This is a genomic window from Roseospira navarrensis (assembly GCF_009601025.1).
GTDB classification, from domain to species: domain Bacteria; phylum Pseudomonadota; class Alphaproteobacteria; order Rhodospirillales; family Rhodospirillaceae; genus Rhodospira; species Rhodospira navarrensis.
In genome coordinates this window covers 113,079-225,248 of record NZ_WIVE01000001.1, presented here as the reverse complement: position 1 = coordinate 225,248, position 112,170 = coordinate 113,079, and the positions used below count along the sequence as shown (strand labels likewise).

The 112,170-nt window shown below is 69.6% G+C and carries 108 protein-coding genes (2 of these 108 running past the window's edge); 27 read left to right on the top strand and 81 right to left on the bottom strand.

Annotated features, from left to right (window positions below):
- Nucleotides 1-388: the 3' portion of a class I SAM-dependent methyltransferase gene (locus GHC57_RS01055; RefSeq protein WP_153340194.1), read on the top strand. The gene continues 233 nt to the left of window position 1, outside the view; the window shows 388 of its 621 coding nt (coding positions 234-621); its start codon lies off the left edge, out of view; its stop codon occupies nucleotides 386-388.
- Here the strand turns inward: GHC57_RS01055 and GHC57_RS01050 are convergent.
- The 3 genes from GHC57_RS01050 to GHC57_RS01040 all read right to left on the bottom strand — a co-directional run bounded on the left by GHC57_RS01050 (nucleotide 310) and on the right by GHC57_RS01040 (nucleotide 4,761).
- Nucleotides 310-1,920, bottom strand: coding sequence for a sigma-54-dependent transcriptional regulator (locus GHC57_RS01050; RefSeq protein WP_153340192.1), 1,611 nt, complete (start codon nucleotides 1,918-1,920; stop codon nucleotides 310-312). The two genes, GHC57_RS01055 and GHC57_RS01050, sit on opposite strands and share 79 nt — an antisense overlap.
- A gap of 416 nt (nucleotides 1,921-2,336) precedes the next feature.
- Nucleotides 2,337-3,338, bottom strand: a complete 1,002-nt coding sequence (locus GHC57_RS01045; protein ID WP_153340190.1) for a glycosyltransferase family 9 protein — start codon at nucleotides 3,336-3,338, stop codon at nucleotides 2,337-2,339.
- Nucleotides 3,339-3,576: 238 nt separating this feature from the next.
- A complete protein-coding gene (locus GHC57_RS01040; protein WP_170294598.1) occupies nucleotides 3,577-4,761 on the bottom strand; it encodes a glycosyltransferase in 1,185 nt (394 codons plus the stop codon).
- Between the two features lie 99 nt (nucleotides 4,762-4,860).
- Here GHC57_RS01040 and GHC57_RS01035 point away from each other — a divergent pair, with 99 nt between their 5' ends.
- On the top strand, nucleotides 4,861-5,661 hold the full coding sequence (locus GHC57_RS01035; protein ID WP_153340186.1) for an alpha/beta fold hydrolase: 801 nt from the start codon (nucleotides 4,861-4,863) through the stop codon (nucleotides 5,659-5,661).
- A gap of 122 nt (nucleotides 5,662-5,783) precedes the next feature.
- Nucleotides 5,784-6,521: a pyrimidine 5'-nucleotidase gene (locus GHC57_RS01030; RefSeq protein WP_153340184.1), complete on the top strand. Its 738-nt coding sequence runs from the start codon at nucleotides 5,784-5,786 to the stop codon at nucleotides 6,519-6,521.
- A 124-nt stretch (nucleotides 6,522-6,645) separates the two neighbouring features.
- On the opposite strand, the gene GHC57_RS01025 is transcribed toward GHC57_RS01030, so the two are convergent.
- The 21 genes from GHC57_RS01025 to GHC57_RS00925 form a co-directional block, all read right to left on the bottom strand.
- Nucleotides 6,646-8,454, bottom strand: coding sequence for an oxygen-binding di-iron domain-containing protein (locus tag GHC57_RS01025; RefSeq protein ID WP_153340182.1), 1,809 nt, complete (start codon nucleotides 8,452-8,454; stop codon nucleotides 6,646-6,648).
- A gap of 273 nt (nucleotides 8,455-8,727) precedes the next feature.
- Nucleotides 8,728-9,264, bottom strand: a complete 537-nt coding sequence (locus GHC57_RS01020; protein WP_153340180.1) for a DNA-3-methyladenine glycosylase I — start codon at nucleotides 9,262-9,264, stop codon at nucleotides 8,728-8,730.
- Nucleotides 9,265-9,287: 23 nt separating this feature from the next.
- Nucleotides 9,288-9,692, bottom strand: a complete 405-nt coding sequence (gene mce / locus GHC57_RS01015; RefSeq protein ID WP_153340178.1) for a methylmalonyl-CoA epimerase — start codon at nucleotides 9,690-9,692, stop codon at nucleotides 9,288-9,290.
- A gap of 68 nt (nucleotides 9,693-9,760) precedes the next feature.
- On the bottom strand, nucleotides 9,761-11,437 hold the full coding sequence (locus GHC57_RS01010) for a ribonuclease J (protein ID WP_153340176.1): 1,677 nt from the start codon (nucleotides 11,435-11,437) through the stop codon (nucleotides 9,761-9,763).
- 24 nt (nucleotides 11,438-11,461) lie between these two features.
- Nucleotides 11,462-12,265, bottom strand: a complete 804-nt coding sequence (locus tag GHC57_RS01005) for a type III pantothenate kinase (RefSeq protein ID WP_153340174.1) — start codon at nucleotides 12,263-12,265, stop codon at nucleotides 11,462-11,464.
- Between the two features lie 3 nt (nucleotides 12,266-12,268).
- Nucleotides 12,269-13,117 (bottom strand): biotin--[acetyl-CoA-carboxylase] ligase, encoded by an 849-nt coding sequence (locus tag GHC57_RS01000; protein WP_153340172.1) that lies wholly within the window; start codon nucleotides 13,115-13,117, stop codon nucleotides 12,269-12,271.
- Nucleotides 13,114-14,556, bottom strand: coding sequence for an NADH-quinone oxidoreductase subunit NuoN (nuoN, locus tag GHC57_RS00995; RefSeq protein ID WP_153340170.1), 1,443 nt, complete (start codon nucleotides 14,554-14,556; stop codon nucleotides 13,114-13,116). Before nuoN ends, GHC57_RS01000 begins: the two co-directional genes overlap by 4 nt.
- 77 nt (nucleotides 14,557-14,633) lie before the next feature.
- Nucleotides 14,634-16,154, bottom strand: a complete 1,521-nt coding sequence (locus GHC57_RS00990) for an NADH-quinone oxidoreductase subunit M (RefSeq protein ID WP_153340168.1) — start codon at nucleotides 16,152-16,154, stop codon at nucleotides 14,634-14,636.
- Nucleotides 16,155-16,261: 107 nt separating this feature from the next.
- On the bottom strand, nucleotides 16,262-18,343 hold the full coding sequence (gene nuoL / locus GHC57_RS00985) for an NADH-quinone oxidoreductase subunit L (RefSeq protein ID WP_153340166.1): 2,082 nt from the start codon (nucleotides 18,341-18,343) through the stop codon (nucleotides 16,262-16,264).
- Between the two features lie 9 nt (nucleotides 18,344-18,352).
- Nucleotides 18,353-18,664: an NADH-quinone oxidoreductase subunit NuoK gene (nuoK, locus tag GHC57_RS00980; RefSeq protein ID WP_153340164.1), complete on the bottom strand. Its 312-nt coding sequence runs from the start codon at nucleotides 18,662-18,664 to the stop codon at nucleotides 18,353-18,355.
- A 1-nt stretch (nucleotide 18,665) separates the two neighbouring features.
- Nucleotides 18,666-19,277, bottom strand: a complete 612-nt coding sequence (locus GHC57_RS00975; protein WP_153340162.1) for an NADH-quinone oxidoreductase subunit J — start codon at nucleotides 19,275-19,277, stop codon at nucleotides 18,666-18,668.
- A gap of 211 nt (nucleotides 19,278-19,488) precedes the next feature.
- Nucleotides 19,489-19,977, bottom strand: a complete 489-nt coding sequence (gene nuoI, locus GHC57_RS00970) for an NADH-quinone oxidoreductase subunit NuoI (RefSeq protein WP_153340160.1) — start codon at nucleotides 19,975-19,977, stop codon at nucleotides 19,489-19,491.
- A 35-nt stretch (nucleotides 19,978-20,012) separates the two neighbouring features.
- On the bottom strand, nucleotides 20,013-21,026 hold the full coding sequence (nuoH, locus tag GHC57_RS00965) for an NADH-quinone oxidoreductase subunit NuoH (RefSeq protein ID WP_153340158.1): 1,014 nt from the start codon (nucleotides 21,024-21,026) through the stop codon (nucleotides 20,013-20,015).
- A complete protein-coding gene (nuoG, locus tag GHC57_RS00960; protein WP_153340156.1) occupies nucleotides 21,019-23,112 on the bottom strand; it encodes an NADH-quinone oxidoreductase subunit NuoG in 2,094 nt (697 codons plus the stop codon). The genes nuoH and nuoG overlap by 8 nt, the downstream gene beginning before the upstream one ends.
- A gap of 40 nt (nucleotides 23,113-23,152) precedes the next feature.
- Complete coding sequence (nuoF, locus tag GHC57_RS00955; RefSeq protein ID WP_153340320.1) at nucleotides 23,153-24,454, bottom strand: NADH-quinone oxidoreductase subunit NuoF; 1,302 nt, start codon at nucleotides 24,452-24,454, stop codon at nucleotides 23,153-23,155.
- Between the two features lie 16 nt (nucleotides 24,455-24,470).
- Nucleotides 24,471-25,145, bottom strand: a complete 675-nt coding sequence (gene nuoE / locus GHC57_RS00950; protein ID WP_153340154.1) for an NADH-quinone oxidoreductase subunit NuoE — start codon at nucleotides 25,143-25,145, stop codon at nucleotides 24,471-24,473.
- Nucleotides 25,142-26,320 (bottom strand): NADH-quinone oxidoreductase subunit D, encoded by a 1,179-nt coding sequence (locus tag GHC57_RS00945; RefSeq protein WP_153340152.1) that lies wholly within the window; start codon nucleotides 26,318-26,320, stop codon nucleotides 25,142-25,144. Before GHC57_RS00945 ends, nuoE begins: the two co-directional genes overlap by 4 nt.
- 39 nt (nucleotides 26,321-26,359) lie before the next feature.
- Complete coding sequence (locus GHC57_RS00940; protein WP_153340150.1) at nucleotides 26,360-27,004, bottom strand: NADH-quinone oxidoreductase subunit C; 645 nt, start codon at nucleotides 27,002-27,004, stop codon at nucleotides 26,360-26,362.
- Between the two features lie 115 nt (nucleotides 27,005-27,119).
- Nucleotides 27,120-27,677, bottom strand: coding sequence for a NuoB/complex I 20 kDa subunit family protein (locus GHC57_RS00935; RefSeq protein ID WP_211369090.1), 558 nt, complete (start codon nucleotides 27,675-27,677; stop codon nucleotides 27,120-27,122).
- Nucleotides 27,668-28,033: an NADH-quinone oxidoreductase subunit A gene (locus tag GHC57_RS00930; RefSeq protein ID WP_153340145.1), complete on the bottom strand. Its 366-nt coding sequence runs from the start codon at nucleotides 28,031-28,033 to the stop codon at nucleotides 27,668-27,670. The genes GHC57_RS00935 and GHC57_RS00930 overlap by 10 nt, the downstream gene beginning before the upstream one ends.
- A 240-nt stretch (nucleotides 28,034-28,273) precedes the next feature.
- Entirely contained in the window at nucleotides 28,274-28,756 is a 483-nt protein-coding gene (locus GHC57_RS00925; RefSeq protein ID WP_153340143.1) for a hypothetical protein, read from the bottom strand.
- A 227-nt stretch (nucleotides 28,757-28,983) separates the two neighbouring features.
- On the opposite strand from GHC57_RS00925, the gene GHC57_RS00920 reads away from it, so the two are divergent.
- The 4 genes from GHC57_RS00920 (at nucleotide 28,984) to GHC57_RS00905 (ending at nucleotide 32,818) form a co-directional block, all read left to right on the top strand.
- Nucleotides 28,984-30,696, top strand: a complete 1,713-nt coding sequence (locus GHC57_RS00920) for a chloride channel protein (RefSeq protein WP_211369089.1) — start codon at nucleotides 28,984-28,986, stop codon at nucleotides 30,694-30,696.
- Nucleotides 30,683-31,846, top strand: a complete 1,164-nt coding sequence (locus GHC57_RS00915; RefSeq protein ID WP_153340141.1) for an extracellular solute-binding protein — start codon at nucleotides 30,683-30,685, stop codon at nucleotides 31,844-31,846. The genes GHC57_RS00920 and GHC57_RS00915 overlap by 14 nt, the downstream gene beginning before the upstream one ends.
- A gap of 125 nt (nucleotides 31,847-31,971) precedes the next feature.
- Complete coding sequence (locus GHC57_RS00910; RefSeq protein WP_153340139.1) at nucleotides 31,972-32,547, top strand: Hsp20 family protein; 576 nt, start codon at nucleotides 31,972-31,974, stop codon at nucleotides 32,545-32,547.
- Nucleotides 32,534-32,818, top strand: coding sequence for a DUF1150 family protein (locus GHC57_RS00905; protein WP_246152037.1), 285 nt, complete (start codon nucleotides 32,534-32,536; stop codon nucleotides 32,816-32,818). The genes GHC57_RS00910 and GHC57_RS00905 overlap by 14 nt, the downstream gene beginning before the upstream one ends.
- A gap of 67 nt (nucleotides 32,819-32,885) precedes the next feature.
- Here GHC57_RS00905 and GHC57_RS00900 read toward each other — a convergent pair whose 3' ends face one another.
- Nucleotides 32,886-34,133: an MFS transporter gene (locus GHC57_RS00900; RefSeq protein WP_153340137.1), complete on the bottom strand. Its 1,248-nt coding sequence runs from the start codon at nucleotides 34,131-34,133 to the stop codon at nucleotides 32,886-32,888.
- Between the two features lie 498 nt (nucleotides 34,134-34,631).
- Between GHC57_RS00900 and GHC57_RS00895 the strand changes: the two genes are divergently transcribed.
- Complete coding sequence (locus GHC57_RS00895; protein WP_153340134.1) at nucleotides 34,632-35,063, top strand: hypothetical protein; 432 nt, start codon at nucleotides 34,632-34,634, stop codon at nucleotides 35,061-35,063.
- Between the two features lie 319 nt (nucleotides 35,064-35,382).
- Here the strand turns inward: GHC57_RS00895 and GHC57_RS00890 are convergent, their stop codons facing one another.
- The 6 genes from GHC57_RS00890 to GHC57_RS00865 form a co-directional block, all read right to left on the bottom strand.
- The gene (locus GHC57_RS00890; protein WP_153340132.1) at nucleotides 35,383-36,036 is read right to left on the bottom strand and encodes a 2-dehydro-3-deoxy-6-phosphogalactonate aldolase; all 654 of its coding nucleotides are present in this window, start codon (nucleotides 36,034-36,036) and stop codon (nucleotides 35,383-35,385) included.
- Nucleotides 36,030-37,181, bottom strand: a complete 1,152-nt coding sequence (gene dgoD / locus GHC57_RS00885; protein ID WP_153340130.1) for a galactonate dehydratase — start codon at nucleotides 37,179-37,181, stop codon at nucleotides 36,030-36,032. The genes GHC57_RS00890 and dgoD overlap by 7 nt, the downstream gene beginning before the upstream one ends.
- Before the next feature lie 11 nt (nucleotides 37,182-37,192).
- Nucleotides 37,193-38,521, bottom strand: a complete 1,329-nt coding sequence (locus GHC57_RS00880) for a TRAP transporter large permease (RefSeq protein WP_211369088.1) — start codon at nucleotides 38,519-38,521, stop codon at nucleotides 37,193-37,195.
- A gap of 1 nt (nucleotide 38,522) precedes the next feature.
- Nucleotides 38,523-39,131, bottom strand: a complete 609-nt coding sequence (locus GHC57_RS00875) for a TRAP transporter small permease subunit (protein ID WP_153340128.1) — start codon at nucleotides 39,129-39,131, stop codon at nucleotides 38,523-38,525.
- 352 nt (nucleotides 39,132-39,483) lie between these two features.
- Nucleotides 39,484-40,518, bottom strand: coding sequence for a TRAP transporter substrate-binding protein (locus GHC57_RS00870; RefSeq protein WP_153340126.1), 1,035 nt, complete (start codon nucleotides 40,516-40,518; stop codon nucleotides 39,484-39,486).
- A gap of 77 nt (nucleotides 40,519-40,595) precedes the next feature.
- Entirely contained in the window at nucleotides 40,596-41,450 is an 855-nt protein-coding gene (locus tag GHC57_RS00865) for a FadR/GntR family transcriptional regulator (protein WP_246152036.1), read from the bottom strand.
- Between the two features lie 391 nt (nucleotides 41,451-41,841).
- Here GHC57_RS00865 and GHC57_RS00860 point away from each other — a divergent pair, with 391 nt between their 5' ends.
- On the top strand, nucleotides 41,842-43,728 hold the full coding sequence (locus GHC57_RS00860; RefSeq protein WP_153340124.1) for a thiamine pyrophosphate-dependent enzyme: 1,887 nt from the start codon (nucleotides 41,842-41,844) through the stop codon (nucleotides 43,726-43,728).
- Between the two features lie 4 nt (nucleotides 43,729-43,732).
- A complete protein-coding gene (locus tag GHC57_RS00855) occupies nucleotides 43,733-44,377 on the top strand; it encodes an indolepyruvate oxidoreductase subunit beta (protein WP_153340122.1) in 645 nt (214 codons plus the stop codon).
- Here the strand turns inward: GHC57_RS00855 and GHC57_RS00850 are convergent.
- Nucleotides 44,374-46,113, bottom strand: a complete 1,740-nt coding sequence (locus GHC57_RS00850) for a SulP family inorganic anion transporter (protein WP_153340120.1) — start codon at nucleotides 46,111-46,113, stop codon at nucleotides 44,374-44,376. The two genes, GHC57_RS00855 and GHC57_RS00850, sit on opposite strands and share 4 nt — an antisense overlap.
- A gap of 303 nt (nucleotides 46,114-46,416) precedes the next feature.
- Here GHC57_RS00850 and GHC57_RS00845 point away from each other — a divergent pair, with 303 nt between their 5' ends.
- Entirely contained in the window at nucleotides 46,417-47,748 is a 1,332-nt protein-coding gene (locus GHC57_RS00845; RefSeq protein ID WP_153340118.1) for an anaerobic C4-dicarboxylate transporter, read from the top strand.
- A gap of 136 nt (nucleotides 47,749-47,884) precedes the next feature.
- Here the strand turns inward: GHC57_RS00845 and GHC57_RS00840 are convergent, their stop codons facing one another.
- From GHC57_RS00840 to rpiB, 11 genes are all read right to left on the bottom strand, one after another.
- Nucleotides 47,885-50,005 carry a sodium-translocating pyrophosphatase gene (locus tag GHC57_RS00840; RefSeq protein WP_425500620.1) on the bottom strand — a complete coding sequence of 707 codons (2,121 nt, stop codon included), beginning with the start codon at nucleotides 50,003-50,005 and terminating at the stop codon, nucleotides 47,885-47,887.
- Between the two features lie 230 nt (nucleotides 50,006-50,235).
- Complete coding sequence (locus GHC57_RS00835; protein WP_153340116.1) at nucleotides 50,236-50,739, bottom strand: hypothetical protein; 504 nt, start codon at nucleotides 50,737-50,739, stop codon at nucleotides 50,236-50,238.
- A 30-nt stretch (nucleotides 50,740-50,769) separates the two neighbouring features.
- Entirely contained in the window at nucleotides 50,770-51,756 is a 987-nt protein-coding gene (gene thiL / locus GHC57_RS00830) for a thiamine-phosphate kinase (RefSeq protein ID WP_153340113.1), read from the bottom strand.
- 28 nt (nucleotides 51,757-51,784) lie between these two features.
- On the bottom strand, nucleotides 51,785-52,294 hold the full coding sequence (gene nusB / locus GHC57_RS00825; protein WP_153340111.1) for a transcription antitermination factor NusB: 510 nt from the start codon (nucleotides 52,292-52,294) through the stop codon (nucleotides 51,785-51,787).
- Between the two features lie 55 nt (nucleotides 52,295-52,349).
- Nucleotides 52,350-52,805, bottom strand: coding sequence for a 6,7-dimethyl-8-ribityllumazine synthase (ribH, locus tag GHC57_RS00820; protein WP_153340308.1), 456 nt, complete (start codon nucleotides 52,803-52,805; stop codon nucleotides 52,350-52,352).
- Nucleotides 52,806-52,807: 2 nt separating this feature from the next.
- Nucleotides 52,808-53,932 (bottom strand): 3,4-dihydroxy-2-butanone-4-phosphate synthase, encoded by a 1,125-nt coding sequence (gene ribB, locus GHC57_RS00815; protein ID WP_170294604.1) that lies wholly within the window; start codon nucleotides 53,930-53,932, stop codon nucleotides 52,808-52,810.
- 38 nt (nucleotides 53,933-53,970) lie between these two features.
- Nucleotides 53,971-54,561: a riboflavin synthase gene (locus tag GHC57_RS00810; protein ID WP_153340108.1), complete on the bottom strand. Its 591-nt coding sequence runs from the start codon at nucleotides 54,559-54,561 to the stop codon at nucleotides 53,971-53,973.
- A 15-nt stretch (nucleotides 54,562-54,576) separates the two neighbouring features.
- A complete protein-coding gene (gene ribD, locus GHC57_RS00805; protein WP_246152035.1) occupies nucleotides 54,577-55,737 on the bottom strand; it encodes a bifunctional diaminohydroxyphosphoribosylaminopyrimidine deaminase/5-amino-6-(5-phosphoribosylamino)uracil reductase RibD in 1,161 nt (386 codons plus the stop codon).
- Nucleotides 55,738-55,773: 36 nt separating this feature from the next.
- Nucleotides 55,774-56,232 (bottom strand): transcriptional regulator NrdR, encoded by a 459-nt coding sequence (gene nrdR, locus GHC57_RS00800; RefSeq protein ID WP_153340106.1) that lies wholly within the window; start codon nucleotides 56,230-56,232, stop codon nucleotides 55,774-55,776.
- A gap of 3 nt (nucleotides 56,233-56,235) precedes the next feature.
- Nucleotides 56,236-57,531, bottom strand: coding sequence for a serine hydroxymethyltransferase (glyA, locus tag GHC57_RS00795; protein ID WP_153340104.1), 1,296 nt, complete (start codon nucleotides 57,529-57,531; stop codon nucleotides 56,236-56,238).
- A 67-nt stretch (nucleotides 57,532-57,598) separates the two neighbouring features.
- The gene (rpiB, locus tag GHC57_RS00790; RefSeq protein WP_343031065.1) at nucleotides 57,599-58,045 is read right to left on the bottom strand and encodes a ribose 5-phosphate isomerase B; all 447 of its coding nucleotides are present in this window, start codon (nucleotides 58,043-58,045) and stop codon (nucleotides 57,599-57,601) included.
- A gap of 831 nt (nucleotides 58,046-58,876) precedes the next feature.
- On the opposite strand from rpiB, the gene GHC57_RS00785 reads away from it, so the two are divergent.
- Nucleotides 58,877-59,305 (top strand): Ros/MucR family transcriptional regulator, encoded by a 429-nt coding sequence (locus GHC57_RS00785; protein WP_153340100.1) that lies wholly within the window; start codon nucleotides 58,877-58,879, stop codon nucleotides 59,303-59,305.
- Nucleotides 59,306-59,350: 45 nt separating this feature from the next.
- On the opposite strand, the gene GHC57_RS00780 is transcribed toward GHC57_RS00785, so the two are convergent.
- The 7 genes from GHC57_RS00780 to GHC57_RS00750 form a co-directional block, all read right to left on the bottom strand.
- A complete protein-coding gene (locus GHC57_RS00780; protein ID WP_153340098.1) occupies nucleotides 59,351-59,557 on the bottom strand; it encodes a DUF6898 family protein in 207 nt (68 codons plus the stop codon).
- A gap of 49 nt (nucleotides 59,558-59,606) precedes the next feature.
- Nucleotides 59,607-60,512 carry a 3-hydroxyisobutyrate dehydrogenase gene (gene mmsB, locus GHC57_RS00775; protein WP_153340096.1) on the bottom strand — a complete coding sequence of 302 codons (906 nt, stop codon included), beginning with the start codon at nucleotides 60,510-60,512 and terminating at the stop codon, nucleotides 59,607-59,609.
- Nucleotides 60,513-60,519: 7 nt separating this feature from the next.
- Nucleotides 60,520-61,524 carry a 3-hydroxyisobutyrate dehydrogenase gene (mmsB, locus tag GHC57_RS00770; protein WP_153340094.1) on the bottom strand — a complete coding sequence of 335 codons (1,005 nt, stop codon included), beginning with the start codon at nucleotides 61,522-61,524 and terminating at the stop codon, nucleotides 60,520-60,522.
- 12 nt (nucleotides 61,525-61,536) lie between these two features.
- Complete coding sequence (locus tag GHC57_RS00765; RefSeq protein ID WP_153340092.1) at nucleotides 61,537-62,613, bottom strand: enoyl-CoA hydratase/isomerase family protein; 1,077 nt, start codon at nucleotides 62,611-62,613, stop codon at nucleotides 61,537-61,539.
- 37 nt (nucleotides 62,614-62,650) lie between these two features.
- A complete protein-coding gene (locus tag GHC57_RS00760; protein WP_153340090.1) occupies nucleotides 62,651-63,790 on the bottom strand; it encodes an isobutyryl-CoA dehydrogenase in 1,140 nt (379 codons plus the stop codon).
- A 129-nt stretch (nucleotides 63,791-63,919) separates the two neighbouring features.
- On the bottom strand, nucleotides 63,920-64,627 hold the full coding sequence (locus tag GHC57_RS00755) for an SRPBCC family protein (protein ID WP_153340088.1): 708 nt from the start codon (nucleotides 64,625-64,627) through the stop codon (nucleotides 63,920-63,922).
- A 57-nt stretch (nucleotides 64,628-64,684) separates the two neighbouring features.
- Complete coding sequence (locus GHC57_RS00750) at nucleotides 64,685-65,650, bottom strand: NAD(P)-dependent oxidoreductase (protein WP_153340302.1); 966 nt, start codon at nucleotides 65,648-65,650, stop codon at nucleotides 64,685-64,687.
- Between the two features lie 48 nt (nucleotides 65,651-65,698).
- On the opposite strand from GHC57_RS00750, the gene GHC57_RS00745 reads away from it, so the two are divergent.
- Entirely contained in the window at nucleotides 65,699-66,670 is a 972-nt protein-coding gene (locus tag GHC57_RS00745; protein ID WP_153340086.1) for a 2-hydroxyacid dehydrogenase, read from the top strand.
- A gap of 410 nt (nucleotides 66,671-67,080) precedes the next feature.
- On the opposite strand, the gene GHC57_RS00740 is transcribed toward GHC57_RS00745, so the two are convergent.
- Both GHC57_RS00740 and GHC57_RS00735 read right to left on the bottom strand, forming a co-directional pair.
- Nucleotides 67,081-68,322, bottom strand: a complete 1,242-nt coding sequence (locus GHC57_RS00740) for an MFS transporter (RefSeq protein WP_153340084.1) — start codon at nucleotides 68,320-68,322, stop codon at nucleotides 67,081-67,083.
- Nucleotides 68,319-69,971, bottom strand: a complete 1,653-nt coding sequence (locus GHC57_RS00735) for an acyl-CoA synthetase (RefSeq protein ID WP_153340082.1) — start codon at nucleotides 69,969-69,971, stop codon at nucleotides 68,319-68,321. Before GHC57_RS00735 ends, GHC57_RS00740 begins: the two co-directional genes overlap by 4 nt.
- 160 nt (nucleotides 69,972-70,131) lie before the next feature.
- Between GHC57_RS00735 and GHC57_RS00730 the strand changes: the two genes are divergently transcribed.
- Together GHC57_RS00730 and GHC57_RS00725 are read left to right on the top strand one after the other, a co-directional pair.
- Nucleotides 70,132-71,178: an NAD(P)H-dependent flavin oxidoreductase gene (locus tag GHC57_RS00730; protein WP_153340080.1), complete on the top strand. Its 1,047-nt coding sequence runs from the start codon at nucleotides 70,132-70,134 to the stop codon at nucleotides 71,176-71,178.
- Complete coding sequence (locus GHC57_RS00725; RefSeq protein ID WP_153340078.1) at nucleotides 71,171-72,706, top strand: 3-hydroxyacyl-CoA dehydrogenase; 1,536 nt, start codon at nucleotides 71,171-71,173, stop codon at nucleotides 72,704-72,706. Before GHC57_RS00730 ends, GHC57_RS00725 begins: the two co-directional genes overlap by 8 nt.
- An 84-nt stretch (nucleotides 72,707-72,790) precedes the next feature.
- Here the strand turns inward: GHC57_RS00725 and GHC57_RS00720 are convergent, their stop codons facing one another.
- The 15 genes from GHC57_RS00720 to GHC57_RS00650 form a co-directional block, all read right to left on the bottom strand.
- A complete protein-coding gene (locus tag GHC57_RS00720; RefSeq protein WP_246152032.1) occupies nucleotides 72,791-73,339 on the bottom strand; it encodes a F0F1 ATP synthase subunit B family protein in 549 nt (182 codons plus the stop codon).
- On the bottom strand, nucleotides 73,339-73,830 hold the full coding sequence (locus GHC57_RS00715) for a F0F1 ATP synthase subunit B family protein (protein ID WP_153340074.1): 492 nt from the start codon (nucleotides 73,828-73,830) through the stop codon (nucleotides 73,339-73,341). Before GHC57_RS00715 ends, GHC57_RS00720 begins: the two co-directional genes overlap by 1 nt.
- 253 nt (nucleotides 73,831-74,083) lie before the next feature.
- Nucleotides 74,084-74,308: an ATP synthase subunit C family protein gene (locus GHC57_RS00710; protein ID WP_153340072.1), complete on the bottom strand. Its 225-nt coding sequence runs from the start codon at nucleotides 74,306-74,308 to the stop codon at nucleotides 74,084-74,086.
- Between the two features lie 94 nt (nucleotides 74,309-74,402).
- Complete coding sequence (locus GHC57_RS00705) at nucleotides 74,403-75,128, bottom strand: F0F1 ATP synthase subunit A (protein ID WP_170294596.1); 726 nt, start codon at nucleotides 75,126-75,128, stop codon at nucleotides 74,403-74,405.
- 71 nt (nucleotides 75,129-75,199) lie between these two features.
- On the bottom strand, nucleotides 75,200-75,604 hold the full coding sequence (locus tag GHC57_RS19250; protein WP_170294595.1) for an AtpZ/AtpI family protein: 405 nt from the start codon (nucleotides 75,602-75,604) through the stop codon (nucleotides 75,200-75,202).
- A gap of 395 nt (nucleotides 75,605-75,999) precedes the next feature.
- The gene (locus tag GHC57_RS00695) at nucleotides 76,000-76,713 is read right to left on the bottom strand and encodes an ABC transporter ATP-binding protein (RefSeq protein WP_153340070.1); all 714 of its coding nucleotides are present in this window, start codon (nucleotides 76,711-76,713) and stop codon (nucleotides 76,000-76,002) included.
- On the bottom strand, nucleotides 76,710-77,468 hold the full coding sequence (locus GHC57_RS00690; protein ID WP_153340068.1) for an ABC transporter ATP-binding protein: 759 nt from the start codon (nucleotides 77,466-77,468) through the stop codon (nucleotides 76,710-76,712). Before GHC57_RS00690 ends, GHC57_RS00695 begins: the two co-directional genes overlap by 4 nt.
- Nucleotides 77,465-78,514 carry a branched-chain amino acid ABC transporter permease gene (locus GHC57_RS00685; RefSeq protein WP_343031064.1) on the bottom strand — a complete coding sequence of 350 codons (1,050 nt, stop codon included), beginning with the start codon at nucleotides 78,512-78,514 and terminating at the stop codon, nucleotides 77,465-77,467. Before GHC57_RS00685 ends, GHC57_RS00690 begins: the two co-directional genes overlap by 4 nt.
- Nucleotides 78,507-79,418 carry a branched-chain amino acid ABC transporter permease gene (locus GHC57_RS00680; RefSeq protein ID WP_153340067.1) on the bottom strand — a complete coding sequence of 304 codons (912 nt, stop codon included), beginning with the start codon at nucleotides 79,416-79,418 and terminating at the stop codon, nucleotides 78,507-78,509. Before GHC57_RS00680 ends, GHC57_RS00685 begins: the two co-directional genes overlap by 8 nt.
- 252 nt (nucleotides 79,419-79,670) lie before the next feature.
- Nucleotides 79,671-80,810: an ABC transporter substrate-binding protein gene (locus GHC57_RS00675; RefSeq protein WP_153340065.1), complete on the bottom strand. Its 1,140-nt coding sequence runs from the start codon at nucleotides 80,808-80,810 to the stop codon at nucleotides 79,671-79,673.
- A gap of 87 nt (nucleotides 80,811-80,897) precedes the next feature.
- The gene (locus tag GHC57_RS00670; RefSeq protein ID WP_153340063.1) at nucleotides 80,898-81,401 is read right to left on the bottom strand and encodes an L-2-amino-thiazoline-4-carboxylic acid hydrolase; all 504 of its coding nucleotides are present in this window, start codon (nucleotides 81,399-81,401) and stop codon (nucleotides 80,898-80,900) included.
- A gap of 21 nt (nucleotides 81,402-81,422) precedes the next feature.
- Complete coding sequence (locus tag GHC57_RS00665) at nucleotides 81,423-82,727, bottom strand: FAD-dependent oxidoreductase (RefSeq protein WP_211369086.1); 1,305 nt, start codon at nucleotides 82,725-82,727, stop codon at nucleotides 81,423-81,425.
- Between the two features lie 146 nt (nucleotides 82,728-82,873).
- A complete protein-coding gene (locus GHC57_RS00660; protein ID WP_170294594.1) occupies nucleotides 82,874-83,974 on the bottom strand; it encodes a COX15/CtaA family protein in 1,101 nt (366 codons plus the stop codon).
- 4 nt (nucleotides 83,975-83,978) lie between these two features.
- Nucleotides 83,979-84,884 (bottom strand): heme o synthase, encoded by a 906-nt coding sequence (cyoE, locus tag GHC57_RS00655; protein ID WP_281354675.1) that lies wholly within the window; start codon nucleotides 84,882-84,884, stop codon nucleotides 83,979-83,981.
- 217 nt (nucleotides 84,885-85,101) lie between these two features.
- On the bottom strand, nucleotides 85,102-85,542 hold the full coding sequence (locus GHC57_RS00650) for a DUF420 domain-containing protein (protein WP_153340059.1): 441 nt from the start codon (nucleotides 85,540-85,542) through the stop codon (nucleotides 85,102-85,104).
- Between the two features lie 665 nt (nucleotides 85,543-86,207).
- Between GHC57_RS00650 and coxB the strand changes: the two genes are divergently transcribed.
- From coxB to GHC57_RS00630, 4 genes are read left to right on the top strand one after another with little or no spacing between them, the layout of a single operon-like run.
- Entirely contained in the window at nucleotides 86,208-87,083 is an 876-nt protein-coding gene (gene coxB, locus GHC57_RS00645) for a cytochrome c oxidase subunit II (RefSeq protein ID WP_153340057.1), read from the top strand.
- Nucleotides 87,084-87,126: 43 nt separating this feature from the next.
- Entirely contained in the window at nucleotides 87,127-88,770 is a 1,644-nt protein-coding gene (gene ctaD, locus GHC57_RS00640; protein ID WP_343031063.1) for a cytochrome c oxidase subunit I, read from the top strand.
- Nucleotides 88,767-89,321, top strand: coding sequence for a cytochrome c oxidase assembly protein (locus GHC57_RS00635; RefSeq protein WP_153340055.1), 555 nt, complete (start codon nucleotides 88,767-88,769; stop codon nucleotides 89,319-89,321). Before ctaD ends, GHC57_RS00635 begins: the two co-directional genes overlap by 4 nt.
- Nucleotides 89,322-89,350: 29 nt before the next feature.
- The gene (locus GHC57_RS00630) at nucleotides 89,351-90,163 is read left to right on the top strand and encodes a cytochrome c oxidase subunit 3 (protein WP_153340053.1); all 813 of its coding nucleotides are present in this window, start codon (nucleotides 89,351-89,353) and stop codon (nucleotides 90,161-90,163) included.
- 39 nt (nucleotides 90,164-90,202) lie between these two features.
- On the opposite strand, the gene GHC57_RS00625 is transcribed toward GHC57_RS00630, so the two are convergent.
- From GHC57_RS00625 to GHC57_RS00595, 7 genes are all read right to left on the bottom strand, one after another.
- On the bottom strand, nucleotides 90,203-90,565 hold the full coding sequence (locus GHC57_RS00625) for a type II toxin-antitoxin system HicB family antitoxin (RefSeq protein ID WP_153340051.1): 363 nt from the start codon (nucleotides 90,563-90,565) through the stop codon (nucleotides 90,203-90,205).
- 271 nt (nucleotides 90,566-90,836) lie between these two features.
- The gene (locus tag GHC57_RS00620) at nucleotides 90,837-91,565 is read right to left on the bottom strand and encodes an ABC transporter permease (RefSeq protein WP_153340049.1); all 729 of its coding nucleotides are present in this window, start codon (nucleotides 91,563-91,565) and stop codon (nucleotides 90,837-90,839) included.
- On the bottom strand, nucleotides 91,562-92,260 hold the full coding sequence (locus GHC57_RS00615; protein ID WP_170294593.1) for an ABC transporter permease subunit: 699 nt from the start codon (nucleotides 92,258-92,260) through the stop codon (nucleotides 91,562-91,564). Before GHC57_RS00615 ends, GHC57_RS00620 begins: the two co-directional genes overlap by 4 nt.
- Nucleotides 92,261-92,630: 370 nt before the next feature.
- Nucleotides 92,631-93,404: an ABC transporter substrate-binding protein gene (locus GHC57_RS00610; RefSeq protein WP_153340047.1), complete on the bottom strand. Its 774-nt coding sequence runs from the start codon at nucleotides 93,402-93,404 to the stop codon at nucleotides 92,631-92,633.
- A 62-nt stretch (nucleotides 93,405-93,466) separates the two neighbouring features.
- Complete coding sequence (locus GHC57_RS00605; protein WP_153340293.1) at nucleotides 93,467-94,270, bottom strand: ABC transporter ATP-binding protein; 804 nt, start codon at nucleotides 94,268-94,270, stop codon at nucleotides 93,467-93,469.
- Between the two features lie 153 nt (nucleotides 94,271-94,423).
- Nucleotides 94,424-94,921, bottom strand: coding sequence for a DUF302 domain-containing protein (locus tag GHC57_RS00600; protein WP_153340045.1), 498 nt, complete (start codon nucleotides 94,919-94,921; stop codon nucleotides 94,424-94,426).
- 96 nt (nucleotides 94,922-95,017) lie between these two features.
- Nucleotides 95,018-96,355, bottom strand: coding sequence for an adenylate/guanylate cyclase domain-containing protein (locus GHC57_RS00595; RefSeq protein WP_343031062.1), 1,338 nt, complete (start codon nucleotides 96,353-96,355; stop codon nucleotides 95,018-95,020).
- Nucleotides 96,356-96,577: 222 nt separating this feature from the next.
- Between GHC57_RS00595 and GHC57_RS19435 the strand changes: the two genes are divergently transcribed.
- The 3 genes from GHC57_RS19435 (at nucleotide 96,578) to GHC57_RS00580 (ending at nucleotide 99,035) form a co-directional block, all read left to right on the top strand.
- Nucleotides 96,578-97,747, top strand: a complete 1,170-nt coding sequence (locus GHC57_RS19435; RefSeq protein WP_211369085.1) for a nucleotidyl cyclase domain-containing protein — start codon at nucleotides 96,578-96,580, stop codon at nucleotides 97,745-97,747.
- Between the two features lie 152 nt (nucleotides 97,748-97,899).
- The gene (locus GHC57_RS00585; RefSeq protein WP_170294592.1) at nucleotides 97,900-98,439 is read left to right on the top strand and encodes a PAS domain-containing protein; all 540 of its coding nucleotides are present in this window, start codon (nucleotides 97,900-97,902) and stop codon (nucleotides 98,437-98,439) included.
- Between the two features lie 26 nt (nucleotides 98,440-98,465).
- A complete protein-coding gene (locus GHC57_RS00580) occupies nucleotides 98,466-99,035 on the top strand; it encodes a class I SAM-dependent methyltransferase (RefSeq protein ID WP_153340038.1) in 570 nt (189 codons plus the stop codon).
- A 151-nt stretch (nucleotides 99,036-99,186) separates the two neighbouring features.
- On the opposite strand, the gene GHC57_RS00575 is transcribed toward GHC57_RS00580, so the two are convergent.
- Nucleotides 99,187-100,026, bottom strand: coding sequence for a universal stress protein (locus GHC57_RS00575; protein WP_153340036.1), 840 nt, complete (start codon nucleotides 100,024-100,026; stop codon nucleotides 99,187-99,189).
- A 443-nt stretch (nucleotides 100,027-100,469) separates the two neighbouring features.
- Here GHC57_RS00575 and GHC57_RS00570 point away from each other — a divergent pair, with 443 nt between their 5' ends.
- Nucleotides 100,470-101,810, top strand: coding sequence for a glutamine synthetase family protein (locus GHC57_RS00570; protein ID WP_246152048.1), 1,341 nt, complete (start codon nucleotides 100,470-100,472; stop codon nucleotides 101,808-101,810).
- Nucleotides 101,811-101,864: 54 nt separating this feature from the next.
- On the opposite strand, the gene GHC57_RS00565 is transcribed toward GHC57_RS00570, so the two are convergent.
- The 5 genes from GHC57_RS00565 to GHC57_RS00545 all read right to left on the bottom strand — a co-directional run bounded on the left by GHC57_RS00565 (nucleotide 101,865) and on the right by GHC57_RS00545 (nucleotide 108,138).
- Nucleotides 101,865-103,370 carry a flagellin gene (locus GHC57_RS00565; RefSeq protein WP_153340034.1) on the bottom strand — a complete coding sequence of 502 codons (1,506 nt, stop codon included), beginning with the start codon at nucleotides 103,368-103,370 and terminating at the stop codon, nucleotides 101,865-101,867.
- A 109-nt stretch (nucleotides 103,371-103,479) separates the two neighbouring features.
- Nucleotides 103,480-105,678 (bottom strand): flagellar hook-associated protein FlgK, encoded by a 2,199-nt coding sequence (flgK, locus tag GHC57_RS00560; RefSeq protein WP_153340032.1) that lies wholly within the window; start codon nucleotides 105,676-105,678, stop codon nucleotides 103,480-103,482.
- A 60-nt stretch (nucleotides 105,679-105,738) separates the two neighbouring features.
- Complete coding sequence (locus GHC57_RS00555) at nucleotides 105,739-106,617, bottom strand: hypothetical protein (RefSeq protein ID WP_153340030.1); 879 nt, start codon at nucleotides 106,615-106,617, stop codon at nucleotides 105,739-105,741.
- 44 nt (nucleotides 106,618-106,661) lie between these two features.
- Entirely contained in the window at nucleotides 106,662-107,000 is a 339-nt protein-coding gene (locus GHC57_RS00550; protein ID WP_246152031.1) for a rod-binding protein, read from the bottom strand.
- Nucleotide 107,001: 1 nt separating this feature from the next.
- On the bottom strand, nucleotides 107,002-108,138 hold the full coding sequence (locus GHC57_RS00545) for a flagellar basal body P-ring protein FlgI (protein ID WP_153340028.1): 1,137 nt from the start codon (nucleotides 108,136-108,138) through the stop codon (nucleotides 107,002-107,004).
- A gap of 549 nt (nucleotides 108,139-108,687) precedes the next feature.
- Here GHC57_RS00545 and GHC57_RS00540 point away from each other — a divergent pair.
- Nucleotides 108,688-109,170 carry a flagellar assembly protein FliX gene (locus GHC57_RS00540; protein ID WP_246152030.1) on the top strand — a complete coding sequence of 161 codons (483 nt, stop codon included), beginning with the start codon at nucleotides 108,688-108,690 and terminating at the stop codon, nucleotides 109,168-109,170.
- A 248-nt stretch (nucleotides 109,171-109,418) separates the two neighbouring features.
- On the top strand, nucleotides 109,419-109,835 hold the full coding sequence (gene dksA / locus GHC57_RS00535; protein WP_153340026.1) for an RNA polymerase-binding protein DksA: 417 nt from the start codon (nucleotides 109,419-109,421) through the stop codon (nucleotides 109,833-109,835).
- A 77-nt stretch (nucleotides 109,836-109,912) separates the two neighbouring features.
- Here dksA and GHC57_RS00530 read toward each other — a convergent pair whose 3' ends face one another.
- Complete coding sequence (locus GHC57_RS00530) at nucleotides 109,913-110,392, bottom strand: rhodanese-like domain-containing protein (protein WP_153340024.1); 480 nt, start codon at nucleotides 110,390-110,392, stop codon at nucleotides 109,913-109,915.
- A 292-nt stretch (nucleotides 110,393-110,684) separates the two neighbouring features.
- On the opposite strand from GHC57_RS00530, the gene trmFO reads away from it, so the two are divergent.
- Entirely contained in the window at nucleotides 110,685-112,061 is a 1,377-nt protein-coding gene (gene trmFO, locus GHC57_RS00525) for a methylenetetrahydrofolate--tRNA-(uracil(54)-C(5))-methyltransferase (FADH(2)-oxidizing) TrmFO (RefSeq protein ID WP_153340022.1), read from the top strand.
- A gap of 49 nt (nucleotides 112,062-112,110) precedes the next feature.
- On the top strand, nucleotides 112,111-112,170 hold the 5' portion of the coding sequence (locus GHC57_RS00520) for a c-type cytochrome (RefSeq protein WP_170294591.1). 408 nt of this gene lie beyond the right edge of the window; the window shows 60 of its 468 coding nt (coding positions 1-60); the start codon lies at nucleotides 112,111-112,113; the stop codon falls past the right edge of the window.

The following is a 112,170-nucleotide window of genomic DNA, read 5'->3' as shown; positions in this document are numbered from 1 at the left end:
CGCCCCCTGGCCCTTCGCCGGGCGCACGTTCGATGCCGTGATGGTGACCAACTACCTGCACCGGCCCCTGTTCGGCCCGCTGGTGGACGCCGTGGCGCCGGGCGGCGTGCTGCTCTATCAGACCTTCATGCTGGGCAACGAGCGCTTCGCGCGGCCGCGCAACCCGGACCACCTGCTGCGGCCGGGGGAACTGCTGGAGGCCATCGCGGGCCGGGGGCTGCAGGTGGTCGCGTTTCAGCAGGGACAGCAGGTCAGCGACTCCGGCCAGGGGCAGGCGGTCGTGCAGGCCCTGTGCGCCTGCCGCACCGATCAGCCGGTGGCGCTGCCTCCAACCGATCCGCCAACCGAGCCTTCCCCGGGACCGCCGGTGACCGGGTCGCCGAACTGACGGATGCGGCGGTAGATGGTGCTGGGGCTGACCTCCAGCAGGGCGGCGGCGCGGGGCACGTTGCCGTTGCACAGCTTGAGCGCGGTCGTCATGTGCTCCCACTCCACCTGCCAGAGCGGGCGCAGGCCGTGGGCCCGCCGCAGACCCTCCATGGCCTGCGCGCCGCCGCCGTCCGTCCTGGTGTCGGCAGACGGTGGCGCGCCCGCTGTGGGCGCGGCCGCTGTGGGCGCGACCGACGGAGCAGCCGCGGCGGACCCTGGATCCGGGGCCGCATCCGCCTTGGGCGGCTCGGCCGGCGGCCGGGCGAAGGCCCGGGTCGGGCCCTCCAGCATGTCGGCGGTGACCAGCGGGCCGTCGTTCAGCACCACCACGTTGCGCAACACGTTCTGAAGCTGGCGCACGTTGCCGGGCCAGGGCAGCAGCTTGAGCAGGGCCTGCGCGGGCTCGGTGAAGTCGCGGAAGCTGCGCCCCTCCTCCTGCGCAAAGCGTTCCAGGAAGGCGCGCGCGATTTCCACCACGTCGCCCTCGCGGTCGCGCAGGGGCGGCAGGTGGATCGGGATGACGTGCAGGCGGAAATACAGGTCCTCGCGGAAGCGCCCGGCCTGCACCTCCGCCCAGGGATCGCGGTTGGTGGCGCAGATGAAGCGCGTATCCACCTTGACCAGGCGGCTGCCCCCCACCGGCGTGAACGATCCCGTCTGGATGAACCGCAGCAGCTTGGCCTGCAGGCCGAGATCCATCTCGCAGATCTCGTCCAGGAACAGGGTGCCGCCGTCGGCCCGCGCGGCGGCCCCGGGGCGGTCGGCAGTCGCCCCGGTGAACGCGCCTTTCACGTGCCCGAAGATCTCGCTCTCGATCAGTTCGTGGGGGATGGCGGCGCAGTTCAGGGCCACGAAGGGTCCGGGCTGCCGGGCGCTGGCGCGGTGCAGAGCCTCGGCGCAGACCTCCTTGCCGGTGCCCGACTCGCCGGTGATGAACACGCTGGCCCGGGACGGCGCGGCGGCCTCGATGGTGCGGTAGACGCCCTGCATGGCGAGCGAGGAGCCGATGAAGCCGTGAAATGTCTCGCGGCCGATCTCCGCCTGGATGCGCCGCAGCGTGCCGGCCATGGCGTGGCGCTCGATGGCGTTCTTCAGCGTCACGCGCAGCCGGTCGGCCGGGAAGGGCTTGGTCAGGAAGTCGTCGGCCCCCTCCCGCATGGCCTCCACGGCCACCTGCATCGACCCCTGGGAGGTGACCACCACCACCGCGATGTCGCGCGCGGCGCTGCGCAGCTCGCGCAGGATGTCGAGCCCCGAGGCGTCCGGCAGGCGCAGGTCCAGGATCATCGCGATGTGGTCGCCCGACTCCAGCGCACGTCGCGCCTCCGCCCCGGTCTCGGCCAGGTCCACCGGCCACCCCAGGTCACGCAGGTACTCCATGTACACCCGCGCCATCGACGGCGTGTCCTCGACCAGAAGAACGCGGCCCTCCGACGGCGGCAGGGCCTGGGCGTTCGGCAGCGCGGACGTGGTGTTCAGGGTGTCACTCATCGATAGGACCACGGTTGCAACAAACGGGCTCGACCGCACCACGCGGGAGGGCGGGAGGACCACACGGGCCGGCTGACGCGCGCCGGCTCCGGACGACGAAAATGGACAGGGCGCGGGGCGGGACGGGATCCGTCACATGCTGGCAAATGTTTGCCTGCCCTTCCTTTACGGCGTTGAGGACCCCTCAGTTTAACGCCTTATGCGGAAGAGAGAACCCCCTTACTGACGCAAAAATCGAGAACCGCCCGCTTTCATTTTTCTAGGGCTTATAGACCCACTTTACGGGCCACTTCGGCGCCGCCCTGCGTGATCACACGACAATATTTTATAACCCTTGCAATACCCGTCATGCGTCGTTTCCCACAGCCGCCGCGCGGCGATGACAGAGGCAGGCCGGCTGCACGACCGACACATGGTCACCCGTCTTGTCGGGCGGACCCGGGGCTTCGGACACCACGGGCGGCGTCCCGCACCGCATCCACCGGCAGGGCCTCCAGGCTGTCCCGACGCAGCGCCACCACCGCCGGTCCGCGCGGGCGGTGCTTGTCCGGGTTGGACGCGGCGGAGAACAGCGCGACCGTGGGGCAGCCCGCCAGCGCGATCATATGCAGCGGCCCGGTGTCGTTGCCCACCGCCAGGGCGGCGCGGTGCCCCAAGGCGGGGATGTCGAGCAGGCTCGTCTGCCCGGCCAGCGACACGGCCTCGGGGCAGGCCGCGCGGATGCCCTCGATCTCGGCGGCCTCCGCCCCGGTGCCCAGCAGCACGGGAACCAGCCCCTCCGACGCCACCAGCCACCGCGCCAGATCGGCGAACCGATCGGCGGGCCAGCGCTTCTCGGGCCGATGGGCGGCCCCGCCCGGCACCAGCAGGGCGAAGCGGTCGGGCAGGCCGAAGCGGTCCACGTCGGCGGCGTGCGGCCCCTGCCAGGCGAACGACAGGTCGGGAAACAGCGTCTCGGCAATACCGGCGATGCGCAGTTGCTCCGCCTGCCGCTCGATGGAGTGCAGGCGCGTGCGCTGGGGCGTGTCATGGCGAAAAGCGCAGCCGGGCGCGATGCCGCTCCAGGGCGGCGCGGCCCCCAGCAGGCGCAGGGCGCGGAAGTAGCTGCCGGTCCGGTCCGAGGTCTGGAGATCGTAGACCCGGTCGAACCGCTCCGCGCGCAGCCATCGCACCAGCCCGGCCCACGCCAGGGGACGCCCCGGCCCGCCGCGCGGGTCCACGTGGATGGCGTCGAACAGGCCGCTCGCCTCCAGCAGCGGCACGAACGGCCGCGTGGTCAGCAGGGTCAGATGGGCATCCGGATGGTGGCGCCGGATGGTCGCCATCGGCCCGAGGGCAAGCACAACGTCGCCCAATGCGGACAGCTTGATGACCAGGATGCGGGGACGGCCGGGCGCCGACGGCGTGTCAGGGGTCATGGTCGCGAGGTTCTAGATCAATTCTGCATGCCGGACGGGGCTTGCAGCCCCGTCCGGACCGTTTGTCATTGCGAAAGGGATCAACGGTCCGGGCGGGAGTGCAACTCCCGCCCGGCATCACCGACCACATCGGCCCGAAGCAAAACATCGCGTGAGGGATCAGGCCGCCATACAGATCGAACGTCCCGTCTCCTTGGGCCAAACTCCTGGAGGATGTCATCTTCAGATGCCGTTGGTCTTAGATCAATTCCCCGTAGACCGCCAGGGTGTCCAGGACCATGGCCTCCTTCGAGAACACCCGCCGCGTCTGCATCATGCCGCGGAACGCCATGGCGTCGCGCCCCGCCTCGTCCAGGTCCAGCGCCATGGCCAGATGGCGGGCCAGGCTGTCGGGATCGCCGGGCTCGAACAGCCAGCCCGACACGCCGTCCTCGACGATCTCCACCGCGCCGCCGTGGCGCGGCGCCAGAACCACCCGGCCCAGAGCCTGCGCCTCCGCCGGCACACGGCCGAACGCCTCCGGCTCCAGCGAGGCCGAGACCACCACGCTCGCCAGCCGATAGGCCGCCGGCATGTCGTCGCAGTGGTCCAGGATATGCACCTGCCCGCCCAGACCCCGCCGGGCCACCAGCTCTTCCAGCGACTCCCGATAGGCCGTGCGCCCCTGGTCGGATCCGACGATCAGGCAGCGCACCCCGGGGCGGTTGAGGCGCGCCATGGCCTCGATCATCAGCGTCTGGCCCTTCCACTGGGTCAGACGGCCGGGCATCAGCACCACGGGGGCGTCGTCCGGCAGCCGCCACCGGGTGGCAAGTCTCGCGAGTCGGGGCTCGCTGACGGCCTCCGGACTGAAGCGCGAGAGGTCCACGCCGCGCGGAATGACGCGGATGCGCTCGGCCGGGGTGTCATAGAGCGCCTGCATGTGCTCGCTGATGAACCGCGAGATGGCGATCACCCGCGCCCCTTCGGTCATCACGCGGTTGTAGCGGCGCTTCCATTCGAACGAGCCCAGCGTGTAGGTGCCGTGAAACGTGGTCACGAAGGGCACGCCGGTGGCCTGGGCGGCCCAGAGCGCGCTCCAGGCGGGGGCGCGGCTGCGGGCGTGGACGAGCGAGACCCCGCGCTCCCGGATCAGGCGGGCCAGACGGCCGGCGTTGCGGCGGATGGCCAGCGGGTTCTTGGTGGCCAGCGGCAGGCGGATGTGCTCCGCGCCCGCGCGCACCAACTCGCGCTCCATGCGGCCGCCCGCCGAGGCCACCAGGGCGCGCCACCCGGCGGCGGCCAGCCCCTCGGCCACGTCCACGGTGCCGCGCTCCACGCCGCCGGTCTCCAGGGCCGGCAGCACCTGAAGCACCGTGGGCGGCCCGTCCGGGCGCGCCTGTCTTTCCCCGAACCCCGGGTCGGTGGTACCGTGCGCCGTCACGCCTGCGTCGCCCCCGTCGTTGACACCCGCCAAGCCGGGACTGCGCCGGACGACCGCGCCGCCCGCCCGTTCCCAGCCCTGACTGTAGAAACCGGATCGATGACCGAGACCGAGTCCCCCGCCGCCCCGTCCTCGCCCGCGACCGACCCCGCCCCGCGCCGACTCACCCGGCCGGACGGCGCTACCATCGCCTATCACCAACAGACCGGCAAGGGCCCCGGGGTGATCTTCGTGCACGGCTTCATGTCGGACATGAGCGGCGGCAAGGCCCTGTTCCTGGAGCATTGGGCGCGCCGCGCCGGCCGCGCCTTCGTGCGCTTCGACCAGCGCGGCCACGGGGCGTCTGACGGACGCTTCGAGGACGGCACCATCGGCGCCTGGGCGGACGACCTGATCCAGGTGATCGACCACGTGACCGAGGGCCCACAGGTCATCGTCGGCAGTTCCATGGGCGGCTGGCTGATGCTGCTGGCCGCCCTGGCCCGCCCCGAGCGGGTGGCCGGACTGGTGGGCATCGCCGCCGCGCCCGACTTCACGGAAGAGCTGGTCTGGACCGCCTTCAGCCCCGAAGAGCGGGCCACCCTGGAGCGGGACGGCGTGCTGCACGTGCCGTCGGAGTACGACGACCAGCCCTACCCCATCACCCACGCGCTGATCCAGGACGGCCGGCAACACCTGCTGCTGAACGGGCCGATCCCGATCCGCTGCCCGGTGCGCCTGATCCAGGGGATGCAGGACGCCTCGGTGCCGTGGCGGACGGCCCAGCGCCTGCTCGACCAGTTGGACAGCGATGACGTCGAGGTGACCCTGGTCAAGGCGGGCGACCACCGGCTGTCGGACCTGCATGATCTGGCCCGGCTGGAGTCCGTGCTGAACGGGGTGCTGGCGCGGCTGGACTGACCGGCCCCCCATGGCACACGGCCGGTTCGCCCCCATATCTGCCCCATGTCTGCCGTGGACCGGCGGGGCCTCCGTCGTCCCGCACCGCCCCTCGCGCCCAGGACCGGAGCCAGCCGCCCCCCATGACCTCCCCGATCACACCGCCCGTGACCCCCGCGCCGGCCTGCGGGCTGCCCCAGGTCGAGCACTGGGTGTTCGACCTGGACAACACGCTGTACCCGGCCAGCACGCACATCTTCGAGCAGATGAACCAGCGCATGAAGCGGTTCATCGCCGACTTCCTCGGTCTGCCGGAGGACGAGGCCTTCGTCGTCCAGAAGCGCTACTTCCACCAGTACGGCACGTCCATGCGCGGCCTGATGATCGAACACGGCATGTCGCCGCACACCTTCATGGAGTACGTGCACGATCTGGACCATTCGGTGATCGACCCGGCGCCGCGCCTGGACGCCGCCCTGGCCGGCCTGGAGGGCCGCAAGGTGGTGTTCACCAACGGCTCGCTGTCCCATGCCGAACAGGTGCTCGACCGCCTTGGCATCGCCGGACAATTCGAGGCCATCTTCGATATCGAGGCCGGCCGGTTCCTGCCCAAGCCCTACCCCGAGACCTATCGGGCCATGCTGGAGCGCTGCCGCCTGGACTCGCGCGCGGCCTGCATGATCGAGGACAGCCTGAAGAACCTGGTGCCGGCCCGCGACATGGGCATGACCACCGTTCTGGTGCTGGACCCCAGCCACTGGAGCTATGACCCGGCGGCCGACGTCACCCACTGCCACCACATCACCGACGATCTGACGGTCTGGCTGGAACGGCTGGTGGCCGCCCGGCGCAATGCCCTCCCCGCCCGGGCGGCGGTGTAGGCCGGGCCCCCGGCAATTGGGTGAAAGGGCGTGTGGTTCCAAAGACACGGTGTCGGGCGGGTTGCCCCGCCGCATTTCCCCTCGGGAAAAGGGCGGCGAACGTGGTGTTTTCTCCCCTCCGGGATCAGGCGACCTCGGCGGAGTCCGTCTCGGGGTCGGCCGCCCGCATCGCTGTGGCGAGGCAGACCCGGTTGCGGCCGCTTTCCTTGGCCTCGTACAGGGCGGTATCCGCGCGCTCGATCAGGCTGTCGATCGACTCCCGCTGCTGGCGCAGCGCGATCCCGAAACTGGCCGTGATGCCGCGCCCGACCATGGGACCGCTGAACGTGAGCGCCGCCACCCGCTCCCGCAGCCGCTCCGCCATGTCGCGCGCACGCTCCAGCGTGGTGCCGACAACGAAGACCGCGAACTCCTCCCCGCCCAGACGCACCGCCAGATCGCCGGGCCGCACGTCGTGCTGGAGGCAGCCCGCGACGGCCTGCAGGACCAGGTCGCCCTGGCCGTGGCCATAGGTGTCGTTGACGCCCTTGAAGTGGTCGACATCCACCATCACCAGAGCGATGGCCGCGTTCGGGTCCCGGTCCTGGATGCCCATGAGCCGGGTCATGGTCTCCTGCATGTAGTACCGGGTGAACAGGCCGGTCAGAGGATCGCGGATCGAGGTCTCGTAGAACCGCTGCCGCTCCATGTCGAGCGTGCGATAGATGGTCTCGCGCTCCACCGCCACCTGCAGGGGTGTGACCATCCGGCTGATGATGTCCTCGGTCTCGTCGCTGTCCTCCAAGGGGGCGGCCAGCGTGATGACCGCCATCCCGTCGATGCGCCCGTTGCCCGGCGTCGCCAGGGGAACCACGATGGTCGGGTCCGCCCGATCGATGTCGTGCAGGTCGTGGAACACGCGGCGGGATCCCGCCTGGGCGTCCCGCGCCACCGCGTCCAGCGCCGGCGGCAGGCTCTCCGACAGCCGACCCCGGAAGCGGTTCTCGGGCGACAGGTGCAGCACCTGACCCTCGGCCGTGCGGGCGTAGAATTCCAGCGACAGGGCCGGCAACAGTTCCTGGGCGATGCCCAGCAGGTTGTTGGCGATGTCCTGGAAGTCCCGGTACAGGATCATGGTCTGGGTGATGTTCTTCATCGCCTGGTTCAGGGTCATCAGGCGCTTGATGTCCGTGGTCTGCCGGGACATCAGGAACAGGCCGCAATCCAGGTTCATGAGCTGCTTGATCATGAACGGCACCAGGTGCTCGGGTATGATCGAACCGTGCTGGGGCGCGATCATGCCGATCGGCTCTTCCTGGATCGACTTGAGAGCATACTGGAGGATATCGCGGCTGGGGATGTAGTGCTCGTGGAAGGGGCGCAGGTTCTCGAAATACCCTCTGTCCTTGGCGAACAGCGAGAACCCCTCGGTGAAGCCGCCGAACAGGTCGCTGGAGAACAGCACGCGGGTCGCCGCGTCGAACGTCACGAACGCGCCCGGGAAATGGGCGTACGGGGTGAAGATGAACTTCAGCAGCCGCCCGCCCAGGTCGAGCTGCCAGTCATGGTCCTCGATCAGCCAGAAGGGCATGTCCAGGCCGTAGTGGCGCAGCAGCGCCTTGGCCCGCCAGTGGCAGACCAGGACGGCGTCCGGGCGGCAGACGAGCTGGTCGATCAGGGGCAGCGCCCCCGTGATGTCCGGATCCTGATGGTGGCAGACGAAATAGCGGATGTTCGAGAGCGACGTCACCGCCTCGATCTTGCGCAGCGTGTGCCGGAAGGTCAGGGCCGAGCCCGGATCGAACAGCACGGACTGGTCGCCGTGTTCGATCAGATAGACGTGGCACTGGAACGGGTCGCCCTCCAGATAATGGCCGACCCACCAGACACGGTCAGCGATCTCGATCGGAGCATCGGGGTTCAGGTCATCCGCATGCGCCGTCAGGGAGTCCATGATCCAACCCCTTTTCCTGCCGCACCCCGACCATCACCCTGCGCGGCAAAGCCTCCTGCCGCCATGATCGCGATGGGAGGCCGGACGACACGCGAGCAGGGGGCCGCCATCCTGGCAGCCTGCGGGCGGAGGACCCGTATGGTACCATGGCCTGAGCGGTTAATGCCAGAGTCGGCGGCCCGCGGCGGCAAGAAACCGCCAATAAAGACAGGCGGTGTCATACGGCCGGCCGAATCCCGCCTCAGACGGGGCCAAGCGGAGGTGGGCCGGATCTCAGGACCGAGTCCAGGCCGGTCCCAAGGCAAGGATGCGGGCCTGCGCCGGACAATCGTCGCGGTGGGCGCCGGGCAGGGTCCCCAGGCTCATCAGGAACTCGTTCACCACTTCGGGTCCGGTGAACCGGAACGTGGTCCGGAACAGCTTGACCCACGCGGGCAGGTCGCGGGGATGGTGGGCCTCGATCCAGGCCGCGAAGCCGCCGTGACTGTCGCGCAGACCCTGAACCCGCTTTGCGTTTTGGATCACGGCGTCGATCTTGCGCCGGTTGCGGATGATGCCCGAATCGGCGAGCAGCCGGGCGCGGTCCGCCTCGTCGAAGGCCGCCACGCGGTCCACGTCGAACCCGGCAAAGGCGGCGTTCAGCGCCTCGCGCTTTTTCAGGACCAGCAGCCAGGACAGCCCGGCCTGGAAGATCTCCAGGCACAGGCGCTCGAACAGAACCGTCTCATCCGAGACCGGCACGCCGTACTCGGTGTCGTGATACGGCCCATGAAAAGGGTGGCCGGGGGCCACGTCGCAATACCAGTTCATGACGCGGCCCCCTGCGCCGCCCTTTACGCCTGCTCCAGTTCCACCAGCGTGCCGGTGAAGTCCTTCGGATGCAGGAACAGCACCGGCTTGCCGTGCGCCCCGATCTTGGGGTTGCCGTCGCCCAGCACGCGCTTGCCCTCGGCCTTCATGCGGTCGCGGGCGGCGATGATGTCCTCGACCTCATAGCAGACGTGATGGATGCCCCCCGACGGGTTCTTGTCGAGGAACGCCTGGATCGGAGACTTCTCGCCCAGCGGGTGAAGCAGCTCGATCTTGGTGTTGGGCAGTTCCACGAACACCACGGTCACCCCGTGGTCCGGCTGCGGCACGGGGTCGGAGACCTTGGCCCCCAGCGTCTCGCGATAGCTGGCGGCGGCGGCCTCCAGGTCGGGGACCGCGATGGCAACGTGATTCAACTGTCCGATCATGCGCGTTGGTCCTTTCCCGATAGTGGTTTCGTTCCTCTGCCCAGGCTGACGGACACCGCGATGCGCGCCTAGGCCACGCGCACCACGTGGATATCGGTGACGGGCCGCCGGTTCTGGCTGCCCCGGAAGAACCGGCCGACCGCTCGGCGCGCCCGGTCCATGACCGCCGCATCGTCATCCAGCGCCCGGCGGTCGAGCTGGTTGACCGCCGTGCGGATCTGCCGGATCAGGGTGTCGAGGTCGTCGCGATCCTCGTCCGGGTCCAGCAGGCCCCGGGCACTGACGATCGGTTCCGACACCAGCCCGCCCCGTCCGTTGAGCACCAGCGTCACCGTGGCCGCCCCATTGTTCATCATGCGGCGCCGGTCGCGCAGCATCTGACTGGAGATGGGAACCAGCCGCTCGCCGTCCAGAGCCAGCAGGCCCGTGGGCGCCTGATCGACGACGCGGGGCGGATCGCTGTCCAGGCGCAGCATGTCGCCGTCGGCGATGATGACCGCGTGCTCGACCCCGCAGGTCAGCGCCACGCGGGCGTGCTCGCGCAGGTGCAGAGCCTCGCCGTGGACCGGCACGGCCACGCGGGGCCGCACCAGACGGTACATCTCCTCCACCTCCTCGCGCCCCGGATGGCCCGACACGTGAACCGGGGCGTCACGGGACGTGATGATCTCCACGCCCGCTTCCACAAGCCGGTTCTGCATGGTGAAGATGGCCCGCTCGTTGCCCGGAATGATGCGCGACGAGAAGATGACGGTATCGCCCTCGCCCAGGCTGACGGACCGATGACTGCCGCCGGCGATCCGGGGCAGAGCCGCGCGGGGCTCCCCCTGGCTGCCGGTGCAGACATACAGCACCTTGTCGGGGGTCAGGCCGGCGGCCTCGTCCTCGCTGAGGAACGCCGGAATATCGGCCAGATAGCCGCAGCGCCGGGCGGTCTCGTTCATGCGGTACAGCGAGCGCCCGACCAGCACCGCGTGCCGCCCGTTCTCCCGCGCCGCGATGGCGACACTCTCCAGCCGCGCCACGTTGGAGGCGAAGCAGGCCACCGCCACCTGCCCGGTGGTGTTGCGGCCGACCACCTCGATCAGCGCCTGACGGACATCGCCTTCGGAGCCCGAATGCCCCTGGGTGAAGATGTTCGTGCTGTCGCCGACCATGGCCAGCACGCCCTCGTCGCCCAGGCGCTGCAGGGCCTCCGTATCGGCGGTGTCGCCGATCATCGGCGCCGGATCGAACTTCCAGTCCGCCGTGTGCAGGACGGTCCCGGCGGGGGTGCGGATGGCGAGCGCGTTCGGCTCCGGGATCGAATGCGTGGTGCCGATGAACTCCACATCGAACGATCCCACCTGGAAGCGGGTGCCGAGCGGGATTTCGTGCAGCGGCACCTCGTTCTGCAGGCCCTCTTCCTCCAGTTTCAGGCGCAGGAAGGCGGCCGCGAACGGCGATGCGTAGACGGGTTTGCGGAGCCACGGCCACAGATACGTGACCGCCCCCAGATGATCCTCATGGGCGTGCGTAATGACGATGCCGTCCAGCGCATCAAGGCGATCCTCGATGAACGCCGGGTCGGGCATCATCACGTCAATTCCGGGCGTGGTTTCGTTCCCGAAGGTGATCCCCAGATCGACCATGAGCCACCGGCCCTGACACCCGTACAGGTTCAGGTTCATGCCGATCTCTCCGGTCCCTCCCAGGGGCACGAAAACCAGCCCGTCCGGCACGCCTGTGCCGGGCGAGTCTGTCATATCCTCTCCTCTCGTGGTCTGACCCTATGTGTGTGTGGTTGACGTCCGTGTGTGGTGCGAGGCCGCGTTGCGGCGGTGAATCTCAAGCAGACCCCTCAGGGTCAGGTCGTGGTCCAGATGATGGATGACATCGGTCGCCTCGGTAAAGAGGGATGCCAGCCCGCCGGTGGCGACCACGGTCATCTCGGCCCCGAATTCCGCGCTGATGCGCGCGGTCAGGCCCTCGATCATCGAGAGGTAGCCCAGGAAGATGCCGGAGCGCATCGCCGAGACGGTCCCCTTCCCGATGACCGCCTTGGGCCGGCCGATGGCCACCCGGGGCAACTGCGCGGCGGCCATGTGCAGCGCCTCCAGCGACAGGTTCACACCGGGCGCGATGACGCCGCCGCAGTAGTTCCCCTGAGCATCTACCACATCGAACGTCGTCGCGGTGCCGAAATCGAGCACGATCAGCGGGCCGCCGTAGGTCCGGAACGCCGCCACCGTGTTGACGAGACGGTCCGCGCCCACCTCCTCGGGCCGGTCCACCAGCACCTGAAGGCCCAGATCCACGTCCGGCTCGCCCACCACCAGCGGCGGTGCGGAAAAATAGCGGTGGCACAGCAGGCGCAGATCAAACACCGCCGCCGGCACCACGGACGCGATGATGGCGTCGGTGATCGACTCCGGCCCCAGGCCCTTCATCTGCATGAGCTGGTTGAGCCACACCCCCATTTCGTCGGCGGTGCGGCCGGACTTGCTGGCGGCGCGCCATTCGCAGCGCTTGTCCTCGCCGTCGTAGACCGCGAAAACGGTGTTGGTGTTGCCGCAGTCGATGGCCAGCAGCATGGCCTAGACCTCCTCGCCCCGGGCCCCCGCATCGCCGGCGGTCCCGGGAAAGAACACATCACCGGCGAGAACGACCCGTTCCCGGCCGGACTCCGACTCGCGCAGGTGCAGCGCCCCGTCCGGGGCCAGCCCCTGGAACACGCCGGTGATCGTCTCCGCCCCCAGGCGGACCCGCACCGGCTCGCCCACGCCGTGGCCATGGCTCAGCCAGGCCGCGCGGATGGGCGGGAACCCGTCGGAGCGCCAGAGCGCCAGCCCCTCGCATAGGCGGCCCAGCAGCGCGGACAGCAGCGCCGGCACCGTCGGCGCGGGACCGCCCCCCGGCCGGTCGGCCAGGGCGACGGCGGGATAGAGCGTTTCGCCGGCCGGCGGCGCGTGCGCCACGTTGATGCCGAGCCCGAGCAGAATCCACCATCGGCCCAGGCTGTCGGTGACCGACTCGGGCAGCAGACCCGCCACCTTGGCGCCCTCCACCAGCACGTCGTTGGGCCACTTGAGGCGGGCGCCGCGCACCCCCGCGTCGCCCAGCGCCCGCGCGGCGGCGACACCGGCGACGAACCCCACCTCGGGGCCATGCCGCGGGCCGTCCGGACAGGGAATGGCGGCCGTCATGTACAGATTGCCGGGCGGACTGGCCCAGGTGCGCCCGTGACGGCCCCGGCCGCCGAGTTGCTCGGCGGCCTGGATGACCAGCACGCCGGTGGGCCACAGGTCCAGGTTGGCGCGCACATCCAGCGCGCGCAGGGCCTCAGTCTGGGTGCTGTCCACCGCGCCCAGGGCGATCAGCCGCCAGCCCGCCGGAACCTGCAGCGGCCCCGACGTCCGGTCGCCGGCGGCGGCCCGGCAGGTCATCCCGTCACCAGGGCGGCGGCGGCGATCTCGGCGGTGCCCACCAGCCAGCCCGGCACCAGGAAGAAGAACAGCACGACCACCGCACTCGCCCCCATGACGATGCGCAGGGTCGGCGAGGACATGGGATCCAGGCCCTCCAGCGGCTCGTCGAAGTACATGACCTTGACGATGCGCAGATAGTAGAACGCGGACACCACACTCGCCAGCACGCCCAGCACGGCCAGCCAGATCAGACCGGCCTCGACCGCCGCCATGAACACATAGAACTTGGCGAAGAACCCGGCCAGCGGCGGGATGCCCGCCATTGAGAACATGAAGATGCCCATCGACAGCGCGACCAGCGGACGGGTGCGGCCCAGTCCAGCCAGGTCCTTGATGCCCTCGACCGGGCGGCCCTGCTGGCGCATGGCGATGATGATGGCGAAGGTGCCCACGTTCATGAACAGGTAGATGGCCAGATAGACCAGCACCCCCCGCACGCCTTCAGGGGTGCCGGCGGCCAGACCGACCAGCGCGAAGCCCATGTGGCCGATGGAGCTGTACGCCATCAGGCGCTTGATGTTCTCCTGCGCGATGGCGGCGAAGGCCCCGACGATCATCGACAGCAGCGCCACGATGGCCACCACCTGTTGCCAGTCGGCGATCAGGCCGGCGAACGGGTCCATCAGCACGCGCAGGAACAGCGAGATGGCCGCCACCTTGGGCGCCACCGCGAACAGGGCGGTCACCGGCGTGGGCGCGCCCTCGTAGACGTCCGGCGTCCACATGTGGAAGGGCGCGGCGGAGACCTTGAACGCCAGCCCCGAGACCACGAACACCATCCCGACCACCACGCCCAGCGGCGGCTCGCCACCCGCGATGGCGTCGTGGATGCCGCCGAAGGCGGTGGTGCCCGAGAAGCCGTAGACCAGCGACGCGCCGTACAGCAGCAGGCCGGAGGCCAGCGCGCCCAGCACGAAATACTTCAGGCCGGCCTCTGTGGCGCGCACGTTGTCGCGCTGGATCGTCGCCATCACGTACAGCGCCAGCGACTGCAGTTCCAGGCCCATGTACATGCCGATCAGGTCGTTGGCCGAGATCATCAGCATCATGCCCACGACCGACAGCATCATCAGCACCGGGAACTCGAAGCGCTGGATGCCCTCGGTCTCGAACCAGCGCCGGCCCATGAGCAGGGCCAGGGCGGCGGCGGCCAGCACCATCACCTTGGCGAAGCGGGTGAAGTCGTTCACCACGAACTGCCCGAAGAAGCCCTCGGCGGCGGTGCCGATGTCCCACATCACCAGCACGGCGGCCAGCGCCATGGTCGCGACCGCGGCCTGGGTGCACAGCCGGGTGCGGTCTCCCGGGGCGAACACGCCGAACATGAGCAGCCCCATGGCCGCGAGGGCCAGGACGATTTCCGGCAGGGCCGGCAGCATCGAGGGCAGGTCGGTCATCGGGTCGGGTCTCCCGCCGGGGTTTTGCCCGGCCTATCCAATGGGGGCCTCGGGGACAGGGGCCTGGGTCCGCCGCCTCAGCGTGTCGCCACCGAAACCCCGTCCGCCGCCTGCAGGGCGGCATCGTAGGTGGTGATGAGGTTGTCCACGCTGGCGTGCATGGGGCCCAGGAACGTGGACGGATAGATGCCCATCCACAGCACCAGCACGACCAGCGGGGCGAAGATGGCGATCTCGCGCGGGCTCAGGTCCATCATGGCCTTGACGTCGGCCTTCTCCAGCTTGCCGAAGACGACGCGGCGGTACAGGAACAGCATGTAGACCGCGCCCAGGATCACGCCGGTGGCGATGAACAGGGCCACCCAGCTACTGACCTGGAACACGCCCAGCATGACCATGAACTCGCCCACGAACCCGCTGGTCCCGGGCAGGCCCACCGAGGCCATCATGAACAGCATGAACACCAGCGCATATTTGGGCATGTTGTGCGCCAACCCGCCGTAGCGCGCGATCTCGCGCGTGTGCAGCCGGTCGTAGATCACACCCACGCACAGGAACAGCGCGCCCGAGACGATGCCGTGGCTCAGCATCTGGTAGATCGCGCCCTCCACCGCCTGCTGGGTCATGGCGAAGATGCCGGCGGTCACGAAGCCCATGTGGGCCACGGAGGAATAGGCGATCAGCTTCTTCATGTCCTCCTGCGCCAGCGCGACCAGAGAGGTATAGATCACGGCCACGATGGACAGGACGAAGATCAGGCCGGCGAACTCGGCCGTCGCCTCCGGCAGCATGGGCACGGAAAACCGCAGGAAGCCATAGGCTCCCATCTTCAGGAGCACACCGGCCAGGATGACCGAGCCCGCCGTCGGGGCCTCCACGTGGGCGTCCGGCAGCCAGGTGTGGACGGGCCACATCGGCACCTTGACCGCGAAGCTGGCCAGCAGCGCCAGGAACAGCCAGGTCTGCATCGCGGCCGGGAAGCCGGTGGTCATCAGGGTCGGAATGTCCGTGGTGCCGGCGTGCAGGTACATGGCCAGCAGGGCCACCAGCATCAGCACCGACCCCAGCAGGGTGTACAGAAAGAACTTGAAGGCGGCGTAAATGCGGCGCGGCCCACCCCAGATCCCGATGATGAGGAACATGGGGATCAGCACGCCCTCGAAGAACACATAGAACAGCACATAGTCCAGGGCGCAGAACATGCCGACCATCATGGTCTCCAGGACCAGGAAGGCCACCATGTATTCGCGCACACGGGTCTTGATCGCCTCCCAGCTCGCCAGGATGCAGATCGGCGTCAGGAAGGTGGACAGCAGCACGAAGAACAGCGAAATGCCGTCCACGCCCATGTGATAGCCGATCCCGTGACCGGGCAGCCATTCGACCTTTTCGACGAACTGGAAGTCGGCGCGCGCCGGGTCGAAGCCGATCCACACCCCCAGGGACAGCAGGAACGTCACCGCCGAGGTCCACAACGCCACCCAGCGGCTGTTGGCGGCCACCTCCGGCTCGGTGCCCCGCACCAGCAGCAGAATGCATGCGGCGCCGAACAACGGCAGGAAGGTGATGATACTGAGAAGGGAGATGTCTTCGATCATCGCCGCCTAGACCTTTCCCGGGCCGTTCGGCCCCCTACCCGCGCGGGACGGCCGGTTCCGGCGCCCCCCGCGCGTCAATGAGTCCTTGAACCAGTCCGCCGCCGCCGTCACGCCTGCACCAGACGCCAGGAGACGAACACCACCACCCCGATAATCATCAGGAAGGCGTAGTGGTACACGTAGCCGGACTGGAACTGCTTGAGCCGGGCCGCGACCGCCCGCGAGACCGCCGCCATGCCGTCCGGCCCCAGGCCGTCGATCAGGGCGCCGTCGCCGCCCTTCCACAGCACGCGGCCGAGGCGGAAGGCGGGCCGCACGAACACGGCGTCGTAAAGCTCGTCGAAGTACCACTTGTTCAGCACGAAGCGGTACACGGCCGGGAACCGCGCCGCCAGCGCCGCCGGATAGGCCGGGGTGCGGATGTAGAACACCCAGGCCAGCGCGATGCCGGCGGCCGTCACGATCAGCGGCAGCAGCTTGATGATGAGCGGGACATGATGGGCGCGCTCCAGGACACCCTGCCCCGCGACATCGCCATGGCCGCCGCCGTGCGCGTCGTCCGCCGCGGCGCTCTCGGCCGCGTGGGTGTCGGCCTCGGCATCAGCATCCCCCATGGCGGCCTCGTGGGTCGCCTGCGCGGCATCCTCGCCGTGCGCCTCGCCCGCGATCGCCGATCCGGCCACGTTGTAGGCGATGGAGTCGCCCCAGAACGTCGGGTGCTTGTCGCCCACGAAGTGGTCGTACGCCACCATGCCCGAGAACACCGCGCCCACCGCCAGCGCGGCCAGCGGCGCGGTCATGACCACCGGGCTTTCATGCACGTGGGCCATGACGGTCTCGTTGGCGCGCGGCTTGCCGTGGAACGTCATGAACAGCAGGCGCCAGGAGTAGAACGCGGTCATGGCCGCCGCCAGGATACCCAGCACGAAGGCCAGCGTGCCCAGCCCGGTCCCGGCCGCGAAGGCGGATTCCAGGATCATGTCCTTGGAGTAGTAGCCCGCGAACACCGGCACGCCCGCCAGGGCCAGCGACCCGATCCACATCATGACGTAGGTCACGGGGATGTGCTTCCACAGCCCGCCCATGTTGCGCATGTCCTGCTCGTCCGACATGGCGTGGATCACCGAGCCGGCCGAAAGGAACAGCAGCGCCTTGAAGAAGGCGTGGGTCATCAGGTGGAAGATGGCCGCCTGATAGGCGCCCACGCCCAGCGCGAAGAACATGTAGCCGAGCTGCGAGCAGGTGGAATAGGCGATCACCCGCTTGATGTCGGTCTGGGTGCAGCCGACGGTGGCCGCGAAGAAGGCGGTCGCGGCGCCCACCACCACGACGACGGCCAGGGCCGCCGGGGCGTACTCGAACAGCGGCGACATGCGCGCCACCATGAACACACCGGCGGTCACCATGGTCGCGGCGTGGATCAGCGCGGAGACCGGGGTCGGGCCCTCCATGGCGTCCGGCAGCCAGGTGTGCAGGCCGAGCTGCGCCGACTTGCCCATGGCGCCGATGAACAGCAGCACGCAGATGATGGTCAGCGCGTGCCACTCCACCCCGAACAGGGTCACGGAGGCGTCCGCCATCTGGGGGGCCGCCGAGAACATCTGGTCCAGGTTGATGGTTCCGAACAGCATGAAGCAGCCGAAGATGCCCAGCGCGAAGCCGAAGTCGCCCACCCGGTTGACCACGAAGGCCTTGATGGCGGCGGCGTTGGCGCTCTGGCGATCGTACCAGAACCCGATCAGCAGGTAGGAGGCGAGGCCGACGCCCTCCCAGCCGAAGAACATCTGCACCAGGTTGTCGGCCGTCACCAGCATGAACATGAAGAAGGTGAACAGCGACAGATAGGCCATGAAGCGCGGGATGCCCGGGTCATGGTGCATGTAGCCGATGGAGTACACATGCACCAGGAACGACACCCACGACACCGTCAGCACCATGACGGCCGACAGGGTGTCGAACTTCAGCGCCCAGTCCACGACCAGATCGCCGGAGTTGATGAAGGCGAGCAACGGCACCGTCTGGGCGTTGCCGGCCAGCGCCACCTCCATGAAGATGGGCACCGACAGCACGGCGCTGAGGCCCATCAGCAGGCAGGTGACGAACTGCGACAGGGTATCCCCGAAGCGGCGGCCGAACAGCCCGACCAGGACGGCACCCAGGAGCGGCAGGAAGATGGCTGCGACGTACATGGTGCGCCCTTACCCCTTCAGGCTGTTGATGTCCTCGACCTCGATGGACCCGCGATTGCGGAAGAACACGACCACGATGGCCAGCCCGATGCCCGCCTCGGCGGCGGCGACAGTCAGGATGAACAGCGTGAAGATCTGTCCCACGAGGTCCTGGAGCGCGGTCGAGAACGCGACCATGTTGATGGTCACGGCCAGCAGCATGAGTTCGATCGACATCATGATGATGACGACGTTCTTCTTGTTGGCGAAAATCCCGAACACCCCGATGGCGAACAGAATCGCCGAGACCGTCAGGTAATGCGCCAGTCCGATCTCCCACATGTCAGATGCCCCCCCGGCTGCGCACCTTCTCGACCGCCAGAATCTCGCTCTTCGGACGGCTGATCTGGGTGGCGATGGACTGGCGGCGGACCTGCGGGTTGACGCGCAGCGTGAGCACGATCGCGCCGACCATGGCGACGAACAGGATCAGGCCGGCGATCTGGAACAGATAGACATAGCGGGTGTAGATCAGGTTCCCCAGCGCCTCGGTGTTGGTGACCTCGGCGATGTCCGGAACGGGCGCGGCGCGCAGGCTCATGGCCTCCGGCGCCATGGTCCAGTCCATGAACAGCGCGATCACCTCGACCGCCAACACGATGGCGATGGCCGCCCCGATGGGCAGGTAGCGCAACAGCCCCTCGCGCAGCCCGATCATGTTGATGTCGAGCATCATGACGACGAACAGGAACAGCACCGCCACGGCGCCGACGTAGACGACCACGACCAGCATGGCCAGGAATTCGGCCCCCATCAGCACGAACAGCCCGGCCCCGTTGAAGAACGCCAGGATCAGCCAGAGCACGCTGTGCACCGGGTTGCGGCTGGTCACGACCATGAGCGCCGCGACCACGCCCACGGTCGCGAACAGATAGAACGTCAGGGCATGGATCATGCGGCCCCCCCGTGGTGCGGCCCGGCGCGGCCGCGTCTGGTGTACGGCGTCGGCTTTGGCGTCGGCGTGGTCATCCGGACGTCCCTGTTCCTTCGCGTGGTCCCGGCCGGGTTGGCCCCGGTCCGGCCTTTTGGGCCCCCGAAGAGGCACTCTTGTCTAGTCGGTTCCGCCGCCCAGGTCCAGAACCCCGACCGGGCGACTGCGGTTTCGCTCAGCGATACGGCGCATCCAGCTCCAGACGGGCGGCCAGCTCCGGCTCCCAGCGGTCGCCGTTGGCCAGCAGCTTGTCCTTGTCGTACAGCAGTTCCTCGCGGGTCTCGGTGGCGAATTCGAAGTTCGGCCCCTCGACGATGGCATCCACCGGGCAGGCCTCCTCGCAGAAGCCGCAGTAGATGCACTTGGTCATGTCGATGTCGTAGCGCGTGGTCCGCCGGCTGCCGTCGCTGCGCTCCTCGGCCTCGATGGTGATGGCCTGGGCCGGGCAGATGGCCTCGCACAGCTTGCAGGCGATGCAGCGTTCCTCGCCGTTCGGATAGCGGCGCAGGGCATGCTCGCCGCGGAAGCGGGGGCTCAGGTATCCCTTCTCGTGGGGATAGTTGATCGTATACTTCGGCTTGAACATGTATCGCAGCGTCAGGGCCAGGCCCGACACCAGTTCGGCCAGCAGGAACCCGCGGGCGGTCCGGTCAATGAACGACATGGTCACGCTCCCGTGTGGAGATCATGGGGTCCCCCTCAGGCCGGCAGGGCATCGAACGCCATCAGCACGCCGGCGGTCAGCACCACCCAGACCAGCGACACCGGCAGGAACACCTTCCAGCCCAGCCGCATCAACTGGTCGTAGCGGTAGCGCGGGAAGGTCGCCCGCGCCCACAGGAAGATGAACAGGATCAGGCAGATCTTCAGCGCGAACCAGATGATGCCCGGGATCCAGGTGAACGGCGCGACATCCACCGGCGGCAGCCAGCCGCCCAGGAACAGCACCACCGCGATCGCGGACATCAGGATCATGTTCGCGTACTCGCCCAGGAAGAACAGGGCGAAGGTCATGGCGGAGTATTCCACGTTGTAGCCCGACACCAGCTCGGCCTCGGCCTCCGGCAGGTCGAACGGCGCGCGGTTGGTCTCCGCCAGGATGGAGACGATGAAGATCACGAACATCGGGAAGTGCGGGATGAAGTACCACATCCCGTTGCCCTGGGCCTCGACGATCTCCGACAGGTTCAGCGTGCCCGCCGTCACCAGCACCGAGATGATGATGAGCCCCATGCTGATCTCGTACGACACCATCTGCGCCGCCGACCGCAGCCCGCCCAACAGGGCGTAGCGCGAATTCGACGCCCAGCCGGCCATGATGATGCCGTAGACGCCCAGGCCGGAGATGGCCAGCAGGTACAGCACGCCCACGTTGATGTCGGCCAGCACCCAGCCGGAGTCGAACGGGATCACCGCCCAGCCGATCAGCGCCAGGATGAACGTCAGCATCGGCGCCAGGATGAACACCGGCCGGTCGGCGCCGGTGGGGATGATCGTTTCCTTCAGCATCAGCTTGACGCCGTCGGCGATGGGCTGGAACAGCCCGAACGGCCCGACCACGTTCGGCCCCCGGCGCATCTGCATGGCGCCGATGACCTTGCGTTCCGCATAGGTCAGGTACGCCACCGCGCCCAGCAGGGGCAGCACGATCAGAAGGATCTGCGCGACGATGATGATCAGCGGCCACAGGGTGCCGCTCCACAACTCAGCCATCGGTCCCCGTCCGCTTGCTGTCACCGCTGCCGGTGCGGTTGATGTAGACGTCCGTGCATTCCGCCATGGTGCGGGATGCCCGGCTGATGGGATCGGTCCGGTAGTAGTTCCCCACCGGCGAGGTGAACGGCGTGCGATCCAGCCGGCCCGCGCCGCCGCCCGAGCCGCCCCGGGTGGGCGCGGCCGGGATCACCGCGCCCTCGTTGGCGTCGGCGAAGGTGGGCGAGACGTCCGCCAGACGGGCGCGCACATCGTCCAGCGTGTTCTGGGACAGAGGCTTGCCCATGGCCGACGACAGCGCCCGGACGATCTTCCAGTCCTCGCGCGCCTCGCCCGGGGGATGCACCGCCAGCCAGGTGCGCTGCATGCGCCCCTCGGTGTTGACGTAGGTGGCGTGCTTTTCGGTGTAGGCCGCGCCGGGCAGGATCACGTCCGCCCGGTTGGCGCCGGCGTCGCCGTGGTGGCCCTGGTAGATCACGAAGGCCTCGCCCAGGCGGGCCGTGTCGATCTCGTCGGCGCCCATCAGGTAGACCACCTGGAGGTCGCCGCGCTCGGCGCCCTCCAGGATGCCGGCCGTATCGCGGCCGCCGTGACCGGGCACGAAGCCCACCTCCAGGCCGCCCACGCGGCCCGCCGCCGTGTGCAGCACGCCGAGGCCGTTCCAGTCCTCGCGCATGGCCCCCACGCGCTCGGCCAGCCGCCGCGCGCTGGCCATCACCTCGCGCCCGTCCGGGCGGGACAGCGCCCCCATGCCGACCAGGATCAGCGGCCGCTCGGCGTCGTCCAGGATGCGCCAGAACGGATGACGGCCGCGCGCCAGATCATCCAGCACCTCGGGGTTGTTGCCCAGATCCTCGACCGGGTAGGTCAGATCCGTGCGCGGCCCGATGGTGGCGATGGGGAAGTTGCCCATCAGATAGCGCTTGCGGATGCGGGCGTTGAGGATCGGCGCTTCCCAGCGCGGATCGGACCCCACGATCAGCAGCGCGTCCGCGTCCTCGATGCCCGGGATGGTCGGGTTGAACAGGTAGCTGGCGCGGTCCGTCGGGTCCAGCGCGGCGCCATCCTGGCGGCAGTCCATGTGCGGGCTGCCGATCACGCCCATCAGGTCCTTCAGCAGCATCATGGCCTCGGCATCGGCCATGTCGCCGGCCAGGGCCGCCACCTTGTCCGCGTCGGTGGCCAACAGGCGGCCGGCCACGGTGCGCAGCGCCTCCTCCCACGAGGCCGGACGAAGCTTGCCGTCCTCACGCACATAGGGGCGGTCGAGCCGCTGGTAGCGCAACCCGTCGATGGCGTGGCGGGACTTGTCGGCCAGCCATTCCTCGTTGATGTCCTCGTTCAGGCGCGGCAGCACGCGCATGACCGCGTTGCCGCGCACATCCACCCGGATCGCCGAGCCGACGGCATCGAACACGTCGATGCTCTCGACCTTGCGCAGTTCCCACGGTCGGGCGTGGAAGGCATAGGGCGCGCTGGTCAGCGCCCCCACCGGGCACAGGTCCACGATGTTGCCCGAAAGCTCGCTGGTCAGGGCCATTTCCACGTAGGAGGTGATTTCCGCATCCTCCCCACGGCCGATCATGCCCAGTTCCTGGATGCCCGCGATCTCGGTGATGAACCGCACGCAGCGGGTGCAGTGGATGCAGCGGGTCATGGCCGTCTTGACCAGCGGCCCCAGGTGCTTCTCGGTCACGGCGCGCTTGTGCTCGTGGAAACGCGAGCGATCGCCGCCGAAGGCCATGGCCTGGTCCTGCAGGTCGCACTCGCCGCCCTGGTCGCAGATCGGGCAGTCCAGCGGGTGGTTGATGAGCAGGAATTCCATCACGCCCTTGCGGGCCTTCACGGCGAGATCGGACTGGGTCCAGACCTGCATGCCCTCGGCCACCGGCAGCGCACACGAGGCCGCCGGCTTGGGCGGCCCGGGCTTGACCTCGACCAGACACATGCGGCAGTTGCCGGCGATCGAGAGGCGCTCGTGATAGCAGAAGCGCGGGATCTCGATGCCCACCTGGTCGGCCGCCTGCAGGATGGTCATCCCGGGTTCGGCTTCGACCTCGATGCCGTCAATGGTCAACTTGGGCATGGATGCACCCTTTCCGTCCGCTCTACCCGCCTGAACCCGTTCATTCCGCCGCCGCCGCGGCACCCTTGCCCGACTGGCCGCGCCGCGCCGCGATGCGGCGTTCCAGCTCGGGCCGGAAGTGCCGGATCAGGCCCTGGATCGGCCAGGCGGCCGCATCGCCCAGGGCGCAGATGGTATGCCCCTCCACCTGCCGCGTCACCTGCTCCAGAATGTCGATCTCTTCCGGGTTGGCGTCGCCGGTCACCATGCGGTCCATGACCCGGGACATCCAGCCCGCGCCCTCGCGGCACGGCGTACACTGCCCGCAGCTTTCGTGCATGTAGAACTGCGACAGCCGCGCGATGGACGCCACCACGTCGGCGGACTTGTCCATGACCATGACGGCGGCGGTGCCCAGGCCCGACTTCGCCTCCTTCAGGGCGTCGAAGTCCATCAGCACATCGTCGCAGATGTCCTTGGGCAGCAGCGGCACTGAGGCCCCGCCGGGGATCACCGCCAGCAGGTTGTCCCAGCCGCCGCGCACGCCGCCGGCATGCTTCTCGATCAGCGTGCGCAGCGGAATGCTCATGGCCTCTTCCACGTTGCACGGCTTGTTCACGTGGCCGGAGATGCAGAACACCTTGGTGCCGGTGTTGTTCTCGCGCCCGATGCCGGAGAACCACGAGGCGCCGCGCCGCAGGACGGTGGGCACGACCGCGATGCTCTCCACGTTGTTCACCGTGGTCGGACAGCCGTACAGGCCGACGCCGGCCGGGAACGGCGGCTTCAGGCGCGGCTGACCCTTCTTGCCCTCCAGCGACTGGATGAGCGCGGTTTCCTCGCCGCAGATGTAGGCCCCGGCCCCCTTGTGGACATAGACCCGGAACGGCCAGCCGGAACCGCAGGCGTCATCGCCCAGCAGGCCGGCCTCCTCGGCCTCGGCGATGGCCGCGTCCAGGCGCTCGGCCTCGCGGTAGAACTCGCCGCGCACGTAGATGTAGGCCACATGGGCGCGCATGGCGAAGCCTGCGATCAGGCAGCCCTCGATCAGCTTGTGCGGATCGTTGCGCATCATGTCCCGGTCCTTGCAGGTGCCGGGCTCGCCCTCGTCGGCGTTGACGACCAGGTAGTGCGGCCGCTCGCCCACGGCCTTGGGCATGAACGACCACTTCAGGCCGGTGGGAAAGCCCGCCCCGCCCCGGCCGCGCAGGCCGGAAGCCTTGACCTGATCCACGATCCAGTCATGCCCCATGGCCAGGATGGCCTTGGTGCCGTCCCAGTCGCCGCGCGCACGGGCGCCCTTCAGGCGCCAATCGTGGTGGCCATAGAGGTTCGTGAAGATGCGGTCCTTGTCGCTCAGCAGCATGGCGCGCTCTTTCCTAAGCGGTCCCGGGGGCGGAGCCGCCCGCGGCGGGACTGTCGGGGGCGATCCAGCGGCCGCCTTCGGCCGTGCCGGGATCGGTGGTCAGGGTGGTCGGGCCGCCCTCCGGCGCCGAGCACTGGCGCCCGATCTGCGACCCCGCCTTGACCGGCTGGCCCTCCTTGATCGCCGTGAACAGCGCGTGCGCGCTGTCGTAATCCAGGTCTTCGTAATAGTCGTCGCCGATCTGGACCATCGGCGCGTTGACACAGGCCCCCAGGCACTCGGCCGAGGACACCGTGGCCGCGCCGTCCTCGCTGGTCTGGCCGAAGCCGACGCCGAACACGTCGCGGGCGGCGCGCAGGATCTCGTCCGACCCGCGCAGCCAGCACGGCAGGTTCGTGCAGATCTCCACGTGGTGCCGGCCGATCGGGGCCTTGTTGTACATGGTGTAGAAGGTCGCCACCTCCCACACCCGGATCGGCGCGGCGCCGGTGATCTCGGCCACGGCCTCGACCACGCTCTGGGACACCCAGCCGTGCTGGCGCTGGGCCAGATCGAGCAGCGGCAGAATGGCGCTGCGCGCGCGGTTTTCCGGGTACTTGGCCAGGATGCGCCGGGCCTCGGCCAGGGACTCCTCGCTGAAGGCGAAGGGCGCGTCGTCGCGGGCGGGGGAGGTCTTCACGGCACTCATCGGTCAATCTCGCCAAAAACAACGTCAATGGAGCCGATATTGGCGGGCATGTCGGCCAGCATGTGCCCCTTGGACAGCAGATCCAGCCCCTGAAGGTGGACATACCCCGGCGAGCGGATCTTGCAGCGGTAGGGCCGGTTGGTGCCGTCCGACACCAGATAGACGCCGAACTCGCCGGTGGCGGCCTCGACGGCGGTATAGGTCTCGCCGGGCGGCACCTTGAAGCCCTCGGTGTAGAGCTTGAAGTGATGGATGAGCGCTTCCATGGAGCGCTTCATCTCCGGCCGCGACGGCGGCGAGATCTTGTTGTCGTCCACCTTGACCGGGCCGTCCGGCATCTTCTCGATGCACTGGCGGACGATGCGCATGGACTGGCGCATCTCCTCCATGCGCACGAGGTAGCGGGCGTAGCAGTCGCCGGTCTTGCCCACGGGCACGTCGAAGTCCATGTCCTCGAACGCATCGTACGGCTGGGCCTTGCGCAGGTCCCACGGGATGCCGGTGGCGCGCAGCACCGGGCCGGTGAAGCCCCAGTTGAGCGCGTCCTCCTGCGAGACGATGCCGATGTCCACGGTGCGCTGGCGGAAGATGCGGTTGCCGTCCAGCAGCGACTCCATGTCCACCATGAATTTCTCGAAGCGGTCGCACCAGGCGTAGATGTCGTCCAGCAGACCGTCGGGCACGTCCTTGGCCACGCCGCCGGGGCGGAAGTACGCCATGTGCATGCGGGCGCCCGACGCCCGCTCGCAGTACTCCAGCAGGTGCTCGCGCTCTTCCCAGCCCCACAGCATGGGCGTCATGGCGCCCAGATCGAGCGCGAACGACGTGGTGTTCATGATGTGATTGATGATGCGCGTGACCTCCGAGAACAGCGTGCGGATGTACTTGCCGCGCGGCGGCACCTCGGTGCCCAGCAGCTTTTCCACCGCGAGCACGTAGGCGTGCTCCATGTTCAGCGGGCAGGCGTAGTCCAGGCGATCGAAGTACGGCATCGCCTGGATATAGGTCTTGTACTCGATCAGCTTTTCGGTGCCGCGGTGCAGCAGCCCGATATGGGGATCGGCGCGGTCCACCACCTCGCCGGACAGCTCCAGGATCAGACGCAGCACCCCGTGCGCCGCCGGATGCTGGGGTCCGAAGTTGAGGTTGTAGCTCTTGATCTCGGTCTGCGCCATCGTGCTGCCTGCCTCGTGCCCTGCTCGTGCCCTGGTCCGTCAGCCGCTCGCCTTCTCGTCGCCGGGCAGCGCCCGGGCGGTCGCCGCCACGTTGGGGTCCAGCGCCCCTTCCCAGGGGCTCATGAAATCGAAATTGCGGAAGTCCTGCGTCAGCCGCACGGGCTCGTAGACGCAGCGCGCCTGCTCGTCGTCGTAGCGCAGCTCCACCGTCCCGGTCAGCGGGAAGTCCTTGCGCAGCGGGTGCCCCTCGAAGCCGTAGTCGGTCAGGATGCGGCGCAGGTCCGGGTGCCCGGAGAAGAACACGCCGTACATGTCCCAGACCTCACGCTCGAACCAGTTGGCGGTCTTGAACACCTCCACCACCGAGGGCACGGGCGTGTCCTCGCTCGCGGTCAGGCGCACGCGGACGCGCTGGTTATGCTTCAGACTGAGCAGGTTGTAGACCACCTCGAAGCGCTCGTCCCGTTCCGGCCAGTCCACCCCGCACACGTCCACAAGCTGCACGAACAGGCAGTTGGGATCATCGCGCAGGAAGGTGAGCACGCGCACCACATCCTGGCGGTTGATCGAGACCACAAGTTCGTCCTTGGACAGATGCGTCTCGCGCACCTGATCGGACAGCGCCGCGGCGACGTGGTGCCCCAGGTCCTGAAGGGCCTCGATCTGTTCGGTGGTCAACGCCATGCCACATACCCCGTGTTGAACCGACGGCGCGCGTGGGCCCCGCCGCTGACCGGCGCGACGGCTCGCCGGTCGGCGGTCCCGGGTGGGGGCGGGCCGAACTCCGCCCCCCAACCCTTTACCGCAGCAGGGACCCGGTGCGGTTGATCTTCTTCTGAAGCTGGAGGATGCCGTACAGCAGCGCCTCCGCCGTGGGCGGGCAACCCGGTACGTAGATGTCCACCGGGACGATGCGGTCGCAGCCGCGCACCACGGAATAGGAGTAGTGATAGTAGCCGCCGCCGTTGGCGCACGACCCCATCGAGATCACCCAGCGCGGCTCCGACATCTGGTCATAGACCTTGCGCAGCGCGGGCGCCATCTTGTTGGTCAGCGTGCCCGCGACCAGCATCACGTCGGACTGGCGCGGGCTGGGGCGGAACACCACCCCGAAGCGGTCCAGGTCATAGCGGGCGCAGGCGCAGTGGATCATTTCCAGCGCGCAGCAGGCCAGACCGAAGGTCATCGGCCACAGCGACCCGGTGCGGGCCCAGTTGACCAGCTTGTCCACACTGGCCAGCACGAATCCCTTGTCGTCGATCTCCTGCCCCAGCGCCTTGAGCAGGGCGTCCTGTTCCTGCCCCGGCGGCAGCGGCTGGGTGTTGGTGACGACGGGCGTTCCCTCGCTCATTCCCATTCCAGTGCCCCTTTCTTCCATTCGTAAACGAACCCGATGGTGAGGACGGCCAGGAACACCATCATGGACCAGAACCCGAACACACCGATATTGCCCAGGCTGAGCGCCCACGGAAACAGGAAGGCGACCTCAAGGTCAAAGATGATGAACAGGATGGCGACCAGATAGAACCGCACCTGGAATTTCGCACGGGCATCGTCGAACGCCTCGAACCCGCACTCGTAGGCCGAATCCTTCTCGGGATCGGGCCGCTGGGGGGCGAGGATCAACGATCCGGCGAGCGCACCCGCGGCCACCACCGCGGCAATGCCGAGAAAGACCAGGATGGGGAGGTACTCCCGGAGCAGTTCTTCCATGCCGCGAGGCTCCACGAACCGTGAGGAGGGGGCGGGCGCCCATCTCGGGATCCCGGAAAACCGCAGTGGTGTAGTCAACACCTCCGGCCAAGTCAAGCGGTCATGCCCGGCATGCACGAAACGCATGGTTGATGCGGGCCGGCAACGACCCCCCTGCCGGACCGGCCGCTGTTGCCATGTGGTCGCCGCGCGGGCGCGATCAAGGGGCGTCCGACCGCCGGACGCTCCGGATCGCCGCCCCTATCGGGAGTAGCCGGGATCACGCCGGAACTGGTCGCGGAAGGCGCGCCGGACCACCTCTTCCCGCGTGCGGCCCTTCACCAGGCTGCACTCGATGCCCAGATTGCCGATGTTGCCGCCGTAGCAGGTGGCGTTGCGCGAAAAGCCGCCCACGCTGGCCCCGGTCCGGTTCCACAGGTTGATCTCGACCCGCGCCTCTCCCCGACCGACGATCCAGCCGTGAATCTTGATCTCGGCCCGGTAACCCTCGAGGTTGCGGAAGTGCGGTTCGGACGCGGTCGGGATGGAAATCCAGTCCGTCGTTATCGCATTGGCGATCCGCGGCATGGCGGCATCGAGAGAGGCCAAGTGGTACGGGTGCTCCGCGTCGTAGGTCCGGCCCCCGAACCGGAACGTGGTGCCCGGATCCACCACAAGCCCCCCGAGTTGCCCTTGCGCGACAAAGGAGAACCCAACCAGCCGCACATAGTATCGCATCGCCATGACCCCGCTCCCTGTCCTGTTGAGTGTCGACGGGGATCGCACAGGGCCCCGTCCGTTCCCCTCTTGTCCGTGACCGTTACGACATCATAACGGCGCCACCCCGTCAACGCGCCCGGCCGCGCGGTTGGCGGAACACGGCCCGGTCGCGTAAGGTGGAGGCTCGCCCCGTCCAGACAGCGGCCAGGCCGAGCGCGATGCCCCCCGCACCTCCCCGACCCGACGACCGCGTGACCAGCCCCCTCGTCCGCATGGCCGTGCTGAGCGGTGTGGCGGTCGCCGTCGGGGGGATCACGGCGCTTGGGGCCATCGCCTTCGTGGACGCCGTGGCCTGGCTGAACGACGCCCTGCTGGTCTCGCCGCGCGCCCGGGTGCAGGTGGAGGACCGCGCGGCCCTGGTCGCGGCGGCCACCGTTCTGGTGCCCACCCTGGGCGGACTGCTCGTGGGCCTTCTGCTGCGACACGGGGCGATCGAGGGCCGGCCGCTGGGCCCGCCGGACGCCATCCGGGCCGTGCAGACCCGGGGGGCCCTGCCGTCCGTCCGGAGCGGGGTGGTGTCCTCGCTGGCGGCGGCGCTGTCGCTGGGCTGCGGGGCCTCGGTCGGGCAGTACGGCCCGATGGTCTATCTGGGCACCCTGTTCGGCGCCCTGGCCGCGCGCGTGCGAACGCCCGTGCGCAACCTGCGGACCATCGCCATCGGCTGCGGCGTGGCCGCCGCGATCGCCACCGCCTTCAACGCGCCCATCGCCGGGCTGGTGTTCGCACACGAGGTCATCCTGCGGCACTACTCGATCCAGGCCTTCGCCCCCACCACCGTGGCGGCGGCCACCGGATTCGTGGTCGCGAACGTGGTGTTCGACCGGCCCGCCCTGTTCCTGGTCGCCTTCGACGGCGTCGCCCACGGCTACGAGTTCCCCCTGTTCGCGCTGGTCGGCGTGCTGTCGGCCCTGCTGGCCGTCGGCTTCATGCGCCTGCTGCTGGCCGCGCCCGCCCTGGCCGCCCGCCTGCGCCTGCCGGCCGTGCTGCGCCCCGCGCTGGCCGGACTCGCCGTCGGCGCGGTCGCGCTGGCGCTGCCGGACGTGCTGGGCATCGGCACGGAGGCTCTGCGGTTCGCCACCATCGAGGGCGCCTTCGCCCCCTGGGAACTGGCGCTGCTGATCGCCGCCAAGATCGCCCTGACCGCCCTGTGCCTGGGCTGGGGCTTCGCCGGCGGCGTGTTCAGTCCCGCCCTGCTGATCGGCATCCTGTTCGGCGCGCTCTTGTGGACGGGCTTCGACGGGCTGCTGGGCGTGCCCAACTCGGGTCTCGTGGTCTATGCCATCTGCGGCATGATGGCCCTGACCAGCCCGGTGATCGGCGCGCCCCTGACCACCATCCTGATCGTGTTCGAGCTGACCCACAGCTACGACCTGACCATCGCCGCCATGGTCGCCGTGGTGTTCTCCAATCTGGTCAGCTATCAGCTTCTCGGGCGGTCTCTGTTCGACGTGCAACTGGCGCGCAAGGGCGTGGACCTGTCGGCCGGCCGGGACCGGGCGCTGCTGGACGCCGTGCCGGTCGCCCGTCTGATCCATACGGACATGCCGCGCGCCGCGGCGGACGAGCGGGTCGGGGCCGTGCTCGACCGGCTGGCCGCCGCCGGCCGGGCCGAGGCCCCGGTGATCGGCGAGGATGGGCGCTTCCTCGGCCTGCTGCGCGCCCAGGACGCCCGCGACCGCGAGGACGCCAAGGCCGGCGCGCTGGCCCGGCGGGGCGCCGTGGTGCTGGCCCCGGACACCTCGGTGTGGGAGGCCATGGCCGCCCTCGACGGCTTCGTCGGCGACGCCGCCCCCGTGGTGGACCACGACGGGCGGCTGGCGGGCATGGTCACCGAGGCGGCCGTCATCGGCGCATACCTGGACACCGTGCACGACCTGAGGCGGGAGGAGAATGCGGGCGCCTAGATGGACATCGGCCGCGCTGGCGGCCCTTCTGACGATGGCCGGCCTCGCCGGCCTCGCCGGCCCCGCCGGTCCCGCACGGGCGGCGGACGAGGCCGCGCCGACGCTCACCGTCGCCACCTGGGGCGGGGTCTATGCCCAGGCCCAGCGCGCCGCCCTGTTCGATCCCTTCACCGCCGCGACCGGCATCCCGGTGGAGACCGCCCGCCACGACGGCGGCGTGGCCATCCTGAGCACGCCCGAGGCCGAGGGCTGGGACGTGATCGACATGATCGACGCCGATGCCGCCACCGCCTGCGCGGCCGGCCTGCTGCAGCCCCTCGACACCCACGCCCTGGCCGCCCCCGCGCCCGACGGCACGCCCGCCGCCGCCGATTTCCTGCCGGGCTCGTTCGGGCGCTGCGGGCTGGCGCACCTGACGTTCTCGACCGTCGTCGCCTATGACGACCGCGCCTTTCCGGGTCGCAAGCCCCGCACCATCGCCGACGTCTTCGACATCGAGACCTTCCCCGGCACGCGCGCCTTCCGCCGCGAGCCGGACGCCCTGCTGGAATGGGCGCTGATGGCCGAAGGGGTGCCGCGCGCCCAGGTCTACGACCTGCTGTCCACCGACCGGGGCCTCCGGCTCGCCCTGCGCAAGCTGGACACCATCCGCGATCACATCGTCTGGTGGCAGGGCGGCGAGGAGCCCGTGCGGCTGCTGGCGTCCGGGGCCGTCGCCATGGCCTCGGGCTACAACGGCCGCTTTTTCGACGCCCGGGTGGCGGGCGACCTGCCGATCGTCACGCTCTGGGACGGCCAGTTGCTGAACCGCGACGTCTGGGCCATCCCCGCCGGCAGCGACGCGCCCGACGCGGCGCGAGCCTTCATCCGCTTCGCCACCCACCCGGACCGGCTGGCGGCGCTGGGGGCGCGGATTCCCTACGGCCCGGCGCGACGCTCGGCGCTGGACCGCATCGGCCTGCATCCCGACACCGGCGTCCCCATGGCCCAGCACCTGCCGACCGCGCCCCACCGCATCGGCGCCGCGCTGGCGGTGGACAGCGACTGGGACGCCAACACCAAGGCCCTGCGCCGCCGCCGCTTCGAAGCCTGGCTGGCCCGGGGCGGCGATGATCGCGACTTGACGGACCCCGCGACCCGACCGAAATAAGAAGAGGGGTTGCGAGATGTCCGGCGCCGCCATGGGCCGGACCCCGGCGCAGCCCTGTGCGGAGCGGACGCCGGCCTGCCGGGTCCCCCGATCCACTCGCTCGTGACCGGGGAGGAGGAGCACCCATGACCCGCGTGACCGGGTTCAACAGCCCGCTGCTGGTGGGGTTCGACCATTTCGAACGCCTGCTGGACCGCGTGCAGAAATCGCAGCCGGAGGGCTATCCGCCCTACAACATCGAGCAGCTCAGCGAGACGCGCCTGCGCGTGACGCTCGCCGTGGCCGGCTTTTCCGAGGACGACCTGTCGGTGTCGGTCGAGGACAACCAGCTTGTCGTGCGCGGCCGCCAGTCCCCGGACGACGGGGAGCGGGTGTTCCTGCACCGCGGCATCGCGGCGCGCCAGTTCCAGCGGGCGTTCGTCCTCGCCGAAGGCATGGAGATCCTGGGCGCGCGGCTGGAAACCGGCCTGCTGCACATCGATCTGGACCGCCCGATGCCGGAACCGCGCGTCCGGCGCGTGCCCATCCAGGGCGAGGGCGACCGGGCCGGCACCCGCGCGGCCCCGGCGGCTTCCGCCACCATCGATGTGGACGAGGGCGCCGCCGATCCGGAGCCGCCGACGCGGCGCCCGCAAAAGCAAAAGACGGCCCAGACCCGTTCCCGCCTTGCCCTGAAGGAGACTGGCCATGACCCGGAATAGCCTTCCCCCCGCCGAGGCCGACACCCCGGAGACGGACGACATGCTCGCCCAGATCGAGAGCGGCCACATGGTGGGCGACATGAGCCCGCGCGACTTCGCGCAGCTCGGGCTGAACCACATCGCCTACATCCGGGCCGTGGAGACCGAGGACAACGAGACCGGCTGGTCCATCCACGCCGCCAACGGCCGCCAGATCGGCATGGCCCCGTCCTGCGACCTGGCCTTCGCCGCGACACGGCAGCACGACATGGAGCCCCATCGGGTGCATTGATCCGGACCGGCTGTCCGGACGGCAGGGCAGCGGAGAGCGGGTCGCCGCGCGCCGATGGGGGCCGCCCTCACGCGGGGGCGGCCGAGGGGCGCCGTCGCAACGGGCGTTCGTCGATGGGCAGGTGCAGCAGCATCGCCAGCACGCTCAGACCCACACCCGCCCACCATACGGGGTCGTAGGTGCCGAAGGCGTCGTAAAGCACGCCGCCCAGCCAGACGCCGGAAAAGCTGCCGAGCTGGTGGCTCAGGAACACGATCCCGAACAGCGTGTTCATGTAGCGCAACCCGAACACCTGCCCCACGATGCCCGTGGTCAGCGGCACCGTGGACAGCCACAGCAGGCCCATGGCGGCGGCGAACAGCCCGATCACCAGCGGCGTCTTGGGCGCCAGCAGCAGGCCCAGGATGACCAGCGCGCGCAGGCCGTAGATGGTCGCCAGTCCGGTCTTTTTGCTGTGCGTCTGGCCGTACAGGCCGGACCCGAACGACCCCACGATGTTGAACAGCCCGATCAGCGCCAGCGCCATCGCGCCGACCGAGCCACCCAGCCCCAGGTCCTTCACATAGGCCGGGAAGTGCACCGTGATGAACGCCACGTGGAAGCCGCAGACGAAGAATCCCGTGGTCAGCAGCACATAGCCCCGGTGCCGGCCGGCCTCGCCCAGGGCCGCGCGCAGCGTCTGGGCCGGGTCGTCGCCGGGATGTCCTCCGGCGGCGACCGGCGTGCGCGGCAGCACGAACGCCAGCGGCAGCAGCGCCAGCGTGCATCCCGCCAGCAGCAGCAGCGCCGTCTGCCACCCGAACGCCAGAATGAACCCTTGCCCCAGCGGCGAGAACACCACCTGCCCCAGCGAACCCGCCGCCGTCCCCAGCCCCAGCGCCATCGAGCGGCGCTCCGGTCCCACCACGCGGGCCATGGCCGCCAGCGCCAGCGAGAAGGCGGTGAACGCCACCCCCAGCCCCGTCACCAGGCCGGCGCTCAGGTGCAGCATCCAGGGCGTGGCGGACAAGGCCATGCCGGCGATCCCGCCCGCGTACAGCAGCGCGCCGAACGCGATCACCCGCGCCGCCCCGAAGCGGTCCGCCAGCATCCCCGCCACCGGCACGCACAGGCCCCACATCAGGTTCTGCACGGCGAGCGCGAAGGCGAAGGTCTCGCGGCTCCAGCCCAGATCGCCGGTCATGGGCTCCAGAAACAGGCCCAGCACGGAGCGCGCGCCGAACCCGACCAGCGAGATCAGGCATCCGGCGATCAGGACCGTGCGCACGCGCGCGCCGGCGGCGGAGAGCTCGGCAGAGAGTTCAGGGGACGTCATGGCGGAACCACTCTGGTGACGGCGGGCACGCAGCCGGCAAGACCGACGCGAGCGGTGGAGTATGCGCAGCCGCGCCCGGTGCGGCAAGGGGCCGCCGCCGCAGGGCCGGGGCAACGGGCTCAGGTTAATATGACGGCCTGTTCCGCGCCGCCTGAGCAGGCCTCTCGAGATCCCTCGTCTCGCTTCGCTCACTCGGGATGACAAACAAAAACGATAGGATGTCTTCCTGAAGCCGCGAAGCGGCTGAAGGATCTCGAGCGTGGGTCTCCGTTCCGCCGCAAGGACCTGCGGGAGCGATCGCGTGACCCTGAGCCCGTTGCCCTGCGCCCCCGGGCGGCTCACCCGGCAGGCCCCGCCGCCCCCGGCTGTCCGGGACCGGCAGGAATTGCCGCCGCCGTAGCTTCTGGGACGAAAACACGGCCGACTCAACGCTTTGGAAACAGGCACGCGGGTTGCATTGCCCGATCCCGACGTCCGACTGTCCGTGGAGGCACCATCATGTCCGTGACCCAGTTCCCCGACCTCGCCCGCCTGCGGGAAACCCGCCGCGCCGGTGCGGCCGCCGACGGCCGGGGCAACGCCGCCCGCGAGATCGAGGGTCTGCCCGAAGGCCGCCTCACCACCAAGCAGTTCAACCGCCACCTGACCCACGTGCTGGAGGACCAGACCCGCCACGCCATCGCCAAGTATGTCGGCGACGTGGAGCCCATGGAGGTGCTGGATCTGGCCCGGCGGGTCGCCAACCTGCGGGCCCGCTACGTGGCGGAATCCCTCGCCGCCGGCACCGCCACGGTGCCGCCGACCAAGGCCGAGGTGGAGGAAATGCGGTTCATGCGCGAGCGCATCGCCGAACTGGAACACGCGCTCGCCACGGTGCGCGAGGCCATCGCCAACGAGGTGGTCCAGGTCCGCAACGTGGTCGGGGATTAGAGCAAATCCCGAGCGATCTGGAACAGATCGCGACGACGATTTGCTTCAATAACAATATTCTAGAGCATTTATCGTGACCCGGATGTCGCGCAAAATGCTCTCGAGTTTAAATGAGCGACGAGAGGATCGGACTCTCGCCGCCTCAGTCGCGTCATCCTGAGCCGCTGAACGCGGCGAAGGATCTCGGGAGGCCGGGTGACACCGGGCCAGCCCACGCACGCCCCGGCCTGAGATCCTTCCGTCGCTTCGCTCCGTCAGGATGACGCCTGTTTTTTGTTGGGGCGCCCGGCCTGACGGCTCAGGCCTCGTGCCCCTGGTCTCAGGCCCCCGGGCCGTCCAGCGCCCGCCACGCGTCCACCAGTGCGCGGGCGCGGGCGTGGACGGCATCGGGCGACAGGCCCGGCGTGTAGATCGCCGACCCGAAGCCACCCCCATCGGCGCCGGCGGCGCGATAGGCCGCCAGGGTGTCGGCATCCACGCCCCCCACCGGCAACAGACGGGTGCCCGGCGGCACCACCGCCCGCAGATCCGTCAGGTAGCCCGGCCCCAGACGCCCGGCCGGAAAGATCTTCAGCCCCGCCGCCCCGTGCTTCAGCGCCAGAAAGGCTTCGCTGGGGGTCAGGCAGCCCGGCAGCGCCGCCAGCCCGGCCGCCGCCGCCGCATCCAGCACCGCCGGATCCGTGTTCGGGGCCACGAGCAGGTGCGCGCCCATGTCGCCGAGATGGAGCGCATCCCCGGGCGTCATCACCGTGCCCGCACCCACAGCCACCGACGCCGGCAGGGCATCCAGCAACCGACCGATGCTGTCGAACGGCTCCGGCGAGTTCAACGGCACCTCGATCAGCGTGATCCCGGCGCCCACCAGGGCTTCGCCCACGGCCACCGCCTCACCGGGCGTCAGGCCGCGCAGGATGGCGACCAGCGGCATGGCGGCAAACGCGGAGTCGAACCGCTCCCGTGCGGCGGTCACCATTCCGCGACACTCCCGTCCGCATGACGCCAGACGGGATTCCGCCAGGCGTGGCCCTCCCTGGCGCGCTCGATCACCACGGCCTCGTCGATCTCCACCCCCAGGCCCGGCCCCTCGGGCACGGCCAGGAACCCGTCGGCGCTCACGGTCAGCGGCGCCGGGTCCACCAGATAGTCCAGAATGTCCGAGTTCACGTTGTAGTGAATCCCCAGGCTGAACTCCTGGATGAAGGCGTTGTGGCACACCGCATCCAGTTGCAGCGAGGCCGCCAGGGTCAGGGGACCCAGCGGACAGTGCGGCGCCAGGGCGACGTCGTAGGTCTCGGCCAGGGTGGCGATCTTGCGGCCCTCCGTCAGCCCGCCGCAGTGCGACAGGTCGGGTTGAATGATATCCACGGCGCCGGACTCCAGCACCGGCCGGACCTGGGTGCGGTGAAACAGGCGCTCGCCGGTGGCGATGGGATAGCCCAGCCCCTGGGTGATCGCCGGCAGGATGGACAGGTTCTCCGGCAGCACCGGCTCCTCGACGAACAGGGGGTGGAAGGGCTCCAGTTCGCGCAGCAGCACCTTGGCCATGGGCCGATGCACACGCCCATGGAAGTCGATGGCGATGCCCACGTCGCGCCCGACGGCCTCGCGCGCCTCGGCCACGCGGGCCACGGCCTCGTCGATGCGCGCATGACTGTCCACGATGGCCAGTTCGGGCGTGCCGTTCATCTTGAACGCCGTGAAGCCCTTGGCGACGATCTCGCGGGCCTGCCGCCCCACGTCCGCCGGGCGATCGCCGCCGATCCAGGCATACATGCGGACCTTGTCACGGACCCGCCCGCCCATCAGGGCATGGACGGGCGCGCCCAGGGCCTTGCCGGTGATGTCCCACAGCGCCTGGTCGATGCCGGCGATCGCGCTCATCAGGATCGGCCCGCCCCGGTAGAAGCCGCCGCGGTAAAGGGTCTGCCAGATGTCCTCGATGCGGCGGGGATCGCGCCCCACGACGTACTCGGACAGTTCGTGGACGGCCGCCTCGACGGTGGCGGCGCGGCCCTCGATGACGGGCTCGCCCCAGCCGGCGAGACCCTCATCGGTCTCCACCTTCAGGAACAGCCAGCGCGGCGGCACACGGTAGGTTTTCAGGGCGGTGATGCGCATGATGAAACGGCCTAGTTGACCAGCCACATGGCGACGTTGGGCTGGAACAGAAGAAGGGCGAGCACGACGATCTGAATCGCGATGAACGGCAGCACCGCGCGATAGATGTCGCTGAGCGAGATATCCGGCGGCGCCACACCCTTCAGATAGAAGGCGGCGGGTCCGAACGGCGGCGACAGGAACGAGACCTGCATGTTCACCGCGAACAGGATGCCGAACCAGATCGGGTCATAGCCGAGCTGCTGAACGATGGGCACGAAGATCGGCAGGCACAGCATGGCGATGCCGATCCAGTCCAGGAACAGGCCCAGGATCAGCAGGATCAGCATCATCACCATCAGGATGAACACCGGCGCCATGTCCAGGCCCAGGATGGTGCCGGAGACGAAGCGGTTGCCGCCCATCAGGTTGTACACACCCACCAGCGTGGCCGCGCCGACGCCGATCCAGATGATCATGCCGCAGGTGTTGATGGTCTGGGTGACGGCCTGCTGCATCAGCGTCAGCGAGAATTCGCGCCGGATCATGATGCCGATCAGCACGCCGGACACACCCATGGCCGCCGCCTCGGTGACCGAGGCCACGCCGCCGTAGATCGAGCCCAGCACCATGAACGCGACAATCGCCGGCAGGATGATGTGGCGCATCTCCCGCAGCTTGTCGCGCCAGGGCATGTTCGCCTCTTCCTCCGGCATGGGCGGTCCCATCGACGGATCCCAGAAGCAGCGCGACAGCACATAGGCCATGTAGCACAGCATTAGGATCACGGCCGGGGTAATGGCGGCGGTGAACAGGTCGGCGATGGAGACGCTGGCGATCAGCCCGTAGATGATGAGCACGATCGAGGGCGGCATCATGGTGCCCAGCGAGCCGCCGGCGCAGACCACGCCGATGGACAGGTGCTTGTTGTAGCCCAGGCGCAGCATCTGCGGCAGCGCCAGCAGGCCCAGCAGCACGATCTCGCCGCCGATGATCCCGGACATGGCGGCCAGGAAGAAGGCCACCACCAGCGTCTGCACGGCCACCCCGCCGGGCACCCGCCCGGCCAGCACGCGCATGCCGTTGAACAAGTCCTTGGCGATGCCGGAGCGGTCCAGCAGCGACGCCATGAAGACGAACATCGGCACCGCCACCAGAGAGTATTCCGTGATGAAGCCGAAGACGCGGCTGGTCACCAGCGGCAGGGCGTTCGGTCCGAACCAGCCGAAGGTGAAGACCAGCGCCACCATGCCGGTGGTGAAGGCGAGCGGCAGCCCGGTCAGCAGCAGAAGAAAGATGCTGCCCACCAGGATGTAGGTGCCAAGCTCGATGCCCATTTCGTTCATGCCGAGACCGCCCATGTCACTGCTCCTCCCCATCACGCGCGCCGACGCGGCCGCGCAGGCTCTGGATCAGGTGCAGGGCCGACTGAACCGCCATCAGGCCGACGGCGAACAGGATGAAGCCCTTGGTGAAGGCCGGAAACGGCGGATTCCAGGACGTGCCGGAGCGCTCCAGGCTGATGACGCCGCTCGGATCGTGGGTGGCGCGGAAGAACAGTTGCCACGCGGCATAGGTCATGCCGATGCAGAACACCAGGATCACGGCGTTGTTGAACACATCCAGCCAGCGCCGCACGTGCGGCGGCACCGCGTCATAGATCACGCGCACGCGGATGTGCTTGTCGCGGGCCAGCGCCACCGGCCCGCCCAGCGCGAACAGGGCGGCGATCAGCATGACCGTGCTCTCATGCACCCACGAGGTGGGGGAATGGAACACATAGCGCATGACGACCTCGAACACGCTGATCGTCATGGCGATGAACACCAGCCAGGCGACGCCGTTGGCGGCCTTGGCGATGGCGCGGTCGAGCGGGGTGCGGATGATGCCCTGGGCGGCCTTGCGGGGGTCCGGTTCGGGCGTGGTCGGAATGCGCTCGGGCGGAAACGGCGGGCGGATCGGATCGGTCATGACCGGACCCCTCCAGGGGCGAGAAAATGAGCGAGACCGGGCGGTCCTGCGCCGGACCGTCATGGCGACGACTGGGGGCTCGGCGGCGAGGGACCGCCGTCATGGCAAGCCTGTCCCCGGGGATGTCCCTGAGGGATGACCGGGTCCGGTCCGGATGGCGCGACCGAACTCCTCCCCCCGGCAGGGGGGAGGTCGGGAGGGGGCGGAAGCGGCACGCAAGGCGGCCGGTGCGGACAGCCGCTCTTGCCCCTCCCCTGCCCTCCCCTTGCCAGGGGAGGGAGTCCGGGTGGCGTCCCCCGAGACCACGCCGGACCGACCATCCGACGGAGACCCAATCAGCGGGGGGTAAGGATCAGAGCAGGTTGCGGGTCTTCAGGAAGTCCACGACCGAGTCATAGACCTTCTGGGTCAGTTCGTTGCGCTCGGCCCAGTTGGCCCACTCCTGCTGGGCGATGGCGCGGAACTTCTTCCGCTCCTCGGCCGGCAGGTCGATGATCTCGATCTCCGGATCGGCGCGCGCCTCGGCGACGGCCTCCAGGTCACGGGCCTTCAGCTTGAACACCAGGTCATAGGCCAGGGCGTCCGTGGCGGTTGCCATGATCTGCTTCAGGTCGTCCGGGAGCTCGTCCCAGATCTCCTTGTTCATGGACACGGCGACCATGGGCAGCGAGTGGAAACCCGGATAGCTGGGGTACTGCGCGAAGCTGTGCAGACCCTGGCTGTGGTTGGTCGAGAACACGGTGTAGTCGGCGGCGTCGATCACGCCCTTCTCAAGGCCGGTGTAGACCTCGGAGCCGGGCAGGTTCACCGGCGTGGCGCCCGCCTTGGAGAAGATGTCGTAGACCATGCCTTCGGGCGCGCGCAGCTTCAGGCCCTGCAGGTCCTCGACGGAGCGGATCGGCTTCTTGGAGACGAACGCCTCCAGGCCGGTCGCCGCCGCGCCGATCAGGTGCACGTTGTACGGGTTGACCAGCTCGTTGTAGAGCTCTTCGCCGCCGCCGTACTGCATGTACTCCAGGAACTCCAGCGGGTCGCCCCAGGCGCCCACCAGGTTGCCCAGCATGGAGAACGCCGGGTTCAGGCCCGAGAAGTAGCTGGGGTCGGTCAGGTGGCCCTGAAGAATGCCGCTGCCCACGGCGTCCAGGGTCTGGTTGTGCGGCACGACGGCGCCGGTCGGCAGGATCTCGATCTTGATGCGCCCGTCGGACATCGTGTTGATGGTCTCGGCCCACTGCTGCTTGATCTTGAACTGCGGCTCGCCCGCCGTTTCCGAGGTCTGGAACGTCCACTCGTAGTCCGCCGCCAGGGCCGGCGCGGCCATCATCGCGACGCCCACAAAAGCGCCAGCGGCGCCTTTCAGGAGCGGGGGCACGGATCGCAGGGTCATCTTGTCCTCCCAAGATTATGGTTCACTTGGCCGGACCCCGGGACGCACCGCCGAACGGTGGTCCCTCAGTCCGGGTTTCACGCCGCCGACCCGTCGTTCGGGCCGGGGACCGGGCACGCCCACGGCCGGGCGAGCAGGGCGATGTCCGCCGGCGCGCCGCCGGTCTCCAGGCCCAGGTCCTGGCCGGTCCGGGCCATGACGTGGACCGCCGCATCAAAGGCGGCCTGAGGCTGGCGCAGGCGGATGCATTCCATCAGGCGGTGGTGGCGCTCCAGGCTGTCGCGCAGTTCGTCCGCCGTGTTGTTGGTCTTTCGAATGACGATCAGGATGGTCGGCCGCAGGATATGAGAGAGCTGCGACCAGACCAGATTGTGCGTGGCGCGATAGATGGCGGCGTGAAAGGCCACGTCGCTTTCCGAGAACGCCTCCGGCAACTCCGCGTCCATGCGGGTCTCGGCCAGGGCGCGTTCCATCCCCAGAAACCCGTCCTCGATCTCGGCGAGGTCGCGCGCATTGGCGCGCTCGGCCGCCTGGGCCGAAATGAACGGCTCGGTGACGCGGCGGAACTCGAAGATCTGACGCAGGATTTCGGGGTTGGGGCCGGCGTAGTCCGCCATCCAGCGGGTCACCACCGGGTCCAGGATGGACCAGTCGCCGTATTCCCGCACCACGGTGCCCTGCCCGGCATGACGGCTGATGATGCCCAGCGCGGCCAGACTCTGCAGGCCGGCGCGCACGCTGGCGCGGCTGACCTGGAAGGTTTCGGCCAGATCCACCTCGCGCGGCAGCAGGCTGCCCGGCGGATAGGTTCCGGAAAACAGGTCGCGGGCGAGACGCTCGGCCACCCGGCTGCCCTGGTCGCGCCCGGCGCCGCGCGCCCGGGCGAGGGGCGCGAGAGCGGCAACCTTCTGCATCGGAACCGAACGGGACATGGGTCCGACTTTCCCTCCGGCCCGGCCATGCGGTCCGGGCCCACGAACGGGCCGACCGGCGAGGCACCGCCTGCGGCCACACCGTCCGGCCGCCCTGACGGCAAAAACCCCGCGCCAGTTAAGACATTGAGTACATTATGTCTGACATGGAGTCAAGAAAAGTGGACCTTGGCCGATCCAGGTCCGCCCGCAATCCCGGGGCCGACCCTGACGGAAAGACAAGGAAACACAGGGCCGTTTGTATCGCTTGACGCTCCAGGGTCCGCACGGTAAAGCCTCGACGGATCAACAGGCGGCCCCGATCGGCGCGGGCCGCCACACCGTGTCCGCCCGGCCCGACACCAACAAGACTCAGGCGGTCGAGGCGCTTGCTGGGGGAGGCCGTCCAATCATGAATGCCCTGACCGAGATCCAGGCCGGCAGCCGCGCGCTGCTGTCCGGCAACGAGGCCGTCGCCCGCGCCGTCTGGGAAGCCGGCGTCAAGGTGGCCAGCGCGTACCCCGGCACGCCCTCCACGGAAATCCTGGAGACTCTGGCCCGCTACCCGGACCTGGACGCGCAGTGGGGCGTCAACGAGAAGGTCTCGCTGGAGGTCGCCATCGGCGCCTCGCTGGCCGGCGCGCGGTCGTTCTGCGCCATGAAGCACGTGGGCATGAACGTGGCCGCCGACGCGCTGATGAGCCAGGCGCTGGCGGGCGTCAACGCCGGGCTGGTCATCGCCATCGCCGACGACGTGGGCCTGTCCTCCAGCCAGAACGAGCAGGACAGCCGCTATTGGGGCCGCTTCGCCCACCTGCCGATCCTGGAGCCGGCGGATGCCCAGGAAGCCTACACCTTCACCCTGGCCGCCTATGCGCTGTCCGAGCAGTTTTCCTGCCCGGTCATCCTGCGCATGACCACGCGGGTCTGCCACGTCAAGGCGGTGGTCGAGGTGGGCGAGCGCCTGACCCCCGACCACAAGGGCTTCATCCGCGACGCCCGGCGCTGGGTCATGCTGCCCAGCAACGCCAAGGCCATGCTTCCCCGCCAGGACGCGCGCGACGCCGCGCTGTCGGCGGAGTCCGACGCCACCCCGCTGACCACGGTCCTGGACGGCGCCGACCGCGCGCTCGGCCTGATCGCCAGCGGCCCGGCCGCCCTGTCGGCGCGCGAGGCCCTGCCCGACGTGCCCATCCTGAAGCTGGGCCAGACCTGGCCGCTGCCGATGGAGCGCATCCGCGCCTTCGCCTCCGGCGTGGACCGCGTGCTGGTGGTCGAGGAAACGGAACCCCTGGTCGAGCACGATCTGAAGGCCGCCGGCCTCGACGTGATGGGCAAGGACGTGCTGCCCCGTCACGGCGAACTGTCCGTCAGCGTGCTGCGGAGCGCCATCGCCCGCCTGAACGGCGAGGCCGCGGCCGATGCCGGGCCCGCCTCGCCGGGTGTGATCTCCGGGCCTGACCCGGACGTGTTCCCGCGCCCGCCGACCATGTGCCCGGGGTGCCCGCACCTCAGCCCGTTCTACTGCCTCTCCAAGCTGCGGCGCGCCGTGCTGATCGCCGGCGATATCGGCTGCTACACCCTGGGGGCCGGCCATCCCTGGCAGGCCATGGACACGTGTACCTGCATGGGCGCGTCCATCACCATGGCCCACGGCCTTGCGGCCGCCAAGGCGGGCGAGGACGAAAAGAAGGGCGTGGTCGCGGTCATCGGGGATTCCACCTTCCTGCACATGGGCATGCAGGGGCTGCTGAACCTGGTCTACAACCGCGCCAACGTCACCGTGATGCTGCTGGACAACCGTACCGTCGCCATGACCGGCGGCCAGGAGCACCCGGGCACCGGCTTCGGCATCCACGGCGAGGACGCGCCGCGCGTGGACTATGTCGCGCTGGTCCAGGCCATGGGCGTGAAGCCGGAGCGCGTCCACACCGTGGACCCCTACGCCCTGCCCGACCTGTTCAAGGTGATCCGCACCGAGGTGCAGGTGCCCGAAGTCTCGGTCATCATCACCAATCAGCCCTGCGTCCTGACCGACCGCCACGTGCCGCACCCGGCCCTGAAGGTCGTCGAGGAGGACTGCACCGGCTGCGGCGGCTGCATCACCATCGGCTGCCCCGCCATCGAGGTCAGCCGACGCGAGACCGCCACGACGAACAGCGGCAAGACCAGGGAGCTGGCCTTCGCCCGCATCGACAGCGCCTTCTGCACCGGCTGCAACGCCTGCGTGGAGACCTGCGCGCCCAACGCCATCGTGCCGCTGAACCCGGCCGATCATCCGCGCCTGGAAAGGGTCTGAGGCCATGACCACCACGGATCGCGTCACCAACGTCCTGCTGTGCGGCATCGGCGGCCAGGGCGTGCTCACCGCCGCCGAACTGCTGGCCCGCGCGGCCATCGCCGCCGGCCATGACGCCAAGAAGACCGAGGTTGCCGGCATGGCGCAGCGCGGCGGGGTGGTGACCTCGCACCTGCGCTTCGGGCCGCGCGTGCTGGCCCCCGCCATCCCGGACGGCGAGGCCGACGTGCTGATCGGGTTCGAGGCCGCCGAGTCCCTGCGCTGGGTCGGTCAGGTGCGGCCGGGCGGGCAGATCGTGGCCAACGCCCTGCGGGTCAAGCCGCCGGTGGTGCATCAGGGCCTGTTCCAGTACCCGGACGACCCGATCGGCGCCCTGCGGGCCAAGGCCGCGCCCAACGGTGTCTCCGTACGCACCCTGGATGCCCGCGCCATCGCCAACGAGTTGGGCACGGTGCGGCTCATCAACACGGTAATGCTGGGCGCGGTCTCGGACCTGCTGCCGCTGTCCGCCGAGGCCCTGCGGTCGCTGGTGGTGGACGTCTTCCGGGCGCGCAAACCGGCGCTGGCGGACCTGAACGGCCAAGCCTTCGACGCCGGCCGCGCCGCCGTCTCGGACGCGGCCGACCCCGCCCCGGCCGAGGCCGTCTAGCCCTCCGTCGTCCTGTCCCCCTCCGCGTGGAGACGGGCCAGCGCCTCCTCCACCGACGGCGACCAGTGCACCAGCGGCTGGCGCACGCCGTGGGTCAGCAGGTCGCGGCGCACGCCCGGGGACGCCCCCGCCAGATACACCGCCACGCCGTTGCGCTGCGCCTTGCGCGCCAGCCCGTGGATGGTGTTCGCCGCCGACGAGTCGATGAACGGCACCGCCGAGAAGTCCAGCACCAGCACCCGATGCGCGGCGGCGATGCGGTCCAGCACGGAACTCACCGTCGCCACCGCCCCGAAGAAGAACGCGCCACTGATGCGGTACACCATGATGCTCGGGTCGGTGCCCTCACGCGGCCGATAGGGCGTGCGCTCGGCCGGGTGGCCGTCGGGGCGGTCCTCGCCCACCAGCGGCACGTGGGCCTCGACCGAGACCGCCCGCGACATGCGGTGGATGAACAGCAGCGCGCCCAGCGCGAACCCCACGACGATGGCCTCGGTCAGGTCGCGGAAGATGGTCAGCAGGAATGTGACCAGCAGCACCGCCGCATCGCCCCGGCTGGCCCGAAGCAGGGTCCAGGCGGCCTCCTTCTCCACCATGTTCCAGGCGATGATGGTCAGCACCCCGGCCAGCGCCGCCAGCGGGATGAAGGCCGCCAGCGGGGCGGCCACCAGCACGAACACCAGCAGTGCCAGGGCGTGGATCATGCCGGCCACCGGGCCGTGCGCCCCGGCGCGGATGTTGGTGGCGGTGCGGGCGATGGCCCCGGTCACGCACAGGCCACCGAACAGGGCGGCGCCGATGTTGGCTGTCCCCTGGGCCATCAGCTCGCAGTTGGAGCGGTGCCGACGCCCGGTCATACCGTCCGCCACCACCGCGGACAGCAGGGACTCGATGGCCCCCAGCAGGGCGAAGGCGACGGCGTTGGGCAGCACGGCGGCGGCCTTGTCCCAACCGACCTCGGGAAGGCCGGGCAGCGGCAGCCCCTGGGGAATGCCGCCGAAGTGGCTGCCGATGGTCGCCACCGGCAGGTCGGCGACGGCGGTCGCCACGGCCGCCAACACCACGGCGATGAGCAGGTTGGGCCAGCCCGGCCGCAGGCGCTTGACGCCCACGATCACCGCGATGGTCCCCACCGCCACCGCCACCGCCGCCGGGGTGACCGTCGGCAGGCTGTGCCACAGCACCGGGATCTTGGCGAACAGGGGGCCGGGCTCGGGCGCGTGCAGGCTGAGCCCCAACAGGTCCTTGATCTGGCTCGCGAAGATGATGACGGCGATGCCGGCGGTGAAGCCCACGGTCACCGGATAGGGAATGAACTGGATGTAGCTGCCCAGGCGCAGCAGCCCCATCACCATGAGAATCCCGCCGGCCATCATGGTGGCCAGCAGCATGCCGTCCACGCCGTGCTCGGCGACCGTGGCGGCAACCAGCACGATGAACGCGCCGGCCGGGCCGCCGATCTGGAACCGGCTGCCGCCGATCAGCGAGACGATGAACCCGCCCACGATGGCCGCATACAGGCCCCGGTCGGGCGACACGCCCGAGGCGATGGCGATGGCCATGGACAGCGGCAGCGCCACCACGGCCACGGTCAGTCCCGCCACCGCGTCGGCGCGCAGTTCGCGCAGGCCATAGCCCTCGCGCAGCACGGTGACCAGCTTGGGCGTGAACAGGACGGACAGGCTGCGGTCCGGATCGGACGCGGCGGCAGAGGATCGGCGGGACGGGGTCGACATCCTTGCGGGACTTCCATCGGGCGGGAGGGAGCCCGAAACCATAGACCCCCACGCCCCTTGGGGGCAACGGAACCGGAACCGCGAATCCGCGCGCACGGCATCCCTCGCCGGGGCCCGCCTTGACGCGGGCCCGTTTCACCCGGACACTTTTCGAACCGCCCAGGAAACGGATACGCCAATGGCCCCGGGGCGGACGACCAAGCCTGCGCGGTAGCCTCGCTGGCGCTGCGCTCACGACAGACACGACCGCACCATCCCGGGACCGGGAGGGCAGACCTTTACGCCTGAAGAGGGGACGGCGTCATGATCTGGATTCAGCTCGCGATCACACTGCTTGCCCTGTACGTGGGCGCCCGCATCGGCGGGCTCGGCATGGGCATCACGGGCGGCGTCGGCGTCGTCATCCTGTGCTTCGGATTCGGGCTCGTGCCCGGCGACCCGCCGATCTCGGTCATGCTCATCATTCTGGCCGCGGTCACGGCAGCCTCGGCGCTGGAGGCGGCGCGCGGCATGGAATGGCTGGTGCAGCTGTCCGAACGCCTGCTGCGCCAGTTCCCCAAGGCGGTCACATTCCTGGGCCCACTGGTCACCTACACGATGACCCTGTGCGTCGGCACGGGCCATACCGTCTATGTGGTGCAGCCGATCATCGCGGACGTGGCCCGCAAGACCGGGATCCGGCCGGAACGCCCGCTGGCGGCGGCCTCCGTCGCTTCGCAGCTGGGCATCACCGCCAGCCCGCTGTCCGCGGCCGTGGTCTGGCTGGTGACCGAATTCGAAACCCGGGGCGTGCCTTACACCCTGGGCGACGTGCTGATGGTCACCATCCTGGCCACCCTCGTCGGGCTGCTGACAGCGGCGACGGTGCAAAGCTTCGTCGGCAAGGAGCTGGAGCGGGACCCGGAGTACCAGCGCCGGCTGGCGGACCCCACACTGCGCGCCGAGATGGAAGGCGCGGACAGCTCACTGCTGGACCGGCAACTGCCGGCCTCCGCCAAGCGGGCGGTCGGCATTTTCCTTGCCGGTTTGGCCTGCATCGTGGTGCTGGGCATGGTCCCGGAGTTGCGGCCGGTGGCCGATCCCGAGACCGGCAAGCCCGTCGGCATGGGCGACATGATCCAGATGGCGCTGCTGGCGACGGCGGCGGCCATCGTGCTCGCCTGCGGGGTTCAGGCCAAGACCATGGTGGCCGGCCCCGTGTTCCGCGCCGGCATGTCGGCCGTTGTGGCCATCTTCGGTATCGCCTGGCTGGCCGATACCTTCGTGACCAACAACCTGGACACCATCCGGCCCGCGATCGAGGGCATGGTGCGCGACAATCAGTGGATGTTCGCCTTCGCGTTCTTCCTGGTGTCGATCATCGTGAACAGCCAGGCGGCGACGGCGCGGATGCTCGGTCCCCTGGCCTTCCAGCTGGGCGTGGCCCCGGCCACGCTGATCGGCATCTATCCGTCCGTCTACGCCTACTACTTCATCCCGAACTACCCCAGTGATCTGGCGACAGTGAACTTCGACCGCACGGGCACGACCCGGATCGGGCGGTTCCTGCTGAACCACAGCTTCATGCTGCCGGGCCTGATCTGCACCTGGGTTTCGGTGAGCGTGGGCCTGCTGCTGGCCAGCGTCCTGCTCTGATCCGGATCGCCGGGGATCTCGGCCCCGACCGGGCTCGGTCCCGGTGATCCATAAAAAACCGGGCGGGAGAGGTGCTCTCCCGCCCGGCTGAAGGTCCCTGCCCTGTTCCGCCGCGGCGGGACAGGGCGGGTCGGAATTACGCGCCGTGGGCCATGACGGCCAGCAGCAGCAGCGCAACGATGTTGGTGATCTTGATCATCGGGTTCACGGCCGGGCCGGCGGTGTCCTTGTACGGATCGCCGACGGTGTCACCCGTCACCGCCGCCTTGTGGGCCTCGGAGCCCTTGCCGCCGTGGTTGCCGTCCTCGATGTACTTCTTGGCGTTGTCCCAGGCACCGCCGCCGGCGGTCATGGAGATCGCCACGAACAGGCCGGTAATGATGACGCCCAGCAGCATCGCGCCCAGCGCCGAGAAGGCCGCCGACGGACCGGCGATCAACTGGATGACGAAGAACAGCACGATCGGCGACAGCACCGGCAGCATCGAGGGGATGATCATCTCCCAGATCGCGGCCTTGGTCAGCATGTCCACGCAGCGGCCGTAGTCGGGCTTCGCGGTGCCTTCCATGATGCCCGGGATTTCCTTGAACTGGCGCCGCACCTCGTTCACGACGGAACCGGCCGCGCGGCCGACGGCGGTCATGCCCATGGAGCCGAACAGGAACGGCAGCAGGCCACCGATCAGCAGGCCGACCACCACGAACGGGCTGGACAGCGAGAAGTCGGCTTCAACACCCGCGAACATCGGATAGGTGTCCGGGTTGGCGGTGAAATAGGCCAGATCGGAGGTGTAGGCCGCGAACAGCACCAGGGCGCCCAGGCCGGCGGAGCCGATGGCGTAGCCCTTGGTCACGGCCTTGGTGGTGTTGCCGACCGCGTCCAGAAGGTCGGTGGTCTTGCGCACGCTCTCGTCCAGGTCCGCCATTTCGGCGATGCCGCCGGCGTTGTCCGTGACCGGACCGTAGGCGTCGAGGGCGACGACCATGCCCGCCAGCGCCAGCATCGCGGTCACCGCGATGGCGATGCCGAACAGACCGGCCAGCAGGTAGGCGCAGATGATGGCGGCGCAGATGATGAGCGCCGGCAGGGCGGTGGCCTCCATGGAGATCGCGAGGCCCTGGATCACGTTCGTGGCGTGCCCGGTGGTCGAGGCCTTCGCCACCGACCGCACGGGGCGGAACTCGGTCGCGGTGTAGTACTCGGTCACCCAGATGATGAGCCCCGTGACGACCAGACCGACCACGGCGCACAGGAACAGCGACCACGGTCCGAACGTGCTGCCGCCCACGGTCCATTCATTGGTGAAGCCCAGCAACAGCGCGGTCATGATCGCGATGCCGCCCAGCGAGAACAGCGCCGACATGATGAAGCCGCGGTACAGCGCGCCCATGATGTTGGTGGAGCCGTCCTTGAGCTTGACATAGTACGTGCCGGCGATGGAGGCCAGGATGCACACGCCGCCGATGGCCAGCGGATAGGCCATCATGGTCGCCTGCCAGTCGGTGCCCATGAAGAAGATCGACGCCAGCACCATGGTGGCGACCACGGTCACGGCGTAGGTCTCGAACAGGTCGGCGGCCATGCCGGCGCAGTCGCCCACGTTGTCGCCCACGTTGTCGGCGATCACGGCCGGGTTGCGCGGGTCGTCCTCGGGGATGCCGGCCTCGACCTTGCCCACCAGGTCGGCGCCCACGTCAGCGCCCTTGGTGAAGATGCCGCCGCCCAGTCGGGCGAAGATGGAGATCAGCGACGCGCCGAAGCCCAGGGCCACCAGCGGGTCGATGATGCCGCGCCCCTCCGCGCCCATCGCCAGCAGGACCACGTAGTAGCCGACCACCGCCAGCAGGGCCAGGCCGGCCACCAGCATGCCGGTGACGGCGCCGCTCTTGAAGGCGATGTCCAGGCCGCGACCCAGGCCCTGCCGGGCGCCCTCTGCGGTGCGGACGTTGGCGCGCACCGACACCAGCATGCCGACGAACCCGGCGACGCCCGAGCAGACGGCGCCGATGGCGAAGCCCGCGGCCACCGACAGGTCCAGGACAAACATCAGGATCACGAAGACGACGATGCCGACTCCGGCGATGGTCAGGTACTGGCGCTTCAGATAGGCCTGCGCCCCCTCCTGCACCGCGCCGGAGATGCGGCGCATCTCGTCCGTGCCGCTGTCGGCGGCCATGATGGCCCCGACCGTCTTGATGCCATACACGAGCGCCGCAAGGCCGCACGCAATGACAAATATGTAGAGTACGATCAGCATCTTGGATTGCGCCCTTCGCTTAAGGATTAACCGACCGTCATGGTCGCGAGTCTCCACCGTGTGGCCTCGATCGACCCGGTCGCCGTTAACATCCCGTCCTGGACAGGGGTATCCCCCGCATTTTTCGTTTTTGAGGGCAGCGAGCCTGCCAGAAGACCCGCCCACAGGCAACGCAAGACCCGCCCGTTCGGGTCGGTCCGACCCGAATTCCGAGCCGAACGGGAATAACCCTAGCGGATATATGCACCATCAATCAGCACGTCATGAACCGGGCCATCTCCCATCGCCCGCGTGACCTGCCCGTTGAGCACCGCTTTCATCGCCGGAAGGTCGAGTCGCCCCGGCGCGGGGATCAGCTCCGGCATCTTCTGGACCAGTCCGGTCAGGATCACGTCCGTCAGGCGGGGGATGGCGCGGGTCACGTCCGCCCGCGAGTCGGGGTCCACGTGCAACCGAAGGCTCAGGTTGAGATGCCGGCCCGCCTGTCCCTCGGCGATCACCGGAATGGCGAACTGCGGCAGCCGCATGAACACGGGGTCCGGGCCGTAGTCCGGGGGCGGCGGCGGCGGCGGCGCCTGGGCCGCCTCCGAACCCTCCCCGGCGGCCGGATCGGCCAGCCCCAGCATGGGCTTGAGGCCGGCCACATCGGGCACGACCCCCATCACGGTCAGCCCGACGAAGGACCCGCCCAGCAGCAGCAGAACCACGACACCGATCAGCAGACGTTTCACCATGCTCCTCCCTTGAGGGTCGCACCGGGGGTTTTACCAGGCATGCCGCCAGCCCGGCCGGTCGAGCGTCACCGGGGTGCCGGCCGCGTCCACGATCCGGATGCCGGGCGCGGCCTCCAGCCGGCCGATGCGGGCCACGGACACGCCCGCCTCGCGAGCGGCGGCCTCGACCGCATCGCCACGCTCGGGCGGGACCGCGAACAACAGTTCGTAATCGTCCCCGCCGCCCAGGACCGAGTCCCGCAGCGCCGGGTCCGCGTCCAGGCTGGCCCGCGCGGCCTCGGACAGCGGCACCGCCGCCGCCTCGATCCGCGCCCCGGTCCCGCTGGCCGCGCACAGGTGACCCAGATCACCGACCAGTCCGTCCGAGATGTCCAGGGCCGCCGTCGCCACCCCGCGCAGCGCCATCCCCAGCGCCACCCGGGGGCGCGGCAGGTGGTAGCGGTCGGCCAGCCTGCGGGCATGATCGGGATCGGCGGGGCGCAGCGCCCCGTCCAGCACCTTCAGCCCCAGCGCCGCATCGCCGACGGTCCCGGAGACCCACAGGTCGTCCCCCGCCCGACCGCCGCCCCGCGTCAGATGGGCCCCCGGCGGCGTCTGCCCCAGGATGGTGACGGAGATCGTCACCGGGCCCGGCGTGGACACCGTATCCCCGCCCAGCAGCCCCAGGCCGAAGGTGGACAGGTCGGCATCCAGGCCCCGCACGAAGCCCTCGATCCAGGCATCATCCTGGTTCGACGACAGGGCGAGGGTCAGGATCACGCCCACCGGCGCCGCCCCCATGGCGGCCATGTCGGAGACGTTCACCCGCACCGCCTTGCGGGCAATCAGATCCGGCGGATCTTCAAGACGGAAATGCACCCCGCCCACCAGCATGTCGGCGCTGACCACGGTGCCCTGCCCACCCTCGGGCGGCGGCAGCACGGCGGCGTCGTCCGTCAGGCCCAGCGCCGCCGGGCAGCGGCGGGCCAGGGGCGCGAACAGGTCGGCAATGAGATCGAATTCACCGCGTCGGGGCATGCGCCTTCCCTTCCGGGCCGCCGGCCGCTCAGCGGGGCGCGAAGGCCTCGGGGTGAACCTGCCGGGCGATGCGGTCCAGCACGGCGTTGACCAGCTTGACCTCCGGCCCGTCATAGAACGCACCGGCCAGATCCACGTATTCCGTGATGGTCACGCGCGGCGGCACGTCGGGCATGCCCGTCAGTTCGTACACCGCCACGCGCAGGATGGACCGCACCAGCATCTCCAGCCGGGCGCCGCTCCAGTCCCCGGACAGCGACCCGTCGATGATCTCGTCCAGGCGCGCGGCTTCGGCCACCGTGCCGCGCCCCAGGCTGGTCAGCATGAGGGAATCGGCGGGGGCGAGCGGGGTTGCTTCCTCGCGCGGCTCGAACAGCCCTTCCGGGTCCGGGATGTCGGCCAGGGCCTCGCCCCCCAGGCGGCCTTCCAGCACATCCTTCAGCACATCCTGGATGCGCGCCCCGGTGATCGCCGTGGCGTAGACGGCCTGAACGGCGGCCAGCCGGGCGGCACTGCGACGCCGGGCACTCGTGGTCATGGTTTCGGTCGTCCCTGTCGGGGGTCGCGACGCCGGCCGCGCGGCGTCGGTGTCGTCACAACCCCAGTTCCCGCTTGATCTCGATCATGCGCAGGCAGGCGCGGGCCGCCTTGCCGCCCAGGTTCTTGCCGTCCGGCCGCGCCCGGTCCAAGGCCAACTGGCGCGTCGGACAGGTCAGGATGCCGTTGCCCATCGCCAGCGAGTAATCCAGCACCAGCCGGCTGATCCCGCTCATGGCCTCGGTGCAGACGTGCTCGTAATGGTCGGTCTCGCCCTTGATGGCGCAGCCCAGCACCACATAGCCGGAATAGCGGTGGTCGGTCGCCCGCAGTTCCATCGCCCGCACGGCATAGCGCACCACGGCCGGAATCTCCAGCACCCCCGGCACGATGATGCGCTTGTAGCCGAAGCCGCTGGCGGTCAACTCCTGGACACAGCCGCGCACGAGTTGGTCGGTGATGTCCTCGTAGAACCGGGCCTCGACGATCAGGATGCGCCGGTCGTCCGCCATGCTCATGATGCGGGGTCCTCCACGTCGGGGATCGGGCGCTGCTCGACAACGCGCAGGCCGTAGCCGTCCAGGGCGATGATGTTGCGGTGACTGTTGGACAACAGGATCATGTCCCGCACTCCGAGATCCAGCAGGATCTGGGCGCCCACGCCATAGTCCACCAGCCGGCCGTCGTCGGCGCGACCCTCCAGGCGGGCGCGCACCCGCCCGGACAGCGCGGTCTGGTGCGGCTCGCGGATCAGCACGATGACGCCGTGACCGGCGCGGCCGATGGTCTCCATGGCCTCGTGCAGGATCTCGCCCTTGCCGCTCTCGGCATCGTGCAACAGGTCATCCAGCACATTCAGGGCATGCACGCGCACCAGGGTGGGCGTCTCGGCCTCCACCCGGCCCTTTACGAGCGCAAGGTGTTCGGCATAGGCCACGGTGTTGACGTAGACCACCATGCGCCAGTCGCCGCCGTACTGGGAGTGCAGCTCGGTCTCGATCTCGCGCCGGACGATGCGCTCGGTGCGGCGGCGGTAGGCGATCAGGTCGGCGATGGTGCCCACCTTCAACCCGTGATGCTGGGCGAAGGCCACCAGATCGGGCATGCGCGCCATGGAGCCGTCGTCGTTCATGATCTCGCAGATCACGCCGGCGGGGATCAGCCCGGCGAGGCGCGAGACATCCACGGCGGCCTCGGTGTGACCGGCGCGGACCAGCACGCCGCCTTCGCGCGCCATCAGCGGGAACACATGGCCGGGGGTGGCGATGTCCTCCTTGCCCTTGGACGGGTCGATGGCCACGGCGATGGTGTGCGCCCGGTCGGACGCCGAAATGCCGGTGGTCACCCCCTCCTTGGCCTCGATGGAGTAGGTGAAGGCGGTGCCGTGGCGGCTGCTGTTCTGCTGCGGCATCAGCGGCAGGCCGAGGGTGCGGCAGCGCTCCTCGGTCATGGCCAGACAGATCAGGCCGCGCCCGAACCGGGCCATGAAGTTGATCGCATCCGGAGTCGCCATCTGGGCCGGGATGACCAGATCGCCCTCGTTCTCCCGGTCCTCGTCGTCCACCAGGATGAACATGCGCCCGTTGCGGGCATCCTCCAGGATCTCCTCGGGCGCCGCCAGGAAGTCGCGATAGTTCACGTGGGTCGTCTCGACGCCCTCGGTGGTCTTCACGCCGCTCACTCCCGCGTCTCCAGAAGGCGCGCGACGTACCGCGCCAGCATGTCGATTTCGAAATTCACCGCATCGCCCGGCGTGAGCGTGCCGAAGGTGGTCACGTCGGCCGTGTGCGGGATGATGTTGACCCCGAAGTGGCGGTCATCCACCTCGTTGACGGTCAGGGACACGCCGTCGAGCGCCACCGACCCCTTGCCGGCCACATAGCCCTTCAGGGCCTCCGGCACCTGGAACACGAAGCGGGTGGACTCGCCCTCGGGCCGGCGCTCCACCACCGTGGCGAGGCCGTCCACATGGCCGGAGACGATATGCCCCCCCAGCTCGGCGCCCAGCGCCAGGGCGCGTTCCAGGTTGACGGGCGTGCCTTCGGTCCAGCGGCCCAGGGTGGTCTTGGACAGGGTCTCCGCCGAGGCCTGGACGGCGAACCAGTCCGGGCCGGTCTCGATCACCGTCAGGCAGCAGCCGTTGCAGGCGATGGACGCGCCCAGGTCGATGCCCGCCGTGTCATAGGCGGTCTGGATCTCGATGCGGGTGTCGCCCGTCTGCTCCAGGCGGCGCACCCGCCCCAGGTCGGTGATGATGCCGGTAAACATGGACGTGATATGCCTTCATGACTCGGGAACCGGGGGACCGTCGGGGCCATCCGCGCCCGGGTCCGGAACCCGGCGCAGGGTCCACAGGAGGTCCGGGCCGGCAGCACCCCGGTCCAGGGGCGCAAAATTGGCGCAATCGGCCAGCCGGTCAACCCCGAACCCCGCCACGACGGGTCGCGCGGCCTCGCCCAGCAGTTTCGGCGCCACGAACCAGGCCAGCCGATCCACCCGCCGGGCCGCCAGCAGGGCGCCGATGAGTTGTCCGCCGCCCTCCACCAGCAGGCGGGTGATCCCGGCCGACCCGAGCGCCGCCAGGGCCGCGCCGATCTCAACCCGGCCGTCGCCGTCCGCCGTCACCGGCAGCACGCGCACCCCGCGCGACTCCAGCGCGGCGCGCCGATCGGCGGAGGCCGGTTCCGTGCACAGCACCCAGACCGGCGCCCGGTCCGTGCGGCCCGCGAGGCGGCTGTCCGGAGACAGCGCAAGACGGCTGTCGAACACCACCCGCACGGGGGAGCGATCCTCCAGGCCCGGCAGGCGGCAGTCCAGCAGGGGATCGTCCGCCCGCACCGTGCCGATGCCGACCGCGATGGCATCGTGCTCGGCGCGCAGGCGGTGCCCCCGCGCCCGCGCGGCGGGCCCGGTGATCCAGCGGCTCTCGCCCGAGGCGGTGGCGATGCGGCCATCCAGCGTGGCGGCGGCCTTGACGGTCACCAGCGGGCGGCCCTGGGTCACGCGCAGCAGGAACCCGGCGTTGATCTCCGCCGCCCTCTGTGCGGCCGGATGGTCAGGGGGCAGGGTCTCCACCGTCACCCCGGCGTCCGCGAGACGCGCCAGCCCGCGCCCGCTCACCCGGGGATCGGGATCGCGCAGGGCCGCGACCACGCGCGCGACGCCGGCGGCGATCAGCGCGTCGGCGCAGGGCGGGGTCTTGCCATGATGGGAACAGGGCTCCAGGGTGACATAGGCGGTGGCCCCGCGCGCGGTCTCGCCCGCGCGGCGCAGCGCCTCGGTCTCGGCATGAGGGCGCCCGCCCGGCCGGGTCCAGCCGCGCCCGACCACGCGCCCATCCCGCGCCAGAACGCAGCCCACCGCCGGGTTGGGCCAGACGCGCCCGAGCCCGCGCCCCGCCAGCGCCAGCGCGGCCGTCATGTGCGCGGTGTCGTCACGATCCATGGCGGCGTCCGGGCCCCTCCGGCGGGCGGCGGCCGCTCAGGGCTCGTCCCCGCCCAGCTTCTCCACGAAGTTCTCGAAGTCCTTGGCCTCGCGGAAGTTCCGGTACACCGACGCGAACCGCACATAGGCGACCGGATCAAGGGTGGACAGCGCGTCCATGACCATCTCGCCCACCGTGTGGGACGGAATCTCGGTCTCGCCCGAGCTTTCAAGCCGCCGCTGAATGGCGTTGACCATGCGCTCGATGCGGTCGCTGTCGATGGGCCGCTTGCGGCAGGCGATCTGGATGGACCGCGCCAGCTTGTCGCGGTCGAAGGGCGCGCGCTGGCCGTTCTTCTTCACGATCACCAGGTCGCGCAGTTGGACGCGCTCGAAGGTGGTGAAGCGCGACTGACAGCCCGGACAGAAGCGACGGCGCCGAATGGCGGCGCCGTCCTCCGTGGGCCGTGAGTCCTTCACCTGCGTGTCCATGTTGCCGCAGAACGGACACCGCATGGCCTACAGCCCCTGATAGATGGGGAAGCGGGCGCACAGGGCGCCCACGCGCTTGCGCACGGCGGTTTCGACCGCGCTGTTGTCTTCGCGGTTGGCGGCGAGGCCGTCCAGCACTTCGGCGATCATCTCGCCGACCTGACGGAATTCCTCGGTGCCGAAGCCGCGCGTGGTCGCCGCCGGCGAGCCCAGCCGCACGCCCGAAGTCACCATGGGCTTTTCCGGATCGAACGGAATGCCGTTCTTGTTGCAGGTCATGCCGGCGCGCTCCAGCGCGGTCTCGGCGATGTTGCCGGTCAGGCCCTTCGGCCGCAGATCCACCAGCACCACATGCGTGTCGGTGCCGCCGGACACCAGATCCAGACCGCCGGCCACCAGGGTCTCGCCGAGAACGCGGGCGTTGTCCTTGACCTGCTGGGCGTAGGCGGCGAAGGACGGCTTCAGCGCCTCGCCGAAGGCCACCGCCTTGGCGGCGATGATGTGCATCAGGGGGCCGCCCTGCAGGCCGGGGAAGACGGCCGAATTGATCTTCTTGCCCAGCGCCGCGTCGTTGCTGAGGATCATGCCGCCGCGCGGGCCGCGCAGGGTCTTGTGGGTGGTGGTCGTGACCACGTCGGCGTAGGGCAGCGGGCTGGGATGCACCTTGGCGGCGACCAGCCCGGCGAAGTGGGCCATGTCCACCATCAGGTAGGCGCCCACCGAGTCGGCGATCTCGCGGAAGGCCTTGAAGTCGATCTCGCGCGGGTAGGCCGAGCCGCCGGCGATGATGAGCTTCGGCTTGTGTTCCTTGGCCAGGGCCGCGACCTCGTCGAAGTCGATGCGGCCGTCCTGCTTGCGCACGCCGTACTGGACGGCGTTGAACCACTTGCCGGACAGCGCCGGGGCGGCGCCGTGGGTCAGGTGGCCGCCGGCGGCCAGCGACATGCCCAGGATGGTGTCGCCCGGCTTGCACAGGGCCAGCATGACCGCGCCGTTGGCCTGCGCGCCCGAATGGGGCTGCACGTTCGCGAACGAACAGTCGAACAGGGCCTTGGCGCGGTCGATGGCCAGAGCCTCGGCCTCGTCCACGAACTCGCAGCCGCCGTAGTAGCGGCGACCGGGGTAGCCCTCGGCGTACTTGTTGGTCAGGACCGTGCCGGCGGCCTCCAGCACGGCGCGGGAAACGATGTTCTCCGACGCGATCAGTTCGATCTGATCCTGCTGGCGACCCAGTTCCCGGCGCGCGGCCCGGTACAGGTCGGGATCGGCATCGGCGAGGCCGGCCGAGAAGAAGGCGTCAAGGTCGGTCGCAATGGAATCCATCGGCTGGCAGTCCTTTGTTACGGGGTCGCCCCGGCTGCGGGGCGCGATATGGGGGAGGCCGTGGGCCTCACAGCGCGGGCGGGGTGCCCAGTTTCTCGACGCGGCGGGCGTGGCGGCCGCCTTCGAACGCGGTGTCCAGGAAGGTGTCCACGCAGTCGCGCGCCACCTCCGGCCCAGTGGTGCGGCCGCCCAGCACCAGCACGTTGGCGTCGTTGTGCTCGCGGCACAGGCGCGCGCTCGTCACGTCGTGGACCAGGGCGGCGCGAAGGAAGGGGTAGCGGTTGGCGGCGATGGAGATGCCGATGCCGGTGCCGCACAGCAGGATGCCGCGCGCGGCGCGGCCGTCCCGGAGAGCCTCGGCCAGCACGGCGGCGAAGTCGGGATAGTCCACGGACTCCGGCCCGTGCGTGCCCAGGTCCAGGGTCTCCAGTCCGCGCGCGGCCAGATGGTCACGCACCTGGGTTCTCAGGTCGATGGCCCCATGATCGGAGGCCAGGGCAATCACGTCGGACACAGGCGTCTCCCGCTTGGTCGGGTCCTTCGGCGCGCAACAGAGCACGCATTGAGTGTTCCGGCAGGTGGTGTCGCGACCCGTGGCACGCACGCCGGGACCGGCGCGGACCGGCCCGAACCGCCCCCGGGGCGGCCGGAGCGGCCCGGCTGTCATCGTGCAAGGTCCCGTGTGCTACCACATCTCGCCGTGATTTACCAAGGCCCCACACGGGATGGCGGAACGGGGACCGCGGCCCCGGGTTCCTCGTCCGCGCCGCGCCGGCGCGAAAAGACCGCCGCGAGGGTCAACCAAAGCCCACCCAACATTGTGCAAGTCGGGGGCGGACTCTCCCGATGACTGCATCCGTTCTTTCCCGAAGCAGGCGGGCGAGCCCCGAACAGAACGGCGAAACTGCGCCCGATCGGCACAGTTGCTTCGCAAGTCACCTCGGTCGAGTCATTAGCATCAAAACATGTAGGGTGGTGGGGACTGGCTATGCCGTCCGGCCGGAAAGTCGAGGCCGTCAGCCTAGTCGGATGGTCACCCTAGACCCGATGATGATAGACGGACGGCATGACCTGAATAGCCCATGACCGGGCGGAAGCCGCCTTACATTGCAAAATCGGGGGCATGGAATTCGCCGGCGGGGTGGATGTCCGGCCATAAGATTTCATATTGATTATTGTGCGAACCGGGTTAGTGTAGTACGAAATACTGATAGGCGCCGGTGACACGGACCGACGCAAAGCGCCATCAGACTTTCGGAACCGACGACGACGGTGTCGTCCCCTGTACGGACGAACCCTCCGTCCCGGGGTGTTCCATTCTATGCACGAGAGAAGAGAAACAAGCATGACGGAAGAGACCGCGACCGCTTTGCCGCGCGAAGACATCCTCCGCCTGGCGGTCAGTATCGTCACGGCGTACGTCGGCAACAATCCGCTGCCGGCCGGGCAGATCCCGGAACTGATCCAGACCGTCTACACCTCTCTCATGGGGTTGGGGCAGGAACAGCCCGAGGTGAAGGCCGAGGCCCAGAAGCCGGCCGTGCCGGTGCGGAAGTCGATCACGCCCGACTATATCGTGTGCCTGGAGGACGGCAAGCATCTGAAGATGCTCAAGCGCCACCTGCGCACCAACTACAACATGACCCCGGACGAGTACCGCGCCAAGTGGGGCCTGCCGGCGGACTATCCGATGGTGGCGCCGAACTACGCCGCCCAGCGCTCGGAGTTCGCCAAGAAGATCGGCCTGGGCCGCAAGGCCGGCGGCACGGAATAGCGCCCGCGAGCCGGCGAAAAGGCCCCCCCTTTTCGCCGGCCGGGATCACCGCAGCTTGCCGTCCCGCCGCATGACCCAGATCAGCTTGCGCAACGCGGCGGCCTTCAGGGACTCCCGCGACAGGTTCGGATCGCCCACCATGCGGACCTCGGTGTTGGTCTGCGGGTCGATGGCCGAGACCCGCACGAAGGCCCCCTGATAGACGAACTCGAACAGCACGGTGTCCGGCTGCGGGTCCTGGTGGCGCGCCATCACGTGTCCTCTTCCCGGTCTCGGGCCGGGCGATCGGGGCCCCGCCCGTCTACCCGCGCGCCGCCAGCATCCGGATCACGCCGGAAAAGTCCACATCGCCGTGCCCCTGGGCGCAGAACAGGGCATACAGCGCCTCGGCCAGCGCGCCCATGGGCGTGGCAGCCTCGCCGGTGGCGGCCGCCTGCTGGGCCAGTTTGAGATCCTTCAGCATGAGGGCGGAGGCAAACCCGCCCGTATAGCCGCGACTCGACGGGGCGGTGGGGACCAGTCCCGGCACGGGGCAATAGGCCGTCACCGACCAGCATTGTCCCGACGCCTGCGAGGCCACCTCGAACAGCCTGGCCGTGTCCAGTCCCAGGCGTTCGGCCAGAGTAAAGGCCTCCGACACGCCCAGCATCTGGATGCCGGCCATCATGTTGTTGCAGATCTTCGCGGCCTGCCCGGTGCCGGCGGGCCCGGTGTGCACGATGGTCCGGCCCATGCAGGCCAGCAGGGGTTCGGCCTCGGCGAAGGTCTCGGCCGCACCCCCCACCATGAAGGCCAGCGTGGCCGCCTCCGCCCCCGGCACGCCCCCCGACACCGGCGCGTCCAGCATGCGGTGCCCCGCCGCGTGCGCCGCCTCGGCCATGGCGCGGGCGGTCTCCACGTCGATGGTGGAGCAGTCCACGAACAGCGTGCCCGGCGCGGCGACGGCGAACAGCCCGGGATCGCCGCCCTCCTCGCCCGCGAGCACCGCCCGCACGTGCCGCCCCATGGGCAGCATGGTGAGGACCACCCCGGCGCCGTCCACGGCCTCGGCGGCGGAGCCCGCCGCCACGGCCCCGGCCGCAACGGCCCGGTCCACCGCCGCCGCATCCAGATCGAAGCCCCGGACCCGGTGGCCCGCCTTCAGCAGATTGGCGGCCATGGGGCCGCCCATGTTGCCCAGGCCGATGAAAGCGATCGTGCGAGTCATGAGCCGGTCACGCCTGGCCGTCGATCATGCGGATGATGCCCGAGAAGTCCGTGCCGCCGTGGCCCTGGTTGCAGAACAGGGCGTACAGCCCCTCGGCGGCCGCGCCCATGGGCGTCGCCGCCCCGCTGGTGGCGGCGGCATCCTGGGCGAGCTTCAGATCCTTCAGCATCATCGCCGCCGAGAACCCGGGTGTGTAGTCCCGGTTCGCCGGACTGGTGGGCACCGGCCCCGGCACCGGGCAATAGGTGGTCAGGGACCAGCACTGGCCCGATGCCTTGGAACTGACATCGAACAGCTTCTGGGCATCGAGCCCCAGCCGCTTGGCCAGCATGAAGGCCTCAGCCACCGACAGCATCTGGATGCCGAGCATCATGTTGTTGCAGATCTTGGCCGCCTGGCCGGTGCCGGGACCGCCGGTGTGGATGACGGCCTTGCCCATCTGCTCCAGGATCGGCCGGGCCGCGGTCACCGCATCGTCCGGGCCGCCGACCATGAAGGTCAGGCTGCCGGCCTCGGCCGCGCCCACGCCGCCGGAAACCGGCGCGTCCACCATCAGCAGGCCGGCCTCGGCGGCGGCCGCGCCGACCGCGCGGGCGCTGTCCACGTCAATGGTCGAGCAGTCGATCAGCAGCGCCCCCGACCGCGCCGCCGCGATCACGCCGCCGCCCTCGGCCCCCTCGCCCATATAGACGCCGCGCACGTGCTGGCCGGCGGGCAGCATGCTCACGATCACGTCGGCCCCGGCGGCGGCCTCGGTCGCGCTCGCCGCGCGGCTGGCCCCGGCGCCCTCGGCGCGGGCCAGCGCGTCCGCCGACAGGTCGAACGCCCGCACCGTGTGCCCGGCCTTGGTCAGATTGGCCAGCATGGGCCCGCCCATGTTGCCCAGGCCGATGAATCCGATCGTCGCCATGGTCATAGTCCTCCCCGTTTGTTTTTGCACAACGGCATCTAGCGATGACCGTTGCAGTCCGTGGCCGAGGTGGAGGCGATGAAGCGGACGAGCCCGGTTCATCGCCGATCCAAGTCAATCCAGCTTCAGTTCGTCGCCGTCGTCCAGCGGATCGAAGAACGCGGCCACGGTCTCCTCGTCCACGGCCGCCAGGGTCTCCGGCGTCCAGCGCGGCGCGTTGTCCTTCTCCAGGATGGTGGCCCGCACCCCCTCGACGAAGTCCGGTCGCCGCAGGAAGCGGCAGGCCAGCCGATATTCCACCTGCATGGCCCGGTCGAAGTCCAGGTGCGCCCCCAGGCGGAGCTGACGCAGCGTCACCTTCAGCGAGGTGGGCGACTTCCCGCGCAGCACCGCCGCCGTGTCCGCGCCCCAATCCTCGCCCATGGCGTCGAGCGCGGCCAGGATGTCTTCCACGGTCTCGCCCGCGAACGCGCGGTCGATGTCGGCGCGCATCGCCTCCAGGGGCGCCGCGTCGGGCTCCTCGTGGAACACATCCAGCACGTCGGTGATCGCCTGCCAGACCCGCTCCGGTCCCTCCGCCGGGGCCAGCGCGGCGCGCAGCGCATCCTCCACCTCGCCCAGACGGCCCGCCGGCAGGACATGGGTGGCGATGCCCGCGTGCAGGCAGTCCGCCGCCTTCAACCGGGAGCCCGTGAGGCCGATCCAGGTGCCCACCGCGCCCGGACAGCGCGGCAGCACGAAGGTGCCGCCCACGTCGGGGAACAGGCCGATCCCGGTCTCCGGCATGGCAAAGACGGTGTTCTCGGTCACGATGCGGTGGCTGCCGTGGACCGAGATGCCCACGCCGCCCCCCATGGTGATGCCGTTCAGAAAGGCGAGGTACGGCTTGGGATAGCTCTTGATGAGCCGGTTGAGGGTGTATTCCTCGCGGAAAAAGCCCCGGATGGTGGCGTCGTCGCCGGCCCTGGCGGCGTCGGACAGCGCACGGATGTCGCCGCCGGCGCAGAACGCCCGGTCGCCGGCGCCCTCCACCACCACCGCCTTGACGGCCGGATCGGCCGCCCAGGCCCGCAGGGTGCGGTCCATCTCGCGGATTTTGCTCAGCGTCAGCGCGTTCAGGGCGCGCGGTCGGTTGAGCAGAATGCGCCCAAGGCCGCGTTCGACCCCGAACAGGATTTCCGGTTCGCTCATGCGGTCTCTCCGCCTGGTCGCGGCGTCACCCCGTCCCTCACTCCGCCAGCAGGCGGCGGGCGATGATGACCCGCATGATCTCGTTGGTGCCCTCCAGGATGCGATGCACTCGCAGGTCCCGCAGCAGCCGCTCGACGGGATATTCCCGGATGTAGCCGTACCCGCCGTGCAGTTGCAACGCTTCGTCGCACACGGAAAAGCCGGTGTCCGTCGCCAGCCGCTTGGCCATGGCGCACAGTTGGGTGGCCTGCGGATCGCCGGCGTCGAGCGCCCACGCGGCCTTGTGCAGCAGCAGCCGCGCCGCCTCCATCTGCGTCGCCATGTCGGCCAGCTTGAACTGGCTCGCCTGGAAGTCGGCAATGAGGCGGCCGAACTGCTTGCGCTCGATGATGTAGGAGATGGCGGCCTCCATGGCGGCGCGCGCCCCGCCCAGCGAGCACGCTCCGATGTTGATGCGCCCGCCGTCCAGACCCATCATGGCGAAGCGGAAGCCGTCGCCTTCCGCCCCCAGGCGGTTCTGGATCGGCACCCGGCAGCCGTCGAACACCACGGCCGAGGTGGGCTGGCTGTTCCAGCCCATCTTGTGCTCCTGCTTGCCGAAGGACAGGCCGGGCGTGCCCTTCTCGACGATGAAGGCCGAGATGCCCTTGGGGCCGGGCTCGCCGGTGCGGGCCATGACCACGTAGACGTCGGAGCGCCCACCGCCGGAGATGAACGCCTTCTCGCCGGTCAGCACATAGCTGTCGCCGTCCTTGTCAGCCCGTGTCTTGAGCGAAGCCGCGTCGGAGCCCGCCCCGGGTTCGGTCAGGCAGTAGCTCGCGAACAGCTCCATGGAACACAGGCGGGGCAGGAAGCGGGTCCGCTGCTCGTCCGAGCCGAAGCGGTCGATCATCCAGCAGACCATGTTGTGGATGGTCAGATAGGCGGCGGTCGAGGGGCAGGCGGTGGCCAGTTCCTCGAAAATCACCGCCGCGTCCATCCGGCCCAGCCCCGAGCCGCCCACGTCGTCGCGGGTGTAGATGGCGGCAAAGCCCAGCTCAGCCGCCTGCCGCAGCGTGTCCTCGGGGAAGATCTTCTCGGCATCCCACTGTGCGGCATGCGGGGCCATGACATCGGTCGCAAAGGCCCGCGCGACGTCCTGGAACTGAACCTGCTCCTCGCTCAGACGGAAATCCATGATGACATCCCCTCTCCCTGGGTCTCGGCCGATGATGCCCGGCCGTCGGCACTGTTGGCGGGATCATACCGACGCCACCCGGCGGGGAAAAGGGCATTTTGTACGCTGCCGTATGGAACGACGGGGCGGTCAGGAGACCCAGGCGATGGCGCCCCCCAGAATGGCCAGGGCCAGCGCGCCCCAGGCCAGGACGCGAACGAGCCCGCCGCCGGTCAGGCGCAGCAGCACGGGCGGCGGCGTGGTCAGCTTCGGCACGCGCGCGGGCGGCAGGGACCGTCCGGCGGGGCTCAGCGGGACCGCCTCGCCGGCCGGTGTTTCGTCCACGTCGGGCACGGGCGCGACCGCCTCCGGCGCGGGCACGGTCTCGGCCGCCTCTTCGGCTTCGGCCTCGGGCACGCCGCCGACCCGCTGCGAGAACGCGCGGAAGAAGTCGTCCGCCGTCTTGCTCGCCACGCCCTTGACCAGCCGCCCGCCCACGCTGGCGAGCTTGCCGCCCACGGTGGCATGGGCCGTGTAGGTCATGACGGTCGCGTCCGGCCCGTCCTCGGCCAGGGTCACGGTGGCGCTGCCCTTGACGAAGCCGGCCGCGCCGCCCTGCCCCTGGCCGGAGATCACGTAGCTCTCGGGCGGGTTGATCTCCGACAGGGTCACGGTGCCGGTGAACCGGGCCGACACCGGCCCCACCTTGGCCTTCAGCTTGGCGGCCAGTTCGGTGTCCGAGACCCACTCCAGGCTTTCACAGCCGTCGATGCAGTGCTTCAGGGTCTCGGCATCGTTCAGGGCGGCCCAGACGGTCGGCCTGGGCGCCGGAATGCGGTGTTCCCCGCTGATGTCCATGGATCAGGTCTCCGGATAGGGCTGGGCATGGAGTCCGGACAGAACGGCAAAGGGCCGTCAGTCCCGGGCGATCATCCTGTAAATCCCCTGGGTGCCGTCCTCGCGGCCGCCCTCGGCGGCGAAGCGCTCGAACAGGGCGCGGGCCAGGGTCAGCACCTCCAGGTCCAGGTGCATGCGTTCGGCCTCGGCGCCGGCGATGCCCATGTCCTTGATGAAGTGATGCACATAGAAGCCGGGGGCGAAGTCGCCCTCCACCATGCGCTTGCCCAGCACGTTGAGCTGGAAGCCGCCGGCCGCGCCGCCGCCGATCACGTCCAGCACCTGGGCGAGATCGAGCCCCGCCGCCTTGCCGTAGGCCAGACCCTCGGCCACGCCGACGATGGTGCCGGCGATGACGGTCTGGTTGACCATCTTGGTATGCTGCCCGGCCCCGGCCGGGCCCAGCAGGGCGATGCTCTTGCCCAACAGGTCGAACAGCGGCTTGACGGCGTCGAACGCCGTCCGGTCGCCGCCCACCATGATCGAGAGGGTGGCGTTCTTCGCCCCCACATCGCCACCCGACACCGGCGCGTCCAGCGCCCAGGCGTCGCGCGCGCGGGCGGCCTCGGCGATGCGCTGGGCGATGCTGGGCGACGACGTGGTCATGTCGATGGCAACCGCACCCGGCTTCAGATGGGCGAGGATGCCGGTCTCGGCCGCGCCGTCCTCGCCGAAGTAGACGGCTTCCACGTCCGCCGGATAGCCCACCATGGTGATGACCACATCACAGGCGGCGGCCAGCGCGGCGGGCGAGTCATGCCAGGTCGCCCCGGCCTCTTCCAGGGGCGCGGCCTTCGCCCGGGTGCGGGTGAACACGTGCAGCGGATAGCCGGCGGCCCGCAGGTGTTCGGCCATGCTGCGGCCCATGATCCCCACGCCGACGAACCCGACCTGGGTGCGTCCCGGCGCCACCTCGATGATATCGTGCGCGGCCTGTGCCATCCGTGCCTCCCCGTTTTCGATCTGTCTTGCGCCGGGCCCCATGGCGCGCATGATGGGCCTGCGAATGTCCGAGACTATAAGGAGGATATCATGGCCGCGAAACCCGTGCTGGCGCTGGCGCGCACGCTCCCGGAAGCGGTGGAGGCCCGGGCCGCCCGGGACTATGACGCGCGCGTGGCTCCGGTCGATGCCCCGCCGCTGGGGGGCGAGGCGCTTGTGGGCCACGCCGCCGGCGCCGACGGCCTACTGGTGGCGCCCGGCAACGCGGTTTCGGCCGAGGTCATCGCCGCGTTGCCCGAGTCCGTGAAGGTCATCGCCACCTTCTCCGTCGGGTTCGATCACATCGACCTGGAGGCCGCCCGGGCGCGCGGCCTGATCGTCACCAACACGCCCGACGTGCTGACCGACGCCACCGCCGACATCGCCATGCTCTGCCTGCTCGGGGCCGCCCGCCGCGCCGGCGAGGGCGAGGCCATGATGCGCACGGGCGAGTGGATCGGCTGGGCGCCCACCCAGATGATGGGTGTCCAGGTCACCGGCAAGCGTCTGGGCATCGTGGGCATGGGCCGCATCGGCCGCGCCGTCGCCAAGCGGGCGCGGGCCTTCGACATGGCCATCCACTACCAGGACAGCAAGGAACTCCCGGTGGACCTGGCCGGCGACGCGGTGTTCCACCCGACCATCGAGGACCTGCTGCCGCACTGCGACGTTCTCAGCCTGCACTGCCCGGCGACACCCGAGACCACCCGCATGATGAATGCCGAGCGGCTGGCGCTGCTGCCCCGGGGCGCGGTGCTGGTCAACACCGCGCGCGGCACGGTGGTGGACGACGAAGCGGTGATCGCGGCGCTGAAGAGCGGCCAGCTCGCCGCCGCCGGCCTGGACGTGTTCACCGGCGAGCCCAACGTGCACCCGGGCTACCGCGACCTGCCCAACACCTTCCTGCTGCCGCACCTGGGCAGTGCCACCATCGAGACCCGCAACGCCATGGGTTTCCGGGCGCTCGACAACCTGGACGCCGTGCTGCTGCGCGGCGGGGCCCCGGGCGACCGGGTGGTGTAGGAAAAAACGGGGTCATCACGGAATTCCGGGGCAATGGGGCTTCACGGGACGTTTCGTCGGGTGCAGACCGAACGCCCTCCACTGGCAAGGCGATTAGAGTCACACATCTCGACGCGTGCCACGGACCGACGAATGTGCCGGACGGGGCTTGCAGCCCCGTCCGGACCGTTTGTCATTGCGATAGGGATGAACGGTCCGGGCGGGAGTGCAACTCCCGCCCGGCCTCGGGTCTCGCTGCTCCCGTAAGCCCCCCTCCCGACCTCCCCCATGAATGGGGGAGGAGTCCCGGTCCACCAAGGAGCCGGCCGGACTCCCTCCCCATGGAATGGGGAGGGTTGGGGAGGGGTTGTCTGGGGTGACCGCCACGGTCCACAATCCATCCGACCCCGATTGTCCGTGAGGACCCTGTTTCAGCGTCCCGGCGCCACCGCCGCCTTGGGGCGGGCCTCGCGAAGGGCCAGGAGCCAGAACAGCAGGCTGACCACGGTCACGATCCCGGCCATGGCCCCGAACGCGCCCGCCTGCCCCAGCGCGCTCACCATGGGCTGGCTGACCACGGGCGAGACGAACTGGCCCAGGAAGATGCTCGTGGTCGTGCCGCCCACCAGCCGGCCGCGCAGATGGGGCGGGGCCAGGCCCATCAGCCAGTTGGTGATGTTGGGGAAGGTCAGACCCACCCCCAGCCCGGTGAACAGCAAGGCGATCATGAACGTGATCTGGCCGCCCGCGCCCCACACGCCCAGGAACCCCACGGCGATCAGCCCGAACGACAGGCCGAACACCGCCGGCGCGGAGACCCGCGCACGGACGTGGCGGTACTGCATGGAGCCCACGCCGCCGGCCACGTTCATGGCGGCGATGGCCACCCCCGCAATCACCGGCGCGACCACGCCCATCTCGCGCAGCAGGAACGGCGCCTGCGTGGGCACCATGTAGAACGACACGTTCAGCATGAAGCCGGCGAAGTAGACCAGCGCGATCAGCGCCCAGTTGGCCCGCGCCGGCCCGTCGGACGGGCCCTCGACCGGCGGGCCGTCCGGGTCCCCCTCGGCGGCGGGCGGACCCTTGCGCCGGTCCGGCTCCCACAGCACCAGCACCAGCGCGGGCAGCAGCGCCAGCGCCATCAGGTAGACCCCGAACGGACCCCGCCAGTGCAGTTCGGCCACCGCGCCGCCCAGCAGCACGAACACCACCCCACCCCAGGACATGAAGGCGGACATGCTGCCCATCATGCGGTTCCGGCGTTCGCCCCGGTAATAGTCGCCGATCAGCGTGATGGTGGTGGTCATGACGCAGGCCACCGCGATGCCCAGCAGCGCGCGGCCCGCCAGCAGCGCCATCAGGCTGTCCACGTACAGGCCCGTGGTGCCGCCCAGCACGTACAGCACCGCGCCGGTCACGATCACCGGCTTGCGGCCCAGGCGGTCCACGATGAGTCCCGCCACCGGCGAGCAGATGGCGATGAACAGCGCCGGCAGGGTCAGCACCAGCCGCGAGAGCACATCCACGCCCGGCACGTCGGCGAAGTGGTCATACAGCGCCGGCAGCGAGGGCGAGATGGTCGCCCCCGCCATCACGGTCAGCCCGGCCGCGCACAACAGGGTGGTGCGGACGGCCAGACGGCCGGCGCGGTCGTCGGGAGACTGGGTCAAGCGCCGCCATCCTCGATCAGGCGCCGGACGTGCTCCCGCAGGCGGAACTTCTGGATCTTGCCGGTGGAGGTCTTGGGCAGTTCGTCGAAGATCACGGTGCGCGGGCACTTGTAGTGCGCCAGATTGTCGCGGCAGAAGGCAATCAACTCGGCCTCGGTCACGGTCGCGCCGTCGCGCAGCTCCACCACCGCCACCGGGGTTTCGCCCCACTTCTCGTCCGGCTTGGCGACCACGCCGCAGGACACCACGTCGGGGTGCTTGTACAGCACGCCCTCCACCTCGATGGAGGAGATGTTCTCGCCGCCCGAGATGATGATGTCCTTGGAGCGGTCCTTGAGCTGGATGTAGCCATCCGGATGCACCACCCCCAGGTCACCGGAGTGGAACCAGCCGCCGGCCAGCGCCGTGTCGGTGGCGTCGGGGTTCTTCAGATACCCCCGCATGGTGATGTTGCCGCGGAAGAACACCTCGCCGATGGTCTCGCCGTCGCGGGGGACCGGCTCCATCGTCTCCGGATGGCCGACCATCAACCCGTCCTCGACCACGTAGCGCACCCCCTGGCGGGACTTCAGGCGGGCCTGTTCCTCCATGTCCAAGTCGTCCCACTCGCTGTGCCACGCACAAACGGTGGCGGGGCCGTAGACCTCGGTGAGTCCATACGTGTGGGTCACATGGAAGCCTTCCGCCTGCATGCGCGCCAGCACCGAGGCCGGCGGCGGGGCTGCGGCGGTCATGACCTTGACCGTGTGGTCGAACGGCCGCTTCTCGGCCTCCGTGGCGTTGATAACGAAGCCCAACACGATGGGCGCGCCGCAGAAGTGGGTGACGCCATGCTCGGCGATCCCATCATAGATGGCCTTGGCGCTGACCTTGCGGCAGCACACGCTGGTGCCCGCCAGGGCCGCCATGGTCCACGGGAAGCACCACCCGTTGCAGTGGAACATGGGCAGGGTCCACAGATAGACCGACTCGTGCGGCATGGTCCAGGTGACGATGTTGCCGATCCCGTTCAGGTACGCGCCCCGGTGGTGGTAGACCACACCCTTCGGGTTGCCCGTGGTGCCCGAGGTGTAGTTCAGCGAGATCGCATCCCACTCGTCCCCCGGCCAGGTCCAGGCGAAGTCTGGATCGCCCTCGGTCAGCAGGTCCTCATAGGTCGTCTCGCCCAGCAGGTCGCCCGCGCCGTCGGCCTCCGGGTCGTCGATGTCGATCACCGGAATCGTGTGATCCAGCTTGGCCAGGGCGCTCTTGACGGTGGCCGAGAACTCGCGGTCCGTCACCAGGATCTCGGCCTCGCCGTGATCGAGAATGAAGGCGATCTCGTCGGCGTTCAGGCGCACGTTCAGCGCGTTCAGCACGGCGCCGATCATGGGCACGCCGAAATGGGCCTCATACAGCTCGGGCGTGTTGGAGCCCATCACCGCGACGGTCGAGCCCTTGCCGATGCCCCGCTTCGCCAGCGCCGAGGCCAGCCGGCGCGCCCGGGCGTAGGTCTCGGCCCAGGTGTAGCGGCGCGCGCCGTGGATCAGCGAGGTCTTGTCCGGATAGGCCAGGGCCGCGCGCTCCAGAAACTGCAGCGGGGTCAGCGGCACATGGTTGGCGGCGGTCTTGTCGAGGTGGGTTTCGTACTTGTCCGGCGTTCTGGGCATGGCGCGTCGGTCCTCCCTGGGTCGGTGTTTGCCCCGTGATGTGTCCCATCATGTGTCCCTCCTGATAGAGCAAAGCCCGGCGGCGGGAAAGGCCGGTTCCCTTTCCGGTCCCGGGCCGGTATGAGGGGACGCACACCCGCCGCGCAGGACCCCTCCCCCGATGGCCCGCCACACCGCGCCTCTGTTCGAAACCGCCGTCACCCGCCTGCTGGGGATCCGTCATCCCATCCTGTGCGGCGGGCTCATGTGGCTGTCCACCGCCCCCTATGTGGCCGCCGTGGGCCGGGCCGGCGGCATCGGCTTCCTGACCGCGCGCACCTTCCCCGACCTGGGCGCCTTCCGCGCCGAGATTCAGGCCTGCCGGGACCTGGCGGCGGGCGCGCCCTTCGGCGTGAACCTGCACCTGTCGCACCGGCCCGAAGCCAACGCCCTGATGCCCGCGTACGTCCGCGTGCTGGTCGAGGAGGGCGTGCGGGTGGTCGAGACCTCCGGCCTGAGCCCCACCGCCCTGCTGCCGGCGCTGCGCGAGGGCGGCTGCACCGTGCTCCACAAGGTGGCCGCCATCCGCCACGCCGAGCGCGCCGCCCGGGACGGCGTGGACGCCGTCACCGTGGTGGGCGCCGAATGCGGCGGTCATCCCGGTCCGCGCCCGCTGGGCACCATGGTGCAGACCCCCTTGCTGGCCGCCCGCGCCCTGCCGGTGCCCGTGCTCGTCGGCGGCGGTATCGGCACCGGCGCGCAGATCGTGGCCGCCCTGGCCATGGGCGCGGCCGGCGTGGTGCTGGGCACGCGCATGCTGGTGGCCGAGGAGTTGCAGACCGATCCCGCCATCAAGCGCCGCATGGTCGAGGCGGACGCGCAGGCCTCACGGCTGGTGCTGGCCGGGCACCCGGCCGCCATGCGGGTGCTGGACAACGCCACCGCGCGCGCCGTGGCCGACCTGGAGGCCACCGGCGAAACCGACTTCGCGGCCTATCGCCCGCTGGTGGAAGGTGGGCTCCAGAAACAGGCCTACCAGACCGGCGATGCGGACCAGGGCCTGCTGTCCATGGGCCCGGCGGTGGCCTTCGCCGACCGGGTCGAGCCGGTGGCAGCGATCTATGACCGCCTTTTGACGGAGGCGGCGGCCGCCCTGGAGACCCTGGGCACCCTCACCCTCCACCCGCACCCGACCCGAAAGACGGAGGCGCCGAACCGCCATGCCTGACCATCAGCCGATCCGCACCGTGGGCGTCGTGGGCGCCGGAGTCATGGGCCGAGGCATCGCCCAGGTGCTCGCCCAGGCCGGACACACCGTCCGCCTGACCGACCGGGACCCGGCGGCGGCCGAGGCGGCCCGCGCCTTCGTCGCCGACATGCTGCGCCGCGCCGCCGCCAAGGGGCGCATGACGGCCGCCGAGGCCGAGGCGACGACCGCCCGCGTCGTGGTGTGCGACGGGCCGGCCGCCATGGCCGACGCGGATCTGGTGATCGAGGCCGTGCGCGAGGACATGGCGGTCAAGACGGCGCTGTTCCAGGCGCTGGAAGGCATCGTCCGGGACGACTGCATTCTGGCCACCAACACGTCGTCGCTGTCGGTCACGGCGGTCGCCGCCGGCTGCCGCCGGCCGGGCCGGGTCGCCGGGTTCCACTTCTTCAACCCGGTGCCCTTGCAGAGGGTGGTGGAGGTGGTCGCGGGCGAGCGCACCGAGCCGGCCGTGATCGACACCCTGTGCCGGGTGGCCGAGGGTGTGGGCCACACCGCCGTGCGCTGCCTCGACTCGCCGGGGTTCCTGGTCAACCACGCCGGACGCGGGTTCTATACCGAGGGCCTGCGGGTCCAGCAGGAGGGCATTGCCGATCCCGTCACCATCGACCGCATTTTGCGCGAGGCCGCCGGCTTCCGCATGGGACCGTTCGAGCTGTTCGACCTGACGGGCATCGACATCTCGTTCGCGGTGATGGAGCAGGTCTACCGCCAGTTCTTCGACGAACCCCGGCTGCGTCCCGCCCCCATGGCGCGGCGACGGGTGGACGCCGGGCTGTACGGGCGCAAGGCGGGCCGGGGGTTCTATGCCTACCCCGAGGGACGCCAGGCCGTACCCCCGGACCCGGCCGTGCCCGACGGCCCCGTGCCGCCGGTCTGGCTGTCGCCCGCCGAGGTCGCACTGGCGCGGCCCGTGCGCGACCTGCTGGCGGCGGGCGGGGTCCACCTGGACGGGGGCGCGCGCCCGGGACCGGAGAGCCTGTGCCTCGTCACGCCGGTGGACACGGACGCCACCTCGGCCGCCGTCGCCCAGGGCCTGGATCCGACCCGCACGGCCGCCGTCGATGCCCTGTTCGCGGACGGCCGCCTGACCCTGATGCTGACCGCCGTCACCGCGCCGGAGGCCCGCGACGGCCTGCGCCGCGCCCTGGCCCTGACCGGACGGCCGGTCAGCGTCATCAGCGACAGCGTGGGATTCGTGGCGCCGCGCGTGGTGGCGACCATCGCCAACATCGCCTGCGAGATCGCCCAGCAGCGCATCGCGGCCCCCGACGATGTGGACCGGGTGGTCAAGATCGCGCTGGGCTATCCGCTCGGGCCGCTCAGCCTGGGCGAGGCCATGGGGCGGCAGACGGTGTTGCGCCTGCTGGAGGGCATGCAGGCCTTCTACGGCGACCCGCGCTACCGGCCGAGTGCGTGGCTGCGCCGCCGCGTGCTGCTGGACATGCCCCTGACCACCCGAGAGGCGGAGGCCGTGCGGGCGGGGTGATCCCGTCCCCACCCCACGCCAAAAGGCCGGCGGAGGGATCCGCCGGCCTGTTCGGTCGTCGTTGTCGGCGGCAGGACCCGCCGGTCAGTGCAGGCGCCGGGGCAGATCGTCGATGGCGGCATCCACCAGGGCGCCCTGGTGGCGGTCGTCCAGACGCTCGGCGATGATGCGCTCGGCGGCGGCGACAGCCACGTCCACCATCTGGGCGCGGACCTCGCGCACGGCCTGGGCCTCGGCCTGAGCAATGCGATCCTCGGCCTGACGCTCGCGGCGGGCGATCGCCGTTTCCAGATCGTCGGCGGCCTTCTTGCGCATGCGCTCGGCCTCGACGTGAGCGTGATCGACGATCTCGTCGGCCGTCTTCATCGCTTCCTTGTGCTTGTGCTCGTACTCGGCCAGCAGGGCCTGCGCCTGCTCGCGCAGGGTACGGGCCTCGTCGAGCTTGCCGCGGATGCGATCGGCGCGACCGTCGATGGCTCCCAGCACGCCCTTGCGCGCCTTGATGACGACGAAGCCGACGACGATCACGAAGGCGACCAGCACCCACGCTTCGGCATGGCTGAAGAATCCGCCGGCGGCGGCGGCGTGCTCGCCGGCGGCCCCGGCGGTTTCAGCGGCTATGGCTTGGAACATCAACGGGCCTCCCGCATGACGGCGTCCACGGACTGGCGGGCGGCTGTCTCGTCCACGGCCTCACCCATGAGCTTGCCGGTCACGGCCGAGGCCACGTCGGCGGCCACGTCGCGCACACCCTCCAGCGCCTCGGCACGGGCGGCGGCAATGCGGGCCTCGCCGTCCTCGATCCGCCGCGCCAGGGCGTCCGACACCTCGCGGTTGCGGGCGTCGGCGGCGCGGGCCAGCTCTTCGTTGGTCTCGCGCAGGACGGCCTGCGCCTTGGCGCGCGCGTCGGCGAGGGCGGCCTCATAGCTTTCGATGGCGGCGTCCGTGCGGGCCTTCAGGTCGGCGGCCCGAGCCAGATCCTCGTCGATGGTGCGCTGACGGCTTTCCATCACCCCGCCAAGGCCGGGCATGACCAGCTTCACGACGAGCTGGTACAGGACGAAGAAGGCAACGGCCAGCCAGAAGATCTGGGAGGCGAAACTGGATGGGTCGAATTGCGGCATCCTGACGGACTCCGGTCGGTCGAGGGTCCCTCACTCCGGGCGGGGCCCCGAGAAGGGGCGGTCCGCGCGGATGGACCCGGTGCGCAAAACCGCCCACGGCGACGGCACGGTCGCGTGCGGCGCGCAGGGCGGTCCGGTCCCCGAGCCCCAACCCGGCGGGCGATGCCCGGGGTCGGACCTCGATCAGCAGGCGGTACGGACGGCGGCGGGACCGGGGCGCCCCGGGGGGCGCCCCTCCGCGCCGGCGCAGGTCCTAGCTGAACAGGACGATCAGCGCGACCACCAGGGCGAACAGCGCGATGGCCTCGGTCACGGCGAAGCCGATCCAACCGTACAGCTCGACGTTCGCCTTGGCGGCCGGGTTGCGGCCCACGGTGGCGATCAGGCTGGACCAGATGTTACCCACACCGATCCCGGACCCAATCATGCCGATGGCGGCCAGACCGGCACCAATCATCTTCGCGGCTTCAGCTTCCATGTTCCCAGGTTCCCTTGGTTTGACGCGGATCAGGTAAGTCGGAGGTCGCACGGCCATCCCCCGGCGCCGGGCAGCCCCGGCCCCGGGCGTGCGCCTAGTGCATGTGGATGGCGTCGTTGAGGTAGATGCAGGTCAGGATGACGAACACATAGGCCTGCAGGGCGGCGATGAAGAACTCCAGCACGGTGATCCCGATCACGGCCACCAGCGGCACCACACCGCCGACCAGGCCCAGCGCCACCACGAACCCGGCCAGCACCTTCAGCATGATGTGACCGACCGTCATGTTGGCGAACAGTCGGACCGACAGGCTGAAGGGCCGCGACAGATAGGAGATGATCTCGATCGGGATCAGGATCGGGGCGGTCAGGATCGGCGCCCCGCGCGGGAAGAACATGCGCAGGTAGCCGAGGCCGTGGCGCATGAAGCCGATGATCGTGACCGCAATGAAGATCGCAAGCGCAAGCGCGCCGGTCACGGCGATGTGCGAGGTGAACGTGAAGTTCCCGGGTACCATACCCAGAATATTGCCGAAAAACACGAACAGGAACAGGGCAAAGATGAAGGGGAAGTACTTCATCCCCTCTTTGCCAACATTGTCCCGGACCATGTTGGCCACGAATTCGTACATCATCTCGGCGACGGACTGCATCCGCCCGGGCACCAGCGACAGGCGCCGGGTGCCGGCGTAGAAGATCAGGGCCGAGGCGCCCACGGCGAAGGCCATCGCCAGAGACGAGTTGGTGAAGGACAGATCGAGGGGTCCCACGATGATGGGCACGATCGGCTCGATCTGGAACTGTTCGACCGGATTCGCCACGTTGCTGTTTCCCTATCCGTCCTGTCCAACTCCGGGCCGGCGTCGCGGAACACACCGCGGGCCGGCCGGCCTCATGCGCCAGAGGACCCATCGTCGCGGGTCGCGTCCTGGCGCTTCTTCGCCTCGATCGCGCGGCCCAGGCCAACGCCCTCGTCGAGCCCCTTCACCACCCGGTAGACGTTGCTGACCCCGGCGGCTCCGCCAAGGAACAGAAACACCACCATCAGCAGCGGCGCGGTGCCCGCCCAGAGGTCGAGCATGTACCCGATCCCGCCGCCGACGGCCAGGGTCGCGACCATCTCGACGCCGATCCGCATGCCGAGCCCGATGCCGGCCCCGCGCCCGGGGCCGTCGTCGGCCTCGGCATCCTCGTCAGCGCCGGAGCCCCTGGCACCCGCCGCCTTCGGACCCCGGGCCGCGCGAATACGCGCCTCAAGGTCGTTCAGGGCCTGGCGTTGTTCGCGGTCGTCGGTCACCGAAACCGCCCCTGGCAAAAAAAACCAACCCTCGCCACGCCGCGCGGGCGCTCGGCGGGGCCGGAAGCGCGGGCACCATAGAGAGCAGGCAAAATCCTGTCAAGCATGCCCACCGCCGCGCGCCGGGCTCCGAACCCGGATTACCGTTCTGTGACGCCGTTGGGGTCGAACCCACATCCCGAGATCCTTCGATCGCCCCCGGCGACGCTTCGCATCGCCGCAAAGGAGCGCGACCATCGGACCGATGGTCGCGGGGGCTCCCTCAGGATGACGCACTTTTAATAGATATTGGCATCCTGAGCACCCTAAAGGCGCGAGGAATCTCGTGATGAGGCACGAACCATGACACCCTTGTCATCTGGATTCCGAGCCCTGGCCGCCGCGCGCGGACGGGATCACGGAACATGCACGTGACCGCCGAGGTAGGCTTCGGCGATGCGCGGGTCGTCCGCCAGGTCGCGCGCCGGCCCCTCGATCACGATCCGCCCGCCCTCGATGACCGAGGCCGTGTCGGCCACCCTGAGCGCGGCCTTGGCGTTCTGCTCCACGATCAGCACGGAATAGCCCTCCGAGCGGATGCGCTCGATCAGGTCGAAGATGAACCGCACCAGCTTGGGCGCCAGCCCCAGCGACGGCTCGTCCAGCAGCAGCACCGAGGGCTTGCGCATCAGCGCCCGGCCGATGCAGAGCATCTGCTGTTCCCCGCCCGACAGCGAGCCCGCGCCCTGCGACAGGCGCTCCCCCAGGGCGGGAAACAGCGAGACCACGTGGTCCAGCTCCGCCAGCCCGTGCGGCCCGCCGCCGATCACCAGGTTCTCGCGCACCGTCATGTTGGAGAAGATCTGCCGCCCCTCCGGCGCCTGCAGGATGCCGCGCGCGACGATCTCGTGGCTTTGCAGGCGGGTGATGTCCTCGCCCTGGTGCCGGATGGCCCCGGACGTGGCCTGATAGACCCCGGAAATGGTGCGCATCAGGCTGGTCTTGCCCACCCCGTTCGACCCCAGGATGGCAACGATGCCGCCCTGGGGCAGGCGAAGGGAGACATCGCGCAGGATGTCCTGGACGCCGATGCGCAGGCCGACGCCATCGATCTCCAGGATCGGTGTCATTCGTCCACTCCCAGATAGGCTTCCAGCACGGCCGGATCGCGGCGCACGGCGTCGGGCGGGGCGTCGGCGATCTTCTGGCCCGAGGCCAGCACCACCACCCGCTCGCAGATGCTCATGACCAGGGCCATGTCGTGCTCGACCAGCATGACGGTCAGGCCCTCGTCCCGGAGCGAGCGGATGAAGGCGGCCAGTTCGGCGGTCTCGGACTCGTTCAGGCCCGCCGCCGGCTCGTCCAGAATCAACAGGTCGGGGTGCATGGCGAGCGCGCGAGCGATCTCCAGGTACTTGCGCTTGCCGTAGGCCAGGTTGGCGGCCAGATCGTCGGCCTGGGCGACCAGCCCGACCCGCTCCAGCGCCGCCAGACTGCGCCGCGAGATCGCGTCGGACCGCCGCCGCCCGCCGGCCACGGCCCGGAAGAACGGCAGCCCGACCGCGCCCGTCGCCCCCACCGAGACGTTGTCGAACACGCTCATGTTGGGGAACACGCGCAGGTTCTGGAACGTGCGGGCGATGCCAAGGCGGCCGATCTGGTGCGATTTCAGGCCGGTGATGTCCCGCCCCCGATAGCGCACCCGGCCGCTGGTCAGCGGCGTGAAGCCCGAGATCAGGTTGAACAGCGTGGTCTTGCCGGCCCCGTTGGGGCCGATCAGGCCGACCAGCTCGCCCTCCGCCACGTGGGTCGAGACCTCGTTGACCGCCACCAGCCCGCCGAAGCGGCGGGTGGCCTCCTCGATCTCCAGCAGCGCCGCCGTCATCCGCGCCACCCCACCCGCCGCTCGCCCGCGCCCGGCCACGCCGCGTCGAAGTGGCGGCGCATCAGGGCCAGCGCCGGCACCTCGCCGAACAGGCCCTTGGGCAGGAACAGGATGGACAGGAACATGACCAGACCGACCAGCATGTTGCGCACATCGCCCACGTCGCGCAGCACCTCCGGCAGCAGGATCAGCAGCAGCGCCCCCAGGATGGCCCCGGGCAGGCTGCCCAGGCCGCCCACGACCACCATGGCCAGGATCAGGATGGATTCGAAAAAGTCGAAGTCCACCGGCGAGATGTAGCCGGTCGTATAGGCCCACAGCGCCCCGGCGATGCCGGCGAAGAACGAGGCGATGGTGAATGCCTCCATCTTCAGGCGCACGGTGTCCAGCCCCATGGCCCCGGCGCACTGGTCGTCCTCGCGCAGGCTGCGCAGGGCGTTGCCGTAATAGGAGTCCGTCAGGCGGTGGATCACCCAGATGGACACCGCCACCACCACCGCCACCACGTAATAGATCCCCAGGCGCGAGCCGATCTCCAGGCCGAACAGGTCGATGCCGCCGAACAGGATCACGCCGTTGGGTCCCTTGGTGACCGCCACCCAGTTCTGCATGACCAGGAACAGCATTTGCCCGATGGCCAGGGTCGCCACGGCGAAATAGATGCTCACCAGCCGCATGGTGGGCAGCGCCACCAGAAAGGCGATGGCGGCCGCCCCCAGACCGGCCAGCGGCAGCCCGATGGTGAAGCCGATGCCGTGGTCCGCCGCCAGCAGTCCGGCGATATAGGCCCCCACCCCATAGAACGCCGCGTGCCCCAGGTGCAGCAGCCCGGCGACGCCCGTCACCAGATGCAGCGAGCCGGCCAGCAGCACGAAGATCAGCGCCAGCATGGCCAATTGATAGAAGTAGCCGCGGTCGAACCACACCAGCACCGCCGGCAGCAGCGCGAACAGCAGCAGCAGGATGCCGCCCTGCAGCAGCCTCGCCCGGGCGCGGGCCTTCGGGGCGGACGCCGGGCGATCGGTCACGGTGTCGGTCTCAGACACGGTCGCGGCCCTTTCCGAACAGGCCCTGGGGGAACAGCACCAGGGTGAGCAGAAGGAAACTGTAGGCCACCATGTCGGCCCACACGGACGAAACGAAGGTGGTGGCCAGACTCTCGGACACGCCGATGATGAGGGCACAGATCACCGCCCCCGGGATCGAGGACAGCCCGCCCATCACCATGGCCACGAACGCCTTGACGGCGGGGGTGAACCCCATGGCCGGGAAGATGGCCCCGTAGTACAGCCCCACCATGATGCCCGCCAGCGCGCCCATCATGGAGCCGATGACGAAGGTCAGAACGATGGTGCGGTTGGTGTTGATGCCCACGTACTTCGCGCCGAGCGGATTGTTCGACACCGCCCGGATCGCCCGTCCGGTCGCGGTGCGGGTCAGCAGATACTGCAGCCCGCCCAGCATGACGGCGGCGGCGACGAAGATGATGATGTCGCCGGTCACGATGGTCACCGGCCCCAGGGCGATCGGCTCGTTGATGAGGTAATCCAGGGGCACGGTCTGGAACTCGGAGCCGAACACCAGCTCCATGGCCTCGCGGGTGAAGATGGATAGCGCCAGCGAGGACATCAGCGTCGCTTCGCGCATGGCCCGCGACTTCAGCGAGGCCTCGTCGGAGAAGCGCCGGAACGGGCGGAAGGCCAGCCGCTCCAGCCCGAAGCCCGTCGCCGCGCCCACCGCCAGCACCAACAGGAACACCGCCAGCAGCGGCGGCCCGAAGGCGGTTATCAGCAGCAGACCGGCGAACGCGCCGATGGAATAGACCTCGCCGTGGGCGAAGTTGACCACGTTGAGCACGCCGAAGATCAGCGTGAAGCCGATCGCCATCAGGGCGTAGATCATGCCGAGCGACAGCCCGATGGCCAATTGCTGAACGTAATAGGGATCCATGGGCGGTTGGGTCCAGAGACGCTGAAGGGAAACCAGGGTGACGGGGTCAATTGCAAACGGTCGGAGACTCCTGCCCGAGATCCGTCCGTCGCTTCGCTCCGTCAGGATGACATCCTCTATTTTTATTCGTCATCCCGAGCGCGCAAAGCGCGCCGAGGGATCTCGGGAGGCACGCTCTGACGGCGGCGGCACCGGGACGCGGCCGCGCCTGCGGCCGCGTCCCGCGTTCCTTGGCCGCGTTCCTTGGCCTCGTTACTGCACTTCCACAAACACGCCGTCCACGATGCGGGCGCGGGTCATCTGCTTTTCGGGCTCGCCGTCCTCGTCGAACGAGGTCACGCCGGTCACCCCCGGGAAGTCCTCGGTCGCCGCCAGCGCCTCGCGCATGGACTCGCGGGTCACGTCCGGCCACGCGCGCACCACGGCGTCGAGCATGATGTTCACCGCGTCATAGGCCTGCGCCGGGAACTGACCGGGCTCCTGGCCGTCCCGGGCGGCCTTCCAGGCGGCAACGAACTCCTGGACGTGCTCGCCCTCGCTGGTGGGCAGGAAGGTGGCCGTCAGGTACAGGTCATCGGCCGCCGGACCGGCCAGCTCGACCAGCTTCTGGTTGTAGGCGGCCGAGGTGGAATGCACCGGGATGTCCGCGCCGAGCTGTTCCATCTGCTTCAGGAACTGCGCGCCGTCCTCGTAGAACAGGCCGGTGTAAATGGCGTCCGGCTCGGCCCGCTGGATCTTGGTGATGATCGAGCGGAAGTCCGGCAGGCCCCGGTTGAAGAACTCGGAATAGACGATCTCGCCGCCCATTTCTTCGAACGGCGCGGTGAAGCCCTGCACCACCGCCTGGCCCCAGTCGGTCTGCTCGGCGATCACCGCGACCTTGCGGAAGCCGCGCTCCCACAGCCAGTTGGCGTTGACCTCGCCTTCCTGGGCCTGGGTGGTGATGTTGCGGAACTGGTAGGGGGAGATCCTGGCGTAGTCCGGATGCGACGCCGTCTGGCTGAGCTGCGGCATGCCGGCCTGCTTGTAGACCTGGGCGGCGGCCATGGACACGGTCGAGGTGAAGTCGCCCAGGACGGCCACGATGTCGTCGTTGTCCACGAACTTGCGGGCGATGTTGACCCCCTCCTTGGCGTCGGAGCGGGAGTCCTCGAAGATGATCTCCACCGGCACCGGCAGGCGGCCGGAGGCGTTGAAGTCCTCCAGCGCGATCTCGGCGGCGGTCTTGAAGTCCTGGCCGTACTGCGCGGTGTTGCCGGTCAGCGGCAGTTGATAGCCGATGACGACCGGGTCCTCCTGCGCCCAGGCGCCGGCGGCGCCGCCGATCACGAGGCCGGTGCCCAGGGCGAGGCCGAGGGCGGTTCTGCGGGTGATTCCCGTCACGCTCGTCATGGTGTGTCTCTCCGTCCCTGTGATGTCTGGTGTCGTGGTCGGGGGTCTGGGGTCGGGGGTCGTGGGTCGGGGGTCGGGGGCCGCGCGTCACGCGCCGCCCGGGGCCACCCGCAGCAGGCAGCAGCCGGTCTCGCCGGGCCGCCAGGTCTCGCCCAGGAAGGTGAACCCGGCGGTGGTGAACAGGCCGCCGTCGATGGCCCCGGCGGCGCGGCACAGGTCGCGCACATCCGTGTCGCTGCGGCCGTTGGCCACCCACACGTCCTTCAGGGGGCAGCGGTGGAACTTGATCTCCAGCATCTCGTCGTCGCAGCGGCGGACCTCGGGGGCGAACATCTCTTCGCCGCACGGAATGCCGCCCAGGAAGGCATCCTTCAGCCCAGCCAGATCGTCCGGGCCGAGGCCCTTGAAGCGTTCGCCCATCTGCTCGCCCATGCGGCGGGTGGCCCGGCCGATCAGCTCGACGGCGCGTTCGGGGCCGAACTCCTCCGACAGCACGTCGTACATCCGGGCATAGGCCTCGGCGCGCATGGCGAAGGCCGCCTTCAACATGTCCAATGTGACGGTGGGGGTGACGGGGGGCGTGTCGCTCATGGGGACGTCTCCGGTACGGGGTCAGGCCGGCAGCGGCCGCCGGTCGCGGCGGCGGTAGACCGGCAGCATGAGGGTGGCCAGCCGCCGGCCGAGGGCATGGCCGGGGATGGGATGAACGTCGGTCACGGGCAGCGCGGCCGCGCCCTCGCGGTCACCCAGCAGGGCGGCGGCCAGTTGCGGGCCGAGCGCCACCGACAGCGCCACCCCGCGCCCGTTGCAGCCGATCCAGGTCCACAGACCGGGGCCGAGGCGGTGGACATGGGGCATGCGGTCCCAGGTGATGCCGATATCCCCGTTCCAGATGTGCGTGAACCCGACCGGCCCGATCTGGGGGAACATGCGGGCCACCCGCGCCGTCGCCAGCCGCCGGATCCGCTCGGTTCCGTTGACTTTCGTGACCAGGGCGCCGCCCGTGACCAGCCGGTTGCGGGCATCCAGGCGGAAAAAGTGCAGATCGCCCCGGGTGTCGGAGACGGCGTGACGCCCGGGCGTGACGGTCTTCGCCACGGCGTCCGGCAGGGGCTCGGTCGCCATCTGCCAGGACGGCACGGGCACCACCGTGCGGGCCAGCCGCCGGGCCAGCCCCGGCGCATGCGCATCGGTATAGGCGTTGGTGGCCAGCAGCACTGCGCGCGCCGTCAGGCGGCCGGTCGGGGTTTCCAGCCGCCAGCCGTCGCCCGCGCGCTCCAGGCGGCTGACGGGCGTGTCCTCATGGACGGTGGCCCCGTGGCGCTCCGCCGCCGCCGCCATGCCCTGCGCCAGCCTCAGCGGATTGATCGACCCGCCGGTGGGATTGAGCATGGCGCCGTGCCAATAAGAGGAGCCCATCAGCGCAGTGGTTTCCTCCCGGTCCAGCATTTGCGCGGGCGCGCCCCGCTTCGCCCAGGCCTCCACCCGCGCCGCCGAGACCCGCACCCGGTCCGGCGCGTGGGCGGGCTGGACCCAGCCGGTCTGCTCGGCCTCGGCCTCGATGCCCTCGGCGCGCACCAGATCGAACAGGATGCTCGCACTGTCGCGGATCAGGGCCACGAGGCGTTCCCCGGTCTCGCCGAAGCGGGCCTCCAGCTCGTCGGGCTCGGCCTTGGAGAGCACCGGGATCACCTGCCCGTTGTTGCGCCCCGATCCGCCCCATCCCACCGCCGCCGCCTCCAGCACCACCGGACGGACCCCGCGCGCGGCCAGGGCGAGCGCCGTGGACAGCCCGGTGAAGCCGGCGCCGACGATGGCCACGTCCGCCGTGGCGTCGCCGGTCAGCGGCGGGCGCTCCGGTGTGGGCGGGCTGACGGCCGCCCAGAGCGAGGGGGGATGAGGGGTCCGCGCAGTCACTGGATGCAGGCTCCCGGGGAAATAGGGTGCGAACTCGGACGTGTGCGCACGACCGACCCCGGAAGCTTTGTAGGCCCGGAACGATCCCGCAAGGGGAATCTGACGCCAAGGGTGGGGAACGGAGTCGGGAACAGGGGGCGCGGCTCCTACCGATGCGGCTTGTGCGCCGCAGCATCGCGCGTCACGTGAAGCGCCCACACCAGGAGTGTGGTGATTGCCAGCGCGCCGCCCTGGTGGGCCACGGCCAGGGGGATGGGCACCGCCAGCAGCAGGGTGGAGACGCCCAGCGCCGCCTGTCCCAGCGCGGCCACCGGCAACAGGCGGAACGGCCAGCGGTCGGCGCCCTGCAGCGGCGTGCGCAGCCCCTGCCACGCGACCCCAAGAACCAGGGCCACGGTCACGATGGCGAGCCAGCGGTGTTGCCACTGCACGGCAATGACATTGTCCAGGGCGTTGCGCCACCAGGGCTCCAGGTGACCCAGGCCGTCCGGAATCCACTGCCCGGCCATCAGGGGAAAGGTGTTGAAGCTCAGGCCGGCATCCAGCCCGGCGACCAGGGCCCCGGCCAGGATGGTGACCCCCGTCAGGGCCAGCGCGAGTCGCGCCAGCCGCCGCGTGCCGGCCAGGGACGGGTGCGCCGCCTCGGTGCTCTCCGGGGGACCGCGCAGCAGGTCCAGCGCCACCCACAGCAGGGCGGCGAGGATGACCACCGCCAGCCCCATGTGGGCAGCCAGCCGCAGGTGACTGACGTGGGGGCGGTCCACAAGGCCGCTCTGCACCATCAGCCAGCCCATCAGGCCCTGCAGCCCGCCCAGCACGAACAGCCCGACGAGCTTCGCATGGTAGCCCTTGGGGATGGTGCCCCGGACCCAGAACCACACCAGCGGCAACAGGAACGCAAGCCCGATCAGCCGCCCCAGCAGGCGGTGCAGGTACTCCAGCCAGAAGATGCCCTTGAACCCGTCCAGGGTCATCGCGCTGTTGACCTGCCGGAACTGCGGCGAGTCCTGATAGGCCAGGAACCGGGCCTGCCACTCGGCCTCGGTCAGGGGCGGCAGCAGGCCGGTGACCGGCCGCCAGTCCACGATGGACAGGCCGGACTCGGTCAGGCGGGTCAGCCCGCCCAGCAGCACCATGCCCCCCACCAGTCCGGCACAGCCCAGCAGCCACAGGCCGACGGCGCGGGGGCGCGGTCCCGACCGCAGCCGGCTTCGCCTGGAGTCGCCCAGGGCGGCCGAGACCGTCACGCCGTCAGTTCCAGAACCCGGGCAGGTGGCGGTCCAGCAGCACCGCCAGGAACACCCCCATCAGATACACCATGGAGCCGAAGAAGCTGTGCCGGGCGCGGGTGCGGTCCTCGGGGTCCTGAAGAAGGCGCCAGTTCACAAGCAGGTAGCGCAGGCCGAACGCCAGACTGACCACGCCGTACAGCGTGCCCAGGGCCCCCAGGATCCAGGGCAGCAGGGCCGCGCCCACCAGCAGGGCGGCGTTCAGAAGGATCGCCTCGGCGGAGCGGCGGGGGCCGACCACGGCCGGCAGCATGGGGATGTTGGCGGCGCGGTAGTCGTCCTTCAGCAGCAGCGCCAGCGCCCAGAAGTGGGGCGGCGTCCACAGGAACAGGATCACCGCCATCAAGAGCGGCAGCCCCCACAGGCCCGGGTCCACGGCCGCCGCCCCAGCCAGCACGGCGAACGAGCCGGCGGCCCCACCGACGACGATGTTCCACCACGTGCGCCGCTTCAGCCACACCGTGTAGACCACGGCATAGACGAAGGCCCCCAGGAACAGATGCGCGGCCACCAACCAGTTGAGCGCCACGGCGGCCAGCCCCACCCCGGCGGTCAGCAGCAGGGCGGCGAAGATCAGGGCGCGGCGGCGGTCGGCCGCGCTGGCGTCCACGAGGGGACGACGGCGGGTGCGCTTCATCAGCGCGTCGATGTCCCGGTCCCAGACGTGGTTGAACACCGACGAACTGGCCGAGCCCAGCACCATGACCAGGGTCAGAACCGCCAGGGTCGGGCCGTCCAGCGTCTCGGCCATGGCCGCATAGCCGATCACCGCCGTCAGCGCGATGATGACGGCGATGCGGACCTTGCACAGCTCCACATAGTTGGCGAGCGTCATGGCGGTCCCCCTCCCTTTGATGCTTTTCGGCAATGAACCGGACTCGTCCGGTTCATTGCCTCCGCCGCTTCGCGGCGCCGGCCCAGTCGGGCCGGCCGCCGAAAAGGCTCACCTTTTCGGCGGACGGTAATCGTTTAGCTTAGGCACCGGCCGGCTTTGGTCCGGAGCCGGTCCAAAAATACTCCACCGGAAAAGTCGGGAAAAGAACCCTAACCTTTCGGGTGGTATTTTGCCGGGGGAAGGGGTGGGATCAGACCGGCCCCGGCCAGACGGCGGGGAGCTGGTAGAGCATCAGGTAGACCAGCACCCCGCTGACGGAGACGACCAGCCAGATCGGCAGGGTCCAGCGGGCGATGGCCCGGTGCCGATCGAAGCGGCCGCGCAGGGCCCGCACCAGCGTGATCGGCACCAGGGGGACGATCACCATGGCCAGGATCACGTGCCCGGTCAGGAGGGTGTAGTAGACCGGCCGGATCGGCCCGTGCAGCGGGAAGGCCAGCATGGGCGCGGTGTAGTGGTACACGAGGTAGCTCACCAGAAACGCCGCCGAGGCCAGCACGGCGCCGATCATGGCGGCGCGGTGCGCGTCCTTCCGGCCGGCGCGGATGAACACCAGTCCGGCCGTCAGTAAGGCCGTGGCCAGGGCATTCAGCCCGGCGTTGACGTGCGGCAGGATGCTGGCGGTGTCCATGATGGGCGCTCTCTTACGAATGGCGGATGCGTGTGACTCATCCGCCTCTTCGGCACCGGCCCTCCCCCACCCGGCCACCTATAGGATACTCTCGTTGGGGGCCGGGTGGGGGAGAGGGCCGGCCACGGACTCCAACAGCCATCGTCAGAGGCCGTCGGGACTTAGAAGCCAAACGCGACGATCTTGCCCACCATCGACAGGTAGGCGAAGAGGCCGGCCGCCACCAGCAGCAGGGCGAGGGTCCGGTTGCTCGGACGGGTCATGGTGGGTCCTCCTGTGCGGCGGCGTCACGAAACAGGCGCGTACCCTAGCACGGCGCTGGGGCGGACGACCACCCGACTCCGCATCCGGGCCTGTTCGAACGGGTGGGCGACTCGGGCTCGAGTCCCCATCCAATGGGCAGGATCCGAAATCCATATGAAAACAACGGATAATTTTGCCGCCGAGTATCCCTGGGTCGACGCGGAGAAAGCGCGTTTCGGCTGCTTTTCTCAAAATAAAAAGCGCGCGATGCGATGGTTTCCATGCGATGGCGGACCGCCGCCCCGAAAAATATCCCCGTCGTCTTGTCGGATAATAGTCCGGCGGTCATGATGGCCACGGAATGACCCGCACGTGATCCGGTCCGTCGGTCGCGCGCGGCCAAGACAAGAGGGGGATATCCGATGCCTCGATGGTGCTCCGGCCGCAACCCGACTCGCAGCGTGCGGCAGGCGATCCCGGTCCTGGCGGCGCTCGCCGTGGCTCTGGGCGGCGCGGGCGCGGCGCTGGCGGCCCAGCCCCAGCCCTGGCAGATGTGGGCCCAGCCGGCGGCCTCGCCGACCATGGCGAAGATCGACAATCTGCATATCTACCTGACGCTGATCATGGTGGGCATCTGCCTGCTGGTGTTCGCGCTGCTGTTCTACGTCATCCGGCGCTTCCACCATTCGCGCAACCCGGTCGCCTCGAAGCGGACGCACAACACGCCGCTGGAGATCGTGTGGACGCTGATCCCGGTGCTGATCCTGGTTGCGGTCGCCTTCCCCTCGTTCCGGCTGCTCTATTTCATGGACCGCACCACCGAGGCGGACATGACGGTCAAGGTCATCGGCCACCAGTGGTACTGGTCCTACGAGTACTCCGATCACGGCGGGATCGCCTTCGATTCCTTCATGAAGTTCGACGAGGAGCTGGAGCCCGGCGAGCCCCGCCTGCTGGCGGTGGACGAGCCCCTTCGGGTGCCCGTCGGCGCCAACATCCGCCTGCTGCTGACCGCGGACGACGTGCTGCATAGCTGGGCCGTGCCCGCGCTGGGCGTGAAACAGGATACCGTGCCCGGCCGCCTTGTCGAAAGCTGGATGCGCATCGACGAGCCCGGCGTCTACTACGGCCAGTGCTCCGAGCTGTGCGGGGTCAACCACGCCTTCATGCCGATCGAGGTGCGCGCCCTGCCGCAGGCCGCGTTCGACGCCTGGATCGAGGAAACGCGCCAGGCCCAGGGCCTGCCGCCGGCCGACGATCCCGCTTCGCACCCGACCTCGACCGCCGCCCTGCCGTGACCCCGCGCCGCCAAGGCCCGCGCTGACAAGGGATGACAGACCCGTGACTCCCGATACCTCACGCTCCGCCGTCGCCGAGGGCGCCGACCCCCACCACGACCACCATGCCTCGCCGTACAGCCCGACGCGCTGGCTGTTCTCGACCAACCACAAGGACATCGGGACCATGTACCTGGTGTTCGCCGTGGTCGGCGGCCTGATCGGCGGCGTCATGTCCATGGTGATCCGCATGGAACTGGCCGCCCCCGGGGTGCAGGTGTTCCAGGACAACTTTCAGCAATACAACGTGTTCGTCACCTCTCACGGCCTCATCATGATCTTCTTCATGGTGATGCCGGCGCTGATCGGCGGCTTCGGCAACTGGTTCGTGCCCATGATGATCGGGGCGCCGGACATGGCGTTCCCGCGCATGAACAACATCAGCTTCTGGCTGCTGCCGCCCGCGCTGGCGCTGCTCATCATGAGCCAGCTCGTCGGATTCGGGCCGGGCACGGGCTGGACGCTCTATCCGCCGCTGTCGGGCAGCACGGCGCACTTCGACGCCTCGGTGGATTTCGCCATCCTGGCGCTGCACATCGCGGGCGTCTCGTCGATCCTGGGCGCGATCAACTTCCTGGTCACCATCATCAACATGCGCGCCCCCGGGCTGCGCATGCACCGGATGCCGCTGTTCGTGTGGTCGATCCTGGTGACGGCGGTGCTGCTGCTGCTGGCCCTGCCGGTGCTGGCGGGCGCGCTGACCATGCTGCTGACCGACCGCAACTTCGGCACCACGTTCTTCGACCCGGCCGGCGGCGGCGATCCGGTGCTGTATCAGCACCTGTTCTGGTTCTTCGGGCACCCCGAGGTCTACATCATGATCCTGCCGGCGTTCGGGATCATCAGCCAGGTGATCGCCACGTTCTCCAACAAGCCCATCTTCGGCTACATCCCCATGGTCTACGCCATGGTGCTGATCGCCCTGATCGGGTTCGTGGTCTGGGCGCACCACATGTATACCGTGGGCCTGGACGTGGACACGCGGGCCTATTTCATCGCCGCCACCATGCTGATCGCGGTGCCCACGGGCGTGAAGGTGTTCAGTTGGATCGCGACCATGTGGGGCGGCTCGCTGCGCTTCCCCACACCCATGCTGTTCGCGGTCGGCTTCCTGATCGTGTTCACGGTGGGCGGGGTGACCGGCGTGGTGCTCGCCAATGCCGGCGTGGATATCTCGCTGCACGACACCTATTACGTGGTGGCGCACTTCCATTACGTGCTGTCGCTGGGCGCGCTGTTCGGGCTGTTCGCCGGGTTCTATTACTGGTTCCCCAAGATGAGCGGCCGGATGTACAACGAACGTCTTGGCCGGATCCACTTCTGGATGACGTTCATCGGGGTCAACCTCACGTTCTTCCCCATGCACTTCTCCGGCGTCGCCGGGATGCCGCGCCGCATCCCGGACTACCCGGACGCCTATGCCGGCTGGAACATGGTCTCGTCGGTGGGCGCGGCCATCGCCGGCGTGGCCACGCTGGGGTTCCTGGTGCTGGTGGTCCATGCCCTGGTCGCGGGCCGACGGGCGCCCGCCAACCCCTGGGGCGAGGGCGCGGACACCCTGGAGTGGACCGTCTCTTCGCCGCCGCCGGCGCACACCTTCGAGGACCCGCCGGTCTTCGGCCCCTCGCGCCCGGCTCACGCGGAATGAGCGGGCCCGCCGCCGCCGGGCGCAACGCCCGCCTGGGGCTGGTGCTGGGCGGGCTGGCCGTCGGCATGGTGGGGCTGGCGTTCGCCGCCGTGCCGCTCTACCAGGTGTTCTGCCAGGTGACGGGCTACGGGGGCACGCCGCAGGTGGGCGCGCAGGCCGATCCGGCAGGGCCTGCGCCCGTCCCGGCGGACGCGCCGCCCATCACCGTGCGGTTCGACGCCAACGTGGACCCCGCCCTGCCGTGGCGCTTCCGCCCCAATGACCGGACCGTCTCAGTCGCCATCGGGGCGCAGGCGCTGGCCAGCTATCACGCCATCAACACGTCCGGTGAAGAGGTCGTGGGCACCGCCACCTTCAACGTCACACCGGCGAAGGTGGCGCGCTACTTCACCAAGATCGACTGCTTCTGCTTCACGCGCCAGACGCTGGCGCCCGGGCAGGCGGTGGACATGCCGGTTCTGTTCTCCATCGACCCGGCCATCCTGGACGACCCGCACGCCCGCGACGTGCACACCATCACGCTGTCCTACACCTTCTACGACGCCCGGTGATCCCGGCCCATCCGCGCGGAGGACGACCCATGACCGCGACACCCGACGCCGACACCCACGACAAACGCGGCCACCCGTTCCACATCGTGGACCCCAGCCCCTGGCCTCTGCTGGGCGCCGCCGGCGCCTTCGTGCTGGCCTACGGCGCCATCCAGCTCATGCACGGCGGCGCGCCGTGGATCATGATCGGCGGCGCGGTCCTGGTGCTGCTGACCATGGCGCTGTGGTGGCAGGACGTGGTGCGCGAATCCCGCACCGGCACCAACCACACCCGCCGGGTGATGGGCGGCCTGCGCATCGGCATGGGGCTGTTCATCATCTCCGAGGTGATGTTCTTCGTCGCCTTCTTCTGGGCCTACTTCCACAACGCCTTTCTGTTCAGCCCGGTGGTCGAGGCCTGGCCGCCCGCCGACCTGCACGTCTTCGACCCGTGGGGTCTGCCGTTGGTCAACACGCTGATCCTGGTGAGTTCCGGCGCGACCCTGATGTGGGGCCGGGGCGGCCTGGAGACCGGCAACCGCCGGCGGCTGGTGCGCGGCCTGTGGCTGACGGTCGCCCTCGGCGCGCTGTTCCTGGTGCTCCAGGTGACGGAATACGGCCACGCCGCCTTTTCGTTCACGGACGGCATCTATCCGTCCGTGTTCTTCATGGCGACCGGGTTCCACGGCTTCCACGTGTTCGTGGGCGTGTGCTTCCTGCTGGTCTGCCTGATGCGGGCGCGGTCGGGCCACTTCACCGCCGAGAAGCACCTCGGGCTTCAAACCGCCGAGTGGTACTGGCACTTCGTGGACGTGGTCTGGCTGTTCCTGTTCGGCTGGTTCTATATCTACGTCAGTCTTTGAATGGGATCGCGTTGAGGCGGGCCGGGTCGGTCAGCCCCCTCAGCGGTCGGCCTCACGGTCCAAATGGGCGCGGAGCGCGTCCCGCACCAGCACGTTGAGGCTGATCCCCTTGCGCCGCGCCGCCAGCATGGCGCGCCGGTGCAGGTCCGGACCGGGGCGGACGTTGAAGCTGCCCTTGAAGGGCGTGTCCGGCGCCCGTCCCTCCTCCGCGCACAGGGCCAGATAGTCGTCCACGGCGCCCTCGAACGCCGCGCGCAGGCTCGCGGCATCCGTGCCCTCATACGTCACCAGATCGCGGATGAACTCCAGCCGGCCGTGGAACACGCCGTCCTCGGCGCTGTAGGCGAGCGAGCCGACATAGCCCTTGCACGACAGCCCGTCGTGATCCAGTCCGGCGGTCATAGCAGGCCCTCCTCGATCAGGAGCCGGGTCACGGCGTTGATGACATAGCGCTTTACGATGGACCCCGGGTGCGGCTTATGGAGCAGGATACGACCAGAAGCGCCCACTGCCCGTCGAAATTAACCAAAAGCCGTAGGGCGGATTCGACGCCGCTCGTTTCCGGACCGGAAACGCAGCGGCGCCAATCCGCCGCAGACTGTGCCGCCGACGGCGGCTTGCCCCGCCGCGTTTCCCTGAGGGAAACGGCCGGGGCGAAGCCGCCCTACGCCCCCTACTCCGCCGCCGCCGGGTTGCCCTCGGCGGGGCCGGTGGGGCGGGGGCGCATGTGGGCGCTGGTCCGGTGCTCGATGAAGCGCAGGCCGCGCACCAGCACGAACGTGATCGTCATGTAGATCACGCCGGCCATCAGGAAGGTTTCCAGCGGCATGTAGTTGCGCGCGATGATGGTCCGGGCCATGCCGGTCAGGTCCAGCAGGGTGATGGTGCTGGCCAGGGCGCTGCCCTTGAGCATCAGGATCAACTCGTTGCCGTAGGCCGGCAGGGCGATGCGCGCCGCGCACGGCAGCACGATCCGGCCCATGGTGGTCGAGCGCCGCATGCCCAGCGCGCGCGCGGCCTCGATCTCGCCGTGGGGCACGGCCTGGATGGCGCCGCGCAGGATCTCGGCGATATAGGCCCCGGTGTGCAGGCTGAAGGTGATGATCGCGCACCAATAGGGCTCGCGCAGGATCGGCCACAGAATCGGGTTCTCCGTGATGAACGCGAACTGGGCGAGGCCGTAATACACCAAGAAAAGCTGCACCAGCAGCGGCGTGCCCCGGAAGAAGAAGATGTAGGCGTAGGGCAGCGCCTTCACGGCCGTATTTTGCGACGCCCGCGCAATCGCCAGCGGGACGGCAATCAGGACCCCGAAAAAGCCCGAGATGAACAGAAGCTGCAGGCTCAGCCAGGCGCCCTCCAGCAGCTTGGGCAGAGCCTCGATCATCACCTCGACGTTCATGACGCCGTCGCCCGGCCGAGGCCGCGATTGGCGCGCTTCTCCATCCAGGCCAGCAGACCCATCGAGACGATGGTCAGCCCCAGATAGATCAGCGCGGCGGCGAGGTAGAAGGTGAACGGCTCCTTGGTGGCGCCGACGGCGAACTGGGTCTTGCGCATCAGCTCCTCAAGCCCGATGACGGAGACCAGCGCCGTGTCCTTCATCAGCACCAGGAACAGGTTGCCCAGCCCCGGCAGGGCCAGCCGCCACGCCTGCGGCAGGGTGATGCGGAAAAAGATGTGGGTGCGGCTCATGCCCAGGGCGACGGCCGCTTCCGCCTGCCCCGGCGGCACGGCCTGGAAGGCGCCCCGGAACACCTCGGACGCATAACCGCCGAAGGTCAGGCCCAGGGCTACCGAGCCCGCGATGAAGGGGCTGAGTTCGATGTAGCCGGTATACCCGAAGGGCGCCGCCAGCTTCATCAGCGCCACGGAGGCCCCGAAGTAGATCAGCAGCACCACCAGCAGTTCCGGAATACCCCGGATGATGGTGGTGTAGGCGTGCGCGATCCAGCGCAGCGGGGCCACCGGCGCCGACATGGCCGCCGCCCCGGCCAGCCCCAGCACGAGCCCGATGACCAGGGACGACAGCGCGAGCCGCACCGTCATCCACAGTCCCAGGGCCAACTGGCCTTCAAAGCCGCTCAGATCGGGCACGGGCAAGGGGTCCTTGTCATGATGCAGGGGGCTGAACCGGGATTGCCGTTCCGTGAAACGGAGAACGTGGGCCCCCACTTCCCGAGATCCTTCGCGCCCTTCGGGCGCTCAGGATGACTCTCTTAAATTTACGGTCGTCATCCTGAGCCGCCGAAGGCGGCGAAGGATCTCGGGAGACAACGTCTGCCGATCCGGCTGGATACCCCGGCCCGAGATCCTTCGGTCGTTTCACTCCCTCAGGATGACTCCCTGAACCTGAATGCGTCATCCCGAGCCGCCGAAGGCGGCGAAGGATCTCGGGAGACGGCGTCCGCCGGTCCGGCTGCGCCGCGCGCCATGTTCGGACGCGCGGCGCACCCCATTCGACCGATCAATAGATGCTGAACGGGAAGTACTTCGCGTTGATCTCGGCGTAGGTGCCGTCCTCGACGATGGCGTCGATCGCCGCATTGAAGTCGGCCACCAGATCTTCGTTGCCCTTGCGCAGGGCGATGGCGATCAGGTCGTTCTCGAACACCGGCTCGCCCTTGAACTCGAAGTCGGCGCCCGCCTCGGACTGCAGCCATTCATAATTCACCAGCATGTCCGCGATGATCGCGTCGATGCGGCCGGAGGCCAGATCGAGGTAGGCGTTTTCCTGGGTGTCATACAGCTTGATCTCGACGTCCGGCAGGTTCTCCTCGACCCACTGGGCGGAGATGGTGGCGCGCTGCGCGCCGACGGTCTTGCCGGCCATGCCCTCGGGCGAGATGTCGAGTTCGGCATCCTTGGGGGCGACGAACTGGAGCTTGTTGGTCCAGTACTTGTTGGTGAAGTCGACGGCCTGCTTGCGCTCCTCGGTCACCGACATGGAGGCGACGATGGCGTCGTACTTGCCCGCCAGCAGGCCGGGAATGATGCCGTCCCAGTCCTGGATGACGAAGGTGCACTCGCGCTCCATCTCGGCGCACAGGGCGTTGGCGATGTCGATGTCGAAGCCGTGCAGGTTGCCGTCCGCATCGACCATGTTGAACGGAGGGTAGGCGCCCTCCGTGCCGATGCGCAGGGTGTCCTGGGCCCAGGCGGCGCCGGCGGACACGGCGGTGGCGGCGGCCAAAGAGATGGTGGCGGTCAGGGCGATGGCGGTGGAACGCAGTCCGATCATGGGAGTCCTCTTCAGGCTGGTTCGGAACGGGGGTTCGGGTGGCTCCGGCCGGGCGGCGCCCGTCAGGTCAGGAGCCGGGACAGGAACTTGCGCAGACGCTCGGAGCGGGGGTTGGAGAACAGGTCGTCGGGCGGCCCCTCCTCCTCCACCCGCCCGTCATGCAGGAACAGGGTGCGGGTGGACACATCGCGGGCGAAGGCCATCTCGTGCGTGACGATCAGCATGGTGCGGCCCTCGGCGGCGAGGGATTCCATCACCGTCAGCACCTCGCCCACAAGCTCGGGGTCCAGGGCCGAGGTCGGCTCGTCGAACAGGATCAGCTCGGGGTCCATGGCCAGGGTGCGCGCGATGGCCGCGCGCTGCTGCTGGCCGCCGGACAGGTGGGCCGGGTAGTAGTGGCGGCGGTCGGCCAGCCCGACCTTTTCCAACAGGGCTTCGGCCTTCTCGACCGCCTCGGCCCTGGGCATGCCGCGCACGCGGCGCGGCGCCTCGACCAGGTTCGCCAGCACGGTCATGTGCGGCCACAGATTGAATTGCTGGAACACCATGCCGACGCGCGCCCGCAGCCGGGTGAGCTGGCGGTGACTGGTCGGCCGCAGCGCGCCGGCGCGGTCGGCGCGGGTGCGGATCTCCTCGCCGTGCAGGTGGATGCGGCCGGCGGTGGGCGTTTCCAGGAAGTTCAGGCAGCGCAGGAAGGTGCTCTTGCCGGAGCCGCTGGAGCCCAGAATGGCGATCACGTCGCCGGTGTGCGCGGTCAGCGAGATGCCGCGCAGCACCTCGATCCGGCCGAAGTGCTTGTGGATGTCCTCGACCGCGAGGACCGCATCGGCTGCCCCCGCCGATGCGGCATCCGCCTCGGCCTCCATGGCACTGGCTGTGGGTGTCAAGGTGGGCGCCCCCCGGCCGCGATCCAACTCGGACGGCGGGGCGCCACGGCCCCACCTGATCCGAGTCATAGCGTCCGGCGCGGCCTCCTGGCAATAACGGAGGCAGACGGCGCCGCCACAAATCCGCCGTGCCTATTCCTTGACCGCCTGGGCGGTGAAGCCGGACAGCGCCTTGGCCATGCCCTGGAACGGCTTCATGTCGGCGTCCAGGCCGTGGCGATCGGCCAGATAGGCCGGATCGTTGTAGGCCAGCCAGACCTGCCCGTCCGCATCCTGCCACGCCAGCGCCTTGATCGGCAGGTCGATGCCGATGCTGGGCGCGGCGCTCATCAGGGGCGCGCCGATCTTCGGGCTGCCGAAGATCAGCAGATGCACCGGCGGCATCTCCAGATCCATGGCGGCGGCGTTGGCGGTGTGCGGAATGTCGGCGAACACGCGGATGCCCTTGGCCTCGACGGCGGCCTTCAGGCGGGCGATGGTCTCCTCGACGGAATGGGGGCTCTGCAGGCGCACGAGGCCGTCGGTCTCGCCGTGGGCGTCGGCCAGCGAGGGCGCGGCCGGCGCGACGATCAGGGCGGCGGCCAGAGCGAACGGCGCAAGGGCGGTCAGGCGGCGGGTCATGGAACGCATGGGGCGGTCTCCTGATGGGTCGATGGGGGAACGGCTCCGCCATGTCCTACCCACATGGTCGGCCTTGGCGCGATGACAATCCTCAAGAGCCCCCCCTCACCCGACCACCCGCATCACGAAGACGCGGGTCGGGGCCTGGCGGCCACGCACGGTGATCTCGCCGGCGGGCTCCACCTCGCCTTCGGCGTCGGCGTGGCGCACGGTGGCCTCGCTCATCAGGATGTACGTCCCATGGTCCTTGTTGAACTGCTCCAGGCGGGCGGCCAGGTTCACCTCGTCGCCGTGGGCGGTGAAGATCAGCCGGTTGGCCGCGCCCACCGCGCCCAGGATCACCTGTCCGGTGTTGATGCCGCAGCGGGTGCGGATGCGATGGCCACCGGGGCCGAACGGACGCCCGGGCAGATCGCGCACGATGGCCCGCGCCGTTTCCACGGCCCGGCGGGCGTGATCCGGGCAGGCCTCGCCGCCGAAGCTGACCAGCAGGGCATCGCCGTTGAACTGCACGATGACCCCGCCGTTGGCCTCGGCGATGGCGTTCACGGCCCCGAAATAGTCGTTGAGGATGGCCATCAGGGCCGCCGGGTCCACCTGCTCGCTCAGGGTCGCGAACCCCTCGATGTCGGTGAACAGGATGGTGCCCTCGCGCACCTCTCCGTCGCCGGCGCGCAGGCCCTCGCCGGCGCTGGCGATGCGGTGCGCCACCTCGGGGGCGACGAAGCGCGACAGGTCTGCGGCCGTCATGCTGTCCACCACCGCCCGTTCCAGCAGCCGCCGCCCCCGCACCAGGGCAATGGCCAGGATGCCGGTGACGGTCAGGATGGACACGATCTTGTCCACCTCCGCCCCCACCAGCACGGTGTTGGAGGTCATGTAGGCCACGTAGTCGCGGGTAATCATGGGATCGCCCATGCGCAGTTCCGTGACGAGCGCATAGGCCAGCAGGCCCGCCCACCCCAGCGCCGCCGTCACCCCGGCCGTGACGACATAGACCGACTGGAACCGCAGCGCGCGCAGGGCGATGAAGATGAAGACATAGAGCAGCGTGGGCGCCTTCAGGTAGAACGGCGCCGACTGCTCGTACTGGACATGGAAGGTCCAGATCAGCCCCATGAGAAGGCTCATGTCGATAATGACCGAGGCGAACAGCAGCACCGGGCCCAGCCGGTCCCGGTAGGCCAGGATCAGCCGCACCAGGGTAAACGCCAGATAGCCGCCCAGCGCATAGGGGACCGGCATGAAGGCCGTGCTGCCCGAGGTCTTGGGCGCGATCAGGTAGAGCGCCCCGAACAGCCCCACCACGCTGAGCTGAACCCAGCCGATCAGGATCTCGCTCTGGCGCTGCTGGGCCTCGACGGTGGCGCGCACCCGCGCGGGCAGGCGGTCTTCGGCGCGCGCGCCCAGAACGAAGCGGCTGAGGGTTCGGCGACCGGACACGCGGAGTCCTCCCCTTCGGCGCGGCGCGGGATCTCCCGATTTCGGATGAGGGCTCCCCCCGGACCGGGTGATGCGGTAAGACCCCCGTGGGCGGCCATCACCGCAGGCCGCCGGAACCAGAGTGGACCCGATCCAGAGCACGAGTATGGGGGTGTTTACCATGGCAGGACCAGAGCTTTCGGGAGAGGGAGAGGGAGCCGGCGCGCCGCGCCGGGACCGGCCATGAGCGGCCCGCGTCAGGGTGGCGCCCGGATCGCCGGGGCGGTGATGTCCCTGCTGGTGCTGCTGGCGGGGCTTGTCCTGATCGACATGCTGGGCGAGGCGGTGGCCGCCCTGGCCGGCGCCTTCGGGGGCGGTGGCCTGATGGGCATGCTGCCGCCGCCGCTCGACCGCATGATGCTGCCGCCGCCGGGCCTGTTGTGGACGCCGCCGGGGCTGGCGGGGATCGGCGTGCTGGCCCTGACCGTGTCCGTGGGGCTGTACGGATCGGTGCAGGCCGGGACCGCGCGACTCGGCGCGCTGGCCCTGCTGCTGGCGGTGGCCCTGCCGCTGGTGGCCTGGAATCCGCTGGCGCTGGGCGTCATCGGGGCGCAGGCGCTGTTGCTGGCCTTCGACCGGACCGGGCGCGCGACGGAAACCCTGGCCCAGATCGCCCGCCTGTGCGGGATGGTCGTGGCCCTGCTGGTGAGTTGGAGCACCCCGGCGGCCCTCGCCGTCTCCCTGATCGCGGTGGCGCTGGCGCCGTCGGCGATGGTGACCCTCAGCCGGACGGTGCCCGGCGCCCCGGCCCGGGCGGCCGCGCCGGATGCGGAGCCGGAGCCGGAGCCGGAGGCGGACCCCGAGCCGCAACCGGAGCCCGAGCCCGCGCCCGCGCCGGCCCCCGAACCGCCAGCCGTGCCCGACCACCCGGCAACGCCTGACGCGCCGGACCGCACCGCGCCGGGTCCCTTCGGCCACGATCCGGTCGCGGGTCTGTCCCACCTGACTCCCGCCGCGACTCTGGCTGCAACGGCCCGCGCGGCGCTGGCGGGCGGCGAGACGCCGCTGCTGGTCCTGGCCCGCCTGGATGGCCTCGCGGGGATCGCCGAGCATCTGGGCGCGGCCGGCGGCGAGGCCCTGTTCTCGGAAGCCACGGCCCGGCTGGCGGCGGCGCTGCCAGCGGGAAGCACGCTGTCATGGGTCGGGGACGAGACGTTCGGCGCGCTGATGCCCGATGCCGGGACGACGGATCTGGACGGCCTGATGGCCGCGCTGGCGGCCCCGTTCGCATCGGAAATGGTGATCGAGGGCCGCGCGATCTCGATGGAGGACGCCTTGCACGTGGACGCCATGGTGGTGGACCCGGACGCGCTGGTGGAACTCGACCGCTGGGCCGGCGCGGCCCCGGGCTGACCCGACGCCGGGGTCGTCCGGGCGGCCTCCGGCCCGCCCCCCCCCGGGCCCGCTTTCGCGCATTGGAGGCTTTATAAACCACATCCCCCGGTCTACAGTGGGCAGGACCTAGCCATTCAGGCGGGCCGACCCTCTTCGGGAGGATGGTAGCCATGGTGGAAATCCTGGACCGGGCCCCGGTGGACGACACGGGGCCCGAGACGCAGCACGACACGGTCGGCCACGCCACCGGCCCGGTCGCGCTGCGGCAACAAGCCAGCCTGTTCCGGTTCTGGGAGGCGCGGCGCGGCGCCGCCGCCATGCCCCGGCGCGACGCCTTCGACCTGCCGGACCTGCCGCCGGCGGCGATCCCCGGAGCCATCCTGTTCGGGGTGGAGCCCGGCGCCCCCGGAGCCCCGCCGCGTTTCCGCATCCGGTACGCGGGCAACCAGCATGCCGAGATCCTGGGCCGCGAGATCGGCCGCAGGACCGTGACCGAAGCCATACCGCTTGCCCTGGTCCGCAGTTGGCTGGACCCGCTGTCCTGGGTCGCCGGCCACGGCCAGCCGCATCGGGGGATGGACTCCCTGGCCGGGATCGGCAAGCCCTATATCACCATGCACTGGCTGCGCCTGCCCCTGGCCGGCGCGGATGGCGCCGTCACCTGCATCCTGGGCCACGACGCCTTTGTGTGGCAGAACCGGGCCGGATAGGGCACGACGGCACGGGACGGGCGACGATGGCGGCGGATGTGGGACCGGGCGGACTGGCGGTGCTGACGGCGGCCGCGCTCGCGGTGGCGCTGGTGGTGCTGTACACCGTGCGCCTTGGCGCGCCGCCCTGGCCATCCGCGCCCCGGGCCCGCCGTGCGCTGCTGGCCGCCCTGCCCGACCGCGTGGAGGGCGAGATCCTGGAGCTGGGCAGCGCCTGGGGCGGTCTGGCGCTCGATCTGGCGGCGCGCTACCCCGACCGGCGCGTGGTGGCGGTGGAACTCTCGCCGATTCCCTGGGCGGTTTCCCGGCTGCGGGCGCTGGCCGGCCGGGCGGGCAATCTGGAGGCCCGGCGCGCCGACCTGCACCGGGTGGATCTGTCGCGGGCCGGGCTGATCGTGTGCTACCTGCACCGGGACGCCATGGCCCGGTTGGCCGCGCGCCTGCGCGCGGAGGCCCCGCACGGATGCGTCGTCGTCTCCAACACCTTCGGTCTGGGGGACTGGACCCCGGTCGCGCGCCATCCCGTGGGCGATGCCTTCGGCACCACGATCCTGGTCTATCGGGTGCCGGAGAGCCTGCCGGCGACACAGGCTTAGAGCCGAGACAGCGGAAGAGTGTGACTCATCCGCTGTCTCGGCACCGGCCCTCTCCCCACCCGGCCCCCCACAGGATACGCACGTTGGGTGGCCGGGTGGGGGAGAGGGCCGGCCAGGGACTCCAACGGTCATCGCCAGAGGCCGTTGGGTATCAATGCCCCATCAGCACCGGCACCGTCATGTGATGCAGGATGTTCCAGGTGGCCCCGCCCAGCACCAGCTCGCGCAGCCGCGAGCGGCCATAGGCGCCCATCACGATCAGGTCGGCCCCGGCATCGCTGGCCCGCGACAGCAGCGTGTTGCCCGTGTCGGTATCGTGCGCGACGACGTGCTCGGCGATCGCGTTGACCCCATGCCGGGACAGGTGGGCGCAGATGTCGGCGCTGGGCACGTCCCCGTGCCCGTTGACGCCGTTGTGGCGCGGATTGACGGCCAGCACATGCACCGTTTTCGCGGCCTGCAGGATGGGCAGCGCATCGGCCACGGCGCGGGTGGCCTCGCGGCTGGCGTTCCAGGCCACCATGACCGTCTCGCCGATCACCGGGAACGCGCCGGCGTAGGGGATCACCAGCACGGGCCGGCCGGAATCCATGATGACGCTGTCGGCGGCCTCGCGCTCGTCGGCCATGTCGTCGTCGTGGCGGTCGTACTGGCCGACAATGACCAGATCGCTGTAGCGGGCGTGCAGCACCAGCGTGTCCAGCAGCTCTCCGGTCGGGTCCCGGAACTCCGAGGTCACATCGACCCCGGCCACCGCCTTGTCGAACATGGCCCGCGCCTTGGCGGAGGCCTCGTCGGCGAAGCGCCGCTGCGCCTGGGCCACCTCGGGCCCGAGCTGGGACATCACGAACTGCGGCACGTGCGGGGTGGTGCGGACGAACAGTCCCGTCAGGCGGGCCCCATGCCGAGCCGCGAGACGCGCGGCGGCCTCTGCCCGAGCCTGGCAATGATGGGACCTGTCAAGGTGGACGAGAATATCCTGGAGTGCCATGGAAAGGGTTCCCTTCTGGTCTGGTCACGCGCCGGACAGTCCGGATCCGGGACGGAGGGAACCGGATCATCGGGCCAGGCGCCGTGGATCGTGCCCAAGCGGGCGCACCCTGGCAAGCCCGCCCCGGCCGTCGGTCCTGGCCGATCAACCATCCGGATCCCAGTCTAACGGGTGGGGCGGCTTCGGCGAAACGCATTGGCGCGGGGTCAGATCAGCCGCCAGCGCGCGACAGCCCGGCCACAGCCCCGTGACGGACCGGCCCCGGCGTCACTTGCCCGCTCACCGCGAGCCGGTACACTGGACGGCCCCGCCGCAGCAGGAAAGATGCCCCCGTGCCCCCCAGGTCCTCGCCCCCCGACACCACGCCCCAGGCCGCCGCGCCCGTCACCCGCGAGGCGGCGCCCGCCCCCGTCTCGGGCGAGGCGCGGACCCAGCCGGCCACCCTGGCCGAGTTGGAGCAGTGGGTCCGCCAACGCGGCATCACCGAGGTGGAATGCATGGTGGCCGACCTGTCGGGCATCCCGCGCGGCAAGATCCTGCCGGCGCGCAAGTTCCTGACCAGCCTGACGGATCGGGGCCTGCGGCTGCCCGAGTCCGTGTTCATCCAGACCGTCACCGGCGGCTATCCCGAGGACGACCCCATCGACATCGAGGACCGCGACATGTTCCTGGTGCCGGACCCGGCGACGGTGCGCATGGTGCCCTGGTACGACGAGCCGACGGCGCAGGTGATCGCGGACTGCGTCTATCGCTCGGGCGCGAACGTCGAGGCCGCCCCGCGCCACGTGCTGAAGCGCGTGCTGTCGTTGTACGCCGAGCGGGACTGGCACCCCGTCGTGGCGCCGGAACTGGAGTTCTTTCTGGTCAAGATGAACGACGATCCGGACTACCCGCTGGAGCCGCCCATGGGCCGGTCCGGCCGGGCGGAGACGGGACGGCAGGCCTACGGCATCGACGCCGTCAACGAATTCGACCCCCTGTTCGAGGACATCTACGACCATTGCGAGGCCCAGGGCCTGGATGTGGACACGCTGCACCATGAAAGCGGTGCGGCGCAGATGGAGATCAACTTCAATCACGGCGACCCGCTGGCGCTGGCCGATCAGGTGTTCCTGTTCAAACGCACGGTGCGGCAGGCGGCCCTGACCCACAAGGTCTACGCCACCTTCATGGCCAAGCCGCTGGAAGGCCAGCCGGGCTCGTCCATGCACATTCACCAGTCCCTCATCGAGGGGCCGGGCGGCCGCAACCTGTTCGCCGACGCCAACGGAGAGGACAGCGACCAGTTCCGCTGGCACATCGCCGGCCTGCAGCGCCACCTGCCCGAGGCCATGCTGCTGCTGGCCCCGAATGTGAACAGCTATCGCCGGCTGGTGCCGGACTGGGATGCGCCCATCAACATGCATTGGGGCTACGACAACCGCACGGTCTCGCTGCGGGTGCCGTTCTCCGACGCGGCCAGCCGCCGCGTGGAGAACCGCCTGTCCGGGGCCGACGCCAATCCCTATCTGGCCATCGCGGCGTCGCTGGCCTGCGGCTATCTGGGCATGATCGAGAAACAGGAGCCGAGCCGCCCGATCAAGGGCAGCGCCTATTCCCGGGCGCACGCCCTGCCGCGCCACCTGCCTGACGCCATCGAGCGGTTCACCCGCGCGCGCGCCCTCCAGGAGGTGCTGGGCGAGGACTTCACGCGCGTGCTGACCAGCGTGAAGTGGGCCGAGTGGGACGCCTACCAGCACGTCATTTCGAGCTGGGAGCGGGAATACCTGCTGCTGAACGTTTGAGATGAAGCGGCGGTAGCCACGCCCCGGATGGGTCCGGGTCGTGGCCGATCACGTCTACAAATACGACATCAGCGAGATGCTGCTGATCCGCGCGTAACTGGACATGGAGGCTTCCAGGGCCAGCGCGTCGTCCTGCAGGCGAGTGGCGGCCTCCACCAGATCCACTCTCTCGATGTCCGAGACGCGGATGCTCAGGTAGGTGGAGGTCGTGCGCGCCTCATCCAGCGCCCGGTCCAGGGTCACCTGATTGAAGCCCACCTGCCGCGCCACCGCACCGATGTCGCTCGCCATCTCCCCGCTCAGGTTGGAGTCGTGGTCGATGGCGTCGTAGAGCAGCTTCAGCGCCTTGTCGATGCGACCCAGGTTGTCCGTGACCGCCTCGGACGCAACGGGACCCTCGGCGGTTGGCGGCGGGTCCAGTTCCAGGGTCGTGCCGTCGTTGGACACGATCGTGAACGTCTGGGCAGCGTTGTTCGCCGTGCCCGGGAAGGTGATCGCGCTGCCGATGGGCAGCCCCTGCAGCGAACCCCCGTTGGCGGCCGTCACGGTGCCGGCGACGTCATCGAAGGTCAGGGTGCCGGTCGCGCCGGCCGCCGTGGTGGTGCTGGCCGCGTCCAGCCCGCCCTGCGCCAGCATGCCGAGGGCGCGGAACGCCTTCTCGAACGCCGGGTCCTTGGCGTTCAGGCCCAGGTCCAGGGTGCGGTTCTCGCTGACCCGATGCTCGAAACTCAGGCTGTCGCCGCCGTAGTACGACACCCCGGTGATGGTGGCATCGCTGGCGGCGGCGGGCAGACCGGAGGGATCCGGCGTCACCGTCAGCGCGCCGGTGGTGCTGTTGCGCGCGGTCACGGTGAACCGCTGCGTGGTAATGTCGCCGTCGCTCAGTTCGATTACCGTTCCCGCCGTCAGCGAGGCGGTGCTGGCCGCCGTCGTCGGCGTGATGGTGTTGGCGCCGAAGGTCAGGCCGCCGTGCTGGGCATTGGCGATCTTGACGTCGGGCACGTTGGCGGCGCGCGACGTGGGGAAGGTCACGGTGGCGCCGTCGTAGTCGGCCTGGAACTCCGCCAGATTGCCGTAGGGGAAGTCCACCGCCTTCTGGTCCGTGCGGCCGCCGGAGAACACGTACCGGCCGTCGCTGCGGGCATTGAGATAGGACGACAGGTCCTGCATGGCCGCGAAGGCGAATTCCTGGATGTCCTCGATGGCCGAGACCTCGTCGGCCTCCAGCGGCTGCTGCTGGTCGCCGGCGTTCAGCGCCAGAAGGTCGTCGTGGACCCGATGCAGCACGCTCTCGATGGCACTGACCGAGTTCGACACCGTATTCAGGCGGACCTGAGCAATGTTGTTGCTCTTCGTGAAGTACTCGACCTCGGAGACCTCGGACTCCAGGTTGACCAGCCGGAAACTCTCGGAGGAAATGCCCGTGTAGTTCTGGGATTTCTGCTCCGTCGTCACCCGCAACTGGCTGTCGTACACGCGCGCCTGCAGATCCATCATCTGCTGGACCAGAAAACTCCGCTGGGCGAATGTTCCGGTCCGTGTGGCGATCACGTCCGTCATGGTCGGTTCCTCCTGCCCTTCCCCGGTGCCTGTGCGCGGGGCCGGGCGCGTTCTGCGCCGCCACCGCCGTCAGCGCCCGGGCGATCCGATCGACCGGGCGCGGCACCGTCTAGACGATGCTGTTCAGGATATCGAACAAATCGGACAGGGTCGAGATGACCCGGGCCGATGCGGCATAGCTCTGCTCGTAGACGATCAGTTCGGCCATTTCCTCGTCGAGGTTGACCGAACTGATCTCGGCGTTCTTCAGGGTCAGCGAGTCCACCAGACTGACCTGATAGTCCAGCCGGGACTCGGTGGCGTTGGCCTGGCTGGCGTTCAGCGACAGCACCATGGCGGCGTAGTCCGACAGGCTGCGGTTGGTCGAGACCTGGCTGCCCGCCGCCTCGAACGAGACCGACGCCTTGAACGCCTCGGCCATCTCGTTGGCCGTGCTGTTGTCGCCGGCGCTGACCGTGTATTCACTGGTATCGCTGTTGTACAGCACCGCGCCCCGCGAGATCAGCGACGGATTGCTGAGGATCTCGTCCTTGACCGCGAGGGAATTCGCCACCCCGGCGTTGCTCACCTTCATCCCCAGCGCATTGATGAGACCTGTCCCGGCGCCGTCCTGGGTGATGACCAGTTCCGTGGCGTTGAGCTGCTTGACGCGCAGGCGCACGCCCTCGCCCTCGGGCACCACCTCGGCCTCGACCAGCGCGTTCAGGGTGGAGTCGGCGTTGATGGCGTCGGCGATGTCCTGAATGGTCTCCGTCCCGGTCAGGGTGAGCTGTCCCGCGATCAGGCCGGAACTGTCGCTGAAGTTCAGGGTGCCGGCGCTGAACGGCCGCCAGCTTTCCGACTTCACCCCGGAATCCCAGGCCCAGTCGGAGCGGTCGCCGTCGGTGTAGACGTCGTTCAGGCCGAAGAACGCCGAGAACCCGGCATGGGTGGAATCGGCATTGGCGCCGTCGCCGTCCGAATCGTAGGACACGGACACATCGCCGGTGGTCCAGGTGCTCGGATCGGTGTTGGCGAGCCCGCCCAGGCGCTCCACGTCCTTGAACTGGAGGCCGAAGTCGTTGCTGTTCAGCTTGATGTCCAGCACGCCGTCGCTGTTGACGCTGGCCGAGGCGCTGGCGCCCACCTGCGCCTTCAGCCAGGTGTCCAGCTCGGCGGCGACGGCATCGACCGTGGTCAGGGTCTCCAGGTCGCCGCCGGCGCCGTTCATCAGCTCCTTGAGCGTGGTCTGGGCCGTCTGGTTGCCGTCGCTGTTGAACAGCACCACCACGGTGTCGTGATCGGCATCGAACGCGATGGACTGGGTGGCGGAGTCCAGGAACGTGCGCGTGCCCACGTACTCGTTGGCCAGATTGGGGAAGCTGGTGCCCCGGTTGTTGACCGTGTTGACCGTGTCCGCCAACTCGCGCGCCAGATTGTCGATCTGCGCCTGATAGTCGGGCAGCGTGGAATCCCGCATCTCCACCAGCGCGGCCAGCTTGCCCCGGCTGAAGTCGCCGGTGACGTCCTGGCCGTTCACGGTGATGGGCGTGATATCCTCGCCGCTCTTGGTGGTCCAGGCCGAGTACTGCGCCAGGGCCGAGTAGGACAGCTCCTTGACCTCGCGGTCCACCAGGATATCGCCCTTCTGGGTGTAGACCGTCACCTCGCCGCTGTCGCGCGTGAAGGTGGTGATGTTGATGAGCGACTGCAACTCGCCGACCGCCTTGTCGCGCTGGTCCACCAGATCCGTGCTGTCCTTCGCGGTGGCGATGGAATAGGCGATCTCTTCGTTCAGCGTGTTGATGTCGTACAGCAGATCGTTGATGCGCCCCACCGTGCGCTCGATCTCCTGGTCGGCGGTCAGGCGCAGATCCTGCAGTTCCAGCCCCATGCTGTTGAGCTTCTTCGCCACGTCGTCGGCACGCTGCACGACGGTCATGTGCTGTTCGGTCTTTTCGGGATCGAGCGCCAGCATCTCGATCTCGCCGGCCAGGTCGGACATCACATGGGCGATGGACGTGTTGTCCGACGGCGCCCCGAACGTGAACTGCATGCGGTCGAAGTATTCCGACCGGACCGCCAGCCCCTTCAGCTCCGCCGTCTCCGCGTTCAGCTCCTGCAGCAGCCCGTAGTCCACCCGACGGGTGACCTCGGACACCTGCACCCCGGCGCCGGTGCCGTTCAGGACGCGGCTTTCCTGGGTGTGGATCTTCTTCGTGTACCCGACGGTATTGACGTTGGCGATGTTCCGCGAGACCAGATCCAGAGCCTTCTGGTTGGTCTGCAGTCCGCTGAGCGCCGTGCCGAGGGCCTGTGTGAGGCTCATGGGTCCCACCCCTTTCTGGTGCGGGCCGGAGGAGGCCGGTCCGCCGGAGACTGGTCCGGGCTAGAGGTTCTTGTTGTACGACAGGGACATCCCCGCCGGGTTGTGGGCCGAATCGCTGATGCGGCCGTCGGCGGCATAGCCCGCGGCCCGCTCGGCGTTGACCCGCTTCATGGCGTCCACGAACAGCCCCATGACCCGCTCGCCGGCCGCCTTGGCGCTTTTCAGCAGGCGGCCGTTCTCGGCCAGATGGGCGTCCAGGTACTGGGCCATGGCCCGCACCACCTCGCGTTCGTCCTCGGGCAGGCCCGTGACCTCGCCGGGATCCTTCTGGATCTTCAGCATGCGCTCGCGGTAGTAGCGGGTCGCCTTCTGCTTGCGGTCCGCGAGGGCCTTGACCGTGTCCAGGTCGTGCCGGCGCAGGGCCTCGTTCTCTTCTTCCAGAAGATCGACCAGCGCCACCGACGCCCGCATGACGTCGGCGACCACCGCATTGGACCGGACGGTGCCGGTGGGGCGGCGCAGGGTCTTGACCGTGTGGCCGGGAGCCAGCGCCCCGTCCCGACGCCCGGACGTCGCCGCCTGGGGCGCGGCCCGGCGTGCGGGCGCCCGGCGCGGTCCGGCGGCCACGGCTCCGGGCGCCGACGCCACCGGCGTCGCCGGACCCGGCACGGCGCGCACGGACGGACCCGTAGTCGGTCCACCGGCTGGGGTCCCTGGGGCGGACGCCTTGCCGGACCCCGGCGGCGGCGGCACGGCGGAGGCCCCCCCTCGGGGCGCGGTCCCGATGGACAGGCGCGGCGGCCCGCTCTCGGCGGTCGCCCCCGGGGTACCCGACCCCGACGCGGGCGGACCGGCGCGGTCGGGCGCCGACGCCGGGCGGCTGCCCAGCGCGGGCGGCGGCTTCAGGCCGGTTCGCTTCGGCGTGGTGTCGGCGGACATGGCTCGACCCTCCTTCCTCATCCGGTCCAGGCTCAGGCTCAGGTTCAAGCTTCCTGGGCGGCCAGCATGGTGCGCATCACGGCGTCGGCCACACCGACACCCCCGTTTTGGGCCATCATCTTGCCGTACTCATCGACCAGCAGCGACCGCCACGTGGACTCGGCGTGCCCGCCACCGAACGGCGGCTCGGACGACAGGCCGGAGAACATGGGCTGCATCATCTGCGACAGGAAGAACGCCTCGAACTCCGTCGCGGCGGCCTTGGCCTGCTCGCGATTGCCCGCGCGCAGGGCGGCGTCCAGCGCCTCCAGGCCGGCCGGCGCGCCACCCCGGGCCGCCATGGCGGCCTCCATCCGGCCCTGCATCTGCATCGTTGCGTCCATGTCACATCACCTGAATCTCGGCCTGCATGGCGCCGGCCGCCTTGATGGATTGCAGAATGGAGATCATGTCGCGCGGCCCGACGCCGAGCGCGTTCAGCGAGTTCACAAGGTCCTGCAGCGTGACGCCGCCTTCGACCACCTGCAGGCGGGCGTCCGTGTCCTCGTCGATCTCGATCTCCGTGCGGGGGACCGTGACGGTCTCGCCCGTGGTGGAGAACGGCGCCGGCTGCGAGACCTGCGGGGTCTCGGTGACCCGGATGGTCAGGTTGCCCTGGGCGATGGCCACGGTGTCGATGCGCACGTTCTCGCCGATCACGATGGTGCCGGTCTGCTCGTCGATGACGACGCGGGCAAGCTGATCCGGCTGGACCCGCAACTGCTCCACGTCGGTCAGAAGGGCCACCACGCCGCCCGGATAGTCGCGCGGCACGCGCAGCAGCACGGTGCCCGGATCCAGCGGCCGGGACACGTCCGTTCCCAGAAACGTGTTGATGGCGTTGGAGATGCGCCGGCCGGTCGTGAAGTCCGGGTTGCGCAGGCTGATCTTGACCGACTCCATGCTGGCCAGTTCGAACGGCACTTCCTTCTCGACGATGGCGGCGCTCGGGATGCGGCCGTTGGTGGGCACGCCCTTGGTGACGGTCTCGGCCTCGCCCTGGGCGACGAAGCCGCCCACCTGCACCTGTCCCTGCGCCACGGCGTAGACCTCGCCATCCGCGCCCACCAGCGGCGTGACCAGCAGGGTCCCGCCCAGCAGATTGCTGGCGGTGCCGAGCGCGCTGATGGTCACATCGATGCGGCTGCCCTGGCGGGCGAACGCGGGCAGGGTCGCGGTCACGATCACGGCGGCGGTGTTGTCCGGCGCCAGATCGTCGTCGCGGGTGTTCACGCCCATCCGCTCCAGCATGCCGATCAGGCTTTCGCGGGTGTACGGATCGTCGTCCATGTCGTCGCCGGTGCCGTTGAGGCCGACGACCAGGCCGTAGCCCACCAGGATGTTGTCGCGCACGCCCTCGAAGCTGGCGATGTCCTTGACGCGCGAGGCCGCCTGGGCCGCCGGCGTCAGCAAGACGCCGATCGCCACGCCCAGCAGCAGGGCGCCGAGACCGAGGCGGGACAGGAACCGAAGGCGTGTCATGGTGGCGACCCCGTGGTGTCTGGGGAACAGTGTCCGGATCGGGGCTGCATCCGCGCGGCGCGGACACGACCCCGCCGGATCGGCATGCGAACCCCGTGCCAGTCCGGAGCCGGCGCCAAGTGGCTGGTCCGGTTCGGTTTTGCCCCACCACCCGGTGGCCTCGCGGTGGGCAGAGTCCGCCGGGCGGTGGGCAGGACTTGCCGGGCCCCCGCCGCCCCGGCGGTGCGGTCTGCCGCCCGGGAGGCGTTCGGCCCACCGCCAGGCTGGATCGGAGTCGCCCGCGTTGCTAAGGTCTCGGGGCGCGAGATCCGGCCCCGCCGTCGGAGTCGGCCTGATGGCCCGCGTCTTGCGAGGCGATGGGGCTGCCTGATACCGCCCGACGAGAAGGTTAGCCTTCACGTCGGGCGGCCGGCGCGACCGCGCCGGCGCCGCGCAGCGGCGGAGGCGATGACGTGGCCTCGTCCGCGTCATCGCCGATCAGTCTTGGGAGACGAGTCGGGCCGCCGCCACCCAATTCCAACGGGCGCCCGGAACAGACAGGTGAGCCGCATGAGCATGAAGATCCAGGGCCCGGGACGCGGGCAGGCCGCCGATCGGGGGCGCCGCACCGACCAGAAATCCGGTCCTGTCTCCGGCGTCGAGTTTGAACGCGCGCTCAACAGCTTCCTCGGCACCGGCCCCGACGCCACGGAGGCCACGGGCGGGCCGTCAAGCGCGTCCGGCGCCGCGCCCGCCGACGCCCTGTCCGGGCTGCTGGCCGCGCAGGAGGTGGGCGGCCCCGACGACGCCACCACCGGGCGCCAGCGGCGCGACCGGCTGGTGCATCACGGCGAGGACATGCTGGAGCGGCTGGAGGACCTGCGCCTCGGCCTGCTGCTGGGGGCGATTCCCAAGGACCGCCTCATGGATCTGGCCCGGACCGTGCGCGCCCGACGCGAGCAGGGGCCGGACCGCCAGCTTGACGCCCTGCTCGACGAGATCGAGCTGCGCGCCGAGGTCGAACTCGCCAAACTGTCCCGCGCCGGCGCGTGATTCCGTCCTGATCGGCGATGAACCGGACTCGTCCGCTTCATCGCCTCCGCCGCTGCGCGGCGCCGGCGCGGTCGCGCCGGCCGAATGACCCCCTTTTTTCCGCGCCCCTTCGAACATTTCGCGCGCGATTCCACCGGAACGCTTGCGGGCGTGGGATCGCGCGCCTATAGTCCCGCCGGCACGGGGAGGAGTGGGCTCTGTTGTCTTACGACCACAGGGCGGTCACCAAGAAAGGGTCGAGGCGCGCCATGAGCGTCACGCTGCCGCCGGATTACCGGCCCAGTGAAAATGAAGACTTCATGAATGACATGCAGCGCGAATACTTCCGCGTGAAGCTGCTGAAGTGGCGTGCTGAACTCATCAAGGAAGCCGAGGAAACCCTGGAGCATCTCCAGGAAGGCGGGCTGCAGGAACCGGACCTCGCGGACCGGGCCTCGGCCGAGATGGAGCGCGCGCTGGAGCTGCGGACTCGGGATCGGGCGCGCAAGCTGATCTCGAAGATCGACGCCGCGTTGCGCCGCATCGAGGACGGCAGCTACGGCTATTGCGAAGAGACGCACGAGCCGATCAGCCTGCGCCGCCTGGAGGCGCGGCCGATCGCCACCCTGAGCCTGGAGGCCCAGGAGCGCCACGAGCGCATGGAACGCACCCACCGGATGGAATGATCCCGGCCGGCGCCGCTCCTCAGATGGCCGCCCTTGGGCGGCCGGGGCGGCCCCGGCTTTTTCGGGGGCGGCCGGGCCTAGTCCTCGGCCGTGTCGGCGTCGTCCTGCTGGCGCGTGGGGAAGCCCTGGCCGCGCCACGCCGATACGCCGCCGCTGACCACCGCCAGATTCCGGAACCCGGTCTTCTTCATGACCCGCGCGGCATGCGCGGCGCGGCTGGCGGTCTGGCACATCACATAGACGGGGGTATCGAAGACCTCGGGGTCGGCGCCGCCCAGCGCCTGTAGGCGCGGCCCGATCTCGTTCAGCGGCACGTTCACGGACCCCGGCACATGGCCATGCCGGCCGGTGAACTCGCGCGGCGAGCGCACATCCACCACCAGCAGGTCGTCACCCCGATCCATGCGGGCCTTCAGGTCCTTGGGCGGCACGAAGGGCACGCCCCGCGCCATCAGGCGCGGCATCATGCGGAACAGCAGGACCGCGCCCATGCCGATCAGCACCGGCAGCAGGAAGTCCATCGAAAGAAAATCGGTGCCAAGGCCGGTGCCGTCCACGGGGGCTCTCCCTTTATTTCATATCAACGGCGGATGACTTTTTTTCATCCGCCTTTTCGGCACCGGCCCTCTCCCCCACCCGGCCACCCAACGTCAGTATCCTATGGGTGGCCGGGTGAGGGAGAGGGCCGGCAGCGGACTCCATCGGTCATCGACAGATGCCGTTGGCAAAACGGTGCCTTCGGGCGTAGCCGCGCCACACCCCGAAGTCAAGGCAACCCGCCGCGGGGCCCCACGACCGTGGACAGGCGGCCCCGGCGCCATTACATCCACGCCCATGACAGATTCACAGATGACAGACTCACCACCATCCCCCGTCCGCATCATCGGCGGCGGTCTGGCCGGCAGCGAAGCCGCCTGGCAGTGCGCCCGCCGTGGCGTCGCCGTCACCCTGGTCGAGATGCGACCTGTCCGCGCCACCGACGCCCACGTCACCGACGGGCTGGCGGAGTTGGTGTGCTCCAACTCCTTCCGCTCGGATGACGCCGAGGGCAACGCCGTCGGCCTGCTGCACGCCGAGATGCGGCGGCTGGACTCGCTGGTGATGGCGGCGGCCGATCGCCACCGGGTGCCGGCGGGCGGCGCGCTCGCGGTGGACCGCGAGGCGTTCTCGCGCGACGTCCAGGCCGCGCTGGAGGCGCACCCCAACGTCACCATCACGCGGGAAGAGGTCACGGCCCTGCCCGACGCGGCCGCCGGGCCGACCATCATCGCCACCGGCCCCTTGACGTCCTCGGCGCTGGCCGACGCCATCCGGGCCGAGACAGGCGAGGATCAGCTTGCGTTCTTCGATGCCATCGCCCCCATCGTCCACAAGGACAGCATCGATTTCGACGTGGCGTGGTTCCAGTCGCGCTACGACAAGGGCGACGGGGCCGACTACATCAACTGCCCCATGGACCGCGACCAGTACAATGCCTTCCTCGACGCCCTGCTGGCGGCGGAAAAGGTGGCCTTCAAGGAGTGGGAGGGCACGCCCTACTTCGAGGGCTGCCTGCCCATCGAAGTCATGGCCGAGCGCGGCCGCGAGACCCTGTCCTACGGCCCCATGAAGCCGGTCGGCCTGACCAACCCGCGCCAGCCGGACCGCAAGCCGCACGCCATCGTGCAGCTTCGCCAGGACAACGCGCTGGGCACGCTCTACAACATGGTCGGCTTCCAGACCAAGCTGCGCCACGGCGAGCAGGCCCGCATCTTCCGCATGATCCCGGGCCTGGAAACCGCCGAGTTCGCCCGGCTGGGCGGCATCCACCGCAACACCTTCCTGAACAGTCCGCGTCTGCTGGACGGCACCCTGCGCCTGAAAAGCCGGCCCTGGGTGCGCTTCGCCGGGCAGATCACAGGCTGCGAGGGCTACGTGGAGAGTGCGGCCGTCGGCCTGATGGCCGGGCTGTTCGCCAGCGCCGAGGCGGTCGGGGCCGAAGCCGCGCCGCCGCCGCCGGAAACCGCCCTGGGGGCGCTGCTGAACCACATCACCAACCCGGCCCACGCCGAGACCTTCCAGCCCATGAACGTCAACTTCGGCCTGTTCCCGGAACTGCCGGCGGAGATGACCCGGGTCGGCAAGCGCAAGCTGCGCGGCCGCGAGCGCAAGGCGCTGTACGGCCAGCGCGCCCTGCCCGCCCTGACGGCGTGGATGGAGACCGCGGCCACGGGGCGGGCGGCGTAGCCCGCCCGGGCCGACTTCGCCCGACCCGCATCCCACAGGGAGACCGGCGATGACCCGACGGCCCCGTCAGTCCCTCATCCTGATCGTCGCCGGCCTCGTGCTGGCGGGG

Excerpts from the sequence above, each read along its gene's own strand:
- GHC57_RS00880 (WP_211369088.1), bottom strand. The coding sequence starts at position 38,521 with ATGGGCGGTCTCGGCATGAACGAAATGGGCATCGAGCTTGGCACCTAC.
- GHC57_RS00555 (WP_153340030.1), bottom strand. The coding sequence starts at position 106,617 with ATGTCCGCCGACACCACGCCGAAGCGAACCGGCCTGAAGCCGCCGCCC.
- GHC57_RS01050 (WP_153340192.1), bottom strand. The coding sequence starts at position 1,920 with ATGAGTGACACCCTGAACACCACGTCCGCGCTGCCGAACGCCCAGGCC.
- nuoI (WP_153340160.1), bottom strand. The coding sequence starts at position 19,977 with ATGTCGTTCATTGACCGGACCGCCCGCGGGTTCCTGCTGGCCGAACTG.
- GHC57_RS00875 (WP_153340128.1), bottom strand. The coding sequence starts at position 39,131 with ATGACCGATCCGATCCGCCCGCCGTTTCCGCCCGAGCGCATTCCGACC.
- GHC57_RS00900 (WP_153340137.1), bottom strand. The coding sequence starts at position 34,133 with ATGACGTCCCCTGAACTCTCTGCCGAGCTCTCCGCCGCCGGCGCGCGC.
- GHC57_RS00940 (WP_153340150.1), bottom strand. The coding sequence starts at position 27,004 with ATGGCGTTGACCACCGAACAGATCGAGGCCCTTCAGGACCTGGGGCAC.
- GHC57_RS00650 (WP_153340059.1), bottom strand. The coding sequence starts at position 85,542 with ATGGACACCGCCAGCATCCTGCCGCACGTCAACGCCGGGCTGAATGCC.
- GHC57_RS00735 (WP_153340082.1), bottom strand. The coding sequence starts at position 69,971 with ATGCCCAGAACGCCGGACAAGTACGAAACCCACCTCGACAAGACCGCC.
- GHC57_RS00915 (WP_153340141.1), top strand. The coding sequence starts at position 30,683 with ATGCGGGCGCCTAGATGGACATCGGCCGCGCTGGCGGCCCTTCTGACG.
- GHC57_RS00625 (WP_153340051.1), bottom strand. The coding sequence starts at position 90,565 with ATGACCGCCGGACTGGATCACGACGGGCTGTCGTGCAAGGGCTATGTC.
- GHC57_RS00910 (WP_153340139.1), top strand. The coding sequence starts at position 31,972 with ATGACCCGCGTGACCGGGTTCAACAGCCCGCTGCTGGTGGGGTTCGAC.
- GHC57_RS00610 (WP_153340047.1), bottom strand. The coding sequence starts at position 93,404 with ATGATCGGACTGCGTTCCACCGCCATCGCCCTGACCGCCACCATCTCT.
- GHC57_RS00730 (WP_153340080.1), top strand. The coding sequence starts at position 70,132 with ATGGCCCGCCACACCGCGCCTCTGTTCGAAACCGCCGTCACCCGCCTG.
- GHC57_RS00725 (WP_153340078.1), top strand. The coding sequence starts at position 71,171 with ATGCCTGACCATCAGCCGATCCGCACCGTGGGCGTCGTGGGCGCCGGA.
- mce (WP_153340178.1), bottom strand. The coding sequence starts at position 9,692 with ATGATCGGACAGTTGAATCACGTTGCCATCGCGGTCCCCGACCTGGAG.
- coxB (WP_153340057.1), top strand. The coding sequence starts at position 86,208 with ATGCCTCGATGGTGCTCCGGCCGCAACCCGACTCGCAGCGTGCGGCAG.
- dgoD (WP_153340130.1), bottom strand. The coding sequence starts at position 37,181 with ATGCGCATCACCGCCCTGAAAACCTACCGTGTGCCGCCGCGCTGGCTG.
- GHC57_RS00750 (WP_153340302.1), bottom strand. The coding sequence starts at position 65,650 with ATGGGGCCCGGCGCAAGACAGATCGAAAACGGGGAGGCACGGATGGCA.
- GHC57_RS00540 (WP_246152030.1), top strand. The coding sequence starts at position 108,688 with ATGAGCATGAAGATCCAGGGCCCGGGACGCGGGCAGGCCGCCGATCGG.
- GHC57_RS00990 (WP_153340168.1), bottom strand. The coding sequence starts at position 16,154 with ATGATCGAAGACATCTCCCTTCTCAGTATCATCACCTTCCTGCCGTTG.
- GHC57_RS00890 (WP_153340132.1), bottom strand. The coding sequence starts at position 36,036 with ATGGTGACCGCCGCACGGGAGCGGTTCGACTCCGCGTTTGCCGCCATG.
- mmsB (WP_153340094.1), bottom strand. The coding sequence starts at position 61,524 with ATGAACCGGGCTCGTCCGCTTCATCGCCTCCACCTCGGCCACGGACTG.
- GHC57_RS00720 (WP_246152032.1), bottom strand. The coding sequence starts at position 73,339 with ATGTTCCAAGCCATAGCCGCTGAAACCGCCGGGGCCGCCGGCGAGCAC.
- mmsB (WP_153340096.1), bottom strand. The coding sequence starts at position 60,512 with ATGACTCGCACGATCGCTTTCATCGGCCTGGGCAACATGGGCGGCCCC.
- GHC57_RS00905 (WP_246152037.1), top strand. The coding sequence starts at position 32,534 with ATGACCCGGAATAGCCTTCCCCCCGCCGAGGCCGACACCCCGGAGACG.
- GHC57_RS00895 (WP_153340134.1), top strand. The coding sequence starts at position 34,632 with ATGTCCGTGACCCAGTTCCCCGACCTCGCCCGCCTGCGGGAAACCCGC.
- GHC57_RS00855 (WP_153340122.1), top strand. The coding sequence starts at position 43,733 with ATGACCACCACGGATCGCGTCACCAACGTCCTGCTGTGCGGCATCGGC.
- GHC57_RS00755 (WP_153340088.1), bottom strand. The coding sequence starts at position 64,627 with ATGGACATCAGCGGGGAACACCGCATTCCGGCGCCCAGGCCGACCGTC.
- GHC57_RS00840 (WP_425500620.1), bottom strand. The coding sequence starts at position 50,005 with ATGCTGATCGTACTCTACATATTTGTCATTGCGTGCGGCCTTGCGGCG.
- nuoK (WP_153340164.1), bottom strand. The coding sequence starts at position 18,664 with ATGTGGGAGATCGGACTGGCGCATTACCTGACGGTCTCGGCGATTCTG.
- nuoH (WP_153340158.1), bottom strand. The coding sequence starts at position 21,026 with ATGGCTGAGTTGTGGAGCGGCACCCTGTGGCCGCTGATCATCATCGTC.
- GHC57_RS01010 (WP_153340176.1), bottom strand. The coding sequence starts at position 11,437 with ATGACAGACTCGCCCGGCACAGGCGTGCCGGACGGGCTGGTTTTCGTG.
- GHC57_RS00715 (WP_153340074.1), bottom strand. The coding sequence starts at position 73,830 with ATGCCGCAATTCGACCCATCCAGTTTCGCCTCCCAGATCTTCTGGCTG.
- GHC57_RS01025 (WP_153340182.1), bottom strand. The coding sequence starts at position 8,454 with ATGGACTCCCTGACGGCGCATGCGGATGACCTGAACCCCGATGCTCCG.
- nuoL (WP_153340166.1), bottom strand. The coding sequence starts at position 18,343 with ATGTACGTCGCAGCCATCTTCCTGCCGCTCCTGGGTGCCGTCCTGGTC.
- GHC57_RS19435 (WP_211369085.1), top strand. The coding sequence starts at position 96,578 with ATGAGCGGCCCGCGTCAGGGTGGCGCCCGGATCGCCGGGGCGGTGATG.
- GHC57_RS00550 (WP_246152031.1), bottom strand. The coding sequence starts at position 107,000 with ATGGACGCAACGATGCAGATGCAGGGCCGGATGGAGGCCGCCATGGCG.
- dksA (WP_153340026.1), top strand. The coding sequence starts at position 109,419 with ATGAGCGTCACGCTGCCGCCGGATTACCGGCCCAGTGAAAATGAAGAC.
- GHC57_RS00745 (WP_153340086.1), top strand. The coding sequence starts at position 65,699 with ATGGCCGCGAAACCCGTGCTGGCGCTGGCGCGCACGCTCCCGGAAGCG.
- GHC57_RS01030 (WP_153340184.1), top strand. The coding sequence starts at position 5,784 with ATGACCTCCCCGATCACACCGCCCGTGACCCCCGCGCCGGCCTGCGGG.
- GHC57_RS00945 (WP_153340152.1), bottom strand. The coding sequence starts at position 26,320 with ATGGCGCAGACCGAGATCAAGAGCTACAACCTCAACTTCGGACCCCAG.
- GHC57_RS00695 (WP_153340070.1), bottom strand. The coding sequence starts at position 76,713 with ATGACACCGATCCTGGAGATCGATGGCGTCGGCCTGCGCATCGGCGTC.
- GHC57_RS00925 (WP_153340143.1), bottom strand. The coding sequence starts at position 28,756 with ATGGCGATGCGATACTATGTGCGGCTGGTTGGGTTCTCCTTTGTCGCG.
- thiL (WP_153340113.1), bottom strand. The coding sequence starts at position 51,756 with ATGCCCCGACGCGGTGAATTCGATCTCATTGCCGACCTGTTCGCGCCC.
- GHC57_RS00785 (WP_153340100.1), top strand. The coding sequence starts at position 58,877 with ATGACGGAAGAGACCGCGACCGCTTTGCCGCGCGAAGACATCCTCCGC.
- GHC57_RS00870 (WP_153340126.1), bottom strand. The coding sequence starts at position 40,518 with ATGACCCTGCGATCCGTGCCCCCGCTCCTGAAAGGCGCCGCTGGCGCT.
- GHC57_RS00565 (WP_153340034.1), bottom strand. The coding sequence starts at position 103,370 with ATGACGGACGTGATCGCCACACGGACCGGAACATTCGCCCAGCGGAGT.
- nuoE (WP_153340154.1), bottom strand. The coding sequence starts at position 25,145 with ATGAGTGCCGTGAAGACCTCCCCCGCCCGCGACGACGCGCCCTTCGCC.
- GHC57_RS00670 (WP_153340063.1), bottom strand. The coding sequence starts at position 81,401 with ATGAGCGACACGCCCCCCGTCACCCCCACCGTCACATTGGACATGTTG.
- GHC57_RS01005 (WP_153340174.1), bottom strand. The coding sequence starts at position 12,265 with ATGCTGCTGGCCATCGACTGCGGCAACACCAACACCGTTTTCGCGGTC.
- ribH (WP_153340308.1), bottom strand. The coding sequence starts at position 52,805 with ATGGCGGACGACCGGCGCATCCTGATCGTCGAGGCCCGGTTCTACGAG.
- nuoN (WP_153340170.1), bottom strand. The coding sequence starts at position 14,556 with ATGACCGACCTGCCCTCGATGCTGCCGGCCCTGCCGGAAATCGTCCTG.
- GHC57_RS00935 (WP_211369090.1), bottom strand. The coding sequence starts at position 27,677 with ATGGGAATGAGCGAGGGAACGCCCGTCGTCACCAACACCCAGCCGCTG.
- GHC57_RS00865 (WP_246152036.1), bottom strand. The coding sequence starts at position 41,450 with ATGTCCCGTTCGGTTCCGATGCAGAAGGTTGCCGCTCTCGCGCCCCTC.
- GHC57_RS00680 (WP_153340067.1), bottom strand. The coding sequence starts at position 79,418 with ATGGATCCCTATTACGTTCAGCAATTGGCCATCGGGCTGTCGCTCGGC.
- GHC57_RS00845 (WP_153340118.1), top strand. The coding sequence starts at position 46,417 with ATGATCTGGATTCAGCTCGCGATCACACTGCTTGCCCTGTACGTGGGC.
- nusB (WP_153340111.1), bottom strand. The coding sequence starts at position 52,294 with ATGACCACGAGTGCCCGGCGTCGCAGTGCCGCCCGGCTGGCCGCCGTT.
- GHC57_RS00975 (WP_153340162.1), bottom strand. The coding sequence starts at position 19,277 with ATGATCCATGCCCTGACGTTCTATCTGTTCGCGACCGTGGGCGTGGTC.
- nrdR (WP_153340106.1), bottom strand. The coding sequence starts at position 56,232 with ATGCGGTGTCCGTTCTGCGGCAACATGGACACGCAGGTGAAGGACTCA.
- GHC57_RS00585 (WP_170294592.1), top strand. The coding sequence starts at position 97,900 with ATGGTGGAAATCCTGGACCGGGCCCCGGTGGACGACACGGGGCCCGAG.
- GHC57_RS00780 (WP_153340098.1), bottom strand. The coding sequence starts at position 59,557 with ATGGCGCGCCACCAGGACCCGCAGCCGGACACCGTGCTGTTCGAGTTC.
- GHC57_RS00545 (WP_153340028.1), bottom strand. The coding sequence starts at position 108,138 with ATGACACGCCTTCGGTTCCTGTCCCGCCTCGGTCTCGGCGCCCTGCTG.
- GHC57_RS00690 (WP_153340068.1), bottom strand. The coding sequence starts at position 77,468 with ATGACGGCGGCGCTGCTGGAGATCGAGGAGGCCACCCGCCGCTTCGGC.
- GHC57_RS01035 (WP_153340186.1), top strand. The coding sequence starts at position 4,861 with ATGACCGAGACCGAGTCCCCCGCCGCCCCGTCCTCGCCCGCGACCGAC.
- GHC57_RS00575 (WP_153340036.1), bottom strand. The coding sequence starts at position 100,026 with ATGGCACTCCAGGATATTCTCGTCCACCTTGACAGGTCCCATCATTGC.
- nuoG (WP_153340156.1), bottom strand. The coding sequence starts at position 23,112 with ATGCCCAAGTTGACCATTGACGGCATCGAGGTCGAAGCCGAACCCGGG.
- trmFO (WP_153340022.1), top strand. The coding sequence starts at position 110,685 with ATGACAGACTCACCACCATCCCCCGTCCGCATCATCGGCGGCGGTCTG.
- GHC57_RS00630 (WP_153340053.1), top strand. The coding sequence starts at position 89,351 with ATGACCGCGACACCCGACGCCGACACCCACGACAAACGCGGCCACCCG.
- GHC57_RS00605 (WP_153340293.1), bottom strand. The coding sequence starts at position 94,270 with ATGGAGGCCGAGGCGGATGCCGCATCGGCGGGGGCAGCCGATGCGGTC.
- GHC57_RS00765 (WP_153340092.1), bottom strand. The coding sequence starts at position 62,613 with ATGAGCGAACCGGAAATCCTGTTCGGGGTCGAACGCGGCCTTGGGCGC.
- GHC57_RS01020 (WP_153340180.1), bottom strand. The coding sequence starts at position 9,264 with ATGAACTGGTATTGCGACGTGGCCCCCGGCCACCCTTTTCATGGGCCG.
- GHC57_RS00675 (WP_153340065.1), bottom strand. The coding sequence starts at position 80,810 with ATGACGAGCGTGACGGGAATCACCCGCAGAACCGCCCTCGGCCTCGCC.
- GHC57_RS00600 (WP_153340045.1), bottom strand. The coding sequence starts at position 94,921 with ATGCGTTCCATGACCCGCCGCCTGACCGCCCTTGCGCCGTTCGCTCTG.
- GHC57_RS00620 (WP_153340049.1), bottom strand. The coding sequence starts at position 91,565 with ATGAACGTCGAGGTGATGATCGAGGCTCTGCCCAAGCTGCTGGAGGGC.
- ribD (WP_246152035.1), bottom strand. The coding sequence starts at position 55,737 with ATGGATCGTGACGACACCGCGCACATGACGGCCGCGCTGGCGCTGGCG.
- GHC57_RS00810 (WP_153340108.1), bottom strand. The coding sequence starts at position 54,561 with ATGTTTACCGGCATCATCACCGACCTGGGGCGGGTGCGCCGCCTGGAG.
- GHC57_RS01045 (WP_153340190.1), bottom strand. The coding sequence starts at position 3,338 with ATGACCCCTGACACGCCGTCGGCGCCCGGCCGTCCCCGCATCCTGGTC.
- GHC57_RS00835 (WP_153340116.1), bottom strand. The coding sequence starts at position 50,739 with ATGGTGAAACGTCTGCTGATCGGTGTCGTGGTTCTGCTGCTGCTGGGC.
- GHC57_RS00635 (WP_153340055.1), top strand. The coding sequence starts at position 88,767 with ATGAGCGGGCCCGCCGCCGCCGGGCGCAACGCCCGCCTGGGGCTGGTG.
- GHC57_RS01000 (WP_153340172.1), bottom strand. The coding sequence starts at position 13,117 with ATGACCTGCCGGGCCGCCGCCGGCGACCGGACGTCGGGGCCGCTGCAG.
- GHC57_RS00850 (WP_153340120.1), bottom strand. The coding sequence starts at position 46,113 with ATGTCGACCCCGTCCCGCCGATCCTCTGCCGCCGCGTCCGATCCGGAC.
- GHC57_RS00710 (WP_153340072.1), bottom strand. The coding sequence starts at position 74,308 with ATGGAAGCTGAAGCCGCGAAGATGATTGGTGCCGGTCTGGCCGCCATC.
- GHC57_RS00930 (WP_153340145.1), bottom strand. The coding sequence starts at position 28,033 with ATGGAAGAACTGCTCCGGGAGTACCTCCCCATCCTGGTCTTTCTCGGC.
- flgK (WP_153340032.1), bottom strand. The coding sequence starts at position 105,678 with ATGAGCCTCACACAGGCCCTCGGCACGGCGCTCAGCGGACTGCAGACC.
- GHC57_RS00760 (WP_153340090.1), bottom strand. The coding sequence starts at position 63,790 with ATGGATTTCCGTCTGAGCGAGGAGCAGGTTCAGTTCCAGGACGTCGCG.
- GHC57_RS00860 (WP_153340124.1), top strand. The coding sequence starts at position 41,842 with ATGAATGCCCTGACCGAGATCCAGGCCGGCAGCCGCGCGCTGCTGTCC.
- GHC57_RS00580 (WP_153340038.1), top strand. The coding sequence starts at position 98,466 with ATGGCGGCGGATGTGGGACCGGGCGGACTGGCGGTGCTGACGGCGGCC.
- glyA (WP_153340104.1), bottom strand. The coding sequence starts at position 57,531 with ATGGATTCCATTGCGACCGACCTTGACGCCTTCTTCTCGGCCGGCCTC.